Below are 112919 nucleotides of genomic sequence, written 5' to 3' on the forward strand. Positions count from 1 at the left end.
GGGTTGGTGAAAATCTGTTCCGTATCGCCATATTCCACCAGGTTGCCGAGGTGGAAAAATGCGGTTTTTTGGCTGACACGGGCGGCCTGTTGCATCGAGTGAGTCACAATGACGACGGAGAAATTCTCGCGCAGTTCGTCAATCAGTTCCTCGACCTGAAGCGTCGCAATCGGGTCGAGCGCAGAGCACGGCTCGTCCATCAACAGAACTTCCGGCTCGGTCGCCACGGCGCGGGCGATGCAGAGACGCTGTTGCTGACCGCCGGACAAACCGGTGCCCGGCGCGTCGAGACGGTCTTTGACCTCGTCCCAGATCGCACCACGGCGAAGCGCTTTTTCAACGATCTCGTCCAGATCGGCTTTGTTTTTCGCCAGACCGTGGATACGGGGTCCATAAGCGATGTTGTCGTAGATCGACTTCGGGAACGGGTTCGGACGCTGGAACACCATACCGACTTTGGCGCGCAGTTGCACCGGATCGACGCGTTTGTCGTAGATGTCTTCGCCATCCAGGAGGATGTTCCCCTCGACGCGGCAGATATCAATCGTGTCGTTCATGCGGTTCAGACAGCGCAGGAAAGTCGACTTGCCACAGCCCGACGGACCAATAAAGGCAGTGACGGTCTTGTCCTTGATCTCGACATCCACGTCCTTGATGGCATGGGTTTCGCCGTAGAAAACCTGCACTTTTTTGGCGGAGATTTTGGTGTCGTTCATGTCCACGTCTTTTCTCACAATTCGCATATCGTTCATAGGTCTAACCTCAGCTCTTACCAACGACGCTCAAAGCGGCGGCGCAGGAGGACGGCGATGATGTTCATCGTCATCAGGAAAACAAGAAGGATGATGATCCCGCCCCAAGCACGCTCATAATAGGCCGGATCGGCACGTTTTGCCCATTCGTAAATCTGAGCCGGCATGGCGGAGTTCGGGTCGATAAAGCCAGAGGCGATCCCGTCGGGCATGTTGGAGGCGATAAAGCCCACCATGCCGATCAAGAGAAGCGGCGCGGTCTCGCCCAGTGCCTGTGCCAGACCGATAATCGTGCCCGTCAGGATGCCCGGCATTGCCAGAGGCAACACATGGTGGAACACCGACTGCATCTTGGAGGCGCCCACACCCAAAGCCGCGTCGCGGATTGAGGGCGGCACCGCCTTGAGCGATGCGCGCGTCGAGATGATGATCGTCGGAAGGGTCATCAGTGTCAGCACCAGACCGCCGACGAGCGGCGCAGATTGTGGCAGGTGCGCGATTTGAATGAAGACCGCAAGGCCAAGGATACCAAAGACGATGGAGGGCACAGCCGCGAGGTTCGAGATGTTCACCTCGATCAGATCGGTCCATTTGTTCTGCGGCGCGAATTCTTCGAGATAGATCGAAGCGGCCACACCGATCGGCAGCGCCAGCGCCAGCACCACGATCATCATGAACAAAGAGCCCACCATCGAAACCCCGATCCCGGCTTGTTCCGGACGGCTCTCGGAGGCGTCCGCGCCAAAAATGAAATCAGCGTTAAAGGTGGTTTTCATCAGACCGGCGGCAACCATGGCGTCCGCGACATCGAGGTGTTCGGCGTCGAGGTTCTTGTCACGCGCCAGAGCGTCGCGGGTCACGCGACCTTTGAAATAACCATCCACACGCGACGAGGCCAGAAGGCGGAACTCGACCGTCTCACCGATCAGATCGGGGTTCGCCAGAACCGTGTCACGCACCTGAGCGGCGACAGAGGCCGACAGGATGTCCTCGACATCTTTCTCTTTCGCAAAGGGAATTTCGATGCCCTCGGCCTTGAGTGCGGCAATCAGCGCGTCGGTGACCACCGGCTTGTAGCCAAAGGTCGAGACCTTCGCGAGTTCTTCCGGGTTGCGATTGCCTGACTTGTCGAGCTTCGCCTCGGTCAATTCCACAGGAATGGTGACGAAGGTCTGTTTAAAGGCCGGCAAGCCGTTGCCCAGAATGGCCACCAAGAGAGCGACCAGAAAAAACAGGCCGGTGGCGATGGCAGCGATGCCATAGGCTTTGAACCGGGCCTCGGCGGCGTTGCGGCGTTTGGTGCGCGTGGTCTCGTGGAACAGAGACGACTTGGCGTCACCCTTTGCGGGGCCGTTATCAGCGGTAAAATCGGACATCAGTCATACTGCTCCCGGTATTTGCGCACGATCACGAGCGCGAAGATGTTGAGCACAAGGGTGATGACGAAGAGCGTCATGCCCAAGGCAAAGGCGACAAGCGCTTCGGCGGAGGCGAAATCGGCGTCACCCGTCAGCTGAGACACGATCCGTGTGGTCACGGTGGTCATGGCTTCGAAGGGGTTGAGGTTCAGCTTGGCCGCGGCCCCTGCCCCCAGCACCACGATCATGGTCTCGCCGATGGCACGCGACGCGGCCAAGAGGATGGCGCCCACGATGCCCGGCAAAGCAGCGGGGAGCACAACCTGACGCACGGTTTCGGATTTGGTAGCGCCGAGGCCCAGAGAGCCGTCCCGCATCGCCTGCGGCACTGCGTTGATGATGTCATCGGACAGCGAGGAGACGAAAGGAATGAGCATCACCCCCATCACCAGACCTGCGGTCATCACAGAGCGACCGCCCTGCATCCAGCCAAGGCCCCCGTCTGCACCGAAGACCGTCATCAGCATCGGGCCAACCGTCAACAGTGCGAAGAGACCGTAAACGATGGTCGGGATGCCAGCCAAGACTTCCAAGAGCGGTTTGGCAATCGCGCGCACTTTCGGGCCGGCATATTCCGACAGGTAGATCGCGGCGAAAAGCCCGATGGGCACGGCCACCAAAAGCGCAATGATAGAGACGTAGAAGGTGCCCCAGAACAGCGGCAGAATGCCAAGCTCCGAGCCCCCGCCAAAGGACGGCGACCAAGTGGTGCCGAAGAAGAAATCCAGCGCCGGATAGAGTTTGAAGAACTCGATGGTGTTGAAGATCAGCGACAAGACGATGCCCAGCGTCGTCAGGATCGCGATGGAGGCCGCACCGATCAACAGACCCTGAATGACACGTTCGACCGAGTTGCGCGCGCGCATGTCCTTGTTGGTGCGCAGCATGGAGACGGCAAAACCCGCCAGAGCCGCGCCCAGAACGGCGACGGTCATCATCCAGTTGCCCACCGCATTCATCGTGCGATATTTCTGCGCGGCCTTCAGGACATAGCTTTCCACATTCGACCCAAGAGCCACACCGACTGCGCCGAGACGGGCGCGAATGTCTGTGAGTTCCGTGCGGATGTCGCGGGCCTGTTCGCGGGTCAACGTGCCCTGCTCTACGGCAATATCCAGACCTTCGGCAACGCGGCGCACGTCGGACATTACGAGGTTCAGAGAGCCTTTGTCGGTGTAGGCCGTGTCGGGGATCATCGAGGACACTTGGCCCTGGATCACCATCGGTTGAAGGATCAACCAAAGCAGCATGGCCGCGAGGCCCGGGATCAGCACTGCCAGAAGCACGTTGGAGCCGTAATAATTCGGGAGTGAATGCAGCAGGCGAATGTCGCCATTTGCATCCTTGAGCGCGCGCGTGCGTCCCAGAATGAAACCAATGAGGCCAAGGGCCACAACAAGAATGAAAAGCCACAACAGAGGCATGGGCCGCTCCTTTGCGGGACACCTGTGATCAGATCAGGGTCCGGAGGCTGGAAATTTAAAGTCGCGGGAGGCTTTCCCGGCGAGAGAGGCGGCGCGAAAGACTCCGCGCCGCCCCGATTTGATGCAAGCCGTAAGGCTTATTGCATGGTGTCTTCAGCAGACACGGCAGCTTGCGTCGCAGCCAGTTCCGGGTCGGACACGAGGCCGTACTCGGAGAGCGGGCCGTCGGTGCCAGCCATGTCATCGGAGATGAAGAATTCAGCGTATTCTTTCAGACCCGGGATCACGCCGATGTGGGCTTTCTTCACGTAGAAGTAGAGCGGGCGAGAAACCGGGTAATCGCCGGAGGCGATGGTCTCGGTGGTGGCTTCAACGCCGGACATGGTCGCGGTTTTCAGCTTGTCGGTGTTGTTCTCGTAGAACGCGAGACCGAACACGCCGATGCCGTTCGGGTTGGCGTCGATGGAAGCGAGCGTTTCGGTGTAGTCGCCGTCGATGTCGACAGACTTACCGTCGGTGCGGACAGCCATACATGCGTCTTCTGCGTCGTCTTCGGACATGCCGGAAGCGATCATGGCTTCCATAGCGCCGGTGGCTTCACAACCTGCCATCAGAACTTTTTCTTCGAACACTTCACGGGTGCCGTGCTTGGTGCCCGGGATGAAGGCCATGATGTCAGCCGCCGGCAGATCGGCGTTGAATTCGGACCACTGAGCGTAGGTGTTGTCGACCAGTTCGCCGTCTTTCAGGACTTTGGCGCCCAGAGCGTTGAAGATGTCAGCCGGTTCGAACGCGGTGAAGGCCGGGCCTTCGAGTTGCGAGGCGAACACGATGCCATCGTAGCCGATGCGGACTTCGATGATGTCGGTCACGCCAGCGGCAGCACAGGCTTCGATCTCAGAGGATTTGATGGCGCGGGATGCGTTGGCCACGTCGATGGTGTTTTCGCCAACACCTTCGCAGAAGCGCTTGAGGCCAGCGGAGGAACCACCGGATTCCACGACCGGGGTCGGGAAGTCAAAGTTTTCACCGAAGGCTTCAGCGACGATGGAGGCGTAAGGCAGAACGGTCGAAGAACCGGCAACCTGCACTTGGTCACGGGCAGAGGCGGCAGTGGCCGAAACGGCAGCGATCGCGATCGCGGAAGCGGTCAGTTTCACAAAGGACATGAGTTGCTCCTGAATTTGCTTATGTCCGAGAGCGGTATTGCTCTCTCGACGGGCGGTTTAGGGGGCAGGTGCAATGCTTTTGTGAAAGTAATGTAACGGTTTCATGACAGATGAGGTTAAATTCCTAGACATCTTACGAATTTGACCATCTTTTCCCGTAAAAAAAGCCCGCAAAACGGGCTTTCATCGGATGAATTGTGACAAGATATTAAGGATTGTGACAGCGCGTTAACCTATACCGCGACCATCATGCAGGCGCTTCAGCACCCTCACGGGCCCTTATTCATAGGGCAATATGACAGAAAAACAGCTGCCCTGCCCGGTGTGACTTTCAACCCGCAACCGCCCGCGGTGACGGTTCAGAATGTGCTTCACAATCGCCAACCCAAGGCCGGTGCCGCCCATTTCACGCGAACGGTGCGAATCCACCCGGTAGAATCGCTCGGTCAGGCGCGGAATATGTTGGGTGGCGATTCCCTCGCCCTGATCCGAAACATCCACCCGGATCGCCGAACTGCGCATCGTCGGTTCGACCGTGTGCGAGGTCAGACAGATTCGCACCTCTTTCTCGCGCCCACCATATTTGATCGCGTTCTCGATCAGGTTGGTGAACACTTGGGTGAGTTGGTCATGATCGCCCGGCACCTCTTCGGTCCCCTCGGCGCCCTCCAGGATCAGCTTCACTTTCTGCGCTTCGGCCACAGGTTGCAGGCTGCTGACGACAGAGCGCAGGATTGCGGGGATATCCACACGGTCGGTCGGGCGCACCCGGCGCTCCGCCTCGACGCGGGACAAAGACAAAAGATCGCCCACGATGCGGTTCATCCGCTGCGCCTCGCGGTCCATGATCTCGAGAAACCGCTTTCGGGCGACAGCATCATCGGCGGCCGGTCCCAAAAGCGTTTCAATGAATCCCAGAACAGCGGTCAGAGGCGTGCGCAGCTCGTGGCTGACATTGGCGACGAAATCCCGGCGCATCTGACCTGCCTCGTGCAGCTCTGTCTTGTCTTCGAAGGCGACCGTGACACAGGCGAAATCCTCGACGATCACCGGACGCAGCACCACGTCATAGACGAGATCGCGCTGGCTTTCGGTGATGCGGTAGATCGCTTGCGCGGGCTCAGACAGGCGCAGCACGTTCTCGATGGCATCGAGGAGCATCGGTTGGCGCAGCACCGTGATGTAATGCCGCCCCTCCATGGTCTCGCTGAACAAATGCCGTGCAGGTGCATTCGCTGCCATGATCCTTTCGTCGCGCCCAATTACGACGACCGGCAAAGGCATGGCATCCGCCATCGCCTCCATCATATCTTCGCCGTATCTGACCTGTTTCGAATTGTATTGCATGGCAGTGTCCATTTTTCGGTGCTGGTTACCGCTACCGTGTAACCTTCTCATGACAAGGGGCGGGTCATATGACAAGGCTGTCGTATTTCGCGGTGAGAGATTTTCATTTTGCGAATATTTTTGATTTGGACAAAAATATTATTGCATTTTCGATACTTTACACGTTTCCTCTAAACCGGAATGAGAAAAAAGATCGGACCCCGTGCACAATGGGAACCATACGGCAGAACATATTCGGTGACCTGATTGCGCATCTCGACAGGGCGCAAAGCAAACCCCAAGGGATGATCCTGATGGTGGGTGAACCGCAGCGCATGCAAACGCTCAAGCGGCATTTTCCTCAGGACACGGGTCTCTTCTTTATAGAGTTCTGCGATCTGACACCTGAGATTTTGCACAGCATCAATCCGGGTAGCGTCGTGGCACCCGTGATATCGGCCCATTTCGACTGTCTCGATCTTGCGGCGCTTTTGCAAGACGCGGATTACAAAGGGGCGTTTCGAGCGATCACCAAAGGTCTGCCCCGTCCAGAGATCGTGCGGAACGAAGTGCGCAGCCAATTCCCGGACCTCGACTTCGATATGCTCAGCCCGGAACCTGTTCGTATCCAGACGGCGCTGCACTAAAGCGACGCCGCCGGATATGACGGATCAGGCACGTCAGTCGAGCGCTTTCAGCCCATCACGAAACCGTTGTGCGTTTTGCTGATAATGCAACGCAGAAGCCTTGAGCCCTTTGATCTGCGCCTCGGTCAGTTCGCGCACCACGCGTCCGGGGCTGCCCATGACGAGAGATCCGTCCGGGATTTCCTTGCCTTCCGTGATCAGCGCCCCTGCCCCGATCAGACAATTCTTGCCGATCTTGGCCCCGTTAAGGACCGTCGCATCCATGCCGATCAGCGAATTCTCCCCGATGGTGCAACCATGCAGCATCGCTTTATGCCCGATGGTGCAGCCGGCGCCAATGGTGAGCGGATAGCCCATATCGGTGTGCAGCACTGCGTTTTCCTGAATATTCGTGCCCTCACCCACGACAATCGCCTCATTGTCGCCGCGGAGAGTGGCACCAAACCAGATGTTGGCGCCCTCTTCCAGGATCACCTTGCCGATGACATGCGCCCCCGGTGCGACCCAATAGTCGCCATTCTCCGGCAACACCGGCGCGTGATCGTTCAAAGAATAAAGCGTCATCCTTCCACCTCCTCGAATTCCGATTGCAGCCCCCGCACAAAACCCATGAGGCCAGGTTGCTGCACCCGGCGCAGGCGTTCGGCGGCGATGATCGTTTTAAGGCGCTCGAAACTCACCTCCAGATCATCATTCACCAGCACGTAATCATAGCCATCCCAGTGGCTGATCTCGTCCCAGCTTTTCTCCATCCGCTTACCGATGGTCTCTGCACTGTCCTGACCGCGTGTCTCTAGACGACGGCGCAGCTCCTTGATCGACGGCGGCAGCACGAAGATTGACAGCACGTGATCGCGCAGCACAGAATTCGAAATCTGCTGTGCGCCTTGCCAGTCCACATCGAACAGCACATCACGCCCCTCTTCGATGGCCTTGCGCACGGGCGCGGCCGGCGAGCCGTAAAAGTTGCCGAACACATGGGCGTGCTCCAACATCTCGCCCTCTTCGACCATGTGTTTAAAGCCGGGAACATCGACGAAATGGTAGTGCACACCGTCCTCTTCGCCGTCGCGCGGTGCACGCGTCGTGGCGGACACCGAAAAGCTCAGCGTCTCGTCCCAAGCCATCAAACGGCGCGCCAGCGTCGATTTTCCGGCACCTGAGGGTGACGACAGGATGATGAGAAGACCGCGCCGCTCGGCCGACCTGTCTGAACTTCGCATATTGACCTCCGCGTGTCTCTTTGGCGCTCCGCATTATGACGGCGCTATGCTTGGTCTATAGCCGTCCGCCTCCGCGATGACCAGCATCGGTACATGCTGCATGTATGACAGCTCTGGCAATTGCGTTCTGCCTCAGAGACTCACTTCACATGTGTAGCGTCACAACTCCGCTGCGTTTACCCCGGTCTGTGGTCATTTGGTGCGAGTGTAGGGGTTCCATAAAATTTTAGAAAACTGCCGCCTGTTAAACTTTTGATAAGCACTAATTCCGAGCGTCTGAAATTTAATTATTTGATCTTTATTGCATTTTAAAAGCACCAGTCTCTACAGCCTTTCTATTTCCCTAAGATATTCCCACAGATTTTCGAAGTTTTTGCAGCGACACATTAACCATTCGTTAGGATTTTCCACCAATTTAGCCAATCTCGTGGCATATTCAGATCAAGCCAGCGATGTCAGATCGTTGCCAAGACAGGTCGGGCGGCAGAGAGGTCGAAAAGCCCTTTCGACAGCGGCAGAACGCACACCCGACAGTATTTAAAGACCCGCTTCAGGCCCCGTCACGGGCCGCGGATCGCTCAGTTGAATAGGTGTTGAGATGAAGATTGAATATATGAGTGGCTCCAATGTCGTTTCTCTGATGCCACGCCGTAATGACATCCACTTTCCCGCGTTGAAAACGGTCGAGGCCTATTGGGAAGGCCTGCGGAACGGCAGACCTGTTCCGGCCCGCGCCGAAGTGGACCCGCGGGGCATGCAATCGGCCCTCGAATTCGCCTTCATCCTCGAACGCATTGCTCCCGGTGTGGCGCGGTTTCGCCTTGCCGGCATGCATCTGACCGATCTCATGGGGATGGAAGTGCGCGGCATGCCGTTGACCGCGATGTTCGTGCCGGAAAGCCGCGCGAAACTCTCCGAGGCGCTCGAAGCTGTGTTCGAGACTCCGCAAATCACCGTCATCACGCTCAAGGCCGAACGCGGAATCGGGCGCGGCGCGATGGATGCGCAGCTTTTGCTCTGCCCGCTGAAATCCGATCTGGGCGATGTGAACCGCGTGTTGGGGTGCTTGCAGTCCAAAGGCGAGATCGGTCGTCAGCCGCGCCGCTTTGAAGTGGTGGACATCCGGTCCCGCCCGCTCTTGGGCAATCCGGCGGACCAGAGCTTTGACACCACGCCGAAAGGCACGCCGGTGCCTGCCGGTTTCGCCGAGGCCAAACAGGCCTATGAGGACAGCAAATCCACCGCCTCTGAGACGCAGGACAAGGTGGAAGAGACCCCGCGCCCCGCAAAGCCGGTGCTGCGTCTGGTCAAAACGGACGAGTAAGCTATCGGTTTTCATATGACCTTCCCCGTGAGGGGAACGGTCATCGGGTGCGGCACACTCCGACAATCGGGGGGCGGGGAGCCGCGCCTTTTTGCTTTTCAATTCGCCGGGCGCATGCTCCTCTCAGGGACATAAAGGAGCGCCCATGATCACCTATGCCATAGAGCCCGACCTCTCCGCCTCTGAATTTCTCTCGCTGTTGGCCGCCTCAACATTGGCCGAACGCCGTCCGGTCAATCAGCCGCAGCGGATCGCCAGAATGTTGGCGAATTCCGACCTGATCGTCACGGCCCGGGATGCGGTGGGGCATCTGGTGGGCGTGGCGCGCTCCGTCACCGATTTTGCCTATTGCCTCTATTGCTCCGATCTTGCGGTCGACGTGCGGTTTCAGGGGCGCGGAATTGGAAAGGCGCTTTTGCAGGAAACCGTCAGCGCGGCGCCTGAGGTCAAGACACATCTTCTGCTCTCCGCGCCCGGCGCGATGTCGTTCTATGAGGCGGCGGGATACGAGGCCGCCGGGAATTGCTTCATCTTTCACCGTGGAGACTGAAGACGCGGCGAATAAAAAAAGCCGGGCATGAAGCCCAGCTTTCAACATCTTGATTTTTCGAGACCTTAGGCGGTTGCCGCCACCGTCTCCGGGGTCTGACCTTTTTGCAACTCTTCGGCCACAAGGAAGGCAAGCTCCAGCGACTGAGATGCGTTCAAACGCGGATCGCAAGCGGTGTGGTAGCGGTCGGCGAGGTTCTCGTCGGTCACCGCGCGCAGGCCGCCGGTGCATTCGGTTACGTCCTTGCCGGTCATCTCGAAATGCACGCCGCCCGGGATGGTGCCCTGATCGCGGTGCACGGCGAAAAATTCCTGCACCTCGGAGAGCACCTGTTCGAACGGACGGGTTTTATAGCCGCTCTCGGATTTGATCGTGTTGCCATGCATCGGGTCACAGGACCAGACGACATTTGCGCCTTCCCCTTTCACGGTCTCAATGAGACGCGGCAGGTGATCGGCCACTTTGCCCGCGCCGAAACGCGCGATGAGCGTCAGACGCCCTGCCTCGTTTTCGGGGTTGAGTTTGCCCATCAGCACCTTGAGGTCTTCGGCACTGGTCGAGGGACCGCATTTCAGACCGATCGGGTTCTGAACGCCACGGCAGAATTCGACATGCGCGCCGTCCGGCTGACGCGTCCGGTCGCCGATCCAGATCATGTGACCGGAACCTGCAATCGTGGCGCCGGTGGTGCTATCGACACGGGTCAGCGCCTCTTCGTATTCCAGCAAAAGCGCCTCATGCGAGGTGTAGAAATCCACGGTTTGCAGATCGGGGTTATGTTCCGCCGTCATGCCCGCCGCTTTCATGAAGTCGAGCGCATCCTGAATGCGGTTAGCCATGTCGCGGTATTTCTCGGCCTCGTCGGATTCGGTAAAGCCCAGCGTCCAGGCGTGCACCCGGTGAATGTCAGCAAAACCACCTTTGGAGAAAGCGCGCAGCAGGTTTAGCGAGGCCGCCGCCTGTGTGTAGGCCTGCAGCATGCGGTTCGGATCGGGGATGCGCGAGGCCTCATCGAATTCGAACCCGTTGATGATGTCGCCACGGTAGGACGGCAGTTCCACGCCACCGACGGTCTCGGTCGGGGCAGAGCGCGGTTTCGCGAATTGGCCCGCCATCCGGCCGACTTTGATCACCGGCACTTTCGCACCAAAGGTGAGCACCATCGCCATTTGCAGCATGACTTTGAAGGTGTCGCGGATCTGATCGCCGCCGAATTCCGCAAAGCTTTCGGCGCAATCGCCACCTTGCAAAAGGAAGGCCTCGCCACGCGACGCTTTCGCCAGATCACGTTTGAGCTTGCGCGCCTCGCCCGCAAAGACGAGCGGCGGATATTTGGCAAGCTGCGCCTCAACAGCGTTCAGCGCGGCCTCGTCCGTATAGTCGGGCATTTGCACACGCGGTTTGTTGCGCCATGCGGTTTTCACCCAATCCGTCATCGTCTTTACTCCAAAACGGTTATCAATTCTCCTCCCTCACGCGGCAAACCTGTCCGTGTTAGCGGTAGCGCACGCGAAGTCTGATGACTTATAGAGGCGAGAACGTCCTGAGAAAACCCAAAACAATCAGGATTGGACGTAGAAATCCCGTGCAAACGCCTAATTCCTGCGCGCCCTCCCTGTCTTTCGGGCCTTAGTCCTATGGTGCAATCCGGTAAGCGGCGCCCTCCAGAACTGAGAGGAACCAGATCGATCCATCCGGCGCCTCGACAATGTCGCGCACACGACCAGTTTCGGGCCAGGACCATTGCTCCTCCTGCCAAGTGGCCGGATCCATCACGGAAATATAGTCAAATTTAAGCGACCCGATCAGGTGTTTTCCTCTCAGCCACGGGAACAAATCACCCTCATAGATCATGTAACCCGAAGGCGCGATGGAGGGCGTCCACTGATGCGCGGGCGGCGCGGTGCCGTCTAGTGTTTGAGGCGCGAAACGACCGCCGCCGTAATTCTCGCCGTAGCTGGTCAGAGGCCAGCCATAGTTGACGCCTTTGGAGACGAGGTTGATCTCGTCGCCGCCCTGCGGCCCATGTTCGTTGACCCAAAGTTGCCCCTCACCATCGAGAGCCGCGCCTTGGGGATTGCGGTGACCAAAGGACCACAGAGCCTGTAGAGTGTCGGCCTCGTTAACAAAAGGATTGTCCGCAGGAATGGTGCCATCACGATTGATCCGAAGCACCGAACCATTGGCGCGAGCCTTGTCTTGCGCGGCCTCCCGATCGCCGCGCTCTCCGACGGTGAGGAATAGTGTGCCATCCGTTGCTTCAACGATACGAGAGCCGAAATGCTGGCCCCTGCGGCTGCCCTCGGCCATCACAAAGAGATCGCGAAAGCCCACAAGCTGATCGCCCTCGAGCCGCCCGACGCCAAGTGCCGTGCCTGCGCCGCCACGCATCGGTTTGGAATAACTGAGAAACACTTCGCCGCTCTCGGCAAAATCGCGCGGGATCATAATGTCCAAAAGACCACCCTGCCCGCTTTCCCAGACCTCGGGCGTGCCGTCGATCACAGTCACCTTGCCGTCTTTTACCCGCAAAAGTCGTCCGTCAATCTCGCTGATTAACACGCCGCCCTCGGGCAGGAAGTCAATCGCCCACGGTTCATCCAATCCCGTGACTTCTTCCGTCACCTCAACGGCTGCGTCCCCGGCCATGCGGTCAGCGGCGGCCAAAGACGTGGAGAGCATCAATGCAGCAGACGCGAAAAGCGGTGCAAAAACGCGCGCGAAGATCAAAGACATATAAAGGCCTTTCTCAGGAATGGTGGAAGGTCTCGGAGTTGCAATTGAGTTAATGCGATCCACCGCTTTTTCAAATGGAAAGAGAGTTCACGCGCGCCCGTCCGAGTCGGTCGCTTTAGCTCACACAAGTGGTTCACCCGGCGAAAACCCGCGACATTGGGGCTGACGGTGCCCGCCACCCCGTCAGAATTTGAGCAAATGCCCCAAAACAGGCCGCGAAACGCTGCGGCATATCTTTCCATCCGGTCAAAGCCCGTCTAGGCTCCGCCCCAGGACAAGATCCAAAACAGGGAGTATTTCCATATGAAAAAGCTGCTTCTGGCTTCCACCGCTGCGACCCTTATGGCGGGCGCGGGCTACGCCGAAGACGTCAAGGTTGGTGTCATTCTCGGGTTCACCGGACCGATTGAATCGCTGACCCCCGACATGGCCGCCAGTGCGGAGCTGGCCATGAAAGAAGTGAGCGACAGCGGCGCGTTCCTGGGTGGCTCGACCATCACGCCCGTGCGTGCGGACAGCACCTGCGTCGATGCGGCGGCGGCCTCTGCTGCGGCTGAGCGTCTGATCACCTCCGACGGTGTCGTCGCCATCATGGGCGCGGACTGTTCCGGTGTGACCGGCGCAGTCCTTTCGAACGTGGCTGTGCCGAATGGCGTTGTGATGGTGTCTCCGTCCGCCACCTCGCCGGGTCTCACGACCGTCGAAGACAACGATCTTTTCTTCCGCACCTCGCCGTCCGACGCGCGTCAGGGCGAAGTTCTGGCCGATGTTCTGGAAGAAAAAGGCATCACATCCGTGGCCGTGACCTACACCAACTCCGACTACGGCAAAGGCCTGTCGGATGCGTTTGCTGCCGCTTACGACGGTGAGATCACCATCAACACCTCGCATGAAGACGGCAAAGCCGACTACTCCGCAGAGATCGGGGCCATGGCTGCAGCCGGTGGCGAAGCGCTCGTCGTGCTGGGCTATGTCGACCAAGGTGGTAAAGGCATTATCCAGGCCTCCGCTGACACCGGCGCTTTTGACATGTATCTCCTGGGCGATGGCATGTACGGCGACAGCCTCTTGTCCGATCTGGGCGATGTGGTCGAAGGCTCCCTTGGTATCGTGCCGTGGGCCGAAGGCGAAGGCACCGATGCGTTCAACGCACTTGGCGAAGCGGCTGGCATCAACGTGTCCTCCGCCTACACCCGCGAAAGCTATGACGCAGCGGCTCTGATCGCTCTGGCCATGGCCAAGGGCGGCGAAGCGACCAAAGAAGCCGTCGCAGCCAATGTTCTCGATGTTGCCAACGCGCCGGGTGAGCCGATCCTGCCGGGTGAGCTTGCGAAAGCGCTCGAAATTCTCGCGTCCGGTGGCGATATCGATTATGTCGGTGCCACCAATGTCGAGCTGATCGGACCGGGTGAAGCCGCTGGCTCCTATCGCTACTACACCATCACCGATGGCGCGTTTGAAACGGTTGATATCCGCTAAAACACGGTCGGTATTCTGATCAATGGCCCGGGGCGCAAGACGTCCCGGGCTCACGTTTTCGGTCCAAAGGCCGATCTATGGGGACACATAAAATGATCGAAGTGCGTGATTTGCACATGCATTTCGGCGGTTTTCGCGCGGTTGACGGCGCCTCGCTCACGTTGGAGCAAGGCTCGATCACGGGGCTCATCGGGCCCAATGGCGCGGGGAAAACGTCGCTTTTCAACTGTATCGCTGGGGTTCTGACGCCGACGTCGGGCCAAGTGCTGTTCGACGGTGAGGACATCACCGGGCTCAAACCGCACGAGTTGTTTCATAAGGGCATTCTGCGCACCTTCCAGATCGCGCATGAGTTCGGCTCAATGACCTGTCGCGAGAACCTGATGATGGTGCCCTCTGGCCAATCAGGCGAGACGCTTTGGAACACATGGTTCGGACGCAAACGCATCGCCGAGGAAGAGCGGGCCCTTCGGGCCAAAGCCGATGAAGTGCTTGAATTCCTGACGATCTCCCATATCGCGGATTTGAAAGCGGGCGAAATTTCCGGCGGCCAGAAAAAGCTTTTGGAACTTGGCCGTACGATGATGGTCGACGCCAAGATGGTGTTCCTCGACGAAGTCGGCGCGGGCGTGAACCGCACCCTGCTCTACACGATCGGCGATGCGATCAAACGCCTGAACGTCGAGCGCGGCTACACATTCTGCATGATCGAGCATGACATGGATTTCATCAAACAGCTTTGCGATCCGGTGATCGTCATGGCGCAGGGTCAGGTCATGGCGACCGGCACCGCCGACGAGATCATGCAAAACGAAGCGGTGATCGAGGCCTATCTCGGCACCGGTGTGAAGAACAAGAAAACTGAGGAGGAGGCGCAATGAACAAACTTGCATCCGTCCTTGCCGGGGCTGTTTTCACGTTTTCCACAGTCTCCGCTGCTGTGTCGCAATCTATCGTCGGCATCGCCATGGTTGAGGGCAAACGTGTCGAGCTTTACGACAACGGCACCTGGGAATTCAGCGACCTCGGCGAACAAAGCTGCTTCAAAATTGCGGCCAAGCTGTCCTTTTGCGGCAATCCATTGAAATGGAAGCCGACGAAAGTTCCGAACTCTGAGGTCAACGCAGCGTTCAATCTCGATGATCGCAATTACGGCATGGTCGTCTATGAAGGGGTCGGCACGAAAGATGGGATGTCTCTCCCCATGATGCAAAGCGTTGCGCTGGAATATGCCGCCGATGCGATGGGTTTGCCGCCGTCTCAGGTGCCGGTCTTTGGCCTGGACGCAGCGCAGGTAGAGGGCCACGCCACCGAAACCCTTTACTACAGCGCTTCGATTGAAGGCATGAGCATCATTTACGCCAACACGGCCATTGTCGGTGATCATGACACAGTTCAAATCATCACCTACACCCTTGCGGATGACATTGACGAAGCTTTCAAGGCGCGTCACGCCGATTTCCTTGCTGATTTCGACGTCAAGTTCTGGGAGGAGGTGCAATGAGTTTCCTCCATGCCAATGAAATGCGCGGCGGCTATGGCGCAGGCGCAGATATTCTGCACGGCTGTACGCTGACCGTACAAAAGGGCGAGATCGCCGTGATCGTCGGGCCAAATGGCGCGGGCAAATCGACCGCGATGAAGGCAGTCTTCGGCATGTTGAACCTGCGCGAGGGGCATGTGCATCTCGATGGTGAGGACATCACCGGCCTCAGCCCACAGGAACGTGTCTATAAGGGCATGGGATTTGTGCCGCAGACCCATAATATTTTCCCGACCATGACAGTGCGCGAGAACCTTGAGATGGGGGCGTTTATCCGCAAGGACGACATCGAACCCACCATCGAGCAGGTCTACGAGCTCTTCCCGGCGGTCTATGAAAAGCGCAACCAGAACGCGGGCGAGTTGTCCGGAGGTCAACGCCAACAGGTCGCCGTGGGCCGTGCGCTGATGACCCAGCCGAAGCTTTTGATGCTCGACGAGCCGACGGCGGGCGTCTCGCCCATCGTGATGGACGAGCTGTTCGACCGGATCATCGAGGTCGCCAAAACCGGGATTTCCATCCTCATGGTGGAACAAAATGCCCGACAAGCGCTTGAAATCGCAGACAAAGGTTATGTGCTCGTGCAAGGCGCCAACGCCTATACCGACACTGGCGCGAACCTTTTGGCGGACCCCGAAGTGCGCCGGACGTTCTTGGGCGGATAAGAGAGGCAGACAGATGGATATTCTCAATGCCCTCGTGGCGTTCACAAATTTCGTCGTGGTCCCAGCCACGGCTTACGGCGCCCAATTGGCGCTCGGCGCTTTGGGCGTCACGCTGATCTACGGTGTCTTACGGTTCTCGAACTTTGCCCATGGCGAAACGATGTCCTTCGGGGCGATGGTCGTGGTGCTGGTCACGGGACTGTTCCAAAGCTGGGGCATTTCGCTGGGCGTCCTGCCCACCGCACTTTTGGCCCTGCCCTTCGGCATCTTGGCGACAGCACTATTGGTGCTGGCGACCGACAAGGTGGTCTACAAGTTCTACCGCAAGGTCAAAGCCGCACCGGTGATGCTTGTCATCGTCTCGACCGGCGTCATGTTCGTGCTCAACGGCGTGGTGCGAATGATCGTCGGCACCGATGATCGCCGTTTTGCCGATGGCGCGCGTTTCGTCGTGAATGCCCGCGATTTCAAGGCCTGGTCGGGCCTGTCCGAAGGGCTCGCGATCCGCACGACGCAGGTCATCACCGTGGTCGTCGCGATGATCACCGTGGCCGCACTTTTCTGGTTCCTGAACAAGACCCGCACCGGCAAGTCAATGCGGGCCTATTCCGACAACGAAGACCTCGCACTACTCTCGGGCATCAACCCGGAGCGCGTGGTGACGATCACTTGGCTTTTGGTGGCGGCTTTGGCGACCATCGCGGGCGCTCTCTATGGCCTCGATAAGTCGTTCAAACCCTTCATCTTCCAACAGCTTCTTTTGCCAGTCTTTGCCGCCGCCATCGTTGGCGGTATCGGCAATCCGCTGGGCGCCATCGCGGGCGGGTTCGTCATTGCCTTCTCGGAAGTCACCCTGACCTACGCCTTCAAAAAGGTCGTGACCTATCTCGGCCCCGACAGTTGGGCGCCCGATGGATTGGTCCAGCTTTTGTCGACGGATTACAAATTCGCCGTCTCCTTCGCGATCCTGATCATCGTCCTGCTGTTCAAACCGACAGGTCTCTTCAAGGGGCAAAACATATGACACATGCTTCGACACATTCCGCCAAATCCCTGCCCCGCGCACCTCTGTATTTCGCGGCCATGGCGGCGCTCATCATTGCGGTCGGGGTTTTGCAATCGTGGAACACGGCGTTGGCCATTCTCAACATGGGGCTGATCTCGGCCATCATGGCCTTGGGGGTGAACCTTCAATGGGGCTATGCGGGTCTGTTTAACGTCGGCATCATGGGCTTTACTGCGCTTGGCGGCTTGGCCGTCGTCTTGACCTCCATGCCACCAGTGCCAGCCGCTTGGGCCGCCGGTGGGGGACGCATGATCGTCGCTCTGCTCGTTGGGCTTGGCACCATCGTCGGCGCCGTTCTGATCTATCCGCGTCTGCCGAAAACCCGTGTGCGTGGGCTATTTCTCACCGCGTTTCTTATCGTGGGCTTTGTCATCTACCGCACGCTCTTCGATCCGGCCGTCGCGGCGATCGAGGCGGTGGATGCCTCCACGGCAGGCTATCTTGGCGGGATGGGGCTTCCGGTATTGCTGGCCTGGCCTGTCGGCGCGCTTCTGGCCGCGGGTGCCGCGTGGATCGTGGCCAAAACCGCTCTGGGCCTGCGCTCCGACTATCTCGCCATCGCCACCTTGGGCATCGCGGAGATCATTCTCGCCGTGCTCAAGAATGAGGACTGGCTGTCGCGCGGCGTGAAAAACGTCAACGGCCTGCCGCGTCCGGTCCCCTATGAGATCGACCTTCAGCAAAGCGAGTGGTTCCTGTCTCTGATGGCCAAAATCGGCGCTGATCCGGTCATTGGCTCGTCGATTTTCGTCAAGCTGCTCTATGCCGGGTTCTTTTTGGCGGTCATCGGGATCATCGTTCTGGCGATGGAGCTGGCGCTCAAAAGCCCCTGGGGCCGCATGATGCGCGCGATCCGCGACAATGAAGTGGCCTCCGAGGCCATGGGCAAGGATGTGACCGGGCGGCACCTTCAGATTTTCGTTCTGGGGGCCGCGATCATCGGCTTTGCGGGCGCGATGATGACCACGCTCGACGGCCAGTTGACGCCGACCACCTACCAGCCGCTGCGCTACACCTTTCTGATCTGGGTGATGGTCATCGTCGGCGGCTCCGGCAACAACTGGGGCGCAGTTCTGGGCGGTATGCTGATCTGGTTCCTTTGGGTCGAGGTTGAACCCATCGGCGGCTGGATCGTGAGCGTGCTAACCTCTGGTCTGGCAGATGACTCCGCGCTCAAGGCCGGGTTGATGGAACGCGTGGCCTACATGCGCTACCTGACGATGGGTTTGATCCTCTTGGTGGTGCTGCGCTTCTCGCCTCGAGGACTCCTACCCGAAAAATAGAACTGTAGGCTCCTGCCCGATAAGTAATGGTGTGGGCGGTTGCCCGAACGCTGCGCACGCGCAGATATGAGACGGGGCTGTGCTGAAAAATTCTTCGGCACGCCCCGTGACATGACGTACTCTCAACAAGCGGCGCCCAAGCCGCACACCGTGAGGCAACCGACATGAAACTGCTCGCAGGCATTTGTGCCGCAGGAAATTCCGCGCGCATGGGGTTTGACAAACTCTCGACCGCCCCCTCTTTGCACTCCCCCGACACGCTGTTGAGCCGGGCTGTTTCTGCGGCGCGGGGACAGCCCTTCGTCGTTGCCCTGCCCGCTGCGACCCATCCCTATTTTCAAAACCGCCGCGATGTCTTGCGGCCGCATGATGACTTCATCACGGTGGAGGACAGCGATCAGGGCATTTCCGCTACACTTAAAAGCCTTGCGCGTGTCGCTATGGACCGCGACGCCGACGCACTCGCAGTGATCATGGCCGACATGCCGTTCATCACCGCCAGCCATCTGGAAACTCTGGTCATTCTTTTCGAAACCTTCAGCGGCACGCGGATCGTGCGCGCGCAATGTCAAAGCGGGCGCGAGGGCTATCCGGTGATTTTCCCGGCCTCGGCGCTGCCGGAGTTCGAAACGCTAACCGGCGACGAAGGTGTGCAGGTTCTGGTCGAACGCCATGGCGCGAAGCGAGTGGAGATGCCGTCCGAGGCGCCCTGTTGGCACGTGAACACACCGGAGGATTGGCGCCAGATGTAAACACGCCACTCATCACAGAAAAACACCGCCCAGAAAATCCGGGCGGTGTTTCTGTCTCTGAAAACAAGTCAACTCATCAAAAAAAATCAGTAAGCTGAACCGTCTCCCCCTAAGAGGGAGACGGTCAGGATCAACGCTCCCCCCCGAGCACGTCGATCAGAGCGAAAGTCGAGGATCAGGAGACCAAAAGCTCCGCCTCATGTTTGCGCAGAATGCGACGCGCAGCCGAAAACTTGCCACGGGTCGACGCATCAGCCAATTCCGGGAACAGCGCAAACAACTCTTCGCGCGCCGCATCAGCCAGAGCGGAAATTGTGTAGTCACCCGGCTGGAAGCTTTCAGACCACGTGCCATCCGACAACACCACCTCGTGTCGATCGAACATCAGGTGGATATAGGTCACCTCCGGCACATTCAAACGCTCCACGCCATCAATTCGTGTCAGGTGTTTGGCTGCCACAAGAACCTCATGCTCTTCGAACAAAAGCGCTGCTTTCTCGTTGGAAACCAGCATCCGGTGGTTGGGAGAGACGACCATGTCGCGTTCCGGCAAGCCGGCGCCAAGCGCCCCCTTGCGGATCATAACCGGGTTCAAATCGATACGACCGGACATCTCCTCCGCCGAAATCGTTCTCTTGCCGATCCAGCGAATGACCTGAAGGCCATTGTCGCGCGTGATCGCCTTGTCCCCAATTTGAAGATTTTCCACCAAGACCTCGCCGCGCGGTGTCGCGATATAGGTCCCCGGCGTAAAGCAGATTGGAGGCGGCGGCGGCGGATCAGACACGACATCTTCGATATTGGTGTAGTTGATGTTGGCCGTTTCGCCCGTGTAAAGATTGAAGAGCTGGATCTGGCCGTCATAGCCATTGCCGTCACTGTCAGGGTTCTGGACATGGTTGGTGATGATCCAGCCATTCTCCAAAAGCTCGGTCATGTCGAGCGTGTCCCAATCGACGCCGCCCGCCCCACCATGCACGGTGGTGTTGTAAACGCCAGAAGTGACATCGCTAAAGGTGATATAGAACGTATCCTGATCGTCACCGCCATCCAACACGTCGTTGTCGCCACCGCCGTAGATGATGTCGTCGTCTTCGCCGCCAAACACAGTATCGGTGCCCGCGCCTGCGTAGATCGTATCGTTGTCGACGCCACCGTCGATGTAGTCGTCGCCGTCACCGCCGTAGATGATATCATCATCGTCCTGGCCATAGATCGTATCGTTGCCAGCACCACCGTCGATCACGTCCTTGCCGTTTTCGACCTCAAGATCACCGGCGTCATCCGGGATGTTCAACTCATCGGGATAGGCCGGGTTGAGACCGCCATAGATGATGTCATCACCATCCCCCCCTTCGATGGTGTCGGAACCTTCACCGCCAATGATCGTATCATTGCCGGAGCCGCCGAGGAGGGTGTCGTCATCGAAACCGCCGTCGATATAATCATTGTCCGCGCCACCATCGATATAATCGGCATCGTCGCCACCGTATATGGTGTCGTTGCCTGCTCCGCCAAAGATCGTATCCTTGTCGTTCTCCGGATCGGAATCGTCGGGCACATAGGGGCCATAGCCGCGATCCGGGCTCCCGATCGCACCGCCGATGATGACATCGTTGCCGTCGCCGCCTTCGATATAGTCCTGACCATCACCGCCATCGAGGTAGTCATCACCACCGCCGCCGGAGATTGTGTCATCACCGCCCATGCCCCAGAATTCGTTGGTGTAGGTGTCATCCGGATGGGTCCCCTGATGGTCAAAACCGATCAGAGTGTCGTCATACTCGGAGCCGATGACCCCGTCGATGCCGCCCTCAATCGTGTCATTCTCGGCATAGCCGCCGGAGAGCGCCGAAGTGGACAGATCGACATAAACGGCTGAGCCGGAACCGGAATAGTCGAGGTTGTCCTGACCTGCGCCACCATTGAATGTGTCAGCGCCCGCGCCACCGATAAAGGTGTCATCGCCGGAACCGCCCGAAAGGTAGTTGGCGCCAGTGCCGCCGACCAGCGTGTCGTCGCCGCCCTCGCCGAAGATCGTATCATTGCCAGCGCCACCGTCGATGTAGTCATTGCCCTCGACAATCGGGGTCACCACGGCATCGTCGATCAGGTCACCGTTCATCGAATAGCCGGAATTCACATCCCGCGCGGTCAAGGTGAAGGTGATGGAGCTTTGCCCCTCGAACGAAGCGGAGAACCAAGCATCCTGATCGCTCGGATCATTGGGCTCGGTGCCGATAGCGGAGACCGTGCCGTCTTCATTAATTACGATCAGCGAGCTGTCGCCGCTGACGCCGAAATTCGTGAAAGACGCCCCGTCCACGGTCACGGCTTCGGGATCAAGACCATCGCTCCGGGTGCTGTCGATATCATTGAACGTCGCGGTGGAGTTGATCACCACCGGCTCACCGGTTTCGGCGTTATAGAACTCCAAGCGGAAGGTCGCGGTCATGCCGCCCTGACTGGAATAATTCTTACCGTTCAACAGGATCTCGGAGCCTTGGCCGCTGGCCAAATCGACGTCGAGAGAAGGATCGGAGGTTTCGACCAGAACCAGTCGCGCATTGACGACGGTGCCATCTTCAAGCGTGGTCACATTGGTATAAATGGCACTGTCGCCCGGCTGCGCATTGTTGCTGCCGTAGGCGGTTTCGCTGCCGTAGAGGTAATTGCTGTAGGACAACACAAGAGGATCGGCGTCTTGCGCCTCATAGGACGAGCCTGCACCTCCATCGCCGTAAACGATATCGTCACCATTGCCGGCCAGAACCGTATCGTCACCACCACCGGCCACCACGATGTCATCATCATTGCCGGCCGCATTGTCGCCGGCGTCGATCATGTCACCTTCCGGATCACCCGTGTAGCCGGTGTCGATCAGATCATTACCAGAGGTCCCCTGAACCACGCCATCCAAACTCGGATCGGTCGGATCGGACGGATCACAGCCGTCATGATCGTGGTCGTATGTGACTGTCATTCTGTCGCTCCTTAACACCCCAGTACCGCGGTCTCAATTCACCCTGTGCAACCGCAACCCAATGCTGAGGAGACAGACGGACGGCCTCTCGTAAGGCCAGCCAAACGTCGACGAAAACCAGTGATGAGGACAAGAAACGACCTAAGAGGCCCGTGAAAACACGAGCAGTCATTTCAATATGCAGCAGCAGACGGACCCGCAGCAGGTCAATCCATTTCCACAACGGGCGCGCAAGCCAAAATCCTTTCCCGGACAATGTTTTACGCGACCGCCCCAGTGGTCTCTCAATGCCCCCCAAATGGGCTCTTTCTGGATAAGTGAAATCTGGCATCGCGCAACAGGGAAAAAGGCGCAATTGTGTTCAAATATGGCAATTCAGTGGCATTGGCGGAGCAAATTTGGCGGAAAAATCAATGTGCAAAGAAGCTTACACCCCCGCCGAGGATTAAATATTAATATTTAAAATCAATATTATGCATAGATAAATTGCTAGAGTTCATTCGAGCATTAACCCTATGTTCACATTCATGTGCTGCGCGCCCGAAGAAATGGTTCAAAATGTGGCACAAAGGGGGCGGAATTTCAAAACTGGAACCAATCAGCATGCTTAGGTCAAATTTTGAAAGATACGTAAACAATCGAAATTGCTAAGTCGATTCGGGAGCTTAGCCCTCTCTCGCCACTGCATTCTGCCCGCCAAAGGGCCTCATTCGCCCCGATTTCGCAGCTCCGGCCCTTCGTTTCGAGCCAATCTATTCACGATCTCACGAAAATACGCGCGGATCGGTGCGAAAAACCGATGCCACGCCCCAATCGTCGTCACAACTAACCGTCTAAATGAAAGTAGTACCGCTAGAGACAGTGTGAGCAAACACTCACATATCCAGCATTTCAGAGGTCTGGTGGATAACCTCTCGTCCAAATTGGTACCCGTGGCCGGACTCGAACCGGCAAGCCTGTTACAGCGGGGGATTTTGAATCCCCTGTGTCTACCAATTCCACCACACGGGCAGAGCGCTACAAAAGCAGCGCAGTAAAAGGCGTTTACCCAAGCGCGCGGGCGGCGTCCAGAGGCTTCGTTGCGGTTTTTGAAAAAATCCGCATCGCGCCGCCCTCAACACTACAGAGCGCCGGCGGAAAACGTGTCACAGGCCTCCAGCGCACCGGACTTATATCCCGTCGCGAACCAACGCTGGCGCTGCTCGGAAGAGCCATGCGTAAAGGTGTGCGGCTGCGGCACACGTCCTGCATTGCGTTGCAACGTATCATCGCCAATCTGTTTCGCAGCATTCAAAGCCTCTCGAATGTCGCCATGCTCGATGGAGCCGAATTTCTCATCCGCCATGCGCGCCCAGATGCCGGAATAACAGTCGGCCTGAAGCTCGATCATCACGGATACCGCGTTGCTTTCCGTCTGAGACGCTTTCGCGCGATAGGCGTTTGCTTGTCCGAGAATGCCCAACTCGTTCTGCACATGGTGCGCGACCTCGTGAGCCACGACATAGGCCTGCGCAAAATCACCGCCCGCGCCCAACTGCCGCGACATGGTGGTGAAAAACGCAGTATCGAGATAGACCTTCTGATCGCCCGGACAGTAGAACGGCCCGGTAGCGCCGGAGGCGGAGCCACAAGGACTTTGCGTCACACCTTTGTAGAGAACGAGAATAGGCGGGATGTATTCGCCGCCGAGTTGCTCCGCGAAGACCTCTGTCCAGATCTCTTCGGTGTCCGCCAAGGTGACGGACACGAATTGTGCCGCCTGCTCATCAGCCTGTGTGATCTCGACCGTTTGCGATGAGCTGGAGATACTTCCCGTGCCTTCCAACAAAGGCGTCACATCGACGCCAAGGAAATAGCCGATCACAACAATCGCCAAAAGCCCGAGGCCGCCAACACCGCCCACGGCCTTGCCGCCCCTCACGCTTCCGCCAGAACGCCGCCGATCCTCGATATTGCGCGACCCGCGCCGTCCCTGCCATTTCATCGCAACCACCCTTTTCAATAAGAAACCTGTGCTCACAATATCGTCAGGTGACAGGTGGACAAGGTCAAAGCGCCGCTCTCGCCCCGAGGTGCGCTTGACCCCGAGGCAGGAATGAGGCCTAAAGAGGCAAATGCTGCGCATGCAAGACGATGCGAGACAGGGCAAGACGGGGACCCCCATGATCAGACGGCTTTACAACTGGACCATGTCCCTGGCCGAAAGCCCGCATGCGCTTTGGGCGCTGGCTCTTGTGGCCTTTGTTGAAAGTTCCGTCTTTCCGATCCCGCCCGACATCCTGATGATCCCGCTGATCGTCGCCCGCCCGCGCGAGGCCTTCAAGATCGCGGGCATCGCCACCGTCGCCTCCGTTTTGGGTGGTATGCTGGGCTATTGGATCGGCTCCAGCGCCTTTGAAACACTGGGCCGTCCGGTGCTGGAATTCTATGGCAAAGACGCGTATTTTGACGATTTCGCGGTCAAATATAACGAATATGGCGCCTGGGCCGTGTTGATCGCGGGCGTCACGCCCTTCCCCTATAAGGTGATCACCATCCTGTCGGGCACGACCGGGCTGTCTTTGCCGGTCTTCATCATCGCCTCGATCACAGCGCGGGCGCTTCGGTTCTTTGTCGTCGCGGCGCTCCTGTGGAAATTCGGCGATCCGATCCGCGACTTTATCGAGCGCCGTCTCGGCCTCGTCTTCACCCTCCTTATCGTCATCTTCCTGGGCGGCTTCTATGCCGTAAAATACCTATGACCAAAGCTTCCTCCGATTTTGCCGCCCTCCAACCTGCCCTCGCCGCCTCTGTCGGTTCTTTGGCGATCCTGTCGGGCGCTTTCGTATTTCAGGCTTTCGGCTTTGCGCCCTGCCCCATGTGCATCTGGCAGCGCTGGCCCCATGCCATCGCCATTGCGATCGGTGCTCTCTTCGCGGTGGTGCGTCTGCGCATTCTGACGCTCTTGGGGATGCTCACCATGCTGGTCTCCGCAGGGCTTGGCCTTTACCACGCGGGCGTCGAGCAAAAATGGTGGCCGGGCCCCACGTCTTGCACCGGCTCCGGCGACGCACTGTCCGGTTTGTCCGGCATGGACCTCCTGCCCGGCGGCGCGGGCGATCCGGGTCTTGTGCTCTGCGATGAGATCGTTTGGGACACTTGGGGGCTCGGCATCACCATGGCAGGCTGGAACTTCGTGTTTTCGCTGATTTTTGCAGCACTTTGGTTCATCGCTTGGCGGAAAGCCGCAAAACAGGCTTGAGATTGGGGAAAATACACCCCATCTTTTGCCTATGACCCAGAGAAAGAGCAAATCCGTCATCCCCTTTCCAACCGCCCGCCGGGCGCGCAAACGGGTTGGCGGAACATTGGCGGACGCCCGCGCCGAGGCACTCCGCCAACGGTTCAGAAAGGTGTCGCAAGAGAGCCAGACCGGCGACGCGACCACGCCGCTCAAAAAGCTGTTGAAGCGGTTCTGATCCCTCGGCTTTGATCCTTCTCAGTGCACCGTAAATTCGCCCACGCAATTGCGCCATTCGCCCGGTGCAATCAGTTTGCGGTGGGTAAAGCGGACATGGTGCAGCGGGCCATCGATGTTCTCTTGCCAGAACTCGATGAATTTGAAGAGTTTCGGGTAATCCGGGGCAAGGTCGAACAACTGCCATGAAAACGTGTTCAGCACGCTTTGATAATCAGGCATCCGGTAGGTGAATTCCGCGAGCGTCAGGCCGTAGCCTGAGAGCATCATCTCAGTCTCACTCATTCCTGCCTCGCCCATCTCACGAGTGCTCTTCTGTGTCATGTGCATATCTCCTGTTGGTGGGGCCGTTTTTCCGGCCTTTTTTGAGCCTCCCATAAAAATCCTGCCACATATTGGTTAACTGTCAATGAAAACAGTATGTTGGCACTCTTCTGCGCTGGCTGCCACCGCACGAGAGTATCCCCCATTGCACCCCATATCCGGTATAGGGTAGAGTGTGGCACAACGAGATACGGGGGGCTTCCCCGTCACACAAAGACAACAGGCGGACAACGTGAGCGATACACCCGAAACCCCTGAAAACGAACAAGAAAATCCGCGTCATCCGATGGCTTGGGATGGCCCCAAGATCTCCATCACGCAGGAGATGAAAACCTCCTACCTCGATTACGCCATGTCCGTGATCGTGTCCCGCGCGATCCCCGATCTGCGCGACGGGCTAAAGCCGGTGCACCGCCGCATTCTTTTTGCGATGCAAGAAGGCGGCTACACCCACGACAAACCCTACCGCAAATCCGCGAAATCCGTGGGCGACGTGATGGGCAGCTATCACCCGCATGGCGACTCTGCGATCTATGACGCGCTCGTTCGGATGGCGCAGCCATTTTCGATGTCTTTGATGTTGATCGACGGTCAGGGCAACTTTGGCTCGATGGATGGCGATCCGCCTGCGGCAATGCGCTATACGGAATCGCGTCTGGCCAAGGCGGCGCGCGCGCTCTTGGACGATCTCGACAAGGACACCGTCAATTTCCAAGACAACTACGACGGCAAGGAACGCGAACCCACCGTTTTGCCCGCCAAATTCCCGAACATGCTGGTCAACGGCGCGGGCGGGATCGCGGTCGGTATGGCGACGAACATTCCGCCGCACAACTTGGGCGAGGTCGTGGACGCGACGCTGGCGCTCATTGAGAACCCGGACGTATCGACCGAACGGTTGATGGAAATCATTCCGGGGCCGGACTTCCCCACAGGCGCGACCATTCTCGGGCGCTCTGGCATTCGCAAAGCCTATCTGGAAAGCCGCGGCTCCGTGGTGATGCGCGCCAAGACCAAGATCGAGGAAATCCGCAAAGACCGCTACGCCATCATCGTCGAGGAAATCCCCTATCAGGTGAACAAATCCACGATGATCGAGAAGATCGCGGAGCTGGTGCGCGAGAAACGCGTCGAGGGCATCGCGCATATCCAGGACGAATCCGACCGCAACGGTGTGCGTGTCGTGGTCGAGCTGAAACGTGACGCGACCGCCGAAGTCGTGTTGAACCAGCTCTTCCGCTTCACCCCGCTTCAGACCTCTTTCGGCTGCAACATGCTGGCTTTGAACGGTGGTCGACCGGAGCAGCTGACGCTGCGCGACTTCCTTGAGCATTTCATCACCTTCCGCGAGGAAGTGGTGGCGCGTCGCACGGCGTTTGAGCTGCGCAAGGCACGTGACCGGGCGCATATCCTCTGTGGTCTGGCCGTGGCTGTGTCCAACGTGGACGAAGTCGTTGCGACCATTCGCTCCTCTGCCGATGCCTCCGAGGCGCGGATCAAATTGATGGAGCGGCGCTGGCCGGCGCAGGAAATCTTGCCCTACATCCTGCTCATCGACGATCCGAACCACAAGGCGAACGAGGACGGCACTTATAACCTGTCCGAAGTTCAGGCCCGCGCGATCCTCGATCTGCGTCTGCAACGCCTCACGCAAATCGGTGTCAAAGAAGTCACCGACGAGCTGCAAGAGTTGGCCGCCAAGATTAAGGAATTCCTCGAAATTCTCGCCTCCCGCGAGCGGATCATGGAGATCATTTCTAACGAATTGATCGACGTGAAAGCGCAATTTGCCGTGCCGCGTCGCACCGAGATTGTCGACTGGTCCGGCGATATGGACGACGAGGATCTGATCGAGAAAGAGGACATGGTGGTGACCGTGACTCAGTCCGGTTGGGCCAAACGTACGCCTCTGGCCGACTACCGCGCGCAAAAACGCGGCGGCAAGGGCCTGTCGGGCATGTCGACCAAGGATGAGGATGTGATCACGACCTTGTTCGTGGCGAACACCCACACCCAGCTTTTGGTCTTCACCGACGACGGCATGGCCTACAAGATGAAGACTTGGCGCCTGCCCCAAGGTGGCCGGACAGCGAAGGGCAAACCGCTCTTGCAAATCCTGCCGATCCCGCAGGGTGTTTCCATCGCGGCGATCCTGCCGGTGGACCGTGACGAGAAGGATTGGGACGATCTCCAGATCGTTTTCGCCACCTCGAAAGGCTCGGTTCGCCGCAACCGCCTGTCGGATTTCACCAACGTGAAGTCGAACGGTAAAATTGCGATGAAATTCGAGGGCGAAGACGAAGGCACCCGCCTGATCAATGCCCGGATTTGCGATGAAAATGATGACGTTATGCTCGTCACTTCAAGTGGTCGCGCGATCCGTTTCCCCGTGCCTGACGTACGTGTGTTCAACTCGCGCTCGTCCACCGGTGTGCGTGGCATCAAGCTTGTGAATGAAGGCGACGAAGTCGTCTCCATGTCCGTGATCCGCCATTTCGAGGCGGAAAGCTTTGAGCGCCAAGCCTATCTCAAAATGCGCCGCCAACAGGTCGGCGCGGATGAGGCCGAGGCCACCGATGAGGACGAAGAAGTCGCAGAAGGCTCGATCTCGATGGAGCGCTTCGAGGAAATGAAAGCCGCCGAGGAGCTTTTGGTGACCATCACAAAGGGCGGCATCGGCAAGCTGTCCTCCTCGCATGATTACCCGGTCCGTGGCCGTGGCGGTCAGGGTGTGACCGCGATGGAAAAAACCATGCGCGGCGGTCCGATTGTGGCCTGCTTCCCGGTCGGACTTGAGGACCAGATCATGCTCGCCACCTCGAAAGGCCAGTCGATCCGCTGCCCTGTGGATGGCATCTCCTTCCGCTCGCGTGGCGCGGGTGGCGTGAAGGTGTTCAACACCGGCAAGGGTGAAGAGGTGGTCTCCGTCGCTTGGATCGCTGAAAGCGAAGACGAAGACACGGAAACGCCTGAGAATTGATCGAGAAAACTGATAGAGAAAGGCCCGCACCAAGCGGGCCTTTTTTTGTGAACCGGCGCGGCTAAAGACAACAGTTTCGAAACAATCATTTCGACTGAGAAATAAACGTGCCCCTCTAGCAGAAGATCGCAATCGGCCAAAAATTGCTCAAAATGCGCCACCATTGTCACATTTTCGTGCGTATTACCAAAAAGACACAAGCGGAATATCTTCTCGGCCGCCCCTCCCGAAAACCGTCATTTTCGTGTATTGTTTCCTCAGTGGAATAAAACGTACACAAGGAATTCGGTTATGATTAAGACTTCCCTTCTCGCGATCACCGGCGCCACCGTTGCGCTCGCCGGCGCGGCCCAAGCCCAAGAAATCACTTACGGCTCCGCCGACCTGTCTTACTACAGCGTCGAAGATGCCGACGTGCTGCGCCTGCAGGGCGACGTTGATTATATGATCAACAGGTTCTCCTTCACCGGCACGGCGAAGGCGGTCGATTACGACGGCATCGACCTCTACACGCTCAACGGCACCATTGGCTATGAAATCACCCCCGGCTTCACCGGCTATGTGAAACTCGGTGCGTTTGATTTCCCCTACGGTGACACCGAATACACCTACGGTCTGGGTGTGGATTACATCGGCAACGCATTCGGCGTGGCATTCGAATATACCACCGTCGATGATGCCGATTTTGAAACCTACAACCTGAACGGTTACTACGCCTTCGGTGCCTCCACGGTGTTCGGCTCCGCAAGCTCCCTCGACGGAGAGTTCAGCATCTATGGTCTCGGTTATGACTACGACGCCGGCATGTTCGGCGCGTCGGTCTCCACCTCCTTCACCGAAGATGGCTTCGACTACGGCTTCACCAGCATTGCCGGTCGCTATGACTTCGGCCAATTCGGTGTGAAAGCCAATGTGTTGACCGTCAATGACGACATGTTCGACGACGGCTTCTTCGGTATCGCAGGCACCTATGCCGTTAACGACGCCGTGTCGATCGAAATCGGCTACGACACTTCCTTTGGTGACGTCGTCGACATGGATATTTTCTCCCTCTCCGTGACGTACGAAATGGGTGGCGAGCGCGCGCGCGTGACCGACCGCGTCAGCGATCTCTTCGACAAATCCCGCAGCAACATCTTTAATATTGAAGCGTTCGACATCTACGAGCCGATCTACGGCCCGGGCGTGTTCGGACCGTTCTAACCCTGCAGGATTAAAAACGTAGGAAAGGTCCGCCCCTTGGGGCGGGCCTTTTTCGTTTCGAATTGCGAGAGTTTCGCTACGTCCACCTGAGGGGCGTGCGTGCAATTCTCAGCTCATTTCCGCGCGTATATCCCGCTTGAGCAGAAGACCACCTGAGAGAAGAAGCACATCGCGCGCTGGCGCACGCATAGCCACATAGTATCCCGAAACACACCTTTTCCCTGAGAATTCCCCTCGCTCGAGAGACAAAAAATCACCGCAAAGAGGCGTATGCCGGAGACCGCTTCGGCACAATCAAACGGATTTTTTCCAGCCCTCCATAAGATCAGATCGACCGCAACCAACTGTTTTACATAATTTTAAAGGAAAATCTGCGACTCACGTGAAGAAACCAGACTCGCCCGTCCCTCCTTCACCACCATGACTCCCCCTGCCAGATGCGGAGCCTCCGAACAGCCTCACATAATGTGTGCGCAAAAGCACGAAAATGTGATCATTTCGTTGCCAAAATATTACACCCGATTTTTTCCGCGCATCTTTTTTGAACTTCTGTGCGCATTTGGATCGCATCCGGCGCGCTGCCGCCCTATCTGACGGCTGCGGTTGGACGCAGGACTTTGGACTGCACATCCCACCACTCGCGCTTTTAGCGCCCACATAGTTGGAGCATGAGAGCGCGAACAGACGATTGCACGAGGTAAGCGCGTCGTCTGGTTGCATTACAACCGGGCGAAACGGCTTTGCTCGAGTAGACCCATTAGAAAATCTCGCCATCAAGGCGAGTGAAGGAAGACTTATGAAACACCTCATGATCACGACCGCTCTGGTCTGTGCAGCATCCGGCGCCGCTTTCGCAGACGGCCTGACCTACGGCTCCGTTGAAGGCACCTATTACGACATCGAAGACGTCGATTTCCAAACGCTCACCGGCAGCGCCGACTATGTGACCGGCAACCTGTCCTTCACCGGCAACGCTGGCTACCTCACCGTTGAAGACATCGACGTTTACGCCCTCGGCTTCACCGCTGGCTACGCAATCACGCCGGGCTTCACCGTTTACGCCGCCATCGACTATATTGATGTCGACAGCAATTTCCTCGATGGCGACGACACCGCCTACGGCCTCGGCGTTGAGTACCAAGCCGCCGACTTCGGCGTCGCCCTCGACTACCGTACCTGGGACGACGCAGGCAACGACGTACTGACCCTCGGTGGTTTCTACGAGTTCGGCGCCTCCACCGCCTATGCCGCCTACTCTGACGATGAAGTCTTCGAAACCTACATGCTCGGCTACACCTACGAAGCTGACACCTGGGACGTTGATGTTGCGACCACCTGGGCCGAAGATTTCGACGACGGCATGACCGCGATCGCAACCTCTTACGACCTGAACGACGCCTTCACGCTCGGCGTGTCCTTGGTGACCGACAACGAAGATTTCGGTGACTACGGCATCGCGACCTTCGGTGGCTCCTACAACTTCACCGACACTGTGTCGCTCGAAGCCAACTACGTGACCGGCTTCGGTTACGACGATGACGCAGACGGTTTCGGTCTCGCCCTGAAATGGGAAACCGGTGCTCGTCGCGTGCGCGTGCTGGATCAAATCGACCACCTGGCCGAAGATACCACCCCGCTCTACGATCTGCTGGATCTGCAATAATCCCGCATTTCCCTCAAGACTATCAGGCATGAAAAGAAAAGGTCCCGCATTTTGCGGGGCCTTTTTGCATGCGGGAGTGCTTGGATGCCCTTTCCACCACCACGAGCGCCAGTCAAAGATGCAGTCCTTTTACCAACCGCCTAAGTGAGCCCCACTGTTCTAAAGGATCTTACATTCTGCTGACACTAAAAGACCCGACGCGTCGGGCCCTTGAGTCTGCATGCCGGATCCAGTCCGGGTCTGGCTTTTCAAGCCAAGCTTGGTCGCCTGCTGCGCAGGATCGAGAGCTTACCGCCACCGAAAACAATGACAGGAATGGCAAAGAGCAGAATAATTAAAACATGCACAGCTTCATGGGTGATCATCGTCGGCTCGTGCGAGACCGCGAAATGAAAAACGCCGACAAGAGCCGCGGCGAACAGCGCGATGATCCGAGTGTGAATGCCCAAGATGAGCCATGCCCCGATCAGAACAAACAACATCGCCACAATAAGGTCGCGGATATCGCTCAGGTGCAAAAGAAAGACTGACGGGCGACTGTCAAAGGAGGTGGCATAGGCTTGCATTGGCTCAGACAGGCGCAGGGTGAGTGTCACTGGATGAAGGAGGAGCGTGTACGCAAGCGCCAGACGCAACCCTAAGCAGCAGACGTCCGTCAGGCGTTGGGTCAAAGTTTGGTATGAGCTCATGATCTGCCTCGAGTTTTTTATGGTCTTTCTACGACCATGAAACAATCATGCGATATTACCTATAGTTGTTTTGAAATTACGGATTTGCAAAAATACAGAAGGCCGCGCATCGCATTTCGCTATTGCCCTACGTGCCTTTCCTTTCCGGCATGAACACGGCAATTGACCACACAATCGCGGCGGGATCAGCCCGCCTCGCGTGGCTGTCCCCAGGGTGATTTGGCGAAACTCTCGATGATAAATTTTGTTACCGCAGTCAGCGCCGGATCACCCCGGCGACTTTCATGATAGCTCATGAAAATATCTACATTGCTATAGCTATCCTCAATCGCTTCAAACTCTTCCAAGTCCTGAGCCGCAACCACCGGAACAAAGCCTCCAATGCGCGCTGAGGCCATCACCTCATGCAATTGCCCCAATGTATCCACCTCAATCCTTGGTGGCCCGCCAAAATATTGCTCGCATTTTTGCATGATTGGAAAATCAGCATACTCAGACGGCAACCCCACCCAATCGCTGCTCTCTACAGACTCTTTAGGGGCATAAGCCTCTAGAGCGAAGACGCCAATTTTACGAGACACGACCCGACCGCTTTCGGGCGGAACTGCCGCAATGATAATGTCGTGTCCGGATAAGGTCGTGATCAGCGCACGATTGGAGAAGATAAGCCGAATGTTGGCAAGCTCAGTCGCATAATGCTTCATGTTCGGCGTCAGGATGTGACGCAACATCATTGGAGAACAGGCAATGCGAATCTCACTGCTTTTCATTCCAGCGCGCATACGCAAACGGTTCTTTTCTGCGCGAACACCCTCCCAGAAGGCATCGGAGACCTCGATCAGCGCGCGCATTTCGGGGTTTGGCCCCCAGCCCTTGGACGTCTTGATCACCGGGTTCATGCCCAGCTCATCCGACAAACGTTCCATCCGTCGCGAAACAGTCGCCGGGTTTGTGCCAAGCATGCGCGCCGCAGCTGCCATCGTCCCATACTTATCGATCGCCAACAGAATGTGCAGATCGTCCCAGCGCTCCATGTCGCCACCTTCCTCCCCAAGAGGGGGCCTGTTTGGTTAAGACCATGAAAACTTGTGACAAGACATTTGCCCCAAAACCTGAGTAACGCCTCAAGGAAGCCAGGTGTGGGTCCGGTAAACGCCAGCATTAACGAGTTCAAAGAGGCATGCTGCCCCCCAATGAGACAGCGACGCGAGCGAATCCGAAAAACTTTGCGCTGTGACACGTAATGGAGAAATGTGCATCAGCGCAACGGAGTCTCCACAAAAAACGCACCATCCCGTACCGCACGCGAGATCATCAGTCCTCTTGCACCAAAACGCGAGTTCCCCCTTTCCTCCTCGCCCGACAAAAGCTACATCCCGGCACATGACAGAGAAAACACTTCACATCGTCGGTGGCGGCATGGCAGGCTCCGAAGCCGCCTGGCAGGCCGCCAATCTGGGCCTCAACGTCGTGCTGCATGAGATGCGGCCCGAGGTCGAAACCTTTGCGCATCAAAGCGGAAAATTCGGCGAGATGGTGTGCTCCAACTCCTTCCGCTCGGATGATGACGAACAGAACGCCGTGGGTCTCCTGCATTGGGAAATGCGGGCCGCCAACGGTTTGATCATGGCGACGGCGGACAAGCATAAACTGCCTGCGGGCGGTGCTTTGGCGGTGGATCGCGAGGCCTTCGCCGATCACGTCACCGCCACGCTCGAGGCGCATCCGAACATCTCCGTCGACTATGGCGAAATCACCGAGCTGCCGTCCGAGGGCATGTGGATTTTCGCCACCGGCCCGCTGACCTCTCCGGCACTTGGCGAGGCCATCGCGAAGGAAACCGGCGCCGACCGGCTGGCGTTTTTCGACGCCATCGCGCCGATTGTCTATGCCGAGAGCGTCAATATGGACGTCGCCTGGCTGCAAAGCCGCTACGACAAGGGCGAGACCGAGGAAGAGCAGAAAGCCTACCTCAACTGCCCGATGACCAAGGACCAATACGAGGCCTTCATCGACGCGCTTTTGGCCGCCGACAAGACCGAGTTTCACGAGGGCGAAACCGCGAAATATTTCGACGGTTGCCTGCCGATTGAGGTCATGGCCGAACGCGGCCGCGAAACCCTGCGCCACGGGCCGATGAAACCCATCGGCCTGACCAATGCGCATAAGCCAGAGGACAAGGCTTATGCGGTAGTGCAACTGCGCCGCGACAATGTATTAGGAACGCTCTATAACATCGTCGGATTTCAGACAAAAATGAAATACGGAGCGCAGACTGAGGTGTTCAAAATGATCCCCGGTCTGGAGAACGCCTCCTTTGCCCGTCTGGGTGGCATTCACCGCAACACCTTCCTCAATTCGCCGACTCTTCTGGACGATCAGATGCGGTTGAAATCGCGGCCGAACATTCGCTTTGCCGGTCAGGTGACGGGCGTTGAGGGCTATGTCGAAAGCGCCGCGATGGGGTTGCTCGCCGGTCGCATGGCCGCTGCCGAACTGCTGGGGCGCGACCTGCCGCCGCCGCCCTTCACCACGGCGATGGGGGCTTTGATCAACCACATCACCGGCGGTGCGGAAGCCAAGACTTTTCAGCCGATGAATGTGAACTTCGGCCTCTTCCCGCCGCTGGACGGCTTGCGTGGCGGTCGCAAAGGTCGAAAAGAGCGCTACAAAGGCTATACAGATCGCGCCAAAGAAGATTTTAATCAATGGCTTGAGGGTCAATCCTAATGACCTACGTGACCCGGTTTGCGCCCAGCCCCACGGGGCCTCTGCATCTGGGTCACGCCTTTTCCGCGCTCACCGCATACGCCCGCGCTCAAGAGCATCACGGCCAGTTTCTGCTGCGTATCGAAGACGGTGACATAAGCCGCTGTCGACCGGAATGGGAGGCGCTGATCTATGCCGATCTGCGCTGGCTTGGGATCACTTGGCCCGACCCAGTTCTGCATGTCACCGTGCGTGAAGATATTTACGCAAGTGCTCTGGAATTGCTCGAAGAACTGGACCTCATCTACCCCTGTTCCTGCACCCGCCGCGATGTGATGAACGCGCTCTCCGCGCCGCAGGAAGGCGCACCACTCGGCCCCGATGGTGTGATCTACCCCGGCACCTGTCGTCACCGCGAGATGAACGGCTTTCAACCCGGCGAGGCCATCCGCCTCAATATGGAGAAAGCTGTGGAGTTTCTGGGCGATGTCAGCCGTTTCTCATGGCGTGAAACCGGCCCCTATGAGACCGGAACGCATCGCCTCGACGCCGGTCAACTGATCCATGGCGTCGGTGACATCGTGCTCGCTCGCAAGGACATCGGCACCGCCGCCTATCACCTCTCCGTCGTGATTGACGATGCGGCCCAAGGCGTCACCGAAGCCGTGCGCGGCGCCGATCTGATGGAAGCCACACAGATCCACAGGCTTCTGCAGGCACTTCTCGACCTGCCAGAGATCGCCTACCACCATCACAGGCTGATCCGCGACGACGACGGCAAGCGTCTTGCCAAACGCGCGGACGCCAAGGCAATTTCGAAATTCCGCGAAGAAGGCCTCAGCCCTGAAGGGGTCAAAGCCCTGATCGGACTCTGACCGCCCATAAGCCGCCATGCGTCTTCTTCTTGGCTAAAATACTCAAACCTGTCAGGCCAATGGCGTCATAAGTTCAACCGCCTCGCCATCCCGCACCGCACGGTAAAAGCAAGACCGGCGGTTGGTGTGACATGCGGGGCCGGTTTGATCGACCAGCACCAGGATGCAATCTCTGTCGCAATCAAAACGGAAATCGATCAGCTTTTGCACATGGCCAGAGGTCTCGCCTTTGACCCAAAACGCCTGCCGCGAGCGCGACCAATAGGTCACCTTGCCGCTCTCAAGCGTCTTTTTCACCGCTTCTTCGTTCATCCACGCCATCATGAGGACCTCGCGGCTTTCATGATCCTGCGCAATCACCGGGATCAGACCTTTGTCATCGAACTTCAATTGGGCGGCATCGAATGTGCCAAAACTCTCTTCGGAACACATGGTCCGTCCTTTCCAAGTGCAGATGTTTGCCCTATCTATGGGCTCCGATCTCGAAAGGCAAACCATGTCGGCACAGTCCTCCCAGTCCGCGACAGAACTCGCACAGCTCTATTCCGGCAAGCTTCTGGCGCTGGCAGCAGATATTCCACTGACGGGGCGGCTTGAGGCACCAATGGTGTCGATCAAGGAACGTGCGCCGCTTTGTGGCTCAACCGTGACCGTCGACATGGATGTCGAGGACGGACGCATCACGCGGTTTGCGCAGGATGTGAAGGCCTGCGCCTTGGGGCAAGCCGCGGCCTCGGTGCTCGGGCGCCAGGTCATCGGGCGGACAGAAGCCGAGATGGTGCGCGCGCGCGATGAAATGACCGCTTTTCTCAAGACCAACGGCCCGGTCCCTGCCGCGCCCTTCGAAGGTTTCGAAGCCCTCTTGCCCGCCCGCGACTTCAAGAACCGGCACGACTCCATTTTGCTCGCTCTGCGCGCCACCTGCCGCGGCTTTGAAGAGCTGAAAGCTCAGCGCGCGTAGACGATTTCTCCCTGCGCTTAACGCTCCCGTAAGACCCGCCGCGCAAAAATGGCGGCCAAATCGGAGGAGCGCATGATTCCAAATCCAGAGTTCAAAGAGACCCAGCACAGCCCGCTGGCCGCCGACCCGCGTATGACGCAGCTGGCCAAATTCGCCGGGCGGCTCGGGTTCGAAGTGGTCGACATCGCTGGGTTCCTCGAAGGCGTCGATCAACAATCCCAACATCAAATCTCCGTTCTGGACCGCGTCCAAACCTCTGCCTCCGACGTGATGGCGGCCAATGGCGCTGTGCGTGATGCACTGGGTCGGGTGACGGAGATCACGAACCGGACACTGGAGCGCGTCGAAGGCTCCGTCGCTTTCGTGCGTGAGACCGGACAAAAATCTCAAACAGTCGCAACCTGGGTCAAGGAATTGGCGGAACATATGGAGCGCGTTGCAACCTCTTTGGAGGCAGTGGAGGCCAACAACGCCAATATTGCCGACATTGCCCGTCAGGTGAACATCCTCGCGATAAACGCCAAGATTGAAGCCGCCCGCGCGGGCGACAGTGGCCGTGGTTTTGGCGTAGTGGCCGAGGCCATCAACGAGCTGTCGCAAAAGACCGCCCGCGCTGCGGAAGGCATTGAAGAGAATATCGAAACCCTCTCGTCATGGGTTGGGCGTCTTCGCACGGAGGCCACGGGCGTATCGAATGACGCAAACCATGTCATTAGCTCCTCCTCTGAGGCTGACCGCGCCCTCACCGAGATCGCACAGGGCGTTCAGGAGGCCCATGCCGCCACCCGCGTGATGGAAGAAGAGGTCGATAAGGTGCGACAGGCCGTTACGGCCTTTCAACCCGCCATCGACGAGATTGGTCGTTCGGCGCGCGGCACCGCAGATGGAATTCATCTCGCCAACACCCGCGTCGAAAAGCTCATTGATACCTCTGAGACAATCTTTCAGACCACGGTGGCGCTCGGCGGGGCAAGTGAAGATCAGGCCTTCATTTCTCGCATTCAGGACGCCGCGTCTCAGGAGTCCGAGCTCTTCACCGCGGGCATCGAAAGCGGGCGGATCAGCCGCGCTGATTTATTCGACCGCACCTATACTCCGCTGGCTGGCACCGACCCGGCCCAGCATATGGCGCGGTTTACTGGTTTCACCGATGAAGTCTTGCCCGGTGTTCAAGAGGCCATGCTCTCCTTCGATCCCAAGATCGTCTTCTGTGTGGCGATTGATCCGCATGGCTATCTTCCGACCCACAACAAAAAGTTCTCACAGCCGCAGGGAAAGAATCCTGTCTGGAACGCCGCGAACTCCCGAAACCGACGGATCTTCGATGACCGCGTGGGACTCAAAGCTGGCCGCAATACAGAGCCCTTCCTGTTGCAAGTCTATCGACGCGACATGGGCGCCGGAATGTTTGTCATGATGAAAGACCTCTCGGCGCCGATCTTCGTCGATGGCGAACATTGGGGCGGCTTGCGCCTTGGCTACACGTTTTAGACAAAAAAACCGCCGCACTTCGGGGAAAGGCGGCGGCAGGTATGATCTGATGTTACAAGCGGGGCATGGCGGTTGAGGCGCCATATCTGACAGGAACAGGTAAAGCGTCAGAAGAAAGCTTATGGAAAGCAAAGTGTGTCGGGATCAGATCGTAGGCAGAAAGAGAAAAGTCAGAAGCCGAAACGGCGCTTCACACCAGCGCGGGCAGCGATAGCCCGCCGACGAGGATGACCAAAAGAGCAACGGCACCCAACATATCTTCGAACAGCGTCGCTTGGGAGCGGGCAACAACAGATTTCAGGTCTTTGATCATAGCATCCTCACCAGTATGGTTAATGACTTGTTGCTAATTTGTTCTCATATAGCGCACGGCCTGTAAAGAACTTTTTGAGAACATTTGCGAACAAAAGTGAGAACATCGGCCAGATCGGCATTTAACCCACTGAAATCAAACGAATTGCCCCATCTTTACCCATGAGCCACAGAAGAACACGCACATGCGCGCCACGTTCCGTTTTCAATGTTGGGTCATCATGCAGCAGTTTGCGCGCATCCGATTGCGCCAGTGCCATAAGCGCGGATTGGCGCTCCAGATCGGCAACACGAAACCGCGGCAGGCCGGATTGCGCGGTGCCGAGCACATCTCCCGCCCCACGCATCGCCAAATCTTCCTCGGCAATGCGAAACCCGTCCTCGGTCTCGCGCAATATTTCCAACCGCCGTCGCCCAGTCTCGGTCAAAGGAGGCTTGTAGAGGAGCAAACAGGTCGAAGCGACATCACCGCGCCCGACCCGACCTCGAAGCTGATGCAACTGCGCGAGGCCAAAATGTTCCGCCCGTTCGATCACCATGATTGAGGCATTCGGCACATTGACCCCCACCTCGATCACCGTCGTGGCGACCAAAACCGACAGCCGCCCGGCGGCGAAATCCGCCATGGTCCTGTCCTTGTCCTCGGCGGCCATTTGACCATGCACGAGGCCGACCTTGTTTTCTCCAAAGGCGGCGCGCAGTGTCTTGAACCGCTCTTCAGCGGCCATCATGTCAACCACTTCGCTTTCTTCAACCAATGGACAGACCCAATAGGCCTGCCGCCCCTGCGCAATCGCGCCTTTGAGATGGGCAACGACCTCATCCATCCTCTCGATGGAGCTCAGCGCCGTCTTTACAGGTGTGCGCCCGGGCGGCTTTTCGTCCAGAATGGAGACATCCATATCGCCATAATGCGCCAGCGACAGCGACCGCGGGATTGGCGTCGCGGTCATCACCAAAACATCCACCGCCTCGCCCTTTTGCGCAAGCGCCAAGCGTTGCGTCACGCCGAAACGGTGCTGTTCATCAATGATCGACAGGCGCAGATCGTGAAATTCCACATCGTCCTGAAACACCGCATGGGTGCCGACAAGGATATGAATATCGCCGCGCTTCAGTGCCGCCAATTTCTCCGCCCGCGCACGGCCCTTGTCGCGCCCGGTCAAAAGCTCCAACACCACGCCGGCGGCCTCCGCCAGAGGTTTGAGCCCCTCAAGATGTTGACGCGCAAGGATTTCCGTAGGTGCCATCATGACACCCTGCCCGCCCGTTTCGACAGCCACCAAAAGCGCAAACAAAGCGACCAAGGTCTTGCCGGAGCCGACATCGCCCATCAAAAGCCGGTTCATCCGCTGCGGCGCTGCCATATCCGTGGCGATCTCATCCATCGCGCGCGCCTGCGCTCCCGTCGGACGATATGGCAGGTTTTGCAAGACTTTACGCCGCAGCGCACCGTCACCCTCATTTATACGCCCCTTACCCCGCCGCACCCGGGCGCGGGCCAGCGCAAGTGTCACCTGATGCGCGAACAATTCGTCATATGCCAACCGTTGCCGTGCCGCACTGGTCGGCGCAATCTCGTTTTGCGACAGCGGACGATGCGCCTGCTGCAGTGCCGCCGAAAAATCTGGCCAGCCCTCGCGCGCCTTCAGAGCCGGATCGATCCATTCCTCAAGATCAGGCACCAAGGCAAGCGCCGCCGCACTCGCCTTGGCCATGGTTTTCTGCGTCACCCCCGCCGTCAAGGGATAGACCGGCTCAAAGCCCGGCAGATCGTCAGCCTCTTCGAGAGTCAGAACATAATCCGGGTGCGGCATCTGGTATTGGCCATCATACATCTCGACCTTGCCGGACAGCAATCGCCGCTCGCCCACTGGCAATTGCCCCTCGATCCATTTCGGCGCACCGCGAAAGAACACGACCTGAAAGGCGATCTCGCGATCTTCGACAATCACACGATATGGCAGACCTTTGCGCGCGGGCGGTTGGTGGCGCAGTACGGTGACCTCGACCGTGGCGATCATGCCGAGTGAGACCTCGCGCAAGCTGTCGCGCCGCCGACGATCAACCACAGCATTGGGCAAGGTGAACAAGAGATCGCGCGGGCGCTCCACTGCGAGCGCAGGCAACAACTTCGCCGTCTTCGGGCCGATCCCTGCGAGAGTTTCAAGCCCAGCAAAGAGCGGAAAGAGGATATCCGGGCGTCCCGTGCTCATCGGATCATGCGTCTCCGATCAAGGCGAGCCAGCCGTCTTCGTCCAAAAGCGCGATGCCCAACTCGCGCGCTTTCTTCTCTTTTGATCCGGCGCCCGGGCCCGCCACAACGATATCGGTTTTGGCGGACACCGAGCCGGAAACCTTTGCGCCAAGCGCCTCGGCGCGGGCTTTGGCCTCAGATCGGGTCATTTTTTCCAGCGTGCCGGTGAAGACGACGGTTTTGCCGCTCACGGGGCTGTCGTTTTTGGGCTTTTCGGCCTCGATTGGACGCAGTCTCTCGACGAGTTTCGCGATGCTTTCGCGTTCGGCGTCCTGATGAAACGCAGTGACCAGGGAGGTCGCCATGACCTCGCCCACGCCGTCGATGGACAAAAGATCTTCCCACGCTTCACCTGCGCCGATGGTCATCGAGGTCATGGCGGCCTCGAACGCCGCCCATGTGCCGTAATGCGAGGCCAAAAGGTTCGCAGAGCTGTCGCCGACATGACGGATGCCGAGGCCAAAGATCAGCTTGGCGAGCGGTATGTCACGTCGCGCATCGATAGCGTCAAAAAGGTTGAGCGCAGATTTCTCGCCCCAGCCTTCGCGATTTTTGAGCTGCTGTAGTTTTCCGGGTCCGAAGTTTTCTTTGAGATCAAATATGTCGGCGGGCTCTTTAATCCATCCATCTTTGTAAAACTGCTCCACCTGTTTGGCACCCAGACCTTCAATATCGAAGGCACCGCGCGAGACGAGATGCTTGAGTTTTTCGACCGCCTGCGCCGGACAAATCAGACCGCCGGAACAGCGGCGGACCGCATCACCCTCTTCGCGGATCGCCTCGGAGCCGCATTCGGGACAGGTGGTTGGAAAGACATAGGGAGTGCTGTCAGCCGCACGCTTACTGAGGTCGACATCGGCCACTTTCGGGATCACATCGCCCGCGCGGTAGACCTGCACCCAGTCACCGACACGGATGTCTTTCCCGCCCCGGATTTCTTCGCCACGCGAGTCGAGGCCTTTGATGTAATCTTCATTGTGTAACGTGGCGTTGGAAACCACGACGCCACCAACGGTCACGGGCGTCAGCCGTGCAACCGGCGACAAGGCCCCGGTGCGACCGACCTGAATGTCGATGGCCTCCAAGCGGGTCCAAGCCAATTCGGCGGGGAATTTATGGGCGATGGCCCAACGCGGCGTGGTCGAGCGAAAGCCCAGTCGGCGTTGCAATTCAAGATTGTCGACCTTGTAGACCACGCCGTCAATGTCATAGCCGAGCGTGGCGCGTTGACTCTCGATCTTGCGATAATGCGCAAGGAGATCGTCGATTTCGCTGAAACGCTCGGCCAGCGGGTTGATTTGGAATCCAAGCGCTGCGAGACGCTGGATCGCGCCCATTTGTGTGTCCGACAACGGCTCGGAAATCTCACCCCAGGCATAGGCAAAGAATTTGAGCGGCCGCGCGCGGGTGATCTCAGAGTCGAGTTGTCGCAAAGACCCGGCGGCGGCGTTGCGCGGATTGGCAAAGGTCTTGCCTCCGCGCTCGGCATGGCGCGCATTCAAAGCCTCGAAATCGGCGTGGGACATATACACCTCGCCACGCACTTCGAGAATATCCGGTGCACCGATGATCTCTTGCGGAATGTCGTCTATGGTGCGGGCATTGGCGGTGACGTTTTCGCCGATCTGACCATCGCCCCGGGTGGCGGCGGAGACCAGTTTGCCCAGCTCATAGCGTAAAGACAGGGACAAACCGTCAATTTTCGGTTCGGCCGTATATGCGATCTCACCGGGCGCACCCAAATATTTGCGCACGGACCGGTCAAATTCGCGGACATCTTCATCATCGAAGGCGTTCGCAAGTGACATCATCCGCACGGCGTGCGTGATCTTGCCAAACCCCTCCGCGGGAGCGGCCCCCACCTGATCTGTCGGGCTGTCGCCGCGCTTCATCGCGGGAAAACGTTCTTCGATCGCCATGTTCCGGCGCTTGAGCGCGTCATATTCCGCATCCGACATCACCGGAGCGTCTTCGGTATGATAGGCGGTGTTGGCCCCGTCCAAAAGCTCCGCAAGCCGGGCAAGCTCCGCGCGCGCCTGATCTTCTGTCAGCGCGTCGACGTCAATCGCCTCGTATGTTGCGTTGTCCAGAGCGTCAGCCATAAAAATACCTCCCCGCGGATGCCTGTCCCAAGGTTTAGGAGAGGCGCACGGGGAGGTCCAGTTCAGATATCCACGGGTAGGAAAAGTGTGAGGAGAAAATTCCTCGACGGGTTAAAGACCGGCGGCGCAAAGGTCGCCAGGCACAGGGAATTCATTTGCCTTGGTCAGGCACCGATCGCCATCTGTTCGTCACCATGACCGTTGCCTGGCTCCGGGTCACGCAGCACATAGCCACGGCCCCAAACGGTTTCGATGTAATTCTCACCATCAGTCGCATTGGCGAGCTTCTTACGCAGCTTGCAGATGAATACATCGATGATCTTCAGTTCCGGCTCATCCATGCCGCCATAGAGGTGATTGAGGAACATTTCTTTGGTCAGGGTTGTCCCCTTGCGAAGTGACAGAAGCTCCAACATCTGGTATTCCTTACCGGTCAGATGCACGGGCTTGCCCCCAACGGAGACGGTTTTGGCATCGAGATTGACCTCGATCTTGCCGGTCCGGATGATGGATTGGGAGTGCCCTTTGGAGCGGCGAATGATGGCGTGGATGCGTGCCACAAGCTCTTCGCGGTGGAAGGGTTTCGTCAGATAGTCATCGGCGCCAAAGCCGAAGCCTTTGATCTTGTTTTCGGTGTCATCGGCGCCCGAAAGGATCAGGATCGGCGTGTCGACGCGGGCCAGTCGCAATTGGCGAAGCACATCATGGCCGTTCATATCCGGCAGACCGAGGTCCAAAAGGATCAAATCGTAATCATATAGTTTCGCGAGATCGATCCCCTCTTCGCCAAGGTCCGTCGTGTAGACGTTCAGGTTGGCGTGAGACAGCATCAACTCGATGCTTTTCGAGGTGGTGGGATCGTCTTCGACCAGCAAAATTCGCATTACCCTGGGTCTCCGTTGCTTCTTCCAAATGTGTTCTTGTTGCGTTCGCTCATTAGGAAGATGGTCAAAAATGGTTAACTACACGTTACCGGTTTTAACCTTTTTGAACTTTCAACTCAAGGTTGTCTATATTTCTGCACCGCAGTCGCTTTGAGCGCCGCTTCGCCATGCTCGGAGATGGCATTCTTCCAGGAATTGAACTCTTCCTCGGACAAACCGTACATTTTCAGAGCGTCCGTCAGGGGAATCAGTCCAAAGACCACCCCCTTGACCACCAACGCTTTGCGAGAGGCCACCCAGCGGCGGGTTTCCTTCGGCGGGAGGTCGGCGCGGGTCATCATCGATCCGTCCGGAAGCGTAACGGCACGCGGGCCATCGACTTTTTTGAGATACATAGGCTCACCCTCGTCTTGAAATGCACAGCCTTTGTGCCGCAATCCCCTTAATGGGGGGTGAAGCCAGCCCTTGAGAATAACTCGAATTTTCTTATATAGCGGGTCTGTTCCCGAAAGGATTTGTTCATGTTTGACGACGGCGCACACCCGCTGAACTCCCTGGGCTTTGCGAAAGCCCCGAAAGACACCCGCGTGGTCGTGGCCATGTCAGGCGGCGTCGACTCCTCCGTCGTCGCGGCCATGCTGGCCGAAGAAGGCTATGATGTGGTCGGGGTGACGCTTCAGCTTTACGACCACGGCGCGGCCTTGGCCAAAAAAGGCGCGTGTTGTGCCGGGCGTGACATCCACGACGCGCGGCGCGTGGCCGAGGAAATGGGCTTCCCGCATTATGTGCTCGACTATGAGAACATCTTTCAGGACGCCGTCATTGATGAATTCGCCGACAGCTATCTGGCAGGCGCCACACCTGTGCCCTGTATCCGCTGCAACGAACGGGTAAAGTTCAAGGACCTGCTCAACACCGCAAAAGATCTCGACGCCGATTGCATGGCGACCGGGCATTATATTCAGCGCGTGATGGGCGAAGACGGCCCCGAGCTGCATTCGGCCGCCGATGCGAACCGCGACCAGAGCTATTTCCTGTTCTCCACCACGCCGGAGCAGCTATCCTACCTGCGCTTCCCGCTGGGACACTTGCCGTCAAAAGACGCCACCCGCGCGCTGGCCGCCAAATACGGTCTCTCGGTGGCGGACAAGCCCGACAGCCAAGACATCTGTTTCGTGCCAAACGGCAATTACGCTCAGGTGATCGAGAAACTGCGCCCCGGCGCAGCAGAACCGGGCGAGATCGTCGATCACAATGGCAATGTTTTGGGGACCCACAAAGGCGTCATTCATTACACCATCGGCCAGCGGCGTGGGCTTGGCATCGGTGGCCTCGCCGATCCGCTCTATGTGGTCAAACTTGACGTCGACAACCGCCAAGTGGTCGTCGGCCCGAAAGACATGCTTGCGACCCGCAAAATCCCGGTGCGTGAAATCAATTGGCTGGGGGACGAACCCTTTACCTCCCGCGACGAATGGGTGCTGGACGTCAAAGTCCGCTCCACCCGCCCGCCGCGCGAAGCCATCATTCGCCCGATCTCTGAGACCGAAGCCGAGGTCGAATTGGTGGTCGCTGAAGAAGGGGTCTCGCCAGGACAGGCCTGTGTGTTCTACGATCCGGAGAGCCCGCGCATCTATGGCGGCGGGTGGATCTGGAGAGGACACTGACATGAAACGCCTTGCCCCGCTCGCGCTTTTGGCACTTTTTCCGGTGTCGGCTGTCGCCGATGCCTCCTCGGAATGTGCGATTGATCTCGGCTCGCAGGTCGAGATCGGGAATTGCGTTGCAGACACCGAAAAGAAGGCCCTGCAAGCGATGGACATCATACTGGGCTTTGCCCGCACATCAGCGCAGGAACTGGACGAGATCACAGGACGCGAGGTCGCCCTGCCCGCTTTGGAAGCCTCACAAGTGGCCTGGGAAGCCTACCGCGACGCACAATGCGATTATGTTGGCGCGGGCTTTGGCGGCGGCTCTGGCACCGGGATCGCGATCCTCTCCTGCAAGGTCGATTTAACCCGCGCCCGCACCAAGGAGCTCGAAGCTCAGTTGCGTTGAAGCGGTGACAAGCTGACGAGATAGGCCGCGAGATCGGCATTGTCCTGATCGCTTCTGTTTTGATCGAAGCGGGTTTTATGACTGCTCAGAAACGCAGCCAAACGCGGTGCGTCCTCTGGGGCGAGCACCATGTCGATCGAAACCCCATGACAGTGGGCGCAGCGCTTGGCGTAAATTTCGGATCCTTGCTCGGCATCGCCCGCAACATCTTCTGCAAAAAGGGGCATCCCCAACACAGCGCAGAGAACCGCTGTCTTCATCGCAGTGAAAATACTCACGCCTTCGCAATCCCATCCAAGACAGCCTTTGCGGCCCGCAGACCCGGCGGCTCCTCACCACGACCCAGACGCTCCATCGTCAGAGCAAGGGCTGCGTGTTGTTCGGCGCCGGTGTTCAAAACATGGGCCAGACTGGCCGCGATCTTCTGCGGGACACATTCGGCGGCCAGAAATTCCGGCACGACGCGGGTTTCTGACACAAGGTTCACCAAAGTCACCGTGTCGATCAACAGCTTGCGTTTGACGATCTGTTCAGTGAGCCAAGCCATCCGATACGCCACCACCATCGGCGTGTCGTTCGCCGCGAGTTCCAGAGAGACAGTTCCCGAAGCCGCCAGCGCCACATCGGCAGCGCGGAAGGCGGCGGCTTTGCCCGCTTTGTCAGTCGCTTCAATCAGGATCGGCGAGACCGGCCAATCGCGTGTCACCTCGCGCACCAGAGGCTCGACATTCTGCGCCATGGGCAAGACGTAACGCGCCTCCGGGTGATGCTCTGCGAAATGCCCAAGCGTCTCACCAAAGATCGGTGCCAGACGCGTCACCTCGCCCCGGCGCGAGCCCGGCAGGACCAGCATCAGGGGAGCATCGCCAATGTCATGCGCCGCGCGAAATGCTGCGACTTCTGCGTCGGAGGCAACATCTTCGGTCACCACCGGATGGCCGACGAAATCGCATCTGAGGCCCTCTTTTTCAAAGTAAGGCGGCTCAAACGGAAACAACGCCAGCACCTGATCCACCCGCTTTGCGAGCTTGGCCGCACGTTCGGGGCGCCAGGCCCAGACCGTCGGCGCGACATAGTGGCAAATACGGATGTCACTCTGCGCTTTGACAATATCCGCCACGCGCAGACAGAAATCCGGACTATCGATGGTCAAAACCACATCGGGCCGCCAGTCGAGAATGGCTTCCGCCACTTCGCGAATGCGGCGTTTGAGGTGGAAATATTTCGGCAGGATTTCCGCGATGCCCATGAGCGACAGTTCGGACATCGGGAATTGCGAGGTAAGCCCCTGCTCCGCCATGGCAGTGCCGCCGACGCCGCGAAACTCGACAGCCGTCAGGGCTTTGAGCCCAGCCATCGCCGCCCCGCCCAGACGGTCACCAGAAGGTTCGCCCGCGATAACAAAGACCTTGAGGCTCATTGCGCTTTCAGGAACAAACCTGCCTCCTTGATGCGCGCCTCGATGCTCTTGCGATCCAGCACGATCACCTCGCCGGCCGGGATCACCAGACCGCCAAGCCCCGCGGTGATCACCGCCTCTACAGTGGCCATGCCGATGGTCGGCACGTCGATGCGCATGTCTTGTCCGGGTTTAGGGGCTTTCACGAAGACACCCTTGGCACGGCGCAGACGTTCGGGTGTGTCCGCCACGAAGGACAGCATCGCATCCGTGCCCTGAAGTGTTTCAATGCCCAGAACCTGACCGCCCGCACAAACCGCGCCTTGGCCCACATCCAGCGGCCCCAAAGCATCCAGCACAGCTTGCGCACGCGCGGCATCGTCCAAATCTTCGCGCGTCGGCTTTCGGCCCCAAAGCGTGCCGGGCGCCAGCACCAGATCGGGGCGGATTTCGGTGGCCCCGCGAATGAGAAAGCCCTGATCCTCGAAGAGGGACAGGACCTCACGAAGCAACCCGTCATCCCCCTTTTTCAAGGCCATCGCGAGGCGCAGCGCATGGCGGTCCATCAGCACGGGGTTCACTTTCGGGCGGCTCATCGCGCCTGCAAAAGTGACCGCGCCCACGTCGTGGGATTTGAGTTCTTTGAACAGCCGCCCGAGCTTCTCAATCCGTGCGGAGATATGCTTTAGCCCCGAAGGCACCGGCGTGTCGTCAAAGGTGACATAGAAAGGATCAGGCAGCGCCTCCGCCAAAAGCCGGGGCAGCGCGCCCGATCCGGCGATGATCGCGGTCCGGGTCATGGCGCTATTTCGGCGTCAGGAAGCCGCGGTCGCTGTCGCCCATAACGAAATCGACCATGCGGGCGACATAATCGCTGTTGAAATCGTCTTTGAGGCGCTCGGCGCGATCTTTGAAGGCACCTTCACCCTGTTTCAGCATCTGGAAGGCAGCGCGCAGTTGGTTGATGTCGTCGCGCGCCACGCCCTTGCGTTTGAGACCCACAAGGTTGAGACCATCAAGCTCGGCGCGCGGTCCCTGCACCAGCGCATGCGGCAGCACATCATTCGTGACCATGGACAAAGCGCCCACGATAGCGCCCTGCCCGATCCGCACCCATTGGTGGATGCCCGACAGCCCGCCGATGATCACGTCGTCTTCGATGTGACAATGGCCCGCGACCGCCACGGAGTTAACCAAAATCACGCGGTCGCCGATCTGCGCATCATGCGCCACGTGGCAGGACGACATAAAGAGGCCGTCATCGCCCACGCGCGTCACCCCGCCGCCACCTTCGGTACCGGTGTTCATGGTAACGTACTCGCGAATGCGGTTGCGCTTGCCGATGATCAGCTTGGTCTCTTCGCCCTTGAACTTGAGATCCTGCGGAATCTCCCCGATGGAGGCGAATTGGAACACCATGGTGTCCTCTCCAATCTCCGTGTCGCCAGTGACGACGACATGCGATTTGAGCGTCACGCGATCGCGCAGCCGCACTTTCGGACCGACAAGGCAGAACGGACCGATCTCGCAGCCCGCGCCAATCACGGCGCCCTCTTCGATCACCGCAGAGGGGTGAATTTTAGCGCTCGGGTCGATCATGCTTGCGGGCGTGCTCATAGGGTGTTCCTCAGGAAACAAGTCTCAGGATTTCGGCGTCAAATCCATCATCGCGGTGAATTCGGCCTGACAGGCCAGTTCGCCATCAACCTCGGCACGGCCATCAAATTTCCAGACCTTGCCGCCGCCGCGCTTCACCGTGACATGCATTTTGAGCTGGTCGCCCGGCACCACTTTGCGGCGGAATTTCACACCGTCGATGTTCATGAAATAGACGTTGAATTCCTTGTCCGCCAAGTCCATGTGGACGCCGACCATCACAGCCGCCGTCTGCGCCATCGCTTCGACGATGGTCACGCCGGGCATCACCGGCTCCCCGGGGAAGTGACCCTGAAAATGCGGCTCATTGAAGGTCACATTCTTAATCCCGGTGCAGCTTTCGGGGCAGACGATGTCCACCACGCGGTCCACCAAGAGGAATGGATAGCGATGCGGCAGAATGCGCTGGATCAGATCGATGTCGGCGATGGTGGGTTTGGTGGTCTCGGTCATATCTTGTCCCTGGGCCTTTATGGTCTTCTTTGTTGTGGGCCGCTGGGGTGTATGACCCATGCGATCCAGTGCCCCCGCGTGACGATCGGGGCGCAAAATTTCTGGCCACCTTCCTATCAACCGCCGCCCGAGCTGACAAGCATCGCAATGGCTGCCACTCCCGTCACTCTTGCGCCGGAGGCACCGCTGTCGCGCCCTCTTCGGGTTCGCGCGTCTGGTCGGAGGCTGCGGCCTCTGACGACTGTTCATCTAGCTTTTCAATCGCAATCCGCGAGATGTCGATGGCACCATTCATCAGATAGACTTGGTTCCGCTCAAACACCACAACCGCGCCGAGATCGCGGGCGATCTCGGCCAGCACCGTGTTCATCTGCTGTTCGATCTCAGCCAGACCGTCATCGTATAGCTTCTGAATTTCGAGAGCTTTCTCATCCTGACTTTGCCGAACAGCCGTCACTTTTTCGTCAAAGGCCTGCGCGCGGGCCTGAAACGTAGCCGTATCCATCGTGGGTTTCGCGTCGGAAATCTCTTGCTCTTCGGTTTCTAGATCGGCGTAGATTTTTTCGTTCTCCGCCAAAAGCGCCGCGCGAGCGTCAGCGACCTGTGCCTCAAGCGCGGCACCGATCTCGCTCTGATCCAGAACACGGGCACGATCAAACACCAACACGGGAAACACCAGCCGTCCGCCCGCGCCGCGTTGTTCACTCTGCGCTGCGGTTACCGACCCGGCAGTTGGCGCAGTCCCTTCCTGAGCAAACAGGCCTGTCGCACAGAGTGAGAACAGGCCTGCCATACAAATTGGACGCAAAAGCGACATCTTAGAAGCTCGACGAAATGGTCAGATCGAAGCTCTGTTCCTTGTCGTAGTCTTCCTTGTCGAGCGCTTTGGTGAAGTTAAAACGCAGCGGTCCGAGTGGCGTCGTCCAGAAGAGGGAAGCCCCGATCACGGAGCGCCAGTTCGGATCGTCGGAACCTGCGATAATATCCGTCGCATCATCGAGCCCCCAAACCGAGCCATAGTCAAAGAAGACACCACCGGAGAGGCCGTATTCCTCGGGCAGACCCAGCGGGAAGTTCGCTTCGAGACGCGCGACAGCGTACATATTGCCGCCGAGCGCTACATCATTGTTGGTGGAACGCGGCCCGATCCCACCAGGCTCAAAGCCACGCATAATCGAGGTGGTGTTAAAGTAGCGGTCCGAGATGCGGCTGTCGCCATCGGCCTCAATCATCCCACCTTCGACGGTGGCACGCAGCGTGACCTCTTCGTTCCAGACTTTCATCTCACCGGTCACTTCGGCGGAGGTCTTGATATACTCGTTGTCCCCGCCAATCAGCCCGGCGAAATCTTGACCGAACTTGAACAGCATGCCCGCATTCGGGTTCAATCCACTGCGACGCGTGTCGTAGCTGTAGGAATAGCCCAGCGAGTGGGTCGCAAAGCGCCCGTCGTCGATGTCGTTCTGGACTTGCACCGGGTAGGTATAGCCCCCGTCGATATAATCGCTATCCTCGACGATTTCCGCAAGTTCGCCACGATAGTTGATCGTCAGCGCTCCGTTTTCGGACACGGGGAAAGTCAGGCGCGGCGAAATATAGGCGCGACGCAGCCCATGTTCCGCATAGGACGGTTGTGAGGCCCCAAGACCGGCGCTCAGGCCGAAGGCGACATCGCGGCCAAGGAAAGCCGGCTCTACGAAGTTGAAAGACAGGCTGCCGTCTTCAACGTCCGTCGTCAGGCTGAACGACAAACGCTGGCCACGGCCCAAGAAATTGGACTCGCTGAAGGAGGCAATCAGGTTGATGCCTTCCGAGACGGAATAGTTACCACCGAAAGAGAACGAGCCCGTCGGTTTCTCCGTGACGTTCACATCAACGATCATCTGGTCTTCTGCAGAGCCCTGACGCGTGTTCACATCAGCGTTCGAGAAGAAGCCGAGCGCGCGAATGCGGTCAGCCGCAGCGCGGATTTCGCGCGGGTTGAACGGGTCGCCCTCGACGGTTTTGAATTTCTGACGCACCACTCGGTCAAGCGTCGTGGCGTTGCCTTCGATGTCGATGCGCTCGACAAAGACCCGCGGCCCGCGCTCCAGCACAAATTCCACGTCAAGCGTCTGGGTGCGCTCGTTACGCGTCACGCGCGGCTCGGCCCGCAAAAAGTCGATGCCTTTTTTCAAAGCCAGTGTTTCAAGCCGGTCGATCATGTTGTCCACGGCCAGCGGCGAATAAGTCTGCCCCGCGCGGATTTTATTGACCTTCGCAAACTCTGCGGCGTCGACACCCGCCATCTCGGAGGAGACGGTGATGTTGCCGAATTCATATTTCTGGCCTTCACGCACGTTGAAGGTCAGGAAGTAAGCGTTGCGCTCGCGCGAAAACTCGGCAGCGACGTTCAGCACCTGAAAATCGATATAACCGCGAGACGTGTAGAAATCCGTCAGAACGCGTTTGTCGAATTGGATGCGATCCTCAGTGTAGGTGTCGCGCCCGATGATGAAACGCAACGCCCCCGCCTGTTTGGTCTCAAGCACCCGACGCAGACGCGAGTCGGAATATTGACGGTTGCCAACAAAGCTCAAACGCTCGATCTCGACGCCTTTGCCTTCGGTCACTTCAAACACGACATCCACACGGTTGTTGGATCGGCGAATGATTTTCGGCGTCACGGTCGCGACGAGCTGGCCTTTGCTCTCGTAAATCTCGGTCAGCGTGGCAGCGTCAGCCTCAGCATCAGAGGGCGAGTACACCTGACGCACCTTCGTCGTCAGCGCTGGCATCAGCGCGTCATCGCTGACCTTGCGGTTGCCTTCAATCGAAATGCGCGACACGACCGGGAATTCGGAAACCTTGATCACCAGCGTGTTGCCACGTGGAGTAAATTCGACCGTCTCAAACAACCCGGTGGCCAAGACCTTTTGATAAGCGTCGTTCAACTCACCGCCGGAGACAGTTTGACCACGGCTGATTCCCGCGTAGGACAGGATATTGCCCGCCGAGATCCGCTGAGCGCCCTCAACCACCACATTGCTGAAGGTGAAGGACTGTGCCTCGGCTGGCGTCGGAAACGCGGTGTAAGAGACGGATGTGACTGCGAAAGCCGCAAAAGACAGCGCAAAGGCACGTGCTACAAGACGTGATTTCACGCGGATCGAACGATGTTTCATTGGCAACATGACAGCTTTCTCGATATTCCCCACAACTTTTAAGCTGAGTAACGACAATACCGCCTCTTGTCAAAAGCGATCCGACATAAAAACAGCCTTTAGACACAGCATAAGGGCCTTCGCCGAAAGCGAAAGCCCTACTTGTAGCGTGTGAGACGATTTTAGCGGTTTTCCGCCCTCTGCGCTTTTTGGGGTCAAGTTCACCGGTCAAAAGGCGCGCGCGGCAGGAAAAGGTGACGACTGTCTCTTACAGGAAAAGCTGTCCGAAAAAGGATCCAGCCACCAGCGCGACAATGATGGTCGCCGCATAGAGCAGACGATCCCAGTTGAGATCAGCCAGTTGGGACAGGCTTTGGTATCCAGCACGGATTGCGGTCATCTCGAGGCTCTCCTCACATAGACATCTTCGAAAGGCCCCATCAGGACCTGTAATTCTGTGTCAGGAAATACCGAGAGATTGTGGCGAGATTTGGACAAAGGCACCAAACCCCTCGAAAAACTGCATCTTAGTGAGAAACAATCACCGCAAAATGCGATGGATTATTTACAGAACAGATCCGATCCCAGCCCCAGCACCATAAAGCCCAAGATTACCGCAAGACCGATGGTCATCATGACATTCACCGCCCGATCCGGCAGTGGTTTGCCGCGCACGGCTTCATAGGCGTAGAACACCAGATGTCCGCCATCCAGAACCGGAATCGGGAAAAGGTTCATAAGGCCAATCGCGGTGGACAGAAGCGCCACGGTGGACAGGAAACTCGACACCCCATCTGAGGCAGAGGTCGACACCACCTCCGCAATCCCAACGGGGCCAGAAAGGTTACAGGCCGAAATCGCGCCGGTGATCATATGCGCCATGCCGGACAGCGACATGGTGATGATCTGCCACACGCCCTGAATGCCAGCCAACAGCGCTTCGCCAAGCCCAACGGGTTCGGTCCCCACAGAGAACAACAACCCGCCGGTGATCCCGATCAACCAGCGCGTCTCAAAGCCGCCGCCCTCGGCTGGAAGGTCGCGGCGGCGCGGCTCAAGTGTGGTCTCAAAGGTCTCGCCACCCTCCGCGGAGGTGTCGCCGTTCGGGCGCCAGACGGTCAGCGTCATCGGCGCACCATCATGGCTGGTGACATACTCCTGCAGCCCCCAAAAGGTCTCAATCGGCGTGCCGTCGATCTGAGTGATCACGTCACCGGTTTTGATCCCTGCATCCCGCGCGGCCGATTTCGGGGACACGCCCGCGACGATCACCGGATAGGGATAGGGACCGGTGACGGTCAGGTTCTGCCCGTCGCGATCCACGGTGTAGGAGACGGCCCCTTCACGCGGCAGTTCTTGCAAAAAGCCCAAAAGTGCGCCTGGTTCCGGCACCTCTTGGCCCGCGATCGCTTTGATCTCGTCGCCAGGCATCAGGCCGATTTCATAAGGCACAGGCGCGATCTCATCGACCACCAAGGTTTCCGCAGCCTTGCCCGCGATCAAGACAAAGATGGTGAAAACGATGAAAGAAAACACGAAATTGAAGATCGGACCGGCGGCCACCGTCGCGGTCCGCGCCCACAAAGGCGCGCCCGGCATGGTGTGGCGGGCCTCTTCCGGGCTCATGCCCTCGACCGCATGGGCATCGGGCGCCGACGCCGCGTTGGCGTCACCTGCGAATTTCACGTAGCCCCCGAAAGGCAGCGCCGCAATCTGCCAGACCGTGCCTCGTTTGTCGGTCCGCTGCCACAGAGGTTTGCCGAAGCCCAAAGAGAAAACATCCGCCCGGATGCCCGACCAGCGCCCAACGATGTAATGGCCATATTCATGCACAGTGACGATGATCGACAGGGCGACAATGAAAAACACCAGCGTGAAAGCGGTGCCACCAAGACTGCTGAGAAGGCTGGTCACATCCATTCGGGGTCTTCCTTATTGATTTGAGCTCGGTTGCAACGCAAGAACACGCGCCCGCGCCTCTTTATCGGCTGCGAGCACCGTGTCCAAGCTCATGTTGGTCTTGGGCTGGCTCACATCCGCTGACATCTGGTTGAGCACCTCTTCGGTGAGGCGCGCCATGTCGAGAAATCCGATCTTTTGGGCGATGAAAAGGTCCAACGCGGCCTCTTTCGCGGCATTGAACACCGCTCCGGCCAGACCGCCCATCTCCATCACCTCGCGCGCAAGTCGCAAGGGCGGGAAACGGGTCTCGTCAGGGGCTTCAAAACAGAGCTGGCCGACTTTGGCCAAATCCAACCGTTCCACCGGCAAGTCTCGCCGCTCCGGCCAGTGCAGCGCATAGCCGATGGCGTGACGCATGTCGGGCGCACCGAGATGGGCCATTAAGGCCCCATCGCGAAAGCCCACGAGGGCGTGGACGAAGGAACCCGGGTGGACCAGCACCTCGATCTGATCGGGTGTGAACCCGAAATATTCCTTGGTCTCAATGATTTCCAACGCCTTGTTGAACATCGAGGCGCTGTCGATTGTGATCCGCTGGCCCATATCCCAAGACGGATGCTTGCAGGCCTGCGCCAGCGTCGCGCCTTCCAGTTGCTCCAGAGACCAGTCGCGGAACGGCCCGCCCGAAGCGGTGATGATGACACGCTCGACCTCTGATTGATCCTCGCCCACGAGGCCTTGGAAGACGGCGGAATGTTCGCTGTCGACGGGCAAAACCCGTGCGCCGTGGCTCTGAGCGGATCGCATCAAAAGCGGCCCGGCAGTGACGAGGCTTTCCTTGTTCGCCAGCGCCAGCGTGGTGCCGTGGCGCAGCGCATGAAGGCCCGGCGCAAGACCGGCCGAGCCAACGATGGCGGACATGATCCAATCCGCCTCGCGATCCGCCGCCTCGATCAGCGCATGTTCGCCCGCTGCCGCCTGAATGCCAGTGCCGGACAGCGCGGCCTTGAGGTCCGCCAGTCGGTTTTCATAGGCGGTAACCGCCACTTTCGCGCCGAGATCAATCGCGTCTTTCGCAAGCAGGTCGATATTGCCGCCGCCCGTCAGTGCGATCACGTCATAGGCCTCGCGGTCACGTCGGATCAGATCGATGGTCGATTGCCCGATGGAGCCCGTCGACCCGAAAATGGAAATGCGTCGCATACCTGCCTCAGCCGAAGATCAGATTAAGAACATAGGCCAGCGCGCCAAGCGCCAAAAGCGCGTCAAACCGATCGAGCACGCCACCGTGGCCGGGAATGATGCTGGAACTGTCCTTGACGCCCATCCGGCGTTTGAGCCCGCTTTCCGCCATATCGCCCAGTTGCGAGGCGAAAGACAGCACCATCGAAGAGGTCACGAAGAACCACAGGCGCACAAAGCCCTCAGGCATAAAGGGGTGACAGAAATAAGCCAAGACCCCTGCCCCGATCCAGCCGCCAAGCACGCCGGACCATGTCTTGTTCGGGCTGATCCGCGCCCAGAATTTCGGGCCACCCAAGGTTTTGCCGACGAGATAGCCCATCGTGTCCGTCACCACGACAAGGCCGATGATATAGAGCAAAAGCGCGCGCCCGCCTTCGGCAGACAACGTGATGAGACCAAGGCACCCCAGCACCAGAACCGCGAGATACCCCGCGAGGTTGAGGCTGTCGCCGGTGTTGAGACCGCTTGCCGCTTGCTTCACCTGACGCATCCGCCAGAGCTCCCACAGCCCTACACAGCCGACCACCACAACCAAAACCGTAAAGGCCAGATGCGACGACAACACAGCCCCCAACCCAACTGCCACCATGACAACCGCCGACAGAAGTCGCGGCATCAAATCGCGCCATTTGCCGTTTCTTGATGTCTGGGAAGTCACGTTTTCACCCCGCCGAACCGACGGTCACGCCCGGCGTAGCGGGAGACGCAGGCGGCAAAGACATCTGCGGTGAAATCCGGCCAGAGCGTGTCGATGAATTCATATTCGGCATAGGCCGATTGCCACAAAAGAAAGTTGGAAATCCGCGCCTCGCCCGACGTGCGGATCACCAGATCGGGATCCGGAAGCACCTTGGTGTCGAGGTAGCGCGTCAGTGTTGTCTCATCGACGGTCTCGGGGTCCAATTCACCGCGCGCCACATCGCATGCCAAATCTTTGACAGCGCGCGAGACCTCATCGCGCCCGCCGTAGTTGATCGCGATGGTGAGATGCACCTTTGTGTTCTCTTGTGTGACCTCTTCGAGATCATCCATCAAAGCGATCAGCTTTTTGTCGAGCCGCACCCGGTCTCCGATGAACCGCACCCGAACGCCTTCGGCCACGAGGTCGCGCATCTCATTCTGGATGTAGCGGCGAAACAGGCTCATGAGGCCGGAAACCTCGGTCTGGGTCCGTTTCCAATTCTCGGTCGAAAAAGCAAAGATCGTGAGGTATTTCACGCCCAGATCGGGACAGGCCCGGACAATCTCCTTGACCCTCTTAGCGCCCGCATGATGGCCGAACAGTCGCGGTTTGCCCCGCGACTGCGCCCAGCGACCGTTACCGTCCATGATCATCGCGACATGGGTCGGTCCGCCGGCAATGACCTCATCGGGTGTGGCTGGACTCATGTCGCTCATTGGGCCTCTCGTAACAGGTTGCACCATGAAACACGCTCTTGTTTCCGTCTGCAACCCTTTCAAATCACTCAAACAGGGTCGGTCACGCCAGACCGCTCAGAGGGCCGTAAGCCCCCCCGGGGGCCTTTGCTTAGACCTGCATGATCTCTTCTTGCTTATGCGCCAGAAGCTCGTCGATCATTTTGATGTGTTTGTCGGTCAGCTCCTGCACCTCGGATTCCCAGAATTTCTGGTCGTCGTCAGACATGCCGTCCTTGTTCTTCTTGATCTGCTGCATTCCGTCCTGACGCACGTTGCGCACGGCAACGCGGGCGTGTTCGGCATATTGGCCAGCCACTTTCGTCAGCTCGCGACGACGCTCTTCGTTCAGCTCCGGGATCGGCAACATGATGATCGTGCCGTTCAGCTGCGGGTTGATGCCAAGGCCGGACTCGCGGATCGCTTTTTCGACTTTGTTTACCAGTCCCTTATCCCAGACGTTGATCGTCACCATGCGCGGCTCCGGCACGTTGACGGTGCCAACCTGATTGATCGGTGTCATCGAGCCGTAAGCATCCACCATGATCGGCTCAAGCATGGAGCCCGAAGCGCGGCCAGTCCGCAGCGAAGCAAATTCCGTGCGCAGGTTGCTCAGCGAGCCGTCCATACGCTTGGACAGATCGGCGGTGTCGAGTTCGAATTCGTCGGACATGGGTCTTTCCCCTTCTTAGCTCTTAATGCCTCAATGGGCGCATTTCCGGCTGCTTATAGCCGGATCACTTCACCAATGTATAGGTGCCTTCGCCCGCAAGGATCGACTTGAAACCGCCCGGCGCATCGAGCGGGAAAACGATCAGCGGCAAGGCGTTGTCACGTGCCAGAGCGATCGCAGAGGCATCCATGACCTTAAGGTTCTTGCGCAGAACCTCGTCATAGCTGACCTCGTCGTAGCGCTTCGCATCCGGGTTGGTTTTCGGGTCTTTGTCGTAAACCCCGTCCACGCCGTTCTTGCCCATAAAGATCGCCTCACAGGCCATCTCATTGGCGCGCAACGTGGCCGCCGTGTCGGTGGTGAAATAGGGGTTACCGGTGCCCGCCGCAAAGATACAGATCCGGCCTTTTTCAAGGTGACGCACCGCCCGGCGGCGGATGTAAGGCTCGGCCACCTCATTCATGGTGATCGCGGAAATCACGCGCGTGTGGATGCCAAGTGCCTCCAAAGCGGCCTGCATGCCGAGCGCGTTCATCACGGTGGCGAGCATACCCATGTAGTCAGCCGTGGTCCGCTCCATCCCCTGCGCCGAGCCCTGAAGCCCGCGGAAGATGTTGCCGCCGCCGATCACCATGCAAATCTCGACACCAAGGTCGTGCACGGATTTCACCTCACGGGCGATCCGTTCCACCGTCGGCGGGTGCAGACCAAAGCCCTGATCGCCCATCAGCGCCTCGCCCGAGATTTTCAACAGCACACGTTTGTATTTCGTGGCAGGGTGCGCCCCGTGCTGCACCTGCCCCGTCTCACGCTCTGCGTCGCTCATCACATGTCCCCGAACTGAAATTTGATTGTCGGCAAAATGGTCCAAAACCGGGCCGGGATCAATGCACGCCGAGAGATATTTTTCCCCTTTGCCCTCTGGACAAATGCCACAGTCTTTGTCACCGCAGTTTCATGGCCTTGCCCTTTGACATAGCACCCGATGAGCCCGTGTTGATCGCGGGCCCCACCGCCTCCGGAAAATCCGCCCTCGCACTTGAGATTGCGGAACTTCAGGGCGGTGTGATCATCAATGCCGATGCGTTGCAAGTCTTTGACAATTGGCGGGTTTTGACGGCCCGCCCGTCCTGTGTGGATGAATCTCGGGCACTTCATGCGCTCTACGGCCACGTGCCGGGATCGGAGACCTACTCCGTCGGGCATTGGCTGCGCGATGTGACGCCCTATCTCACAGGGGCGGATCGACCAATCATTGTGGGTGGCACAGGACTTTATTTCACCGCGCTGACCGAAGGGCTGGTGGAAATCCCCGAAACGCCTGCAGAGCTGCGTGCAGAAGCCGACCAAAGGCGCGCGATTGAAGGTGGTCATGCCGGACTTTTGGCCGATCTCGATGCCGAGGATCCTGAAACAGCGCAAAAGATCGACCGGTTGAACCCGATGCGGGTGCAACGCGCTTGGGAAGTCATGCGCGCCACAGGTCGGGGTCTGGCCGCGTGGCAGGCCGACACACCGCCGCCGCTTTTGCCACTGTCGAAGACCTTTCCTGTGCTACTTGATGCCCACAAAGAGTGGCTCAACGACCGGATCGCGCGGCGATTCGAGATCATGATCGAAAAAGGTGCTCTAGAAGAAGCAGAGGCCAATTTGGCCAACTGGGACCCCGCCGCGCCCTCTTCCAAGGCCATCGGTGCGCCGGAATTGATCGCTCATTTAAAAGGCGAACTGTCGCTTGACGAGGCAAAAGAGGCCGCCACCATCGCGACACGGCAATATGCCAAGCGGCAACGCACTTGGTTTAGAGCGCGCATGAAAGCCTACCACAAGATATCGCTGCCCTGAGCATTCCTTGCGGAAGCGTGACAATATCCTCATATCCATTTGAAAATAAATGTTTTCTTTGACTCAATGCAATCCGTAGCTAGTCTCGGTTGGAATTGTACAAACCGAACAAGATATGTTGCTATGTCCGAGTCCAAACCCCTTAGAATTTTCCAAACCCTGCCATTGGGAGAAATGGGGAAACCCGCACAGAGCGCATCGGAGCCAGCCAAAGCCTCAAAGCAGGCCGCAAAACCGCGCCAGCGCCGTGTGGCCAGCATTCCAGACATCCCCGAACAAAGCGCCTATCGCGTAACCACTCTGGGGCGCGGCACTGGCACGCTGTCTGCAGAAAACAAATGGCGCACCGAGGCGATGCGCAGCCACCGCACTCCGACGCTTTTGTGGTTCACCCGTGGACAAGGCCGGATCACCGTCTCGGGCGTTACACGAGGTTTTGGGCCGCACAATCTAGTCTACCTGCCCACCCGCACCATGTATGGCTTTGAGCCCGTGGGCCAGGTCATGGGCTTTGCCGTTCACCTGCCGGACGATCCGACGCTGGCCCTGCCCGACGAGCCGCTGCACATGCGGTTTCGCGAGGTGATACAGCAGAACGAAATCACCGGTCTCATCGAGGGACTTCAGCGCGAAATCGACGGCGATCGCCCGGGGCGCGACCGCGCTATGGCGCTTCAGGCAGGGATGATTGCGGTCTGGTTGGAGCGGCAAATGTCGATCATGCCGGAATATGACCTGACGCCAGACGCATCGCGCCGACTGGCCGCCGCCTACACCGCGCTGGTCGAAAACGAACTGCGCGACGGACGCACGGTGGCGCATTTCGCCACTCAACTTGGTGTCAGCCCGACGCATTTGACGCGGGCCTGCAACATTGCCTGCGGGCGGTCCGCCTCGGCCATTCTGACCGACAGGGTGCATTACGAGGCACGGAGGATGCTCCGCGAGACCGACCTGCCGATCAAACAGATCGCCGAAAAACTGGGATTTCAGTCGGCGGCCTATTTCAGTCGGGCATTTCACAAACACACTGGCGTCTCACCCAGAGATTTCAGGCGCTCAGGATAAATCAGAGACAAGAAAAAGGCGGGGAAAGACCCCGCCTTCTGTCTCTTACGAATTGTCTTCGGCCTGATCCGGTTCAAGCCATTGGGGCTCAAGTTCCGAGACTTCGCTCACCACCTGCGTGGCAAAGCCCATAACGAGCGCGTCATAGAAAGCGGCACGATCCGGCGGGACCATCGTGGCGTTGATCGCCGTCACGCCATCCAGCTCTTCAGCCTTCAGCATCACGTGCATTTTCTTCAGCGCCTCATCCGAGTCCGGTCCGTCAATATAGACCCAGCCTTCGAGCGTATTGAACTCGCCCTCATCGCTGAGGAAGGTCGCGCCCATGTTGGAAATCTCTGTCACATCCACACGCACGTCATAGTCGCCATTCGCGTCCATCTGATCGTTCAGACCGGCGGAAATCATCAGCGTCAGGTCCTCGGCAATATCAGGCCAGCGATCAAGCGCATTGGCGTCGACGGCTTCGAGATTGGCTTCGACTTCCACGGAAGAGATGTCGAGCTGCTCGGCCATCAGCGGCGTGGCAGCCAAGGACGCGGAGGCCAGCAAGGAAAACAGAGCGGTACGTTTCGCAGAGTTAATCTTCGCAGAGTTAATCATGGTCTTATCCTTTCAAATCGGCGACGCGTTGTCAGCGTCGCGATGCATTGGAAGGACAACCATCAAGCCGCGAGAAAGTTCCGAAAAGACCCGTGAGGGTTTACGATCCGTAGATGATCCGGACGTAATTCATCGTCTCTTTGTAGGGCGGGATACCGTCGTATTTTTCCACCGCCAGAGGCCCCGCGTTATAGGCCGCAAGCGCCAGACGCCAGTTGCCGAAACGATTGTACATCATACGCAAATAGCGTGCGCCACCTTCGAGGTTCTGATGCGGATCGTTGATGTTCACGCCCAATAGCCGCGCGGTGTCGGGCATGAGTTGCGCCAGACCGGTGGCGCCTTTGGGGCTGCGCGCAGTCGGGTTCCAACCGCTTTCCTGCTGCACAAGACGCAAGAAGAGATCGGAGGGAATGCCATGCTTACTGGCCATTTTCTCGGCCACGGGCAGCCATTGCCCTTTATAGGCACCTGAGTAGCGCGCGGTGCCGGTATCGCCACCGAAACGTTCGGGTTGATAAGTCACGGAGTTGGAATATTGATCGGCAGCACGGCCATCGAGCACGGAAAGCTGCGAGTCAAAAATCGCCATGCGGTTGCGGGTCGAGAAAATATCCTCTGCCCCGGCCCCTGACGGGGTCAAAACCGCAGCGCTCAAAAGCCCCGCAATCACGCCCGATACCAAAAATCCGAAACGAACACCGCTCTCCCGACATTTCATCGCCGGAACCCCAAGCCTTGCACGCATATGCAAATCCAATCACCACTGTCCTACGCGCGCAACATACCGGCAAAATGCGAAGTTTCAAAGCCCATGCATGTCGCAGGCGGTTTTTGGCCTTTCCTCTCGCCCGATGGTTTGGTGTAAGGTGCGCTCAAGTTGAAGAATCTCAGGGAGTAAATCGCATGGCCGGGTCCGTGAACAAAGTCATCCTCGTGGGCAATCTGGGCGCCGACCCCGAAGTGCGCACGTTCCAGAACGGCGGCAAGGTCTGCAACCTGCGGATTGCCACCTCCGAGAGCTGGAAAGACCGCAACACCGGCGAGCGCCGCGACCGCACACAGTGGCATACGGTGGCGATCTTCTCCGAACCTCTCGCCCGTACCGCAGAGCAATATCTGCGCAAAGGGTCCAAGGTCTATCTCGAGGGCCAACTCGAAACCCGTAAATGGCAGGATCAGCAAGGCAATGATCGCTATTCGACCGAAGTCGTTCTGCGCCCCTACACTTCGACCATGGTGATGCTCGACGGTCGCTCCGGCGGTGGTGAAGGCGGCGGCTACGGCGGCGGCCAAGGCGGTGGCGGCGGCTACGGCGGTGGTTATGACCAAGGCCCGTCGGGCGGTTATGATGACGGCGGTTACGGTGGCGGTTCGCAAGGCGGCTCCGGCGGCGGTTCGCGCCCATCCTTGGACGATGACGAAATTCCGTTCTAATCCAAATGGATGCCAGGCAAAATTGATTTAAAAATGCCCTGCTTAGCGGGGCATTTTTCGTTTTGGACGAAGCGCAGCGCGCGATCTAGCGGCCCGCTGTCGCTGGAGGTTTTTCTACTTCGCGCAGCGCCCTGTGACACTCCGCCACACTTCTCTCGAAAATCTTCTTGAAATGCATATCTTAGACAGGTGAACCTGCAACAGTGCAGGAACATTCTTAATATCTTTGCGGAGGACCATCATGATCAAACGTATTCTCGTGACCAGCGACCTGTCATCGCGCTCGGACCGTGCCGTGGAGCGCGCCGTGCAACTGGCGGGCCAACATGGGGCGAAGATCGTTCTCATGCATGTGATCGACGATGATCTTCCGGCACCTGTCGTTGCTCAGATGAGGGAAACGGCGACAGAAACGATGCAGGCGGTGCTGAACTCTGCCAATGCCCCTGAAGAGACCGAAATTACGGTAGAAAGCGGCGAAGCCGTGCGCACCATCACAGAGATGGCGGAGACGATCGACGCCGATCTGGTGGTTCTGGGCGTGCATCGTCCGCGACCGTTCTGGGACATGTTCGCCGGCACCACGATGGAACGTCTGGTGCGGGCATTGAACAAACCTGTGCTTTTGGTCCGCGATCCGGTGACGGGGCCCTATCAATCCGTTCTTTGTGGCATTGATCTGTCGCCGTCCTGTCTCGCCGCTGGCCGCACGGCGATGGCGCTTGCACCCGAGGCCGCTGTGAACACCTTCCATGCGGTTCATGTGCCCTATCGCGGCATGATCGCGCGCGATGCGAGCGAAAAACATCTCGCGCCGTTTGTGAAAGAAGCCCAGATTCATCTCGACACCTGGTGGGCAGAAGCTGACATTCCCGAAGGCCTGCCGAAACCCGACATCTCCCCCGCCAGTGTCAATGATGTCTACACGGCGTCCCTGACCGAAAGCGATGCCGATCTCTTTGCGCTTGGCGCCCATGGGCGGATGCCTCTGTCGCCGAGCCTGCTGGGTGGATTTACCGAAGCGCAGATCCGTGATCCGCGCTGCGACCTTCTGGTCGTCCGCGGCTAAACCTCACCACATCCAGCCGTTTGAAAAGATCAGGCCCGAAAGATCATATAAGGGCGACATCGCGATCATCACGCGGTTTCGCCCGGCCTCTTTCAAGAGAGAAGGTCCTGCGGCGCCAGACGCAGGCGCTTAGAGCGCATCTTTCAGCAATTGCACCACAGCCTCGTGCGGCACATCTGCCGTGACGAATGCCGAACCGATGCCGCGGGCCAAGATGAACCGCAACTGCCCGTCGACGACTTTCTTGTCCTGCGCCATCAGATCGACCAGCGCCTCGGCGGAAGGCAAATCACCGTCGATATCAGAGAGATCGCATTTCATGCCCATGGCCTTGAGGTGTTCGCGTACCCGGCTCGGAGCCTCTTGCGAACAAAGCCCCAGACGCGCCGACAATTCAAACGCCAAAGCACAGCCAATGGCCACGCCCTCGCCATGCAAGAGGCGGTCGGAATAGCCGGTCGCAGATTCCAGCACATGACAGAACGTGTGGCCGAGATTCAGAAGCGCACGGTCGCCCTGCTCCGTCTCGTCGCGCTCTACGATATCGGCCTTCATCTGCACCGAGCGCCGCACGGCCTCGGCACGCAGCGCCATATCTCCAGCGGCCAGCGCGGGTCCATTGACTTCAAGCCATTCAAAGAATGCCTCGTCGCCCAAAAGCCCGTATTTCTGCACCTCGCCGTAACCGGCAAGGAAATCACGCGCCGTCAGCGTGCCGAGTATGGAAATATCGGCAAGCACCAGAGAAGGTTGATGAAAGGCGCCGATCAGGTTCTTGCCCTGCGGTGCGTTGATGCCGGTCTTGCCGCCGACCGAACTGTCGACCTGCGCCAAAAGCGTCGTCGGAATTTGCACAAACCGAACGCCGCGGCGCAGCACGGAGGCTGCAAAGCCCGCCAAATCGCCGATCACACCGCCACCGAACGCAACAACGATGTCGCGGCGCTCGCATTTCTCCTCCAAAAGCCATTCGACCGCGCGGGTGAATTGCGGCCAGGCTTTGGTGCTTTCGCCGGCGGGCAAGGCGAGTGCCACCATGTCGATGCCAGACGCCGAGAGACCAGCGCGCAAGGCGTCGAGATGCAGCCCGGCGACGGTTTCATCGGTCAGCACGAAGACCTTTTTCTTTTTGCCCAGAAGCGGCGCGATATGGGCACCTGCTTCGTCCACAAGCCCCTCACCAATCCGCACATCATAGGCGCGATCCCCCAAAGGCACGTGAACGGTTTGATAGCTCATTGGGTGTCCTCCAAAATGCCGCCGTGCGCCTTGAGCGCTTCGACAACCTTATCCGCCATGCCCTCGATCGAGAGCTTCGGCTCCGCCTCGACGACAATGCCCGCCTGCGCGTAGAACGGCTCGCGCGCCGCGACCAGCTCTTTCAGCGTCTCATAGGGGTTCTCGGTGCGCAAAAGCGGGCGGGTGCTTTTGTGTTTCACGCGGTTCCACAACAGGTCGAGATCGGCCTTGAGCCAAACCGCCACACCTTTCTCGGCGATCATGTCTCGGTTGACCTGAGAGAGAAACGCACCGCCGCCGGTCGACAGGATCGCGCGGTGGCTTTCCAGCAAACGCCCGATCACCTCGGTCTCACGGCTGCGGAAAAACGCTTCGCCATGCTCGGCAAAAATCTCCGCGATGGTGCGATCGGCGGCTTTCTCGATTTCTGCGTCCGAATCCAGAAATGGCACGCCAAGACGTGCGGCCAAAGCCTTGCCCACGGCGGTTTTCCCCGCGCCCATCATACCGACCAGTGCAACGGTTTTCTTCAATGCCCCGGCCCCTCCTGCCTCTTCTGCGATCCCGCGTCTGCCATGGCCTTCGCCTACCCTGCCTCGGCCCTCTGCGCAACAGCCTTTGCCTCTGGATCTGCTCAGGACTTCGACCAAAGGCACGGCAAAATCCCGCCTATCAAATTTTCGTTCTCTCAATGGCGTGATCTCGCGAAAAATGCCATATATAAAACCAAAGAAACCCGGGCCGGAGGAAAACTTCGGGGAAGATCGGGAATAAAACCGCCCATAATGGGCGCGATTGGAGGCAGTCGACCTTGCGTAAATTTCTCTTTCGCCTTTTGGCCATCCTTATTTTGCTGGGCCTCATTGGCTTTATCGGCTTCGCCTATGTCGGCGATTTGTCGCCCGAGCGCACCGAGCAGGTCGTGCCCACGGAGATCGAGCTGAAGTGAGCACACGCCAAAGTCTTTCCCGACTTTTCACCTGTTGTGCGCCGATGGCCTTGGCTGTGACCCTCGTTGGAACATCTGTTGCGGCACAAACAGGCGGAGAGGATCGGCCGCTTTCCGCGATCGATTGGCTTTCTGACACTTTGGACGCCCCCCGACCCGCAGCCCTGCCAGCACCAAGCGACATTGCCGAGAGCGCGCTGCCCGAAGATGTCAGCGTCCTGCCACTGGATGCGCCTGACCCGGATCAAGCCGGGCTGTTGCCCAGTTCAGTGACCGGCCTTCCGCGTGGACTTTGGGGCGCCTCGACCGCCACCGACATCGCGCGGCGGATCAGGACGATCTCGTCGCGGCCCGACCTTTTACCCGCCTCGCGGCGACTGTTGAACACACTCGTTCTGGCTGAACTGGACCCGCCGGTGCTTTCGGATCGGGACGGACGGCTGTTTCTCGCGCGGATCGACGCGCTTTTGTCGCAGGGCCTGCTAGATGAGGCGGATTCTTTGATGACGTTGGCCGGCCTCAACACGCCGGAAATTTTCCGCCGCTCTTTCGACACCAAACTCCTGCTCGGCACCGAGGACGAGGCCTGCGCGCGGTTGACCCACACGCCGGGACTGTCTCCGACGTTGCAAGCGCGGATTTTTTGCCTAGCGCGCAGTGGCGACTGGGACGCGGCCGCACTCACCTTGGAGACCGGCGAGGCGCTTGGCCTCATTCGCGAAAACCAGGGCGAATTGTTGGCGCGGTTTCTCGATCCCGAGATATTCGAGGGCGAGCCGCCTTTGCCCGCGCCGGATCACCCAACGCCTTTGACCTTTCGGCTGATGGAAGCCATCGGAGAACCCTTGCCGACGACCGCGCTGCCGCTGGCCTTTGCCCAAAGCGACCTGCGCGCCAGCTCCGGCTGGAAGGCGCGCACCACCGCCGCCGAACGTCTAGCCCGTGTTGGCGCGCTGTCGCCCAATCGCTGGTTGGGCATTTGGTCGGAACATCTTCCGGCGGCCTCAGGCGGCATCTGGGATCGGATCGACGCGCTGCAAGAGTTTGAGAAAACGCTGCTGGCAAAAGATCTCGACGGCGTCACCCGCACGCTTCCGACCGTGTGGGACGCGATGCGCGCCTCCGGGTTGCAAACGGTTTTCGCAGAACTGTTCGCGACGCCACTCTCGACCCTGTCCCTTACCGGCGAGGCCTCCGAGATCGCCTTTGAAGTGGCGCTTTTGTCGCCAGAATATGAGCGGATCGCTCTGAAATGGAGCCCGGCGCTTAGCAAGGATCAACTGCTGCTGCACGGGATTGCCGTGGGAGATTTGCCGACACAGCGCCAAAGCGAGGCGCAGGCCCGCGCGATCGCGCAAGGATTCCGGGCAACGGGCATTCCCGTGCGTCTGTCCTCTCTGGTGAGCGAAAAGCGCCTGGGCGAAGCGATCCTGCGCGCGATTGAGCTGCTCGAAGGCGGCGCGGCGGGCGATCTCGATGAGCTGTCGGATGCGATCCAATTCTTCCGCGCCATCGGGCTTGAAGCCACGGCGCGGCGCGCAGCCCTTGAGCTGTTGCTTTTGGAGCGGCGCGGATGAGTGATCACGGCTGGATTTCGCGTTTCGCGGAGGCGCAGCTGGCCGAATTGGGCGCGGCTGAGAACACGCGCGAGTCTTACGGGCGTGATCTCTTGGGGTTCTCCGAATGGCTGTCCCGACGCGGCAAAGAGTTTGCCACGGCGGAGCGCGCGAATATCGAGGCCTATCTGGTCGCCTGCGAGGCCGAGGGTCTGGCGCAATCCACCCGCGCGCGGCGGCTGTCGTCGATCAAACAACTCTACCGTTTCGCCTTTGAGGAAGGCTGGCGGGACGACAATCCGGCAATCCAGATCAAGGGACCCGGTCGCGCAAAACGTCTCCCCAAAACCCTCTCTGAAGAAGAAGTGTCCCGGCTTTTGGAGGCGGTGACGGAAGTGGGGCGCACCGAGGCCGACCGTCAGCGCAACATTTGCCTGATGGAGCTTTTATATGCCACCGGGATGCGGGTCTCCGAACTCGTGTCCCTGCCCGTCTCGGCCACGCGCGGCGACCCGCGGATGCTGTTGATCCTCGGCAAAGGCGGCAAGGAGCGCATGGTGCCGCTGTCGGATCCAGCGCGCGCTGCGCTCAAAACCTGGCTTGAGACCCGCGATGCGGCGGAGGATTTGGCCAAGCGTGAAAAGGGCGAAAAGCCGTCGACCTTTCTGTTCCCCTCGCGCGGCAAGACCGGACATTTCACCCGCATTCGGTTCTATCAGTTGATCAAGGACATCGCCGTGCGCGCGGGCGTCAGCCCCGCCAAGGTGACGCCCCACACGCTGCGCCATGCCTTTGCGACGCATCTTTTGGCGCATGGCGCAGATTTGCGAGCGATCCAGACGCTTTTGGGCCACGCTGACCTGTCGACCACTGAGATTTACACCCATGTTTTGGATGAGCGCCTGAAGGAACTGGTGCTGACGCATCACCCGCTGGCGGGCGATTAAAGCGTCATCCTCATGGATTTACGGCACTTGTTACGGCTGTCCCTCTTGCGCAGCCCCCTGCGCGTGCCCATAACCACGCTATGACAGAGACCATGACCGATCCCACACTCCTTGACGCAGCCTTTTGGTTCACCGCCGCCGCCATCGTGGCGCTTTTGGTGATGTCCGGCTTTTTCTCCGGCTCAGAGACCGCTTTGACCGCCGCCTCGCGCGGCAAACTGCGGGCGCAGGCCGATAAGGGCGAAAAAGGCGCCGAGCGCGCGTTGAGCGTCACCGAAGACAGTGAGCGGCTGATCGGCTCAGTGCTCTTGGGCAACAACCTTGTGAACATTCTGGCGACCTCTTTGGCGACCGCGATGTTCACCAAATTGTTCGGCCAGAACGGCGTGGCTTTGGCAACGCTGATTATGACCGTGCTGGTGCTGATCTTCGCCGAGGTGCTGCCCAAAACCTACGCGATCACCAACCCAGAATCTGCCGCCTCGCGTGTCGCCGGACCGATTTCCATCGTGGTGACGGTTTTTGCCCCGGTCGTGGGATTTGTGCGGCTTTTGGTTCGCGGGATTTTGCGGCTTTTCGGAGTGCAAACCGACCCCGAAGCAGATGTTTTGGCTGTTCGCGACGAGATCGCAGGCGCGATCGCTCTGGGCCATGTCGAAGGCGTCGTGGAAAAAGAAGACCGCGACCGCTTGTTGGGCGCGCTCGATCTGGGCGACCGCACGGTCGAGGAGATCATGTTGCACCGCTCGCAAATCGAGATGGTCGATGTTGACCTGCCCGCCTCTGAGATTCTCGAACGCTCGCTCAAGAGCCCCTATACCCGTCTGCCGCTCTACCGTGGCGATCAGGAGAATATCGTCGGCGTCTTGCACTCGAAGGACCTGCTGCGCGGCATGCATGCCGAACGGGTCGCGCATGAGAATGAGGCACCGCATATGATGGTGGATTTCCACGATTTCGACGTCATGGCCGTGGCGATGAAACCCTATTTCGTGCCCGAAACCACCACGCTCGACGACCAGATGCGGCAGTTTCTGAAACGCCACACGCATTTTGCGCTGGTGGTGGATGAATATGGCACCCTGCAAGGCCTGATCACGCTCGAAGACATTCTCGAAGAGATCGTGGGCGAGATCACCGACGAATTCGACCGCTCCGAAGCCGCGCCGAAACAATCCGGCGAAACCGGCGAGTGGGAGGTCGAGGGCGGCATGACGATCCGTGACTTCAACCGCTGGACCGATTGCAGCCTGTCGGATGAAGAAGCGAACACCATGGCCGGACTGGTCATCCACGAAGCGCAAACCATCCCCAATCCGGGTCAGGTGTTTTCCTTCCACGGCTATCGGTTCGAAGTCGTCGAGCGCAAAGACAACCGGATCACGAAACTCAAAATCCGCCCGCTGGGAGACCTCTGATGCTGTCCTACCAACACGGTTTCCACGCCGGAAACCTCGCCGATGTGCAAAAACATGCGCTTTTATCAGTCATGCTCGATTACATGACCCGCAAGGACAAGCCGATCTCTTATATCGAGACCCATGCGGGGCGCGCGCTTTACGATCTGGAAGGATCACAGGCGCAAAAGACCGGCGAGGCCACAAAGGGGATCAAAGCGGTCGATGGCTGGTTCAAGCCCTCGCACCCCTATGCCCGCGCGCTCAAAGCGATTGCCGAGGCCCATGGCAAAAACATCTACCCCGGCTCTCCGGCGATTGCGCAGGCGCTTTTGCGCGACACCGATCAGTTGCATCTGGCGGAATTGCACCCGACCGAATTCGAAGAGCTGACCGCGAACACCAAGGCCTCGTCCAGCTTTGCAGGGCTGCATCTCAAACAACAGGACGGCATCCAATTCGCCCAGTCGATCTGCCCGCCGGAGCCCAAACGCGGCCTGATGCTGATCGACCCCTCCTATGAGATCAAATCGGATTTCGAGACCCTGCCGAGCCAGATCTACAAGCTGCACCGCAAATGGAATGTCGGTATCATCGCGCTCTGGTATCCGATCCTGAAAAACGGCACACATCAGCCGCTGGTCGAAGGCATGCTCTACGCCAATTTCCCCGGCTGCCTGCATCACGAAGTCCGGTTCAAACCTGCGCAGAAAGGCCATGGGATGTTCGGCTCTGGCATGTTCGTGATCAACGCACCTTATGGGCTCTCCGATGAGACGGCGCGGCTGACCAGCTTGTTCAACCGCCTCTGACCGATCCTGAACAGAAGGCGCGAGCATCTGCCGCGCCTTCCAACACCGCCCCTCAGCGCGCTTTGAACAACCCGCCCAAGATGCCGCGCACGATGCGTTTGCCCGTGGTGCCAGTCAATTCCTTCATCACCATTTTGCCAAGCTGCTCTGTGATGGTTTTCTCTGAGCTTTTACGAGCGCGGGGTGTTGTTTTCGGCGCGCTGCTGCGGCTGTAATTCGTACCGTCATAGCGCCGCGCCTTGGAAAACTCGCGCTCGAGAGCCTCGCGTCCCGCTACCTCTTCCTCTTTCGCCTCAAGCTCCTCGGCTGCCTTGGCCGCGGCTTCGGCGCGGGCTTTCAGCATCTCAAAGGCGCTTTCGCGGTCCAGAACAGCCTCGTATTTCCCGGCAATCGGTGAGGCAGCGATGACCCCTGCCCGCTCCTCCGACGTGATCGGGCCAAGCTGAGAGGACGGCGGACGGATCAGCGTGCGTTGGGAGATACCGGGCACGCCTTTGTCCTCCAGAAACGAGGTCACCGCCTCGCCGGTGCCGACCTCTTTGATCGCGGTCTCCACCTCGAAGGCCGGGTTCGGGCGATAGGTCTCTGCGGCGCGAGACAGCGCCTTTTGATCCCGGGCGGTGAAGGCACGGAGCGCGTGCTGCACCCGGTTCCCAAGCTGGCCAAGGATGTCCTCGGGGATGTCGTCCGGGTTTTGCGTCACAAAATAAACGCCTACGCCTTTCGACCGAATGAGACGTGCAACCTGTTCGACCTTATCGACCAGCGCTTTCGGCGCGTCGTCGAACAAGAGGTGCGCCTCGTCAAAAAAGAACACCAGTTTCGGTTTGTCCGGATTTCCGATCTCCGGCAGTTCTTCGAACAATTCGGACAAGAGCCACAGAAGGAAGGTCGCATAGAGCCCCGGCGAGGACATCAACGTGTCAGCGGCAAGGATGTTCACCCGGCCGCGACCGTCAACGTCGGTGCGAATAATATCCGACAGCTCCAGCGCCGGTTCGCCGAACAGCTTGTCACCGCCCTGATTTTCCAGCACCAGAAGATCGCGCTGGATCGCGCCGATGGAGGATTTCGAGATATTGCCGTAGCGCAGGGTCAGATCATCGGCATTCTCACCGCACCAGACCAGAAGCGCCTGAAGGTCCTTGAGATCCAAGAGCGGCAGGCCTTGTTCGTCGGCCACGCGGAACGCGACATTGACTACCCCCTCTTGCGCCTCAGAGAGCCCCAGAAGCCGCGAGATCAGCAGAGGCCCCATCTCCGCCACCGTGGTGCGGATCGGATGTCCCTGTTCTCCGAAGAGATCCCAAAAGGTGACCGGAAAAGCCTCATAGGTGTAGCGATCCGCCAGGCCGATGGTTTCGGCCCGTGACGTGAAGGCCTCGTGCAGTTTAAACTCTGCGCTCCCGGATTTCGCCAATCCCGACAGGTCGCCTTTGACATCGGACAGGAATACCGGCACGCCTGCATTTGCGAAGCCTTCGGCGAGAATTTGCAGCGTGACCGTTTTGCCTGTGCCCGTCGCCCCCGCGATCAAACCGTGGCGGTTGCCGTATTTGAGCAAAAGCTCCTGCGCCTCGCCATAGGCCTCTCCGCCGCCGCCTACGAAAATCCGGTCCATCTTAGCCATCCCTCTCGCCACCTTCATACTTTCAGGACATGATTCCCGGCCAAAATGCTGAAAATTCAATCCCGTATGCGCCCACAATACTTAATTAACCACTTCGTGCCAGTCTAATGCTATCCGAACCCCCTCTTCGGTTCGGATTGACTTCCTCCCTGTCAGACTGGCCGCCCGGGATACTCCCGGCGCGGTCATTTTTTGACCCGACATTCAAAGAACGGTGCGCTTGTGCAGGACTGTCGCAACAAAGCCCATTTCCTGTTTTTTTCTGGCGTATATGTTGGATTTGGCGGTTAAAATACCCGTTGACGGTCCAAAAATCCTGTCATACCGTTGTCGCAATAAGTCGGCCAAGTCCGGCAGGGAGACAATTAGAGAAATCACAAGTTTTCGAGAGATCCAAGAGATCCACGAAGGCCTCGGTTCAGCCGGGGCTTTCGTTATTTTGGATTACCCTCCGACCTGCAAAAATCAGCGCCCCAAGACTTTCGGCCATCCTTTGCCAAGAGCGGTTTGGTCTCACAAAAATATTCCTGCATCCCCCCTGACAGAGCCGAAACCCCGTGATAGATCGGTTGGTGAATTGAGCACAGACACCAACAATATATGGACAGATGATGTTTTCCATCTCGCGTAAGATCACGACCCTCGCCTCTGCAACCGTTCTGGCCCTGAGCGCCGCCTTGCCGCTTGCCGCTCAGGACCCGGGGCTGTCCGCAGGCACCCCGATCGCGCCCACCAGTAACGTCGGTCGCGCCTATACGCTTGAGACCCATGGCGATTGGGAAGTGCGTTGCATCAACGCGCCTGAGGGTCAGATCGATCCCTGTAGCCTCTATCAGCTTCTGAAAGATCAAGACGGCACGGACGTCGCAGAAGTCGCCCTGTTCCATGTCGGCAACGACGAAGTCGAAGCTGCAGCCACCTTTACCACGCCGCTCGAAACTTTGCTGACTGCGCAGCTGGCGCTGTTTGTCGACGGTGAAAACGGTCGCCGCTACCCGTTCCAATTCTGCAACCGCGTCGGCTGTTTCGTCCGTGCTGGCCTGAACACCGCCGACATTGATCTTTTGAAAAAAGGCGCTGAAGGCATGGTCGGCATCGTGCCTCTTGGCCGCACCGATGACCCTGTCCGTCTGACGCTCTCGCTCAGCGGGTTCACTGCAGGTTACGACAAGGTTGTCGAACTGCACGAAGCCGCGCAAAACGGCGAAGGCCCCTCGGCTCCCGATGAAGGCGAAGAGGCTCCGGCAGAATAACTTCCGCCTCTCCTAAGATGACAAACGCCGCATCTCTCCGATGCGGCGTTTTTATTTGTAATTTATCGAAAGCAACTGCGCTTTGCCTTTACGGCGCTTTTCGTAGCGCCAGCACGGCGTTCAGCCCGCCAAAGGCGAACGCGTTGGACAGCACCACATCGACCGAAGCATCGCGCGCCTCGTTCGGCACGACATCGAGGGCGCATTCCGGGTCAGGCTCTTCGTAATTGATCGTCGGCGCGATAATGCCGTCTTTCAACGCCATGATACAGGCCAGCAATTCGACCGCCCCCGTGCCGCCAATCAGGTGGCCGTGCATGGATTTGGTGGACGAGATCATGATGTTGTCGGCATGCGATCCCAAAGCGTCCGCGACGGCGGCGCATTCGGTTTTGTCATTGGCCGCCGTGCCGGTGCCATGCGCGTTGATATAGCCGATCTCAGAGGCATTGACCCGAGCGTCATGAATTGCCCCGGAAATCGCCCGCGCTGCGCCCTGCTTCGAGGGCATCACAATGTCAGAGGCATCCGAGGTCATGGCAAAGCCGATAACTTCAGCCAGAATTTCGGCGCCTCGTGCCTTGGCGTGATCGTAGTCCTCGAAAACGAACACAGCCGCGCCCTCGCCCTGAACCATGCCATTGCGGTTCATCGAGAACGGGCGACAGGCGTCTTTCGACATGACGCGCAGGCCTTCCCAAGCTTTCACACCGCCAAAGCACAGCATCGATTCAGAACCGCCGGTGACCATCGCCGTCGCCATGCCCGAACGGATCATATTAAAGGCCTGCCCCATCGCGTGGTTCGAGGAGGCACAGGCAGTTGCCACGGTGAAACACGGACCTTTGAGGTTGTATTCCATCGACACATGGCTGGTCGCCGCGTTGTTCATCAGTTTCGGCACGACAAAGGGGTGAACGCGGTTCTTCCCCTCTTCGTAAACCATGCGGTAATTGTCGTCCTGTGTCGTCAGACCACCGCCGGAGGTGCCCAAGACCACACCGGAGCGCAGCGCCAAATCGCCGACGAACTCGAGGCCTGATTGCCCGATCGCTTGTTGCGCGGCCGCCAGAGTGAACTGGGTAAAGCGATCATAGAGCGCCATTTGCTGACGGTTGAACCGGCCTTCGGCGTTCCAGTCGTGGATCTGTCCCCCAATGGTGATCGCCAAGCGTTCAACGTCGCGGAATTCCAACTCGGAAATGCCGTTCTTGCCCTCGGCCATCGCGGCAAGCGTCGAAGGCACATCAAGGCCAAGCGCGTTGACCGTGCCCGCGCCGGTGATGACGACGCGCTTCATGATTTCTGGTCTGCGATCAGCGCTTCGACCGCTTTGACGATGGCGGACACGGAAGAGATGTCGAAATCCGACTGGTCCGGCTCATTGGCGTTGAAAGGCACGGAGATGTCGAAAGTTTCCTCGATGGCGAAAATGCTTTCCACGAGGCCGAGGCTATCGATGCCCAGCTCTTCGAGAGATTGATCCATCGCCACATCGCTTGGGTCCAGAACGGCCTGTTCCGCGATGATCTCGATGATTTTCTCTTTCACATCCGACATGTGATCCCCTCCGATACAGGTTTGTGGCCTGACTTAATCCGATTTTCCTGCCTAGGAAACAGGTTTTTGTGACAGTTTGGTATGATGTGACGCTGCGAAGGACGCCACTCACTCTTTGCCTTTGAGCTTGGACAGCATGCGCGGCAGGCGTCTCAGCGCCTTGTACATCTCGACATGGGTCTGCATCGCGACAGCCGGATAGCCCATCATCGCCTTGCCTTTCGGGACATTCGACAAGACGCCCGTGCCCGCACCGATGATCGCACCAGCGCCAATGGTCAGGTTGTCGGCAGCGCCCGCCTGCCCGCCCATGACGCAAAAATCGCCGATCACGGTCGAGCCTGCGACACCGACTTGGCCACACAAAAGACAGTGATTGCCGACTACAACGTTGTGGCCAATATGGACCTGATTGTCGAGTTTCGTGCCGTTGCCGATCCGTGTCGCGCGGATCGTCCCCTGATCAATCGTGACATTGGCACCGAGTTCCACGTCATCGCCGATCACCACGGAGCCGATGGAAGCGATGCGAAGCCATTCCTGCCCTGCCGCCTCGACCGTCTCGCCGAGACTTTCGCGGGCTTCCTCGACCGCCGATTTTTGCTGGGTCACAAAAGAGAATCCATCCGCGCCCACAACCCCGCCGGGTTGCGCGATCAGACGGTCCCCGATGGTAGCGCGCGCACCGATTTTGACACCAGGATGAATGAGGGCGTCGTCGCCGATGGTGACGCCAGCGCCAATCGACACATGCTGGGCGACTTTGGCGTTCTTGCCAATTTTGGCCCCTTTGCCGATCACCACCAAAGGACCGATGGCCGCTCCCTCGCCGATCTCGGCACTGTCATGGATCACGGCTGTCGGATGGATACCCGGTTCAATTCCGAGCCCCGCATCGAAACTCGCCGTGATCCCCGCCATGGCGAGACGAGCGCGTTTGACAAGAATGGCGGCCTTCAAACCCAAAGCCTGCCAATCGGCGCCCTCCCACAAAACCGCCGCCTGAGCCGCGCCTTTGGCGATATTGTCGGCAAAGCGCGGGTCCATCGCCAGCGCGAGATCATCTGAGCCTGCGTCCTGCGGCTCGCGCGCGGAGATAACCACAAGCTTCCCATCGCCCTCGAAAGGCGCGTTCAACGAGGCGGCAAGGTCAGCAATGGTGATGGGCATTAAGGTGTCTCCGTCAATCTTGCCAAAGACATAGGTGTTTTGAGCCGCTTTGAAAAGCAAAGGCGTCCGAAGTTGCCCTCCGAACGCCTCGATATTTCAGCTCTGTTTCAAACTCTTGATCAGAGCTTGCGATTACTCGCCGACAGTTACCCGCCAACAGCGCCGATCTGAACGCCTCTTTCTTGCAAAGCTGCCCAGATCTTCGCATCGCGGCCATAAATGTCACGGCGGTATTCCATGCCACCTTTCGGCTGCGTGACGGCCGTGCGGTAGATCAGGTGCACCGGCACATGTTGCTCAAGCGGCACAAGGGTCTCTACACCAGTACGCAGCTTGGCCTGGAAAAAGCCCTCGGGATCGGAGGTCTGTTTCGCGAGCAGCGCATAGGCGAAATCAAAGGGTTGTTGCAGGCGGATACAGCCATGCGAGAAGGCGCGCACCTCGCGGCCAAACAGGCTCTTCGACGGCGTGTCATGCAGGTAGATATTGTATTTGTTCGGGAACATGAACTTCACGAGACCCAAAGCGTTGCTGTTCGATGGCGGTTGCTTGAGGTTAAACGGGAAGCTGCGGGTATTGTATTGCGAGAAATCCACATTGGCGCGGTTCACCACGCGTCCGCGGCTGTCGACCAGACGCAGGTGACCGGCGGCGTTCGGGTTCTTCTGCATCATCGGCAGATATTCTTTGACGGCAATAGAGCGCGGCACGTTCCAGGTCGGATTGATGACCATATGCTCCATCTCGTCGGAGAATTCCGGGCTGCGGCGGTCGCTGCTATTTTGGCCGATCACCGAGCGGGTCTGGAAGGTCACGCGGCCATGATCGACGATCTTGGCGGAGAAATCCGTCAGGTTGACCCAGATGTGACGCTCGCCCAAAGGCATGTTGATCCAGCGCTCGCGCTCGAGCGCGACCAAAACCGACGCCATGCGCGTCTCGGGGCTGACGTTGATCTCATCAATCGTCGCCTGTCCCGCGACACCGTCCGTGGTCAAACCGTGGTCCATCTGGAACTGCTGCACGGCCTTTTGCATCTTGGCGTCATAGCCGGTCGCAGCAGAGCGCGGCAGGTAGCCCATCGCCATCAGACGGTTGCGCAAGATGATCACGCCATTCCCGGTCGCACCCGGCTCATATTTGCCGCCTGGAACCGTCTGGCCCCAGCCGCCCTGTGCGATCCGGTCTTCGAGCTTGGCTTTTTCTTTCAAAAGCCGCGCATATTCCGGCGAGCCCGGTTCCAACTTGCGCAGATAGGCTTGCGGATTGGATTTGGTGAAATTGGTGAGCACGTCGAGACCGTCACGATACGGCACCTGACGCACAAGGCCCGCGTCAATGCGGGACGGGATCAGCTGGCCAGTCTGAACGTCGCGGGCGTAGTCGAGGAACAGCTGCGCCAGAGCCACTTCGGCGCGGCCCAGATCGCGGTCGGATTTGATCGCGCGCAGGTTGGCTTCCAGCAGAGTCGTGTCATAGGGCGCGAGACCTTTCGCCGGAGCCGCCTGCACCGCACGGAGAAGCGCCTGGCGACGCGCTTTGGCGCTGGCGCTCTGATCGGCGAAGACCGGTTTATAGCCGTTGGCCCGGTAGAACTCCGACAGAACTTTGGACGAGGACGCCGCTTCGGCCACCGATTGCATAAAGGCGCTGACCTGCTGAGCCGCGACGGGAGCTGGCAGGAACGCGAGAGGGGCGCTTGTGAACGCGAGACTCAGGGCGACCAAACCGGCTTTCAACACAGGTGTTTTGCGTTGCGTGGCGGCAGAAGTCATTTTGTCGGCGCTTGATGCGGCAAGGGTGACCGGCGAAAAAAACATATCAGTCCTCGGGAAACTTAAGACGGAGATTTGGAAAGCAGTTTGAAAATCCTACAGGAGATCCAAACAGTTCGGCAGGGGGAAGAACACAGCGAGGCCGCCCTGTGCCAAAAGCACAACAGTTGCCGCAAAAGGGAGTAAATCGTGATTTTTCCCCTTAAAATCCACCCCTTCCGGCAACGCGCCACACAAACAATCCATCTAGGTCCGCGCAAACACACGCGGATGTGACCTTAGACAGCAGCTCCATTTCGGCGCTTGAACGCGCGAACTCCAAAGGATTGAATTCGTTCCCTTTGATCGCAACTGTTAGGGTATTTTGCGCAAAAACCCGCCGATTTTACCCTTTCTTAAGCTCTGCGACAAAACCGACGCTTGGCCGAAGAATCACAATATGCCATAACCTCCCCAGAGCGACAGGGATGTGGCTCACCCAAGAAATTTCGACGTCACACTGTGGTCGAAAACACGAAGAACGGCACAAACGAAGACGCTATCGTAAAGTTTGTGTTGGCCTGAGCGTTTCGGTCGCAATGATGAAAAAGAAAGCAAAAGACTTAAAAATGGCACATCGCCTGATCTAAGTCATTGTTCTGTTGAAAATCTTGGTTAAGAATGTCGGGACAAGCGGCACAAGCCGCGAATGGCGGCACATCCATGAAATGCCGCATGAGGCGGGAACAGGTAAGCGACGGGACGCTTTTAGAGAATGACGACGAAAGCAACGGGCGTGCTCACACGCCGTGGACTTCTTCGCGGTTTTGCAGCAACCGCAATAAGCGCAGCTCCAGTATATGCAAATGCAGCAGGTTTCCTGCGCGGTTCTGGTGATGTGCGACGGATCAACATGTATTCTGGCCGGACGGGTGAGAGCATCGACACCATCTACTGGGTCGAAGGCGAATATATCCCCGACGCGCTGAAAGAGATCAGCTACTTCTTCCGCGACTGGCGGAACTCTAAAATCAAGGCCGTGGATGCGCGCACCGTCGACATCATGACTGCTGCGCACCGCCTGATGGAAACCGACGAGCCTTATATGCTCCTGTCCGGTTACCGCTCCCCCGAAACCAATGCCATGCTGCGCGCCCGTTCTGGCGGTGTCGCCAAGAACTCGCTGCACATGAAAGCGCAAGCCGCAGACCTGCGCCTCAAGTCCCGCAGCATCAGCCAAATGGCGTCGGCTGCCAAAGCCTGTGCGGCTGGCGGTGTCGGCACCTACCGTGGCTCCAACTTTGTCCACATGGATTGCGGCGTGGTCCGCACCTGGAACGGATAATCGACAGGCTGATCCCGAGCAGCTTCGAGCATGTAAAGGCCGCCCCATTCGGGCGGCTTTTTTTTGTTGTGTTCTCAGGAGATCTTGCCTGCCGCACAAAATAAATGCCTCGGCTTAAATTTTTTTGAAACTTTCTCAGAACCCGAACGTGACTCTGTGCAAGAGCGGCTCAAGAGCCAGCTCGAAACGCAAAAGAAAACGCACTTTATACGGAGACGTCCTATGAAATTCCTGATGACCGCCGCCGCCATGACTATGAGCCTGACCGCCACCGCCGCTTTCGCCGACGATCACATGATGCAAAAGGTCGAGGCCGCCGATCAGTCCGTCGCCAACGGCATCGTCAGCGCCGAGAGCATCACCGCCGCGCAAAACGGCTGGCTCGTGGTGCACCGCACCGATGAGACCATGAAACCCGGCCCCGTCGTCGCCTACGCGCCGCTTCGCTCCGGCGAGACCAAAGATGTTGCCGCGATCCTGACCGAAGAGGTCATGCCGGGCGAGATGCTCATGCTGATGATCCACGCTGAAGACGGCGGCATGCAAACCGGCGTGTTCGAATACACGCTGGGCGCCAAGGAAGACGGCCCGATCCGCGTTGACGACAAGCTGGTGATGACCACCATCACCGCGATGTAAACCGCGCCCGATGAGACTCACACCCGGCGCGCGTTTCGTGCCGGGTGTTTTTCTTTGTCCATGCACTATATGGTTTCCCAAACAGGTGTTGGTACAGGGTTCTTACATGCGCACACGGGCAGAGATCGAAGAGATGATCGCACGGATTGCGCTAAAGGATCGTCACGCCTTTTCAGATCTTTATGACGCCACGAATGGCAAACTCTTCGGCGTCGTTTTGCGCGTCTTGAACAATCGCACCGATGCCGAGGATGTGTTGCAGGAGGTCTATCTGCGCATCTGGCACAAGGCCGACAGCTACGCCGTGACGGGCCACAGTCCGATCACATGGCTCGTCACCGTGGCGCGCAATCTGGCGATTGACCGGCTTCGCGCGAAACAGCGCCAAGGCAACCCGCGTGACATGACAGAGATGCCCGATCTGGCAGACCCCGGCCCCGGACCGGAGGCGCAAAGCATCGCGGCCTCTGAGAACGCGCGGCTGAATGACTGCCTTGATGCGCTTGAGCCAGACCGCAAAGACGCCGTGCGCGGTGCCTATCTTGAGGGCCATAGCTACGCCGATCTGGCCGAGAAGTTTCGCGTGCCCTTGAACACCATGCGCACCTGGCTGCGGCGCAGCCTGATCTCCTTGCGCGACTGCCTGAGCACCTAACCGGGAATGATCCTATGACCGATGAGAGCGATCACATGGAAAGCAACGATCCCGCCCTTGCCGGGGAATATGTGCTACGTCTGCTTGATGAGGTCGAGGAAGCCCGCTTCGAGGCGCGCCTGAAAGGCGAGCCCGCGCTCCGGCGCATGGTGCATGAGTGGGAGCGCGAGTTGGCAGTTTTCGCGGGCGATATCACAGAGGCGCAGCCATCCAAGGCGCTAAAATCGCGGATCATGTCCCAGATCGCACCCAAACCTTCCGGACCGAAACGCTCGATCTTTGGGCTTTGGGTGTCTGGCGCGGCCGCCGTCGCCATGGTCGGCTTTCTCGCCTTCGCGCCGGTTCTGAACGCCCCCGGCCCAAAATTCCACGTCGATCTGGTGAGCGGCGATCTGGTCGTGGCTGCGGGCTTTATCCCGGAGACCGATGTGATGATCGTACAATTGAACCAAGGCGCGCCGCGCCCCGGTCGAGTGCTCGAACTTTGGCTCATCGCAGATGGCTCTGAGACGCCCGTCTCCTTGGGTCTCGTGCCCTCAGAGATCGGCGAAATCCGTGTGACCATCCCGCCAGAACTTCTGGCACAGGTCGAAGGCGCCATCATGGCCGTCTCTGATGAACCTCCGGGCGGCTCGCCCACGGGCCAACCGACGGGTGATATTCTGGCCTCTGCGGCGGTGTTCGAAATCTGAGAGTCTGGAAGTTGGGTGGAAGTTTCGCTACCAAAACTTTGAAACCCCGACAGAAAGAGCGCCAGATGAACTCCCCCGTGATCGTCAACCAAATCGACGAAGACTTTGGCCGCAGTCTGGCCGCACACCCAAGCGCGCCGCACGTGATTGACCACTTCGACCGCGAGCGCCCTTGGGACTTTTCGCCGGAGGCAGAGGTCTTGGTGACGCGCGCGTTTCGGTCATGGGCCGAGGCACCGCAGATGGCGTATCCGCATCTCAAATGGGTTCAGACCTTCTCCGCCGGGATTGAGATTTACCCCGACTGGCTGATGCAGGACCGGATCGTGACCAACGGTCGCGGCCTGACCGCGCCGCAGATTGCCGAATATGTCATCGCGGCGATGTTGCTGGTGGAAAAGGATATTTTTGCCGCCCGCACCACCTCTCTCAACGATTGGGGCATTAGGGAGTTTGGCACCTTGGAGGGCAAGACGCTAGGCCTCATCGGCTATGGAGCCATCGGCGACACGGTGGCGAAACGCGCGCGGGCGTTTGACATGCGGGTGCTTGCCACGCGGCGTGGGGTTTGGGAGGCGGTGCCCGAGGGCGTCACCCCCTGCACCTCTGCCGAGGAGGTCATGGAAGGCTCTGATCATCTGGTTCTAGCGATGCCGCACACGCCGGAGACCGAGGCGATGGTGAATGACGCTCTGTTGTCCCACGCCAAGCCGGGGCTGCATCTGATCAATGTAGCGCGCGGGGCGTTGGTGGATCAGGCGGCGCTGTTGCGGGCTTTGGACGCGGGGCGACTGAGCAAGGCGACGCTCGACGTCACCCATCCCGAACCGCCCAAGGCCGATGATCCGATCTGGACCCATCCAAAGGTGCTTTTGACCCCGCATGAATCCTACAAAGGCGGCACGGCCGAACGCGCGCGCTTCGAACAAAAGACGCTCAACAATCTAAGCGCCCTGCTCGCCGACGCGCCGCTGTCCGATGTGGTCAATCTGGCGCGGGGCTACTGAGGCTTAGGCTCCAGTAAAGGCGGGCACTTGCACCGGTTCGAGATCGGCCGGGCTTTCACCCTCTTCGATATTTTGGCAGGCCACCGGATAGTGGTCGGCAGTGGTGCATTGCGACACCGGATATTTGCCGTCTGCACAACCGGAAAGGGCCAGCATCGCGACAACGGGAAGGAGGGCGGGCAAGATCAGCTTTTTCATGTATCTCTCCTTTTGAAAACGTCTGTCTTGTGCCTAATTTGGTCGTTTTGACGATTTCGTCAATATGGAGAGCGCCAAAAAATGAACTATATAGTTCACTTATTGTGACGCTCACTATGACATAGAAAAACCCGCCCTCTTTGCAAAGGGCGGGCTGTTTTTCAGACACCAAACAGTGTCAGGCTATAATCTCGAATTTCGTCACATCGACCATGCCCCGGTCGGTGATTTTGAGCGCCGGAATGACGGGCAGTGCAAGAAACGCCAGCTGCAAAAACGGCTCTTCGAGTGTCACGCCTAAGGAGGCCGCCGCCGCGCGCAGATCGACCAAATGGTCGCGCACCACCTCGAAAGGCTCAAGGCTCATGAGCCCCGCAACGGGCAACGCCAGCTCGGCCAAAACCTTGCCATCTCTCACGACGACAAAGCCGCCTTCTATCTCCGACAGACGGTTCGCGGCCAGCGCCATATCGGTGTAATCGACCCCAACACAGGCGATATTGTGGTGATCGTGACAAACGGTCGAGGCAATCGCCCCCGCTTTGAGGCCAAAGCCTTTGACAAACCCAGAGGCGATATTTCCGTTTTTGCCGTGGCGTTCGATGACGGTGATCCGAGACAGATCGCGCGCTGGGTCCGGCGCCTTGTCGCCAACGACGATGGGCACGGTCTCGCGCAGGTGTTCAGTGATGATCTTGCCCTCGAGGATGCCGATCACATCGACCTCCTCGCGGTTGCCACCGGCGCGGAATTGCTCCGGCGTGACCTTGGGCGCCTTGACCGAACCACGGCCTACGGGCGCGACATGACCGCGCGCGGCGAAGGCCGCGTCATTCACCTCAACTCCGCCCGCGAAGACCATCTGTGCATTGCATTTTTCCAGACTGTCCAGCACAACAATATCCGCGCGTTTGCCCGGCGCGATCATGCCACGATCTTTCAAGCCAAAGGCCTCTGCGGCGGACAAAGTGGCGGCGCGGTAAACCGCCAGAGCCGGGCTGCCGAGGGCAATCAAGGTGCGGATGACATAATCGAGATGGCCATACTCGCCAATGTCCAGCGGGTTGCGGTCGTCCGTGCAGAGGCACATGTAGGGCGCTGTCAGATGGGTCAAAAGCGGCTGCAACGCATGCATATCCTTGGACACAGACCCCTCACGGATCAGCACCCGCATGCCTTTGCGCAGCTTCTCGCGCGCCTCCTCGACGGTGGTCGCCTCGTGTTCGGTCCGAATGCCTGCGGCGACGTAGGCGTTGAGATCTGTCCCGGACAATTGTGGACAGTGGCCGTCGATATGGGCGTCCTCGAAAAGGCGAAGTTTCTTCATCGCTTCCGGATCGCGGTAAATCACGCCTGGATAATTCATAAACTCGGCCAGACCGATCCCCGACGGATGCCCCATGACCTCTTTCAGATCATCCGCCAAAAGCTCGGCTCCCGCCGTCTCCATATGGGTCGATGGCACGCAGGAGGACAACTGCACCCGGATCGACATCAACGTGTGCTCGGAGGCCGCTTGGAAATACCGAATGCCCGGCAGGCCGATCACATTGGCGATCTCATGCGGATCGCAAATCGCTGTCGTCACACCCCGCGGCAAGACGCAGCGGTCAAACTCAAAGGGCGTCACCAGAGAGCTTTCGATATGAAGATGCGTGTCGATGAAGCCGGGCACGATCACCTGCCCCGTGACGTCGATCTCGCGCTTGCCCACGTAGCGCTCGAAAACGCCCGCGATCCTGTCGCCGACAATGGCGACATCGCCGACGATCAATTCGCCGGTCATCAGGTCAAAGATTGAGCCATTCTTGAGCACGATGTCAGCCGGCGCTTCGCCGCGGGCCACCGCAATCCGATGTTCCAAATCGCTCATGATTGTCTCCTTTATACCCTCACTGCGGGAACTCGCTCGATGTCTTCCGGAAGACCCAAAGCCGCGCGTTCTGCGTCCCGGCGACTGACCAGCCAGACCACGCGTCCGCCCGCCTCGCATTTCGCGGTGATCACCTTTCGTTGGTCCGACAAAAGCCAATCTTCCGTGCCATAGCTATGGCCCACGATGACCCGTTCCGCATCGCGGCGGGCAAGCTCGAGCATCGGGGCAAACTCAGCCTCGGCACAGATCACCAGATCGGCCTCTTGCAACCGCTGCACCGCGCGCAGGGTCATCAGGTCCGGGTCCAGACTGCCGACCGGCAAAAGCGTGATGGCGCCCTGCCCGCCCTCTGAGCCGACCTCAGGCGCGCCGCCTGCGGCAATCGCCTCCTTGATCACCTTTGCGGCTTCGCGCTCGGCGCCTTTGGCAAAGAGGCGTCGCGGCGTTTCCGCGTAGACCCAGCGCCAGAACGCCCGACGTTTGGAACGCGGCACCTCTTCGGCCACATGGTCACGAAGCCGCCCGCCAAGGGCGACGAGATCGCCCAGACGCGGCTCAAGCATTTCCTCCAAACGTGTCTTGATCTGACGCGCCAGGACCGGTGCAGCCCCTTCGCTGCCGATGGCCACCACCAAAGGGTCGCGGTCCACCAGAGAGGGCGTGTTCGCCTCGCACAAATCCGGCCGATCGACGACATTGACCAAGGCGCCCGCCGCGCGCACCACATGATACAGTTCGGAATCTCGATCTTCGTCCTCTGTGCAAACGAACACCAGCGCGGCATTGGCGAAGAGATCGTCATTGATCTCGCCCACATGCTGCACCGCACGGCCCTCGGCCACCAAAGCAGCCAGTTCCGGCTCCAATTCAGGCGACGCCAAAACGATCCGCGCCTCGGTCTTGAGCATCAGGCGGGCTTTTTGCGCCGCCGTTTCTCCGCCCCCGATGATGACGACATCGCGCTCGACCATACGCAAGAACATGGGAAAGAATTTCATAGGGCGCGGCCTCTTTTTGGACTTTCTCGCAGAGTCTCCTATCGGCCCGGAAATGACAACCTGAAATGACAATGAACCTGCTCAGAGAGATTCCGACGCGGGCACTTCCTAAGTGGTCCAAAGATAAGAAAGGCGGGATTTCCCCCGCCTTCTTTCACACCAACCTTCACACGAAAGAACTGACCAGATTTTCCAACCGCTCCTGCCGCCCAGAGCGCGGCTCAGGGTTGATGTTGTGCGCGAGCACCCGCGCCTGAATGCTGTCCAGATCACCAGACTTCAGCATCTCTGCATTCTCCGGCGTATCCCAATCGGCATAGCGCCCCGTCCGCGCGTCTTCCAAACGCCCGTCTTCCAACATCGCGGCCGCCGCTTTCAGGCCCCGCGCGCACATGTCCATGCCGCCGACATGAGCCAAGATCAGATCTTCTGCGTCCAAAGACTGCCGCCGGATGCGCGCGTCGAAGTTTGTGCCGCCGGTGGTAAATCCACCCGCTTTGAGCACCTCGTAGTACGCAAGCGCCACCTCATGCGGGGCGTTCGGGAATTGATCGGTATCCCAGCCGGATTGGTAGTCGTTGCGGTTCATGTCGATGGACCCCAGAATGCCCAAAGAGCCCGCCAGCGCCAGCTCATGCTCGAACGAATGCCCGGCCAAAATGGCGTGGCCCTGTTCGATGTTCATTTTGACTTCGCTCTCAAGCCCATAGCGCTTGAGAAAACCGTAAACCGTCGCCACGTCGAAATCATATTGGTGCTTCGAGGGCTCTTGCGGCTTCGGCTCCACCAAAATAGCGCCGTCCCAGCCCATCTTGTGTTTATAGTCGACCACCATTTCGAGCATCTTCGCCGCCTGATCCGCCTCTTTGCCGAGATCGGTATTCAAGAGCGTCTCATACCCTTCGCGTCCACCCCAAAGCACATAGTTCTGACCGCCCAGTTTGATCGTCGCGTCCATGCAGGATTTGATCGTCGCGGCGCTATAGGCAAACACATCCGGGTCCGGATTGGTGGCCGAACCGGCCATGAACCGGCGATGGGTAAAGAGGTTCGCGGTGCCCCACAAGAGTTTGGTTTTCGACCCTTCCATCTTCTCGGCAAAATAATCGACGATCTCTTCGAGGTTGCGTTTGTTTTCGGCAAAACTCGCGCCTTCGGGCCGCACATCGAGATCGTGGAAACAGAAAAACGGCGCTTGCAGGATGTCGAACATCTCGAAGGCCACATCGGCCTTCAGCTTGGCCTTATCCATGCCCTCGCCGAACCACGGACGATCAAACGTCCGCCCGCCGAACGGATCGCCGCCCTCGTAAGCAAAACTGTGCCAATAGGCGACGGCAAAGCGCAGATGATCTTCCATGCGCTTGCCCATCACCACCTCATCGGGGTTGTAATGTTTGAAGGCAAACTCGTTGTCGCTCGTTGGGCCCTCATACTTGATCTGCGGAATATCTTTGAAAAACTCTGTCATGTCAGCCTCTTGAGTGCATGTTGCGCGGTCTTGAAGCGGGCAAACCCGTCCTCATATGCCGCCGTCAAATCGGAAACCGGGTCGATGGTCGCCTGGATATGCGGAGCCGTGGCGATCTCGGCGCCGCCGCCTGTGGCGGCCATCATGCCCAAACGCGCAGCGCCAAACGCGCCGCCAAAGTCCCCCGCCGCCGGCAGGTCCACGGGCACGCCCAAGGCGGTGGCGATGGCTTCGAGCCAGTAGTGCGATTTCGTGCCACCGCCGACGGCCAGAAGCCGGTCGATCTTGGTGCCAGTCGCAGCCAGGGCCTCGGCACAGTCCTTGATCGCGAAGGTCACGCCCTCGAGCACTGCGCGGGTGCCTGCCGCCGTGTCTGTGGCATGTTCGAGACCCGTGAAGGCGCCGCGAATGGCGGCATCGTTCAGAGGAGTGCGTTCGCCGCCGAGATAGGGCAAAAACTGCGTCTTGGTGGGCACTTTGAGAGACCCCAGATTGGCCGTCAATTCCGCCGCGGCCTTGCCGACAAATCGCCCATACCAGTTGAGCGCGTCGGTGGCGGCCAAAATCACGCCCATCTGGTGCCAGGTGTTCGGCAACGCATGGCAAAAGGTGTGGACGGCAGTTTCCGCATCCGGCTGATAGCCGTCATTGGCCGCGAACAGCACGCCCGAGGTGCCGAGCGACACGAAGGCCTGCCCGGCTTTCACAACGCCCACACCGATGGCCGAGGCGGCATTGTCACCGCCGCCGCCCGCGATCACACAAGACGGTGACACGCCCCATTGGGCGGCCAGTTCCGGACGCAACTGGCCGGAGATCTCGGAGCCCTCGACAAGACGTGGCATATAGCTTCGGTCCATGTCTGTGGCTGCCAAAAGCGCATCCGACCAGTCGCGCGCGGAGGTATCCAACCACGCCGTTCCTGCGCTGTCCGACATTTCGCCGACAAACTCTCCAGTCAGATAGAGGCGCAGATAATCCTTCGGCAGCAATACTTTGGCCGTCGCTTTGAATGTGTCCGGCTCATTCTGTTTCACCCAAGCGAGCTTTGGCGCCGTGAACCCCGGAAAGACAATGTTGCCAGTGATCGTGCGAAACTGCGGATCGGCGTCAAGCGCCGCCGCCTCACGGTGTGAGCGCGTGTCGTTCCACAAGATACAGGGGCGCAAGACCACATCGGAGGCGTCAAGTAGCGTTGCACCGTGCATCTGCCCCGAAAGACCGATGCCCTTCACACCTGAGAGATCCGCACGCTCTTTCAAAGCCGCCATCACCGCATCACAGGCGGCAAGCCAACTGGCTGGATCCTGTTCCGACCAACCATCCTGCGGACGTTCGTTGGTCAGGGGCGCATTTGCCTCCGCCACGACGTTCTGATCCGCATCGATCAAAAGGGCTTTGAGACCGGAGGTCCCGAGATCAAGTCCGATATACATGTGACTTCCGTTGGTTGAGGACGGGGCACCCGCGCCCCGTCTTTTCGCTAGGTCCGGCTCAATCGGCGCGGTTCAATAAGCCTGCGGCGGCTTTTTCCCCATGATGATCATGCCGAGAATATCCTCGTCCGTGACCTCATTCACATTGACCGTCCCGACCTTTTGGCCGTTCTTCATCACCATCGCCCGGTCGCAAAGCCGCATCACATTGTGGATGTCATGCTCGATCAGGAAGATGCCGAGGCCCTGTGCCTTCAATTCCTCGATCAGCTCCGCGACCATCTGGGTCTCATGCGGCCCCAAGGCGGCGGTCGGCTCATCCATGATCAGGATTTTGGCGTTGAAATAGACCGCGCGGGCAATGGCGACTGACTGACGCTGACCGCCCGACAACGCGGAGACCGGCACTTTGAACTTTTGGAAGTTCGGATTGAGCCGCCCCATGATCTTGCGTGTCTCGGCCTCCATCGCGGGTTCATCGACAAAGCCCAGAGGCGTCACCAATTCTCGGCCCAGAAACAGGTTCGAGGCCGCATCCAAATTGTCCGCCAGTGCAAGCGTCTGGTAGATCGTTTCGACATTGTAGCGGCGCGCATCGCGGGTGTTGCGGATTTCGGCATGTTCGCCATTGATCACGATCTCTCCCGCGTCCTTTTGATATGCGCCGGAGAGGCATTTGATCAGGGTCGATTTGCCCGCGCCATTGTGACCCAAGAGCCCCACCACCTCGCCGGGGTACAAGTCGATGGACACATGATCCACCGCCTTGACGCCGCCGAAGGCGATGGAAATGTCTTTCAACTCCACAAGAGGTGTGCCGGTGTTCGGATTGCTGCTCATGATCGTCTCTCCTTACACCTTGATGCCAAGTTTCTTGCGATACTGAATGTCGATCCAGACCGCAAAGACCAGAACCGAACCCACGACGATGTTCTGAAGCGGGGCATCCACACCCACCATCGCCATGCCCGATTGCAGCGATTGCATGATCAGCGCGCCAAGAATGGCGCCATGAATGGTGCCGATCCCGCCGGACAAAGCCGTGCCGCCGATCACCGCCGCGGCGATCACGCGCAACTCATCCAGAGTGCCGATGTCATTGGCATGCGACGCCAGACGTGCCGAGGCTATCACCGCAGAGAGGCCACAGAGAAAGCCCATCAGCGCGAAAATCTTGACCGTCAGAAGTTTGGTGTTGATGCCGGACAGCTCCGCCGCATCCGGGTTGCCGCCGGTGGCGAAGATATATTTGCCGAGACGGGTCTTCTTGGCGACCATGGTCATCGCAATCGCCACGACAATCAGAACGATAACCGAAATCGGCAGACCGTAAGCCTCGGTATAGCCATCTGGCAGAACCTCGCCACGGGCTTCGAACAAACGGCGCAATTTGCCGCGCGGGATGTCGTAGGCATTGAGGGTCGCAACATAGCCAAGGATCACCGCGACGATCGTGCCGCCAACGGCAAATTCGGCCCAGAGTGGCTTGGTTGGAAAGCCGTGGTTTTTCTTGGCCTTTCGCGCAACGTAGAGCGCATAGATCGCCCCAGCCGCAGCCAGTGCACCAACAGCCCAGGAAAGCCCTACCCCCAAAGTGCCTTCTGCACCGCCGAGCACAAGGAACTTACTGTCCAAAGGCGCAATGGTCTGGCCGTCGGTGACATACCACCCAACATAGCGCCAGATCAGCAAGCCACCCAAAGTGACGATGAAAGCCGGAATACCCTGATAGCCGATAAGCCAGCCATTAAAGGCCCCGATGGCCGTGCCGACGGCCAGACAGGTCACAATCGCCAGAGGCGCGATCATCGGGTTGCCATACTCAAGACCGATGGCCTGCGGCAGCCAACGCGCCTGCATCATCGCGCCCATGGCGGAGGCAATGGCCAGAACGGCGCCGACAGAAAGATCGATGTGACGCGTGACGATCACGAACACCATGCCTGTCGCCATGATCGCGACAGAGACCGTCTGGACCGTCAGATTGAAGGTGTTGCGCGGCGTGATGAACCGCCCGTCGGTGAAAAAATTGAACGCAAGCGCGATGGCGATGAAAGCCCCCACCATCCCCATGAGCCGCATATCCAGTTCGAGCTGGGCAAACAGGCTCTTGCCGCTTTGGCCCGTCTCAAGATGCGTGTTGTCTGCCTGATCCGACATAAGTTTGCCCCTTATTTCATGAGCACGACCCGACATATGGCGCGGGTCGTGCGAAAAATCCGATAAAGGATCAGATCAGTTGCACGGTGACGGACCGTCGGTGACACCCTGACACAGCGCGTCCTTGGTGATCCAACCGGCATCCACAACCACGTCGAGATTGTCGGCGGTGATTGGAATGGGACCGAGGAATTTCGCATCCATCTCCTGACCACCCGGCGTGGTGAATTTCACCGTGCCGTCCACGTCGGAGGCCATCCCACCGCCTGCGAGTTGCAGAGCGATTTCGGCGGCATTTTTGCCCAGTTCGCGGGAGTCTTTCCACACAGACACGGTTTGGGTGCCAAGCGCGATACGGTTCAGCGCGGCGTGGTCGCCATCCTGACCGGAGACCGGAATGCCCGCCATGCCTTGCGCCGCGAGAGCCGCGACAGCGCCACCGGCAGTGCCGTCGTTGGAGGCGACAACCGCGTCCACCTTGTTGTCATTGGCGGTCAGGATCGACTCCATGTTGCGCTGCGCATTGGCCGGAAGCCAGCCGTCGGTATAAGCCTCGCCCACGATGGTGATGTCGCCCGCGTCAATCGCAGCTTGCAGCACCTCTTGCTGACCACCGCGCAGGAAGTCGGCGTTCGGGTCGGTCGGCGAGCCCTTGATCATCACATAATTGCCGCTCGGCTGGGCCTCGAACACGGCTCTGGCCTGAAGGCGGCCGACCTCGACGTTGTCAAAAGTCAGATAGAAGGCGCGCGGGTCCTCGATCAAACGGTCGTAGGCGATCACCGGGATCTCTTCGTCCGCGGCCATTTGCACCGCCGGGATCACGGCCTGCGTGTCCTGCGCCAGAACGATGAGCGCATCGACACCCTGTGCGATCAGGCTTTCAATATCGGAAAGCTGTTTTGCTGAAGACGACTGCGCGTCCGCCGAGACATAGGTGGCGCCAGCCGCGTCGAGAGCGGCCTTGATCGCGCCCTCGTCCGTCTTCCAACGCTCTTCCTGAAAATTGGACCAGCTGACGCCGACCGTGAGACCTTCGGCCATGGCCGACGTCGTGAAACCGGCCGCCACGATTGTGGCCGCCATCAACATGGATTTACGCATGAATATCCTCCCAAATCTCCACGCCCGTGCCGCTTCTCCTCCTCAAGAGCTGCGCACGGCGGGGCCGACTCATCGTCGGCTGTCCAAATCATGCCATATTTATTTTGGCTGTCAAAAAAATAATCTCGCCTTTGCTCAAATATTGAGTGTAAATGAATCGTAAAACGACGTTAGCATACATCACAACCCGAATATCTTATGCTGCAGAGCGGCATTTAATTAGGCTGATGAACTATAAAGGCAGTCGCCATGCCAGACACGGAACTGACAGCAAAAGACTTGGATGGCTGCGGCCCGCTGCTGCCCGAACAGGACAGCCAGGCGAAATCCAACCGACGCCAAGTGTTCGAGGCGGTTCGCGCCAGCGGCACGATCGCGCGTGTCGAATTGGCCCGACAGCTCGCACTGTCCCCCGCCACCGTAACCCAGATCACCACGGAACTGATCGAGGCGGGACTGATACAGGAAAGCGAATTGCCCCGTGAGGGCGACAGTCAGCGCGGACGCCCGCCCGTTGGTTTGCGGGTGCAGGAGACAGCTGCGACAGTCGTCGGGATCAAAATCTCCGACCGCTCGAACTCCGCTGTGGTGCTCGACATGGCGGGCAACCTTTTGGGGTCAGCCACCCTTCCCGCGCCCCCCACCGCGCGCAGCACCGAAGAGGTGCTGAAGGAGGCCGAAGCCATCATTGCCGCAGCGCTCAAGGATGCAGGACCAGAGGTAAAACCGGTCGCCATCGCGCTGGGCCTGCCGGGGATGGTCGACTTCATCACGGGCCGCGTGCTTTGGTGTCCGTTCATGGAAGCGGCGGATGTGCCGCTGCGCGATCTGTTACAGAACAGGCTTCACCTGCCGGTTCGGATCGACAATGACGCCAACCTTCTGGCGCTGGCCGAACTGTGGTTCGGTGAGGGGCGCGCGCTGGACAACTTTGCCGTGGTATCCATCGAACACGGGTTGGGCATGGGGCTGGTGATCCGAAACCAACTGCACCGCGGCGGCATGGGGCACGGGATGGAGCTGGGCCACACCAAAGTGCAACTCGACGGCGCACTCTGTCGCTGTGGCCAGCGCGGCTGTCTTGAAGCCTATGTGGCCGACTATGCTTTGGTGCGCGAAGCCCACACCGCACTGAATCTCGGGCATCAAAGCACCAGCGCCGATGTGATGTTGGAAACGCTTTACGCACAGGCCAAAGAGGGCAATGCGCTTGCCCGGACCATATTTGCCCGCGCCGGGCGCTATTTGGCCGTGGGGCTCGCCAATGTGGTGACGCTCTATGATCCCGCCCTGATCCTTTTGTCCGGCGACCGCTTGCGCTACGATTATCTCTATGCCGAGGATGTGTTGAGCGAGACCCGCGCCCTGACACATCGCCCCGGACGCCCGCCCACGCCGGTGGAAATCCATGCTTGGGGCGATCTCGTCTGGGCGCGCGGCGCGGGGGCCTTGGCGCTTGATTTTGCAACGGAGATGCGTGTGGGATGAGCTGGCCGATTGCCATATCTGTTTTAATAACCTTCGCGCCCGCGCCGCTTTTGGCGCAATCCATGCCGCAATTCCAAAACCGTTCCGATGCCCTGCCCGCGCATGTCTATGGCGGAGGCTGGGAACATTTTGTCGGCGGCGGGTTGGCGGTTTTTGACTGCAACGGCGATGGGATGCCGGAGATTTTCGCCGCGGGTGGCGAGGCCCCCGCGAGCCTCATGCTGAACCGATCTTTACTCGGTGGCGATCTGAGCTTTGCCCCCGGAGAGATCATGGAGATCACCGGGGTCACCGGCGCCTATCCTTTGGACATCGACAGCAATGGCGTGACCGATCTGGCGGTGCTGCGCGTGGGCGAAAACCTCTTGCTGCGGGGCGTGGGCGATTGCGCCTTTGAACGCGCGAACGAGGACTGGCGGTTTGATGGCGGCGACCGCTGGACCACGGCGTTTGCAGCCGGATGGGAAGGACGAGCACCTCGCCCGACACTCTTTTTCGGAAACTACGTCGACCGCGACAATCCGGACGGGCCGTTTGAGGCCTGTGACGTCAATGAATTGCATCGACCCGTTGCAGGCGGCTACGAGAAAAACGTGCTGTCGCCGGGGTTCTGCACGCTCTCCGCGCTGATCTCGAAAGGCGCGCGTGGGACACAGAGCCTGCGGCTGTCGAACGACAGGCATTACTATGTCAAAGGCGGCTACGAGCAGCTCTACGACCTGCAAAAGAACCGGTTTCTGGATGATCAGGACGGCTGGGACAGGGTATCCCTCTGGGGCATGGGGATCGCCGAGCGCGACATTGACGGCGACCGGGTTCCAGATGTGATGTTGACCTCCATGGGCGATCAGCTTTTGCAGCTTGGCCAAGATGATGGCCGCTACAAACCCGCACCTTATGAGATCGGCACATATGCGCATCGGCCGCATCTGGGTGGCGATGGGCGGCCTTCGACAGGCTGGTCTGCGGATTGGGGAGATGTCGACAATGACGCCCGCGCCGATCTGTTCATCGCCAAGGGCAATGTCGAACAAATGCCCAACAACGCCGCCCATGACCCGAACAACCTGCTACAGCAAAAACCTGACGGCACATTTCGGGAGGTCTCGATTGCGGCGGGTGTCGCCTCTATGGAGAAATCACGCGGGGGCCATCTGGTCGATCTGAACGGCGATGGGCGGCTCGATCTTGTGGTTGTGAACCGGCAAAGCGCGATGGAGCTTTATCAGAATGTCACGCCCAATGTGGGCCAATATCTGGCCGTCAGCCTGCGCCAGCCGGGGCTGAATCCACAGGCCGTGGGCGCCACGGTCGAGATTCTGACCAATCGCGGCTTGCAGCGTCAGGACGTGACAATCGGCGGCAGCCATGCCTCAGGCAAGTCGGTGCCTTTGCATTTCGGACTGGCGGATGCGGAGGTGGCGAAGGTCAAGGTGACTTGGCCCGATGGCGAAGAGACCGACTGGGTCGAGATCACGCAGTTTGACCGATGGGTCGAACTGGTGCGCTAAACTTACTTTTCATGAGCCTATTTTTCAAATGCCAGACCTGAGGGCACGGCCTCGGGGATGCCCAAACGGTGCGGATCATCTTCGAGGGCCGTCAAAAACGCCATGAGCGCGTCGATGTCTTCGCTCGGAAGGATTTGATCCTCGACTTCAATGGCCGCCGAAATCGCTGCGCGGTCTTCGGCAGTGTTCATCACGATCCAGTCGTCCTCCAACCCCGGCACCTCCGGCAGCGTCGCATGGAAGGCCTCGTAATGGGTGAGACTGTCGGCGGGCGCGAGATGGGCCACGACAAAAGAGCGCAGATCACTATAAGCCCCGGCGTGACCATAGGGTGCGCTCAGGGTGACATTGCGCAGGCTCGGCGTGCGGAAGGCGTAAAGATCCTCGACCCGTCCGGTCACCCGGTAGCGGCCTTCGTCGCGATTTCCGCGCTCGAAATCGAGCGTCTTACCAGGGCCGAACTGCGGCTGTCCCATGGCGTGAAAATCGTGATCGGTCTGAAACTTACCACTGTGGCACGTTGCACATCCGGCCTCGCCGTAAAACAGAGCCATGCCCTTTTGTGCAGCCTCATTCAGCGCCGCTTCATCACCGCGCAGATACTGGTCGAACGCGCTGTCGTCAGACCGGAATTCAAAAGCCATGAAAGCCGCGATGGCGTTGGAAATATCTGCAAAATGGACCGAGCGACCAAAGGCAATCTCTGGATAGACCTGTTCGAACCGGGACTGATACTCAGGGATGGCGGCGACCTTGGCCGCGATCATGTCCCAAGCGCCGCCTTCGCCCGAAAACCGGCCTTGGCGAATGGCTTTGGATAGAGGGTTCTCACTCACCTGCCCGCCCATTTCATCGGGTGAGAGCACAGGAAAAGCGGCTTGGGTTGCCAAGACACCGGACACACGGGCAAAGAACGCGTCCTCGATCGGGACACGAAGCTGACCATCGGCCATCTCAACCCGACCGTCATGAAACATCACCGTATATTCACGCGCACCGAGGTTGTAGAGCACCGGCGCATTTCGGGGGATGCGATCCTCTGGCATGTTGTTTGGGTCGGACACGCGCTTATCCCCCAAGCCTACGCCACCTTCGCCCATCCCCAAAGACAAAGCATCAGAGGTGCCGAGACGCGGATGATGACAGGTCGAACAGGAAATATTGTCATTGCCAGACAGGATCGGATCGAAAAACAAAAGCTGACCGAGTTCCGCCTCTGCCGGTTTCACCGGCCCGTAATCCGCCTCCGTAATCGGATCGGGCAGCTTCGCGCGATCAAACCCCGCCGCCTCCGCCATCGCGGGACTGGCGAAACAGAGGCTCAAGAGGATCAGATTACGGCGCATATTCGACATAGGCGAAGGCCTGACCATCCGGCGACCATGAGGGCGAATTGATCGTGCCCTGCCCACCTTTGAATTGCGCCAAGGTCCGCGTCGGACGCCCCTCGCCCTGCCAAAGCCGCAGCGCCACATGCATCCCCGCCGGATGCCCCACCGTACCCTCGGGATAGGCAAGATAAACCACCTTTTCGCCGTCCGGAGAGGGATGCGGGAACCAGTTGACCAAAGCGTCCTCGGTCATGCGCTCCAAACCGGAGCCATCCGGGCGCACGCGCCACAGTTCAGATGCACCCGTCCGGTCGGAGTTGAACCAAATCCATTTGCCGTCTGCGGAGAAATCCGGCCCATCGTAATGATGCGCCCCCGCGATCACGCAGGTCTCATGCCCGCCGTCCGCATGCGCCGTGTAGATGCCGAACAGCCCCTCACGCACCGCCGTGTAACAAATCGTGCCACCATCAGGCGAAATGCCATGAAACCACGACGGCTCTTTGCGACTGACCTCGACCGGATCGTCATCGGAACCGAGGTCTTGCCGCCAAATCCGCGCCGCCCCGCCATAGGAATGGTCGGTAAAATAGAGCGTTTCGCCATCGGGCGACAGGCCGTGATCGTTGTTCAGGTTGATGCACAACCCGGTGTCGATCTCCAGCAATTCCGGCTGATCGAGATCGACCCAAAACAGGCTTCCATCGCCGTTCACAACCATGGCCGAGCCATCCGGCACCCAATTGGGCGCGGCGATTTCCATGCTGGTTTCAAGGACCGGGAACGCCGCATCTTCCTCGAAATCGTAAATCATCAAACGCGAGACCCAGCCCGACATTTCACCCCTCCCGGCACATGTTTCTCCAAGGCTACACCTTGGCATGCGCCCCGACAATGACTTGTATCACAGATGCTTAGGCCTTCTCGCCCCGCCCCTCCGACGAGAGCGCCCAAAGATTGATCCGCTCCTCATCGGCGTGGGCGTCGATGGCCGCCAGTTCCTCCGCCGAAAAGCTCAGATTGTCGAGGGCGCCCACGCAATCCACGACTTGCGACGGCTTCGACGCCCCAATCAGCGCGGAGGTAATCCCCCCCTCGCGCAACACCCAAGCAATTGCCATCTGAGCCAAGGTCTGGCCCCGCGCTTGGGCCATCTCGTTGAGCGCATTGAGACTTTGGATCGCATGCTCCGACAGCAGCGTCGGATCGAGCGATTTGTGCTGCGTGGCGCGCGAGCCTTCGGGAATACCTTTGAGATACTTGTTCGTCAGCATCCCCTGCGCCAGCGGCGTAAAGGCGATAGAGCCTACGCCCAATTCTTTGAGCGTATCTTTCAACCCGTCGCGCTCCACCCAGCGGTTCAACATATTGTAAGAAGGCTGATGGATCAGACAGGGGGTTCCGAGCTCTTTCAGGATCGCCACTGCCTGGCGCGTGCGCTCGGCGTTATAGGACGAAATGCCGACGTAGAGCGCCTTGCCCTGACGCACGATCGCGTCGAGCGCGCCCATCGTTTCCTCCAATGGCGTGTCGGGGTCGAAGCGGTGGGAATAGAAGATGTCGACATAATCGACGCCCATACGTTTCAGAGACTGATCGCAGGAGGCCATAAGATATTTGCGCGATCCCCATTCGCCATAGGGCCCCGGCCACATGTCATAGCCCGCCTTGCTCGAGATGATCATCTCATCCCGATAGCCTTTGAAATCGCTCTTTAAAATCTCGCCGAAGGCTTCTTCGGCGCTGCCCGGAGGCGGGCCGTAATTGTTCGCAAGATCGAAATGCGTGATGCCCAGATCGAAGGCCGTATGCAGGATATCGCGCTTCACCTGATGCGGCGTGTCATGACCGAAATTGTGCCACAGGCCCAGTGAAATCGCCGGGAGTTTCAACCCCGACCGTCCGCAGCGAGTGTAGATCATCTTCTCATAGCGCGTCTCCGCGGGCACATAGGTCATGTCATCCTCCCTCACACAGCCCAGATCTTCAAAGCCAGTCGTCGTAATCGCTCACCAAAAGGTGCAGCGGGGCCTCATCCTCTTCGATCTTCGAGAACCGCCCAATGGGCTCGCGAAAGATATTGTCGGTGCGGTCGTCGTTCACATTCGACACCTCACCGATCAGCACCTTGCCGCTCTCGCCCCAAAACGCATGCCAATGCCAAGGCTCCAGAGTGACGCTTTCGCCGGGCGCCAGCGCCAGATGTTCACCGGGCTTCAAAACCCGCAATTGACCATCCGTCACCACCTCGACCGGCGCAACGTCGTCAAGCCCGCCATCTTCGGCCCGTGTCCAAAGTTCCAACACCAAAGTCCCGCCACCGCGATTGATAATGTCCTCGGTCTTTTTAAGGTGATGATGCATCGGACTGATCTGATTTTCCTCTGAAATCAGAAGCTTTTCGGCATAGAGCGGCCCCATACCGCGTGCGACATTGGCGGCATTGCCGTTGCGAAGCGTAAAGAGAAACAGCCCGAGGTTGTCATAATCCCCCTGCCCGTAATCGGTGATATCCCAACCCATCATATGGTCCCGGATCATCGCACCGCCGCCCACGACATGGGCCTTCAGCGTCTCGGGCGCAAGATAGGCAAAGGGCGGCATGACGAAGCCGAAAGACCGCATGAACGCGTCGGACTCGCGGATGATCTCATTGACGGTGGAGCGTTTCATTTAGGGGCCTCCGTAGCAGGGCGAACAGTAGCGTCGCGGTGTCAGGATCTTCTCTGCAGTTGTAGAACGCAGGGTTCAGAATGATATTTCCATCTTGCCCGAAAAAGCCCCGGACCGCAGCACCTGATCTCGACAGAAACAAATTTTAACCAGCCAGTCAAACCTCTTTCAAAGCGTTTTGAGAGGCATGCCGAAAGGTGTTTTGAGGTTGACCGACAGGGCGCAGCCGCTAAACCCGACACAGGTTTTGAGGGCAGGTCATATGTATTACAGCGTGTCGAAGCGGATCGGCCAGTTGGCTGAGGTCACAGCGCTTCTGGGCGGCATCGGATTGTTCGCGGTGATCGCAATCACCTGCGTCTCTGTCGCGGGTCGGGCGCTGGATGGTTTGGGCTTGGGCCCCGTGCCGGGCGACATCGAACTTGTGGAGCTGGGCATCGGGTTTGCCGTCTTCTCCACGCTGCCCTACGCGCAGTTTTTCCGCGCGCACGCCCGTGTTGATCTGTTCAAACCGGCCTTTGGAGCGCGACCAAACCGCGTGCTTGATCTGATCGGGGAACTGTTGATGTGTGCGCTCACGCTGGGGCTGAGTTGGCGGCTCTGGCTTGGCATGCTTGACAAGGCCGCCTATCACGAGACCACCTTTATCCTGCAAATTCCGCTGGTCTGGGGCTACCGCGCCGCCATGGCGGTGATGATCGTTGCCTGCATTGTCGCCCTGTTTTGCGTCTTGCGTGCGGCCCGTGAACTCATGGTGCCGGACACATCTGCAGAGGCCCAATCATGAGCCGTATCGAAATCGGCCTCTGGTCCTTCCCCGTCCTTCTGCTGCTGCTGTTTCTGCGCATTCCGATCGGGGTCTCCATGGCCGTGGTCGGCTTTGGCGGCGCGTATCTCTTGAACGGCAACTCGATCATGATGCTGAGCCAGCTCAAGCATCTGACCTATGGCGAGTTCTCCTCCTATTCCTTTTCGATCATCCCGCTGTTTCTCCTGATGGGCCATTTCGCCACGCTGGGCGGCATGTCGACGGGACTGTTCAAAGCCGCCGAGACCTGGCTTGGCCACCGTAAGGGCGGCGTGGCCATGGCAGCCGTGGGGGCCTGCGCTGGGTTTGGCGCGATTTGCGGATCGTCGCTGGCGACGGCTGCGACCATGGGCAAAACCGCGCTCCCTGAGTTGAAGCGCTACGGTTACTCGGGCCGCCTCGCCACCGCCTCCCTCGCGGCGGGCGGCACGTTGGGCATCCTGATCCCGCCCTCGCTGATCCTCGTGGTCTATGCCATGCTGGCCGAAGAAAACATCGCCAAGCTTTTCCTCGCCGCCTTCGTTCCCGGTATCTTGGCCGCTATAGGCTATATGATCTGTATTTCGATCTATGTCCGCCTGCGCCCCGATTGTTGTAGCTCCCGCGCGCCAGCAAGCTGGGCGGAGCGGTTCACGGCGCTCTTCAACGTCTGGCCAGTGATCGCGATTTTCGGCTCTGTCGTGGGCGGGATTTACCTCGGCATTTTCACCCCGACCGAAGGCGCCGCCGTGGGCGCGGCGGGCACCGGCCTCGTGGCGCTTTTGTCCGGCAGCCTCACCTGGCGTGGCGTGGCAGAAGCGATTTTCGAGACTGCCGCCTCGACCGGCATGATCTACCTGATCCTTTTGGGCGCCAAGATGTTCAACAATTTTCTGGCGCTCTCCGGCCTGCCCATGGCCGCCGCCGGTTGGGCCGAGGGGCTGACGCTCTCGCCCTGGCTGATCCTCATCGCGGTACTGTTGATGTATCTCGCTTTCGGTTGCGTGATGGACAGCCTCTCGATGATTTTCCTCACCATCCCGATCCTCTATCCGATCATGGCGGGGCTGGATTTCGGCCTCACAGCCGGCGAGTTCGGCCTCTGGTTCGGGGTCATTGTTTTGATCGTCGTCGAGGTCGGGTTGATCACGCCCCCCGTCGGAATGAATCTTTTCATCATCAATGCTTTGGACCCCGACGTTCCGATCTCGGAAACCTTCAAAGGCACGCTGCCATTCGTCCTCACCGATCTGATCCGCGTGGCGATCCTTGTGGCCTTCCCGGTGCTCACCCTCGGTCTCGTGCGGCTGGTCTACTGATGCTGCCGCCCATTCATCTTTGGGGTATTTCCGCCCCTCTCGAACCGCTTGGCGACGGCCATCGCAATACGGTCTTTCGCACCTCCGAACTGGCGCAGGATCTGGTGTTCAAATCCACCCGCCGTTCAGAGGCGCAGCTTAAGTGGCTGGCTCCTGTCCATGATGCCGCCGAAGCGGCCGGCTTTACTGTGACCCGTCTGATCGCAGCAAAGAACGGGCGAATGGCAGCGCAGGGCTGGACCTGCGAACCTTTTATCGAAGGTCGCCCATTTCAGCCCGAGGACCTGCCGCAGATCGCCGACCAGATCGATGCCTTTCATCGCCATGCCGCTGGCATAGCACAAAGACCCGACTTTTGCTCATCCTCCGATCTTCTTACGGAAACCTCTGGCGGCGATGTCGATCTTTGCGCCCTGCCCGCCGACCTGATCGCGCTGTGCCGCAAAGCTTGGGGTGCCCTCAAGGGTGAGATCGACGTCATTCATGGCGACCTAACCGCAGGCAATCTGATCCATACGGAGGCCGGTCCGGCGTTGATCGATTGGGACGAAGCGCGGGTGGATTATCTGTCTTTTGACACCCTGCGCACTCGGCCTGCCTCAGCATCAGCCTCCGAGAAATCCGCAGCATTGGCGTGGGAAGTGGCTAGCAGTTGGACGCTTGAACCAGAGCACGCCGCCCTCGTCGAACGCGTGTTGAGAACCCGCATTTAAAGCCGATCGAGCCAGTTGGCGAGCAGGCCATCAATCTGCGCGAACTCCTCGGGGCTCAGCATCTCCGTCAGGCGCTTCTGTGTCGCGACGTGATCCTCAACCGCTCGTTCGATTACCTCGAACCCGGCATCGGTCAGCGCCACAATCGCGCGGCGGGCGTCGTCTTTGTCGCTGCGCCGGACCACCAGCCCTTGTGCTTCAAGCCGGTTGATCCGGTTGGTTACCGTGCCCGAGGTGATCATCATTTGCGCCATCAAATCGCCCGCAGTCAGCGCATAGGGATCGCCCGACCGGCGCAGCGTTGCCAAGAGATCGAAACTCGCCGTATTGAGGCCGTGGCGGGCAAAGGTCGCCTCCATCTCTGCGGTGAGCGCCCGGACGAGACGGCCCATACGCCCGATCAGCGCCATGGGCTCTGTGTCGAGGTCCGGTCGTTCGCGGACCCATTGCGCACGAATTTCGTCGGGAGTGAGCTTTCGGTTTTCCATCTTCTAGATGTCTCAAAAATTTATCTTGACGTCAAGACATCTCACAATATCTTGACGTCAAGATAAATGGAGAAACCAACTATGCCCCGAACGACATCCCGCACAACGGACCTCATCCTGACGGCTCTCGCCCCTGCCATATGGGGCTCGAGCTACCTCGTCACCACGCGTTTTCTGCCCGAAGGCATCCCCGTCACCATCGCGCTGTTGCGCGCGCTACCCGCCGGAATTTTGCTTTTGGTGATCCTGCGACAACTGCCGCCTCTCACTTGGGTGCCGAAACTTCTGCTGCTCGGCGCACTGAATTTCACCCTGTTCTGGATCTGCCTCTTCGTCGCCGCCTATCGCCTGCCCGGCGGGGTCGCAGCGACCTTAGGCGCGACACAGATGCTGATCATTCTGGGGCTTTCCAGAGTGCTCCTTCGCACTCCGATACGCCCACTTGCGGTGCTCGCCGGACTGATCGGCGTTGCGGGCGTGGGCGCGCTGGTGCTCTCCCCCACGGCGCAGCTTGATGGCTTTGGCCTTCTGGCCGCCTTCGGAGGCGCGGTCTCCATGGCGCTTGGCACCGTCTTGAGCCGCAAATGGACGCCCCCCGTGCCGCCCCTGACCTTCACGGCGTGGCAGTTGGTGGCGGGCGGGCTGTTGCTTGTACCGCTGGCGATCTGGCTTGACCCGCCGACGCCTACTTTCACCGCGACGAACATGGCGGGCATCGCCTATCTCGGGCTGATCGGCGGGGCTTTGACCTATTATTTCTTCTTCCGTGGCATTACGCGCCTCGGTCCAGCGACAGTCGCGCCTCTGGGCTTTCTGAGCCCGGTGACGGCGGTGGCTTTGGGGCTCATCTTTGCCGGCGAAAGCCTGTCGCTTCTGCAAAGCCTCGGCATGGCGCTGGTATTCTTCGCGGTTTGGCTGGGTCAATATGCGCAATCGCGCCCTGTGATCGTGGCCAAGGTGCAGCCTGCCGAATGAAAAATCGCCCTCCCGATTTGGGAGGGCGTTCTCTCTTTAGGCCGCGTCGCTAGCAGGCGTCGGAGACGTCACATCACCTAAAGCCTTCATCGCCGCGAATTGGCTCAGGAAAACCTGCCCCGTCAGATCATGCAGGAAATGCGATTTCTGCAAACGATCCATCACCGGGCCTTTGACCTCCGAGAGATGCAGCTGAATGCCGCCGTCCGCCAGACGCTGGTTAATCTCTTCGAGCGCCTCCAAGGCCGAGGTGTCGATCTCGTTGACCGCAGGACACATCAGCACGATATGTTTGAGCGCTTCATCGCCAGCAACCCGGTCGAGGATATAGTCCTCAAGGAACCGCGCATTGGCAAAGTACAGGCTCTCATCGACCCGGATCGTCACCACCTCAGGGGTCGTCAACACGTCATGCCGGTTGATGTTGCGGAAATGCTCGGTGCCCGGAACAAGGCCGACTTCTGCAATATGCGGTTTCGAGGTCTTATAGAGATGCAGCGCGATCGACAGGATCACCCCCGCAGACACACCCACCTCTACACCTGAGACCAGTGTCAGAACGATGGTTGCCATCACGGCGGTGAAATCGGCTTTCGAGTAGTCCCAAGTGGTCTTTAGGATTTTGAAATCCACCAGCGAGAGCACGGCGACAATGATGGTCGCGGCCAATGTGGCCTGCGGCAAGAAGTAAATCAGCGGGGTCAAAAACAGCGCAGCGATGGCGAGGCCGACGGCGGTGAAGGCGCCAGCGGCAGGCGTCTCGGCGCCCGCATCAAAGTTCACGACAGAGCGCGAGAACCCGCCCGTGACCGGAAAACCACCGGTGAACGCCGCGCCGAGGTTGGCGGCACCCAGACCGATCAATTCCTGATCCGGGTCGACGCGCTGACGTTTCTTGGCGGCCAAGGTTTGGGCGACCGAGATGGATTCCACGAAACCGATGATCGAAATCAAAAGCGCGGGGACGAAAAGTTGTTTAAGCAGCGCTAGAGAGCTGATCGGCCAAGTGAATGGCGGCAGGCTTTGCGGCACTTGGCCAACGATGCGCACGCCATGTTCATCGAGGCGGAAGACGCCGACCACAAGCGTGGTGACGAAGACCGCTGCGACAGGACCCGCTTTGGTCGCCACGTCTGCGAGGCGCGGACCGAGGCCGAGTTTCTTCAACAGAGGCTTCAAGCCCTTGCGCACCCAGAAGAGAAAGGCGGTGGCCAGCACCCCAATCACCAAGGTGATGAAGTTCATCTCGGACAGATGGGTCCAGAGGCTCTCCAGAAGATGCAAGAGCGTATGCCCGCCCGCGCTGACGCCCAATATGTGTTTGAGTTGCGAGGCGGCGATCAGGATGCCCGAGGCAGTGATGAAGCCAGCGATGACCGGGTGGGACAGGAAATTCGCCAGAAAGCCCAGTCGGAACACCCCCAACGTCACCAACATCGCCCCCGACATAAAGGCCAGCGTTATGGCGGCGGTGGCATAGCCCGCCGTGCCTTGGTCGGCCACCTGCCCAACAGCGGCGGCGGTCATCAGAGAGACCACGGCGACCGGACCGACGGCCAAAGCGCGTGAGGTGCCGAACACCGTGTAGAGCATGATCGGCACGATGGAGGCATAAAGCCCCGCCTCGGGCGGCAAGCCCGCCAAGAGCGCATAGGCCAAGGATTGCGGGATCAGCATGATGGTCACGATGATCGCCGCGACGCCGTCATTGGCGAAGGCGTTGGCGTTGTATTTCGAACCCCAGTCGAGGATGGGGAGGTAGCGCTTTAAGAGGCGCGGATCGAACGACAGTTTTGACGACACGGGCGAGTGTCCTTTCTGGTCTTGCGGGAAAAGAGGGACGGATCAAAAAGCCGCCCCAACTCTTTATTTTGCCGAGACTTTCTCGGGTTTGATCATCCATTCCTTGCCGCGCAGCATGGCCTTCCAATAGATAGGCGGCAGGATCTGCTCCTTAAGCCACCAGGCCTTGCGGGTCGGTTTCGTGCCGTCGAGCACCCATTTCGGGAAGGACGGCAAAAGCACACCGCCATAGCCAAATTCCGCGAGAACGATCTTGCCTTTCTCGACCGTCAGCGGACAGGAGCCGTAGCCATTATACCCCGCCTGCGGCCCTTTGCCGTCGATGTCGGCAGCGACGTTTTCGGCCACAATCGGCGCCTGCATCCGGGCGGCGGCGGCAGTTTTGGCGTTGGGCGCGTTCATCACGTCGCCCAGTGACCAGATGTTGTCGAACTCCTTGTGGCGGAGTGTCACCTGATCCACATCGACCCACCCGGCGGCATCGGAGAGCGGCGAGACCTTGATGAAATCCGGCGCGCTTTGCGGCGGGCAAACATGGATCATGTCGAAATCGATGGTCACCTCGGAAGGCTCGCTGTCGGGTTTCGCGACCGTGAAGGTGGCTTTCTTGGCCGGCCCGTCGATGGATTTCAGGTTATGGAAGAAGTTCAGATTGGCGCCGTAGCGTTCAACATAGGTCTCGAGCGCCGGGACGTAATCCTTGACGCCAAAGAGCACGCCGCCCGCATTCATGAACTGGATGTCGATGTTGCCGAGAACTCCGGCCTCTTCCCAAGTATTCGCAGAAAGATACATCGCCTTTTGCGGCGCTCCAGCGCATTTGATCGGCATCGGCGGCTGGGTAAAAACGGCCTTGCCGCCTTTCAACCCCTTGACCAACTCCCAAGTGTAAGGTGCCAGATCGTAGCGATAATTCGACGTAACGCCGTTCTTGCCGAGCGTTTCCACGAGGCCTTCGACCTTGTCCCAATCAAGTTTTAGCCCCGGACAGACGATCAGCCGATCGTATTTCACCACCCGGCAACCGTCGAGGATCACCGCGTTGTTCTTGGGTTCAAAAGCCGCGACTGCGGATTTGAGCCAATGCACCCCGCGCGGAATGAGCGACCCCATGGTTTTCGCCGTGGTGGAGGGCTCGAACACGCCCGCGCCGACCATGGTCCAGCCGGGTTGGTAATAGTGGATGTCCGCCGGATCGATGATAGCGATATCGAGATCGGGTTTGCGCGCCTTAAGAGACGCCGCGACGGCCACACCGGCAGCACCCGCTCCGACGATCACCACGTCATGTTTGGCATCTTCGACAGAGTCCGTGGGCGTCACGCCGCCATTGGCGATGCGGCGCGCCACGCCGGTCATGTCATAGCCTGCGGCCTTGGTGGCTGCCAAAATATCGACCACGGATTTCTCCTTGGCCATCGCCAGCGACCAGAGCGTCGTGGTGCGCGTGCCGGTGCGGCAATAGCCGAAGACCGGCCCCGGCAGTTCCGTCAGAGCCTGGCGAAATGCGGTGGCGGTTTCTTCGGTCACCATACCCGGCGTCACCGGCAGGTAGAGAAACTCAAGGCCCTCGGCCTCAGCGGCGCGCGCCATTTCCTCGTGTGTCGGCTGGTCGGCGGCCTCGCCGTCGGGGCGGTTGCAAACCACCGCGCGAAAGCCGCGGCGTTTGAGTTTGGCCATGTCTTCGGGCTGCACCTGCCCTGAAACGGAAAGGCCATCCGTGATCCGTTTGATCTCCATTCGTGCGTCTCCTCGCAATGTTAGGGACGCTACCGCCCCCACAGGCGAGATGTCCCGAAAACCGTTTTGGTTGACGGGACAGGCACGAAAATGGCTTGTTATCCCGCCAGATAGGGTCTCAGACCCGTCATGTCATAGCCCGCGTCCGCGGCCTGACTGATGATCGTCTCCGGCTCCATCTGACCGGATTGAGCCAGGGCCCAAGCGGTGGTCGAGCGGGTGCCGGAGCGGCAATAGGCATAGACCGGAGCGGGCAGCTCAGACAGCGCCCGGGCAGTCTCAGAAATCAGCTCCTCGGTGAACTGGCCGGGGAAAATCGGCAGATAGGCAAAGCTCAGCCCCGCCTCTTTCGCCGCCTGTTCCAGAACGTCTGACGCCAGCCCCGGCTCCACCTCCACGTCCGGGCGATTGCAGATCAGCGTCTTGAAGCCCTTTTCCTTGAGGATACTCACCTCATCGGGGGTGATCTGGCCGCTGACCGTGATCTGATCGTTGATCTTGTTGAATTCCATTGTCGCGTCTCCTGTGCGTGGAACCGGTCTGGCCCCACGCATTGAGAGATGCGATCAGAGGCCGTTCACCGGAACTTTGAGGAATGTCTTGCCATCTTGATCAGCCGGGGGCAACTCGCCTGCGCGCATATTCACCTGCAAAGAGGGAATAATCAGACGCGGCATGGCCAGTTGGGCGTCACGCTCCTCGCGGAATTTGACGAATTCCTCTTTGGATTTGCCGCCGCCGACGTGGATGTTGTGTTCCTTCTCGGCACCCACGGTGGTTTCCCACGCGATGTCGCGCCCGTTCGGACCGTAGTCGTGACACATAAAGAGACGCATGTCGTCCGGCAGAGCCAGCACCTTCTGGATCGAGTCGTAGAGCACGCCTGCGTCACCGCCCGGGAAATCGGCCCGCGCCGAGCCGCCATCAGGCATAAACAGCGTGTCGCCGGTGAAAGTCGCGTCGCCCATTACATGCACCATGCAAGCGGGCGTGTGGCCCGGCGTGTGCATTGCAAAGCACTGCATCGAGCCAACGCTGTAGGTGTCGCCATCTTTGAACAGACGGTCGAATTGCGAGCCGTCACGCTGGAACTCGGTGCCTTCGTTAAAGACCTTGCCAAAGGTTTCCTGCACCGTGACGATATGCTCGCCGATACCGATTTTGCCGCCAAGTTTGTCTTGGATATAGGGCGCGGCAGAGAGGTGGTCGGCGTGGACATGGGTCTCGATCAGCCATTCGACTTTGAGCCCCTGCTCTTTGACATAGGCGATGATCTCGTCGGCGGACTCGTAGGTAATGCGACCGGCGGCGTAGTCGATGTCCATGACACTGTCCACAATGGCGCAGGCGTCAGAGGCCGGATCTTTCACCACATAGGAAATGGTCCAGGTGGCCGGATCGAAAAACGCTTTGACGTCGGGTTTGACCGACAGATCGACGGGATAGTTAGAAGCCATTTTGATTTCTCCTCTCAAGTCTGACGCGCGCCCGGATCAGGCAGCGCGCCGAGCAGCGCGTGCTGCGGTTTGTTTCATCATAAATTTGGCCACGAAGATGCCCGCCACAAGTGCGACAAAGAATACCCAGACCTGCGGGTTGAACGTGCCCAAGGCCGGCAAAGCGCCGCCCGGACAAAAGCCCGCGATGCCCCAGCCAACGCCGAAAACCAAAGAGCCGCCCACCAGTTTCGCGTCGATGACGCGCGAGGTCGGCACGATGAATTTCGGTTCAAAGGCCGGTGTCTCGTAGCGTTTAAAGACGAAGCGGTAGCCGAAGAAAGACACCACCACGGCACCGCCCATGACGAACATCAGGGACGGGTCCCAAACCCCGAAAAAGTCAAAGAAATTGAAGACTTTTGCCGGGTTGGCCATGCCGGACATGGAGATGCCGAGACCGAAAATCAGGCCGATCACATAGGTCAGGATCAGTTTCATATCATGCGCCTCCCAGAACGTGACGGATGACATAGACGGTCACCGCGGTTGAGAACATGAAGGCCAGCGTTGCCACGATCGAGCGCGGCGAGAGGCGCGACATGCCGCAAACCCCGTGACCGGAGGTGCAGCCCGAACCGTAGCTCACACCAATGCCGACGATGAACCCGCCAAGGATCAGGGCACCCGTGGTGACAGGCACTTCGACCGCCGGGAAATGGCCGGTGAAAAGCGCGAAGACCAGCGGCCCCGTGGCCATGCCTGCCAAAAGCACCGCGCGCCACGCCCAATCGGACGAGTTCGCCGGGCTCAGAAAACCAGCAAGGATGCCAGTTGCGCCGAAAATGCGACCTTGGAACGCCATCAAAAGCACAGCGGCGGCCCCGATCAGGAACCCGCCGATGAGCGAGGCGAAGGGGGTAAATTCCGTGGGCGTTATCTCCGTAATCATGTCCATTGCCCTCCAAGAAGGGTCCGGATCAGGGTCCGATCAATCATGTGCGTATCCTTCGTATTTCATGCAGGCTTTATGATGTAGGTCTGCCTGCTTTAAAAACACCCTATCCGAACCCGCACGGCTCTGTCGGTGAGTTTGTCACATAGGCCCCGAGATATTGGGCGCACGACCTTTTCACCCGAGTGACTGGACGCATGTCCCTTTGCGACCAGCCGCTTGAACAGGTTTAAAAAGAAGCGGATAGTTCCCCTATGTTTGCAGATATCGTAAACGCATTGGGCGGGGTCGGATTGTTCCTCTTCGGGATGATCTGGCTCACCGAAGGTCTCAGGGAGCTTGCCGGGCAAGCCCTCAGGCGCGCTTTGGCCCGATTTACCCGCACGCCTTTGAGCGGGGCCGTGACCGGTGCGGCGACCACGGCATTGATCCAATCCTCAAGTGCGACAACCGTCACCGCCGTAGGCTTTGTCAGCGCCGGCCTCCTGACCTTTCCCCAAGCGCTCGGCATCATCTTCGGCGCCAACATCGGCACCACCGCCACCGGCTGGATCACCGCGATCCTCGGCTTCAAACTCGATCTTGGTCAAATCACTCTGCCGCTCGTCTTTTTGGGCGCGCTGGCGCGTCTGTTCGGGGGGCCAAAACTGAAATCCGCAGGGATCGCCGTAGCAGGCTTCGCACTTTTGTTCCTTGGCATCGAGGTCATGAAAACAAGCCTCGACAGCTTTGAGGGGCTGGTGACACCCGCCGATTTCCCGCAGGACAGCATCCTCGGGCGGCTCGCCCTCATCGGGATCGGGATGGCGATCACCATTGTCACTCAGTCATCAAGTGCGGGCGTGGCCACGGCTCTGGCCGTGCTTGGCGCGGGCGCGATCAACCTGCCGCAAGCCATGGCCATGGTCATCGGCATGGATGTCGGCACCACGGTAACCGCCGTTCTCGCCACTTTGGGTGGCTCGACCGCCGCGCGGCGCACCGGCCTGTCGCATGTGATCTACAACATCCTGACCGCGATTATGGCGTTTTTCCTTTTGAGCCCTTACAGCGCGCTGATCGCCCTGCCCTCAGTCTCCGTCGATCCGCAGATTGCTCTGGTGGCCTTTCACACCGGGTTCAACATCATCGGCGTGATCTTGATCCTGCCCTTCGCAACACCCTTCGCGCGCTTCGTCACCTGGATTGTGCGAGACAAAGGCTCGGCTCTCACGATGGCCTTGGGCAAGGAACTTTTGCGAGATCCGAAACTCGCTTTCGACGCGGTGACCTCCGCGCTCGGCACAGTGGTGCGCGCCCATTTCAACTTTCTCGCTCATCGCTCTCTCAATTCAAAAGTAACACGCGAGGACACCGCTGAATTGCACCATTTGCGAGAGGCGATCACAGAGCTGCGCAGCTATGTCGAGGCGATTGCGCCAACCGAAGACCCCGGTTGTGCCGCACAGCGCGCTACGGCGCTGCACATCCTCGACCATCTCAGCCGATTGCAATTCCGATGCACCCAAGATGCCCGCATCGCGGCTCTGTCCCGGGATCGCCGCCTGACCCGCCTCGTCCGCGTGCTCTCAAACTGTGTGGCAAAAAGTGATCTGGACCAAGACCTCAGCGCGTCGGAGAGCCGTTTCAAACGGTTGCGGCGCCTCATGCGAGATCAACGTGAAAGTTTCCGCCTGCACACTATGGAACGCACGCCAATGCACGGTTTGACTGCCGAGGAGATGGGACTGCGGCTCGATGCCATGCGCTGGCTCCACCGGGTGAGTTATCACCTCTGGCGGATCAGCTTTCACATGCTCAAACTTCAAGAGGGACGCTCTCCCGCTTCCCCAAATCGGGAAGCGGCAGTGGATGTGCTGACAGACTGAGATGATAGCTCACCCAGTCTAGTCCCCCACTTTATTCTCCTTGGGCATCGGCGCGCGATTTGCCCGCCACATTCATCGCCAGCGTCGCAGCCATGAATTTGTCGAGATCCCCGTCGAGCACACCTTGGGTGTCCGAGGTCTCGTAATTGGTGCGCAGGTCTTTGACCATCTGATAGGGCTGCATCACGTAAGACCGGATCTGGTTGCCCCAGCCTGCCGAGCCCTTGCTTTCATGCGCCTCGTTGATCGCCGCGTTGCGACGGTCCAACTCAAGCTGATAGAGCCGCGATTTCAGCGCTTTCATGGCGATGTCGCGGTTCTGGTGCTGCGACTTCTCAGACGAGGTCACCACGATGCCGGTCGGCGCGTGGGTGATCCGCACGGCGGAGTCGGTGGTGTTCACGTGCTGACCGCCCGCGCCCGAGGAACGATAGGTGTCGATGCGGATGTCGGCGGGGTTCACTTCGATCTCGATGTTGTCATCGACCACCGGATAGACCCAGACCGAGGCGAAAGACGTCTCGCGCGTGCCCTTGCCGAAAGGCGAAATGCGCACAAGGCGGTGCACACCGCTCTCGGATTTCAGCCAGCCGTAGGCATTGTGGCCAGAGATTTTATAGGAGACGGATTTGATACCAGCCTCGGAGCCCGCTTCTTCGGATTGAAGCTCGACCGTGTAACCTTTCTTCTCCGCCCAACGCACATACATACGCTGCAACATCGAGGCCCAGTCACAGGCCTCCGTGCCGCCCGCGCCCGCGTTGATTTCGAGGAAGGTGTCATTGGAGTCTGCCTCGCCGTCCAAAAGCGCCTCAAGCTCTTTCGCAGCAGCGGTTTCGGCCAACGACTTGAGCGTTTCTTCGGCGTCGGTGACGACCTCTTCGTCCTCTTCCATCTCACCCAATTCGATGAGTTCGATGTTGTCTTTCATGTCCTGCTCGATGGAAGTCGCAGTTTTCACCGCATCCATCAACATCTGGCGATCGCGCATGAGTTTCTGGGCGCGTTCGGGATCATCCCAAAGCGTCGGATCCTCGATCATCGCGTTGAATTCTTCGAGACGATGCGGCGCGGTTTCCCAATCCATGCGCTGTTTGAGCAGGGCCACGGATTTCTCGATTTTCGCAACGGTATTCTGGATTTCAGCGCGCACGGCAGGTCACCTTGTCGGTCTTTTAAACGTTTGCAGAGAGATACGCGTCTCACCCCTAAGACACAAGGGGCAAGACGGCGGAGCATGTCTTGGAAAACTTCTGACGTAGAGGCCTAGTACAAGCCGCCCGACGAGAGCGAGTTGATCGTCGCCTTCTCCGGCACCCTGATCGTGCGGCCCGTCGAGGTTTGCACCTCGCGCTCGCCCGACGAACTGGTTTGACCTTCGAACAGCGGCAAGTCCGCGCCCATGGCAAAACCACCGTCATACATCAGACCAAAGATCGGCTCTTCGCCATCGCGGAAATATTCGGCCACCACGTTGGGGCCCGAGGCGCTGTCGTTCAGGCGCGCACCAGTGTAGCGGTCGATCTTGATGAAATGTCCACCCGGGGGCACTTTGAACTTGCCGCCGCCGTATTTCTTCACGGCATCCTGCATGAAATCGTTGAACACCGGCCCACAGAAGCCACCGCCCGAGGCGCCACGCATCGCCCGCGGCGTGTCGTAACCGATGTAACAGCCCGCAACGATGTTCGAGGTAAAGCCCATGAACCATGCGTCCTTGCCGTCATTGGTGGTCCCCGTCTTGCCCGCCACCGGCACAGGAAGGTTGAT

Annotated in this window: 107 protein-coding genes, 1 tRNA gene and 1 pseudogene (2 of these 109 running past the window's edge); 44 read left to right on the forward strand and 65 right to left on the reverse strand. The window is 59.0% G+C overall.

The features are described from left to right. The 5 genes from pstB to J5Y17_RS05690 form a co-directional block, all read right to left on the reverse strand. On the reverse strand, positions 1–752 hold the 5' portion of the coding sequence (pstB, locus tag J5Y17_RS05670) for a phosphate ABC transporter ATP-binding protein PstB (protein WP_219784265.1). The gene continues 46 nt to the left of window position 1, outside the view; 752 of the gene's 798 nt are visible here — the first part of the coding sequence; it begins with the start codon at positions 750–752; its stop codon lies beyond the left edge, outside the window. 17 nt (positions 753–769) lie between these two features. After that, positions 770–2128 (reverse strand): phosphate ABC transporter permease PstA, encoded by a 1359-nt coding sequence (pstA, locus tag J5Y17_RS05675; RefSeq protein WP_219784266.1) that lies wholly within the window; start codon positions 2126–2128, stop codon positions 770–772. Next, on the reverse strand, positions 2128–3594 hold the full coding sequence (gene pstC, locus J5Y17_RS05680) for a phosphate ABC transporter permease subunit PstC (protein WP_219784267.1): 1467 nt from the start codon (positions 3592–3594) through the stop codon (positions 2128–2130). The genes pstA and pstC overlap by 1 nt, the downstream gene beginning before the upstream one ends. A 137-nt stretch (positions 3595–3731) precedes the next feature. Next, positions 3732–4763, reverse strand: a complete 1032-nt coding sequence (locus J5Y17_RS05685; RefSeq protein ID WP_219784268.1) for a substrate-binding domain-containing protein — start codon at positions 4761–4763, stop codon at positions 3732–3734. A gap of 279 nt (positions 4764–5042) precedes the next feature. After that, the gene (locus J5Y17_RS05690) at positions 5043–6110 is read right to left on the reverse strand and encodes a cell wall metabolism sensor histidine kinase WalK (RefSeq protein WP_255571896.1); all 1068 of its coding nucleotides are present in this window, start codon (positions 6108–6110) and stop codon (positions 5043–5045) included. Between the two features lie 68 nt (positions 6111–6178). On the opposite strand from J5Y17_RS05690, the gene J5Y17_RS05695 reads away from it, so the two are divergent. Then, on the forward strand, positions 6179–6736 hold the full coding sequence (locus J5Y17_RS05695) for a hypothetical protein (protein ID WP_219784269.1): 558 nt from the start codon (positions 6179–6181) through the stop codon (positions 6734–6736). Between the two features lie 33 nt (positions 6737–6769). Here the strand turns inward: J5Y17_RS05695 and J5Y17_RS05700 are convergent, their stop codons facing one another. Continuing rightward, entirely contained in the window at positions 6770–7300 is a 531-nt protein-coding gene (locus J5Y17_RS05700) for a gamma carbonic anhydrase family protein (protein ID WP_219784270.1), read from the reverse strand. Beyond that, positions 7297–7959, reverse strand: a complete 663-nt coding sequence (gene gmk / locus J5Y17_RS05705) for a guanylate kinase (protein WP_219784271.1) — start codon at positions 7957–7959, stop codon at positions 7297–7299. Before gmk ends, J5Y17_RS05700 begins: the two co-directional genes overlap by 4 nt. 598 nt (positions 7960–8557) lie before the next feature. On the opposite strand from gmk, the gene J5Y17_RS05710 reads away from it, so the two are divergent. Together J5Y17_RS05710 and J5Y17_RS05715 are read left to right on the forward strand one after the other, a co-directional pair. Beyond that, positions 8558–9283 carry a PAS domain-containing protein gene (locus tag J5Y17_RS05710; protein ID WP_219784272.1) on the forward strand — a complete coding sequence of 242 codons (726 nt, stop codon included), beginning with the start codon at positions 8558–8560 and terminating at the stop codon, positions 9281–9283. Between the two features lie 145 nt (positions 9284–9428). Beyond that, positions 9429–9833: a GNAT family N-acetyltransferase gene (locus tag J5Y17_RS05715; RefSeq protein ID WP_219784273.1), complete on the forward strand. Its 405-nt coding sequence runs from the start codon at positions 9429–9431 to the stop codon at positions 9831–9833. 65 nt (positions 9834–9898) lie between these two features. Here the strand turns inward: J5Y17_RS05715 and J5Y17_RS05720 are convergent, their stop codons facing one another. After that, positions 9899–11269 (reverse strand): class II 3-deoxy-7-phosphoheptulonate synthase, encoded by a 1371-nt coding sequence (locus J5Y17_RS05720; protein ID WP_219784274.1) that lies wholly within the window; start codon positions 11267–11269, stop codon positions 9899–9901. A gap of 199 nt (positions 11270–11468) precedes the next feature. Continuing rightward, complete coding sequence (locus J5Y17_RS05725) at positions 11469–12569, reverse strand: PQQ-dependent sugar dehydrogenase (RefSeq protein ID WP_219784275.1); 1101 nt, start codon at positions 12567–12569, stop codon at positions 11469–11471. A gap of 303 nt (positions 12570–12872) precedes the next feature. Between J5Y17_RS05725 and J5Y17_RS05730 the strand changes: the two genes are divergently transcribed. The 7 genes from J5Y17_RS05730 (at position 12873) to J5Y17_RS05760 (ending at position 19357) form a co-directional block, all read left to right on the forward strand. Further along, a complete protein-coding gene (locus J5Y17_RS05730; RefSeq protein WP_219784276.1) occupies positions 12873–14048 on the forward strand; it encodes an ABC transporter substrate-binding protein in 1176 nt (391 codons plus the stop codon). A 92-nt stretch (positions 14049–14140) separates the two neighbouring features. Beyond that, positions 14141–14929: an ABC transporter ATP-binding protein gene (locus tag J5Y17_RS05735; RefSeq protein ID WP_219784477.1), complete on the forward strand. Its 789-nt coding sequence runs from the start codon at positions 14141–14143 to the stop codon at positions 14927–14929. Continuing rightward, the gene (locus J5Y17_RS05740) at positions 14926–15552 is read left to right on the forward strand and encodes a hypothetical protein (protein ID WP_219784277.1); all 627 of its coding nucleotides are present in this window, start codon (positions 14926–14928) and stop codon (positions 15550–15552) included. The genes J5Y17_RS05735 and J5Y17_RS05740 overlap by 4 nt, the downstream gene beginning before the upstream one ends. Continuing rightward, entirely contained in the window at positions 15549–16256 is a 708-nt protein-coding gene (locus J5Y17_RS05745) for an ABC transporter ATP-binding protein (RefSeq protein ID WP_219784278.1), read from the forward strand. Before J5Y17_RS05740 ends, J5Y17_RS05745 begins: the two co-directional genes overlap by 4 nt. A gap of 13 nt (positions 16257–16269) precedes the next feature. Then, complete coding sequence (locus tag J5Y17_RS05750) at positions 16270–17280, forward strand: branched-chain amino acid ABC transporter permease (protein WP_219784279.1); 1011 nt, start codon at positions 16270–16272, stop codon at positions 17278–17280. After that, positions 17277–18605 (forward strand): branched-chain amino acid ABC transporter permease, encoded by a 1329-nt coding sequence (locus tag J5Y17_RS05755; RefSeq protein ID WP_219784280.1) that lies wholly within the window; start codon positions 17277–17279, stop codon positions 18603–18605. Before J5Y17_RS05750 ends, J5Y17_RS05755 begins: the two co-directional genes overlap by 4 nt. A gap of 164 nt (positions 18606–18769) precedes the next feature. Next, entirely contained in the window at positions 18770–19357 is a 588-nt protein-coding gene (locus tag J5Y17_RS05760; RefSeq protein ID WP_219784281.1) for an NTP transferase domain-containing protein, read from the forward strand. A gap of 175 nt (positions 19358–19532) precedes the next feature. Here J5Y17_RS05760 and J5Y17_RS05765 read toward each other — a convergent pair whose 3' ends face one another. The 3 genes from J5Y17_RS05765 to J5Y17_RS05775 all read right to left on the reverse strand — a co-directional run bounded on the left by J5Y17_RS05765 (position 19533) and on the right by J5Y17_RS05775 (position 24324). Further along, positions 19533–22340 carry a Hint domain-containing protein gene (locus J5Y17_RS05765; RefSeq protein WP_219784282.1) on the reverse strand — a complete coding sequence of 936 codons (2808 nt, stop codon included), beginning with the start codon at positions 22338–22340 and terminating at the stop codon, positions 19533–19535. Positions 22341–23264: 924 nt separating this feature from the next. Then, positions 23265–23351, reverse strand: a tRNA-Leu gene (locus J5Y17_RS05770). Between the two features lie 109 nt (positions 23352–23460). Further along, positions 23461–24324, reverse strand: a complete 864-nt coding sequence (locus J5Y17_RS05775; RefSeq protein WP_219784283.1) for a neutral zinc metallopeptidase — start codon at positions 24322–24324, stop codon at positions 23461–23463. Positions 24325–24502: 178 nt separating this feature from the next. On the opposite strand from J5Y17_RS05775, the gene J5Y17_RS05780 reads away from it, so the two are divergent. The 3 genes from J5Y17_RS05780 to J5Y17_RS05790 are packed head-to-tail and all read left to right on the forward strand — an operon-like array spanning position 24503 to position 25798. Continuing rightward, positions 24503–25081, forward strand: coding sequence for a YqaA family protein (locus J5Y17_RS05780; protein WP_219784284.1), 579 nt, complete (start codon positions 24503–24505; stop codon positions 25079–25081). After that, positions 25078–25581, forward strand: coding sequence for a disulfide bond formation protein B (locus J5Y17_RS05785; protein ID WP_219784285.1), 504 nt, complete (start codon positions 25078–25080; stop codon positions 25579–25581). Before J5Y17_RS05780 ends, J5Y17_RS05785 begins: the two co-directional genes overlap by 4 nt. A 31-nt stretch (positions 25582–25612) precedes the next feature. Next, positions 25613–25798 (forward strand): hypothetical protein, encoded by a 186-nt coding sequence (locus J5Y17_RS05790; protein WP_219784286.1) that lies wholly within the window; start codon positions 25613–25615, stop codon positions 25796–25798. Between the two features lie 20 nt (positions 25799–25818). On the opposite strand, the gene J5Y17_RS05795 is transcribed toward J5Y17_RS05790, so the two are convergent. Next, positions 25819–26121 carry an usg protein gene (locus J5Y17_RS05795; RefSeq protein WP_255571897.1) on the reverse strand — a complete coding sequence of 101 codons (303 nt, stop codon included), beginning with the start codon at positions 26119–26121 and terminating at the stop codon, positions 25819–25821. 232 nt (positions 26122–26353) lie between these two features. Between J5Y17_RS05795 and gyrA the strand changes: the two genes are divergently transcribed. The 3 genes from gyrA (at position 26354) to J5Y17_RS05810 (ending at position 31967) form a co-directional block, all read left to right on the forward strand. Further along, on the forward strand, positions 26354–29101 hold the full coding sequence (gyrA, locus tag J5Y17_RS05800) for a DNA gyrase subunit A (protein ID WP_219784287.1): 2748 nt from the start codon (positions 26354–26356) through the stop codon (positions 29099–29101). Between the two features lie 291 nt (positions 29102–29392). Then, positions 29393–30304 (forward strand): hypothetical protein, encoded by a 912-nt coding sequence (locus J5Y17_RS05805; protein WP_219784288.1) that lies wholly within the window; start codon positions 29393–29395, stop codon positions 30302–30304. 796 nt (positions 30305–31100) lie between these two features. After that, positions 31101–31967 carry a hypothetical protein gene (locus J5Y17_RS05810; RefSeq protein WP_219784289.1) on the forward strand — a complete coding sequence of 289 codons (867 nt, stop codon included), beginning with the start codon at positions 31101–31103 and terminating at the stop codon, positions 31965–31967. A 248-nt stretch (positions 31968–32215) separates the two neighbouring features. Here J5Y17_RS05810 and J5Y17_RS05815 read toward each other — a convergent pair whose 3' ends face one another. Further along, the gene (locus J5Y17_RS05815) at positions 32216–32656 is read right to left on the reverse strand and encodes a DoxX family protein (RefSeq protein WP_219784290.1); all 441 of its coding nucleotides are present in this window, start codon (positions 32654–32656) and stop codon (positions 32216–32218) included. Positions 32657–33531: 875 nt separating this feature from the next. Beyond that, a pseudogene (locus J5Y17_RS19300) lies at positions 33532–33690 on the reverse strand (LysR family transcriptional regulator); the annotation flags it as partial. A gap of 349 nt (positions 33691–34039) precedes the next feature. Between J5Y17_RS19300 and trmFO the strand changes: the two are divergent. Together trmFO and gluQRS are read left to right on the forward strand one after the other, a co-directional pair. Further along, positions 34040–35386 (forward strand): methylenetetrahydrofolate--tRNA-(uracil(54)-C(5))-methyltransferase (FADH(2)-oxidizing) TrmFO, encoded by a 1347-nt coding sequence (gene trmFO, locus J5Y17_RS05825; protein WP_219784292.1) that lies wholly within the window; start codon positions 34040–34042, stop codon positions 35384–35386. Then, positions 35386–36240, forward strand: coding sequence for a tRNA glutamyl-Q(34) synthetase GluQRS (gene gluQRS / locus J5Y17_RS05830; RefSeq protein ID WP_219784293.1), 855 nt, complete (start codon positions 35386–35388; stop codon positions 36238–36240). The genes trmFO and gluQRS overlap by 1 nt, the downstream gene beginning before the upstream one ends. A gap of 51 nt (positions 36241–36291) precedes the next feature. Here the strand turns inward: gluQRS and hisI are convergent, their stop codons facing one another. Continuing rightward, entirely contained in the window at positions 36292–36672 is a 381-nt protein-coding gene (hisI, locus tag J5Y17_RS05835; RefSeq protein WP_219784294.1) for a phosphoribosyl-AMP cyclohydrolase, read from the reverse strand. A 64-nt stretch (positions 36673–36736) separates the two neighbouring features. Here hisI and J5Y17_RS05840 point away from each other — a divergent pair, with 64 nt between their 5' ends. Both J5Y17_RS05840 and J5Y17_RS05845 read left to right on the forward strand, forming a co-directional pair. Then, positions 36737–37201 (forward strand): iron-sulfur cluster assembly scaffold protein, encoded by a 465-nt coding sequence (locus tag J5Y17_RS05840; protein WP_219784295.1) that lies wholly within the window; start codon positions 36737–36739, stop codon positions 37199–37201. A 72-nt stretch (positions 37202–37273) separates the two neighbouring features. Continuing rightward, complete coding sequence (locus J5Y17_RS05845) at positions 37274–38692, forward strand: methyl-accepting chemotaxis protein (protein WP_219784296.1); 1419 nt, start codon at positions 37274–37276, stop codon at positions 38690–38692. A gap of 190 nt (positions 38693–38882) precedes the next feature. Here J5Y17_RS05845 and J5Y17_RS19170 read toward each other — a convergent pair whose 3' ends face one another. The 5 genes from J5Y17_RS19170 to J5Y17_RS05865 form a co-directional block, all read right to left on the reverse strand. Further along, positions 38883–39005: a hypothetical protein gene (locus J5Y17_RS19170; RefSeq protein ID WP_255571898.1), complete on the reverse strand. Its 123-nt coding sequence runs from the start codon at positions 39003–39005 to the stop codon at positions 38883–38885. A 121-nt stretch (positions 39006–39126) separates the two neighbouring features. Continuing rightward, positions 39127–41220: an ATP-dependent DNA helicase RecG gene (gene recG, locus J5Y17_RS05850; protein ID WP_219784297.1), complete on the reverse strand. Its 2094-nt coding sequence runs from the start codon at positions 41218–41220 to the stop codon at positions 39127–39129. Positions 41221–41224: 4 nt separating this feature from the next. Beyond that, complete coding sequence (gene ligA, locus J5Y17_RS05855; protein ID WP_219784298.1) at positions 41225–43363, reverse strand: NAD-dependent DNA ligase LigA; 2139 nt, start codon at positions 43361–43363, stop codon at positions 41225–41227. Positions 43364–43527: 164 nt separating this feature from the next. Then, a complete protein-coding gene (gene ctrA, locus J5Y17_RS05860) occupies positions 43528–44247 on the reverse strand; it encodes a response regulator transcription factor CtrA (RefSeq protein ID WP_219784299.1) in 720 nt (239 codons plus the stop codon). 116 nt (positions 44248–44363) lie between these two features. Further along, entirely contained in the window at positions 44364–44642 is a 279-nt protein-coding gene (locus J5Y17_RS05865; protein WP_219784300.1) for a DUF1153 domain-containing protein, read from the reverse strand. 126 nt (positions 44643–44768) lie between these two features. Here J5Y17_RS05865 and mnmA point away from each other — a divergent pair, with 126 nt between their 5' ends. After that, a complete protein-coding gene (gene mnmA, locus J5Y17_RS05870; protein WP_219784301.1) occupies positions 44769–45914 on the forward strand; it encodes a tRNA 2-thiouridine(34) synthase MnmA in 1146 nt (381 codons plus the stop codon). 1 nt (position 45915) lies between these two features. Then, complete coding sequence (locus J5Y17_RS05875) at positions 45916–46305, forward strand: lysozyme inhibitor LprI family protein (protein ID WP_219784302.1); 390 nt, start codon at positions 45916–45918, stop codon at positions 46303–46305. Here J5Y17_RS05875 and J5Y17_RS05880 read toward each other — a convergent pair. From J5Y17_RS05880 to pyrH, 14 genes are all read right to left on the reverse strand, one after another. After that, positions 46293–46583, reverse strand: coding sequence for a c-type cytochrome (locus tag J5Y17_RS05880; RefSeq protein WP_219784303.1), 291 nt, complete (start codon positions 46581–46583; stop codon positions 46293–46295). The two genes, J5Y17_RS05875 and J5Y17_RS05880, sit on opposite strands and share 13 nt — an antisense overlap. Next, on the reverse strand, positions 46580–47725 hold the full coding sequence (gene lpxB / locus J5Y17_RS05885) for a lipid-A-disaccharide synthase (RefSeq protein ID WP_219784304.1): 1146 nt from the start codon (positions 47723–47725) through the stop codon (positions 46580–46582). Before lpxB ends, J5Y17_RS05880 begins: the two co-directional genes overlap by 4 nt. Beyond that, positions 47722–48504, reverse strand: coding sequence for an LpxI family protein (locus J5Y17_RS05890; protein ID WP_219784305.1), 783 nt, complete (start codon positions 48502–48504; stop codon positions 47722–47724). Before J5Y17_RS05890 ends, lpxB begins: the two co-directional genes overlap by 4 nt. Positions 48505–48508: 4 nt before the next feature. Beyond that, entirely contained in the window at positions 48509–49321 is an 813-nt protein-coding gene (gene lpxA, locus J5Y17_RS05895; RefSeq protein ID WP_255571899.1) for an acyl-ACP--UDP-N-acetylglucosamine O-acyltransferase, read from the reverse strand. Positions 49322–49345: 24 nt separating this feature from the next. Next, positions 49346–49813 carry a 3-hydroxyacyl-ACP dehydratase FabZ gene (gene fabZ / locus J5Y17_RS05900; protein WP_219784306.1) on the reverse strand — a complete coding sequence of 156 codons (468 nt, stop codon included), beginning with the start codon at positions 49811–49813 and terminating at the stop codon, positions 49346–49348. A 163-nt stretch (positions 49814–49976) separates the two neighbouring features. After that, entirely contained in the window at positions 49977–50630 is a 654-nt protein-coding gene (locus J5Y17_RS05905) for an OmpH family outer membrane protein (protein WP_219784307.1), read from the reverse strand. A gap of 1 nt (position 50631) precedes the next feature. Continuing rightward, a complete protein-coding gene (gene bamA / locus J5Y17_RS05910) occupies positions 50632–52986 on the reverse strand; it encodes an outer membrane protein assembly factor BamA (RefSeq protein ID WP_219784308.1) in 2355 nt (784 codons plus the stop codon). 238 nt (positions 52987–53224) lie between these two features. Continuing rightward, positions 53225–53356 (reverse strand): hypothetical protein, encoded by a 132-nt coding sequence (locus J5Y17_RS19175; RefSeq protein WP_255571900.1) that lies wholly within the window; start codon positions 53354–53356, stop codon positions 53225–53227. 161 nt (positions 53357–53517) lie between these two features. Then, on the reverse strand, positions 53518–54876 hold the full coding sequence (gene rseP / locus J5Y17_RS05915) for an RIP metalloprotease RseP (RefSeq protein WP_219784309.1): 1359 nt from the start codon (positions 54874–54876) through the stop codon (positions 53518–53520). A 12-nt stretch (positions 54877–54888) separates the two neighbouring features. Then, positions 54889–56061 carry a 1-deoxy-D-xylulose-5-phosphate reductoisomerase gene (gene dxr / locus J5Y17_RS05920; protein ID WP_219784310.1) on the reverse strand — a complete coding sequence of 391 codons (1173 nt, stop codon included), beginning with the start codon at positions 56059–56061 and terminating at the stop codon, positions 54889–54891. 7 nt (positions 56062–56068) lie between these two features. Then, positions 56069–56719, reverse strand: a complete 651-nt coding sequence (locus J5Y17_RS05925; protein WP_219784311.1) for a phosphatidate cytidylyltransferase — start codon at positions 56717–56719, stop codon at positions 56069–56071. Positions 56720–56757: 38 nt separating this feature from the next. Continuing rightward, the gene (locus J5Y17_RS05930; protein WP_219784312.1) at positions 56758–57501 is read right to left on the reverse strand and encodes an isoprenyl transferase; all 744 of its coding nucleotides are present in this window, start codon (positions 57499–57501) and stop codon (positions 56758–56760) included. A gap of 130 nt (positions 57502–57631) precedes the next feature. Next, positions 57632–58192, reverse strand: a complete 561-nt coding sequence (gene frr / locus J5Y17_RS05935; protein ID WP_219784313.1) for a ribosome recycling factor — start codon at positions 58190–58192, stop codon at positions 57632–57634. Positions 58193–58256: 64 nt separating this feature from the next. After that, positions 58257–59018: a UMP kinase gene (gene pyrH, locus J5Y17_RS05940; protein ID WP_255571901.1), complete on the reverse strand. Its 762-nt coding sequence runs from the start codon at positions 59016–59018 to the stop codon at positions 58257–58259. 131 nt (positions 59019–59149) lie between these two features. On the opposite strand from pyrH, the gene miaA reads away from it, so the two are divergent. Both miaA and J5Y17_RS05950 read left to right on the forward strand, forming a co-directional pair. Further along, a complete protein-coding gene (gene miaA, locus J5Y17_RS05945; RefSeq protein WP_219784314.1) occupies positions 59150–60037 on the forward strand; it encodes a tRNA (adenosine(37)-N6)-dimethylallyltransferase MiaA in 888 nt (295 codons plus the stop codon). 123 nt (positions 60038–60160) lie between these two features. Then, positions 60161–61105, forward strand: a complete 945-nt coding sequence (locus J5Y17_RS05950) for an AraC family transcriptional regulator (protein WP_219784315.1) — start codon at positions 60161–60163, stop codon at positions 61103–61105. Between the two features lie 45 nt (positions 61106–61150). Here the strand turns inward: J5Y17_RS05950 and J5Y17_RS05955 are convergent, their stop codons facing one another. Together J5Y17_RS05955 and J5Y17_RS05960 are read right to left on the reverse strand one after the other, a co-directional pair. After that, positions 61151–61708, reverse strand: a complete 558-nt coding sequence (locus J5Y17_RS05955) for a hypothetical protein (protein ID WP_219784316.1) — start codon at positions 61706–61708, stop codon at positions 61151–61153. A 100-nt stretch (positions 61709–61808) separates the two neighbouring features. Further along, positions 61809–62429, reverse strand: a complete 621-nt coding sequence (locus J5Y17_RS05960; protein ID WP_219784481.1) for a lytic transglycosylase domain-containing protein — start codon at positions 62427–62429, stop codon at positions 61809–61811. 185 nt (positions 62430–62614) lie between these two features. On the opposite strand from J5Y17_RS05960, the gene ssb reads away from it, so the two are divergent. After that, positions 62615–63145, forward strand: coding sequence for a single-stranded DNA-binding protein (gene ssb / locus J5Y17_RS05965; protein ID WP_219784317.1), 531 nt, complete (start codon positions 62615–62617; stop codon positions 63143–63145). A gap of 241 nt (positions 63146–63386) precedes the next feature. Further along, the gene (locus J5Y17_RS05970; RefSeq protein ID WP_219784318.1) at positions 63387–64214 is read left to right on the forward strand and encodes a universal stress protein; all 828 of its coding nucleotides are present in this window, start codon (positions 63387–63389) and stop codon (positions 64212–64214) included. A 129-nt stretch (positions 64215–64343) separates the two neighbouring features. On the opposite strand, the gene aroB is transcribed toward J5Y17_RS05970, so the two are convergent. Beyond that, positions 64344–65453, reverse strand: coding sequence for a 3-dehydroquinate synthase (gene aroB, locus J5Y17_RS05975; RefSeq protein WP_219784319.1), 1110 nt, complete (start codon positions 65451–65453; stop codon positions 64344–64346). Next, complete coding sequence (locus J5Y17_RS05980; RefSeq protein ID WP_255571903.1) at positions 65450–65986, reverse strand: shikimate kinase; 537 nt, start codon at positions 65984–65986, stop codon at positions 65450–65452. Before J5Y17_RS05980 ends, aroB begins: the two co-directional genes overlap by 4 nt. Positions 65987–66264: 278 nt before the next feature. Here J5Y17_RS05980 and J5Y17_RS05985 point away from each other — a divergent pair, with 278 nt between their 5' ends. From J5Y17_RS05985 to rlmJ, 5 genes are all read left to right on the forward strand, one after another. Then, the gene (locus J5Y17_RS05985) at positions 66265–66402 is read left to right on the forward strand and encodes a hypothetical protein (RefSeq protein ID WP_219784320.1); all 138 of its coding nucleotides are present in this window, start codon (positions 66265–66267) and stop codon (positions 66400–66402) included. Positions 66403–66458: 56 nt separating this feature from the next. After that, positions 66459–67979, forward strand: a complete 1521-nt coding sequence (locus tag J5Y17_RS05990) for a hypothetical protein (RefSeq protein ID WP_219784321.1) — start codon at positions 66459–66461, stop codon at positions 67977–67979. Next, a complete protein-coding gene (locus tag J5Y17_RS05995) occupies positions 67976–68905 on the forward strand; it encodes a site-specific tyrosine recombinase XerD (RefSeq protein ID WP_219784322.1) in 930 nt (309 codons plus the stop codon). Before J5Y17_RS05990 ends, J5Y17_RS05995 begins: the two co-directional genes overlap by 4 nt. Before the next feature lie 92 nt (positions 68906–68997). Continuing rightward, entirely contained in the window at positions 68998–70323 is a 1326-nt protein-coding gene (locus J5Y17_RS06000) for an HlyC/CorC family transporter (protein ID WP_255571904.1), read from the forward strand. Then, positions 70323–71114 (forward strand): 23S rRNA (adenine(2030)-N(6))-methyltransferase RlmJ, encoded by a 792-nt coding sequence (rlmJ, locus tag J5Y17_RS06005; protein ID WP_219784324.1) that lies wholly within the window; start codon positions 70323–70325, stop codon positions 71112–71114. The genes J5Y17_RS06000 and rlmJ overlap by 1 nt, the downstream gene beginning before the upstream one ends. Positions 71115–71166: 52 nt before the next feature. Here rlmJ and J5Y17_RS06010 read toward each other — a convergent pair whose 3' ends face one another. Next, a complete protein-coding gene (locus tag J5Y17_RS06010) occupies positions 71167–72735 on the reverse strand; it encodes a helicase HerA-like domain-containing protein (RefSeq protein ID WP_219784483.1) in 1569 nt (522 codons plus the stop codon). Between the two features lie 620 nt (positions 72736–73355). On the opposite strand from J5Y17_RS06010, the gene J5Y17_RS06015 reads away from it, so the two are divergent. Next, positions 73356–73997: an invasion associated locus B family protein gene (locus J5Y17_RS06015; RefSeq protein ID WP_255571905.1), complete on the forward strand. Its 642-nt coding sequence runs from the start codon at positions 73356–73358 to the stop codon at positions 73995–73997. A gap of 88 nt (positions 73998–74085) precedes the next feature. Here the strand turns inward: J5Y17_RS06015 and J5Y17_RS06020 are convergent, their stop codons facing one another. The 4 genes from J5Y17_RS06020 to J5Y17_RS06035 all read right to left on the reverse strand — a co-directional run bounded on the left by J5Y17_RS06020 (position 74086) and on the right by J5Y17_RS06035 (position 78502). After that, positions 74086–75297, reverse strand: a complete 1212-nt coding sequence (locus tag J5Y17_RS06020) for a beta-ketoacyl synthase (RefSeq protein ID WP_219784325.1) — start codon at positions 75295–75297, stop codon at positions 74086–74088. After that, positions 75294–75557: an acyl carrier protein gene (locus tag J5Y17_RS06025; protein WP_167602966.1), complete on the reverse strand. Its 264-nt coding sequence runs from the start codon at positions 75555–75557 to the stop codon at positions 75294–75296. Before J5Y17_RS06025 ends, J5Y17_RS06020 begins: the two co-directional genes overlap by 4 nt. 108 nt (positions 75558–75665) lie before the next feature. Beyond that, positions 75666–76727: a UDP-3-O-(3-hydroxymyristoyl)glucosamine N-acyltransferase gene (lpxD, locus tag J5Y17_RS06030; protein WP_219784326.1), complete on the reverse strand. Its 1062-nt coding sequence runs from the start codon at positions 76725–76727 to the stop codon at positions 75666–75668. A gap of 146 nt (positions 76728–76873) precedes the next feature. Then, complete coding sequence (locus J5Y17_RS06035) at positions 76874–78502, reverse strand: murein L,D-transpeptidase (RefSeq protein WP_219784485.1); 1629 nt, start codon at positions 78500–78502, stop codon at positions 76874–76876. Between the two features lie 754 nt (positions 78503–79256). On the opposite strand from J5Y17_RS06035, the gene J5Y17_RS06040 reads away from it, so the two are divergent. The 5 genes from J5Y17_RS06040 to J5Y17_RS06060 all read left to right on the forward strand — a co-directional run bounded on the left by J5Y17_RS06040 (position 79257) and on the right by J5Y17_RS06060 (position 82819). Beyond that, positions 79257–79826 carry a DUF882 domain-containing protein gene (locus tag J5Y17_RS06040; protein WP_219784327.1) on the forward strand — a complete coding sequence of 190 codons (570 nt, stop codon included), beginning with the start codon at positions 79257–79259 and terminating at the stop codon, positions 79824–79826. 222 nt (positions 79827–80048) lie between these two features. Then, on the forward strand, positions 80049–80465 hold the full coding sequence (locus J5Y17_RS06045; RefSeq protein WP_219784328.1) for a hypothetical protein: 417 nt from the start codon (positions 80049–80051) through the stop codon (positions 80463–80465). A gap of 106 nt (positions 80466–80571) precedes the next feature. After that, on the forward strand, positions 80572–81120 hold the full coding sequence (locus J5Y17_RS06050) for a sigma-70 family RNA polymerase sigma factor (protein WP_219784329.1): 549 nt from the start codon (positions 80572–80574) through the stop codon (positions 81118–81120). 14 nt (positions 81121–81134) lie between these two features. Further along, on the forward strand, positions 81135–81812 hold the full coding sequence (locus J5Y17_RS06055) for an anti-sigma factor domain-containing protein (RefSeq protein ID WP_219784330.1): 678 nt from the start codon (positions 81135–81137) through the stop codon (positions 81810–81812). Positions 81813–81877: 65 nt separating this feature from the next. Continuing rightward, positions 81878–82819 (forward strand): NAD(P)-dependent oxidoreductase, encoded by a 942-nt coding sequence (locus J5Y17_RS06060; RefSeq protein WP_219784331.1) that lies wholly within the window; start codon positions 81878–81880, stop codon positions 82817–82819. A 3-nt stretch (positions 82820–82822) separates the two neighbouring features. Here the strand turns inward: J5Y17_RS06060 and J5Y17_RS06065 are convergent, their stop codons facing one another. From J5Y17_RS06065 to xylF, 8 genes are all read right to left on the reverse strand, one after another. Continuing rightward, positions 82823–83017 carry a hypothetical protein gene (locus tag J5Y17_RS06065; RefSeq protein WP_219784332.1) on the reverse strand — a complete coding sequence of 65 codons (195 nt, stop codon included), beginning with the start codon at positions 83015–83017 and terminating at the stop codon, positions 82823–82825. A gap of 178 nt (positions 83018–83195) precedes the next feature. Further along, entirely contained in the window at positions 83196–84890 is a 1695-nt protein-coding gene (gene ade, locus J5Y17_RS06070; protein WP_219784333.1) for an adenine deaminase, read from the reverse strand. 11 nt (positions 84891–84901) lie between these two features. Next, on the reverse strand, positions 84902–85891 hold the full coding sequence (locus tag J5Y17_RS06075; protein WP_219784334.1) for an NAD(P)-dependent oxidoreductase: 990 nt from the start codon (positions 85889–85891) through the stop codon (positions 84902–84904). A 166-nt stretch (positions 85892–86057) separates the two neighbouring features. Beyond that, positions 86058–87362 carry a xylose isomerase gene (gene xylA / locus J5Y17_RS06080; protein WP_219784335.1) on the reverse strand — a complete coding sequence of 435 codons (1305 nt, stop codon included), beginning with the start codon at positions 87360–87362 and terminating at the stop codon, positions 86058–86060. Then, positions 87359–88798 carry a xylulokinase gene (gene xylB, locus J5Y17_RS06085; protein WP_219784336.1) on the reverse strand — a complete coding sequence of 480 codons (1440 nt, stop codon included), beginning with the start codon at positions 88796–88798 and terminating at the stop codon, positions 87359–87361. Before xylB ends, xylA begins: the two co-directional genes overlap by 4 nt. Before the next feature lie 72 nt (positions 88799–88870). Next, positions 88871–89638, reverse strand: coding sequence for an ATP-binding cassette domain-containing protein (locus J5Y17_RS06090; protein WP_219784337.1), 768 nt, complete (start codon positions 89636–89638; stop codon positions 88871–88873). A gap of 12 nt (positions 89639–89650) precedes the next feature. Then, complete coding sequence (locus J5Y17_RS06095; RefSeq protein ID WP_219784338.1) at positions 89651–90958, reverse strand: sugar ABC transporter permease; 1308 nt, start codon at positions 90956–90958, stop codon at positions 89651–89653. 75 nt (positions 90959–91033) lie between these two features. Then, positions 91034–92062 carry a D-xylose ABC transporter substrate-binding protein gene (gene xylF / locus J5Y17_RS06100; RefSeq protein ID WP_219784339.1) on the reverse strand — a complete coding sequence of 343 codons (1029 nt, stop codon included), beginning with the start codon at positions 92060–92062 and terminating at the stop codon, positions 91034–91036. A gap of 249 nt (positions 92063–92311) precedes the next feature. On the opposite strand from xylF, the gene J5Y17_RS06105 reads away from it, so the two are divergent. After that, on the forward strand, positions 92312–93550 hold the full coding sequence (locus J5Y17_RS06105) for an ROK family transcriptional regulator (protein WP_219784340.1): 1239 nt from the start codon (positions 92312–92314) through the stop codon (positions 93548–93550). Next, positions 93547–95061: a CRTAC1 family protein gene (locus tag J5Y17_RS06110; RefSeq protein WP_219784341.1), complete on the forward strand. Its 1515-nt coding sequence runs from the start codon at positions 93547–93549 to the stop codon at positions 95059–95061. The genes J5Y17_RS06105 and J5Y17_RS06110 overlap by 4 nt, the downstream gene beginning before the upstream one ends. 17 nt (positions 95062–95078) lie before the next feature. Here J5Y17_RS06110 and J5Y17_RS06115 read toward each other — a convergent pair whose 3' ends face one another. The 4 genes from J5Y17_RS06115 to J5Y17_RS06130 all read right to left on the reverse strand — a co-directional run bounded on the left by J5Y17_RS06115 (position 95079) and on the right by J5Y17_RS06130 (position 99065). Continuing rightward, positions 95079–96416 carry a cytochrome-c peroxidase gene (locus J5Y17_RS06115; RefSeq protein WP_255571906.1) on the reverse strand — a complete coding sequence of 446 codons (1338 nt, stop codon included), beginning with the start codon at positions 96414–96416 and terminating at the stop codon, positions 95079–95081. After that, positions 96397–97230, reverse strand: a complete 834-nt coding sequence (locus J5Y17_RS06120) for a hypothetical protein (RefSeq protein WP_219784342.1) — start codon at positions 97228–97230, stop codon at positions 96397–96399. Before J5Y17_RS06120 ends, J5Y17_RS06115 begins: the two co-directional genes overlap by 20 nt. 76 nt (positions 97231–97306) lie before the next feature. Next, positions 97307–98350: an L-glyceraldehyde 3-phosphate reductase gene (mgrA, locus tag J5Y17_RS06125; RefSeq protein WP_219784343.1), complete on the reverse strand. Its 1044-nt coding sequence runs from the start codon at positions 98348–98350 to the stop codon at positions 97307–97309. Between the two features lie 28 nt (positions 98351–98378). After that, positions 98379–99065, reverse strand: coding sequence for a D-lyxose/D-mannose family sugar isomerase (locus tag J5Y17_RS06130; RefSeq protein ID WP_219784344.1), 687 nt, complete (start codon positions 99063–99065; stop codon positions 98379–98381). Positions 99066–99327: 262 nt separating this feature from the next. On the opposite strand from J5Y17_RS06130, the gene J5Y17_RS06135 reads away from it, so the two are divergent. From J5Y17_RS06135 to J5Y17_RS06145, 3 genes are read left to right on the forward strand one after another with little or no spacing between them, the layout of a single operon-like run. Continuing rightward, positions 99328–99852, forward strand: coding sequence for a TRAP transporter small permease (locus J5Y17_RS06135; RefSeq protein WP_219784345.1), 525 nt, complete (start codon positions 99328–99330; stop codon positions 99850–99852). Continuing rightward, positions 99849–101171, forward strand: coding sequence for a TRAP transporter large permease (locus J5Y17_RS06140; RefSeq protein WP_219784346.1), 1323 nt, complete (start codon positions 99849–99851; stop codon positions 101169–101171). The genes J5Y17_RS06135 and J5Y17_RS06140 overlap by 4 nt, the downstream gene beginning before the upstream one ends. Next, positions 101171–101884 carry a phosphotransferase gene (locus tag J5Y17_RS06145; RefSeq protein WP_219784347.1) on the forward strand — a complete coding sequence of 238 codons (714 nt, stop codon included), beginning with the start codon at positions 101171–101173 and terminating at the stop codon, positions 101882–101884. Before J5Y17_RS06140 ends, J5Y17_RS06145 begins: the two co-directional genes overlap by 1 nt. On the opposite strand, the gene J5Y17_RS06150 is transcribed toward J5Y17_RS06145, so the two are convergent. Beyond that, the gene (locus J5Y17_RS06150; protein ID WP_219784348.1) at positions 101881–102372 is read right to left on the reverse strand and encodes a MarR family winged helix-turn-helix transcriptional regulator; all 492 of its coding nucleotides are present in this window, start codon (positions 102370–102372) and stop codon (positions 101881–101883) included. The genes J5Y17_RS06145 and J5Y17_RS06150 overlap by 4 nt on opposite strands. Before the next feature lie 81 nt (positions 102373–102453). On the opposite strand from J5Y17_RS06150, the gene J5Y17_RS06155 reads away from it, so the two are divergent. Further along, positions 102454–103347 carry a DMT family transporter gene (locus J5Y17_RS06155; RefSeq protein ID WP_219784349.1) on the forward strand — a complete coding sequence of 298 codons (894 nt, stop codon included), beginning with the start codon at positions 102454–102456 and terminating at the stop codon, positions 103345–103347. A 36-nt stretch (positions 103348–103383) separates the two neighbouring features. On the opposite strand, the gene J5Y17_RS06160 is transcribed toward J5Y17_RS06155, so the two are convergent. The 6 genes from J5Y17_RS06160 to J5Y17_RS06185 form a co-directional block, all read right to left on the reverse strand. Continuing rightward, positions 103384–105150, reverse strand: coding sequence for a sulfate permease (locus tag J5Y17_RS06160; protein ID WP_219784350.1), 1767 nt, complete (start codon positions 105148–105150; stop codon positions 103384–103386). A 63-nt stretch (positions 105151–105213) separates the two neighbouring features. Then, complete coding sequence (locus J5Y17_RS06165) at positions 105214–106890, reverse strand: bifunctional protein tyrosine phosphatase family protein/NAD(P)/FAD-dependent oxidoreductase (protein ID WP_219784351.1); 1677 nt, start codon at positions 106888–106890, stop codon at positions 105214–105216. A gap of 98 nt (positions 106891–106988) precedes the next feature. Continuing rightward, positions 106989–107402 carry a TIGR01244 family sulfur transferase gene (locus J5Y17_RS06170; protein ID WP_219784352.1) on the reverse strand — a complete coding sequence of 138 codons (414 nt, stop codon included), beginning with the start codon at positions 107400–107402 and terminating at the stop codon, positions 106989–106991. A 54-nt stretch (positions 107403–107456) separates the two neighbouring features. After that, positions 107457–108347 carry an MBL fold metallo-hydrolase gene (locus J5Y17_RS06175; protein ID WP_219784353.1) on the reverse strand — a complete coding sequence of 297 codons (891 nt, stop codon included), beginning with the start codon at positions 108345–108347 and terminating at the stop codon, positions 107457–107459. A 36-nt stretch (positions 108348–108383) separates the two neighbouring features. Then, positions 108384–108827, reverse strand: coding sequence for a DUF6691 family protein (locus J5Y17_RS06180; RefSeq protein WP_219784354.1), 444 nt, complete (start codon positions 108825–108827; stop codon positions 108384–108386). Between the two features lies 1 nt (position 108828). Then, entirely contained in the window at positions 108829–109278 is a 450-nt protein-coding gene (locus J5Y17_RS06185; RefSeq protein ID WP_219784355.1) for a YeeE/YedE family protein, read from the reverse strand. A gap of 257 nt (positions 109279–109535) precedes the next feature. Between J5Y17_RS06185 and J5Y17_RS06190 the strand changes: the two genes are divergently transcribed. Further along, the gene (locus J5Y17_RS06190) at positions 109536–111149 is read left to right on the forward strand and encodes a Na/Pi cotransporter family protein (RefSeq protein ID WP_219784356.1); all 1614 of its coding nucleotides are present in this window, start codon (positions 109536–109538) and stop codon (positions 111147–111149) included. 31 nt (positions 111150–111180) lie between these two features. On the opposite strand, the gene prfB is transcribed toward J5Y17_RS06190, so the two are convergent. Further along, entirely contained in the window at positions 111181–112302 is a 1122-nt protein-coding gene (gene prfB / locus J5Y17_RS06195) for a peptide chain release factor 2 (RefSeq protein WP_219784357.1), read from the reverse strand. 113 nt (positions 112303–112415) lie between these two features. Continuing rightward, positions 112416–112919 carry the 3' portion of a PBP1A family penicillin-binding protein gene (locus J5Y17_RS06200; RefSeq protein WP_219784358.1) on the reverse strand. It continues 2004 nt past the right edge of the window, so 504 of the gene's 2508 nt are visible here — the last part of the coding sequence; its start codon lies beyond the right edge, outside the window; its stop codon occupies positions 112416–112418.

Origin of the sequence: Celeribacter sp. PS-C1 (assembly GCF_019429625.1) — a bacterium.
Classification (GTDB): Bacteria; Pseudomonadota; Alphaproteobacteria; order Rhodobacterales; family Rhodobacteraceae; genus Celeribacter.

What these genes read in the sequence shown, in the direction of transcription:
- pstA (WP_219784266.1), bottom strand. Translation starts at nt 2,128, where the DNA reads ATGTCCGATTTTACCGCTGATAACGGCCCCGCAAAGGGTGACGCCAAG.
- pstC (WP_219784267.1), bottom strand. Translation starts at nt 3,594, where the DNA reads ATGCCTCTGTTGTGGCTTTTCATTCTTGTTGTGGCCCTTGGCCTCATT.
- J5Y17_RS05685 (WP_219784268.1), bottom strand. Translation starts at nt 4,763, where the DNA reads ATGTCCTTTGTGAAACTGACCGCTTCCGCGATCGCGATCGCTGCCGTT.
- J5Y17_RS05690 (WP_255571896.1), bottom strand. Translation starts at nt 6,110, where the DNA reads ATGCAATACAATTCGAAACAGGTCAGATACGGCGAAGATATGATGGAG.
- J5Y17_RS05695 (WP_219784269.1), top strand. Translation starts at nt 6,179, where the DNA reads ATGACAAGGCTGTCGTATTTCGCGGTGAGAGATTTTCATTTTGCGAAT.
- J5Y17_RS05700 (WP_219784270.1), bottom strand. Translation starts at nt 7,300, where the DNA reads ATGACGCTTTATTCTTTGAACGATCACGCGCCGGTGTTGCCGGAGAAT.
- gmk (WP_219784271.1), bottom strand. Translation starts at nt 7,959, where the DNA reads ATGCGAAGTTCAGACAGGTCGGCCGAGCGGCGCGGTCTTCTCATCATC.
- J5Y17_RS05710 (WP_219784272.1), top strand. Translation starts at nt 8,558, where the DNA reads ATGAAGATTGAATATATGAGTGGCTCCAATGTCGTTTCTCTGATGCCA.
- J5Y17_RS05715 (WP_219784273.1), top strand. Translation starts at nt 9,429, where the DNA reads ATGATCACCTATGCCATAGAGCCCGACCTCTCCGCCTCTGAATTTCTC.
- J5Y17_RS05720 (WP_219784274.1), bottom strand. Translation starts at nt 11,269, where the DNA reads ATGACGGATTGGGTGAAAACCGCATGGCGCAACAAACCGCGTGTGCAA.
- J5Y17_RS05725 (WP_219784275.1), bottom strand. Translation starts at nt 12,569, where the DNA reads ATGTCTTTGATCTTCGCGCGCGTTTTTGCACCGCTTTTCGCGTCTGCT.
- J5Y17_RS05730 (WP_219784276.1), top strand. Translation starts at nt 12,873, where the DNA reads ATGAAAAAGCTGCTTCTGGCTTCCACCGCTGCGACCCTTATGGCGGGC.
- J5Y17_RS05735 (WP_219784477.1), top strand. Translation starts at nt 14,141, where the DNA reads ATGATCGAAGTGCGTGATTTGCACATGCATTTCGGCGGTTTTCGCGCG.
- J5Y17_RS05740 (WP_219784277.1), top strand. Translation starts at nt 14,926, where the DNA reads ATGAACAAACTTGCATCCGTCCTTGCCGGGGCTGTTTTCACGTTTTCC.
- J5Y17_RS05745 (WP_219784278.1), top strand. Translation starts at nt 15,549, where the DNA reads ATGAGTTTCCTCCATGCCAATGAAATGCGCGGCGGCTATGGCGCAGGC.
- J5Y17_RS05750 (WP_219784279.1), top strand. Translation starts at nt 16,270, where the DNA reads ATGGATATTCTCAATGCCCTCGTGGCGTTCACAAATTTCGTCGTGGTC.
- J5Y17_RS05755 (WP_219784280.1), top strand. Translation starts at nt 17,277, where the DNA reads ATGACACATGCTTCGACACATTCCGCCAAATCCCTGCCCCGCGCACCT.
- J5Y17_RS05760 (WP_219784281.1), top strand. Translation starts at nt 18,770, where the DNA reads ATGAAACTGCTCGCAGGCATTTGTGCCGCAGGAAATTCCGCGCGCATG.
- J5Y17_RS05765 (WP_219784282.1), bottom strand. Translation starts at nt 22,340, where the DNA reads ATGACAGTCACATACGACCACGATCATGACGGCTGTGATCCGTCCGAT.
- J5Y17_RS05775 (WP_219784283.1), bottom strand. Translation starts at nt 24,324, where the DNA reads ATGAAATGGCAGGGACGGCGCGGGTCGCGCAATATCGAGGATCGGCGG.
- J5Y17_RS05780 (WP_219784284.1), top strand. Translation starts at nt 24,503, where the DNA reads ATGATCAGACGGCTTTACAACTGGACCATGTCCCTGGCCGAAAGCCCG.
- J5Y17_RS05785 (WP_219784285.1), top strand. Translation starts at nt 25,078, where the DNA reads ATGACCAAAGCTTCCTCCGATTTTGCCGCCCTCCAACCTGCCCTCGCC.
- J5Y17_RS05790 (WP_219784286.1), top strand. Translation starts at nt 25,613, where the DNA reads ATGACCCAGAGAAAGAGCAAATCCGTCATCCCCTTTCCAACCGCCCGC.
- J5Y17_RS05795 (WP_255571897.1), bottom strand. Translation starts at nt 26,121, where the DNA reads ATGACACAGAAGAGCACTCGTGAGATGGGCGAGGCAGGAATGAGTGAG.
- J5Y17_RS05805 (WP_219784288.1), top strand. Translation starts at nt 29,393, where the DNA reads ATGATTAAGACTTCCCTTCTCGCGATCACCGGCGCCACCGTTGCGCTC.
- J5Y17_RS05810 (WP_219784289.1), top strand. Translation starts at nt 31,101, where the DNA reads ATGAAACACCTCATGATCACGACCGCTCTGGTCTGTGCAGCATCCGGC.
- J5Y17_RS05815 (WP_219784290.1), bottom strand. Translation starts at nt 32,656, where the DNA reads ATGAGCTCATACCAAACTTTGACCCAACGCCTGACGGACGTCTGCTGC.
- trmFO (WP_219784292.1), top strand. Translation starts at nt 34,040, where the DNA reads ATGACAGAGAAAACACTTCACATCGTCGGTGGCGGCATGGCAGGCTCC.
- gluQRS (WP_219784293.1), top strand. Translation starts at nt 35,386, where the DNA reads ATGACCTACGTGACCCGGTTTGCGCCCAGCCCCACGGGGCCTCTGCAT.
- hisI (WP_219784294.1), bottom strand. Translation starts at nt 36,672, where the DNA reads ATGTGTTCCGAAGAGAGTTTTGGCACATTCGATGCCGCCCAATTGAAG.
- J5Y17_RS05840 (WP_219784295.1), top strand. Translation starts at nt 36,737, where the DNA reads ATGTCGGCACAGTCCTCCCAGTCCGCGACAGAACTCGCACAGCTCTAT.
- J5Y17_RS05845 (WP_219784296.1), top strand. Translation starts at nt 37,274, where the DNA reads ATGATTCCAAATCCAGAGTTCAAAGAGACCCAGCACAGCCCGCTGGCC.
- J5Y17_RS19170 (WP_255571898.1), bottom strand. Translation starts at nt 39,005, where the DNA reads ATGATCAAAGACCTGAAATCTGTTGTTGCCCGCTCCCAAGCGACGCTG.
- recG (WP_219784297.1), bottom strand. Translation starts at nt 41,220, where the DNA reads ATGAGCACGGGACGCCCGGATATCCTCTTTCCGCTCTTTGCTGGGCTT.
- ligA (WP_219784298.1), bottom strand. Translation starts at nt 43,363, where the DNA reads ATGGCTGACGCTCTGGACAACGCAACATACGAGGCGATTGACGTCGAC.
- ctrA (WP_219784299.1), bottom strand. Translation starts at nt 44,247, where the DNA reads ATGCGAATTTTGCTGGTCGAAGACGATCCCACCACCTCGAAAAGCATC.
- J5Y17_RS05865 (WP_219784300.1), bottom strand. Translation starts at nt 44,642, where the DNA reads ATGTATCTCAAAAAAGTCGATGGCCCGCGTGCCGTTACGCTTCCGGAC.
- mnmA (WP_219784301.1), top strand. Translation starts at nt 44,769, where the DNA reads ATGTTTGACGACGGCGCACACCCGCTGAACTCCCTGGGCTTTGCGAAA.
- J5Y17_RS05875 (WP_219784302.1), top strand. Translation starts at nt 45,916, where the DNA reads ATGAAACGCCTTGCCCCGCTCGCGCTTTTGGCACTTTTTCCGGTGTCG.
- lpxB (WP_219784304.1), bottom strand. Translation starts at nt 47,725, where the DNA reads ATGAGCCTCAAGGTCTTTGTTATCGCGGGCGAACCTTCTGGTGACCGT.
- J5Y17_RS05890 (WP_219784305.1), bottom strand. Translation starts at nt 48,504, where the DNA reads ATGACCCGGACCGCGATCATCGCCGGATCGGGCGCGCTGCCCCGGCTT.
- lpxA (WP_255571899.1), bottom strand. Translation starts at nt 49,321, where the DNA reads ATGAGCACGCCCGCAAGCATGATCGACCCGAGCGCTAAAATTCACCCC.
- fabZ (WP_219784306.1), bottom strand. Translation starts at nt 49,813, where the DNA reads ATGACCGAGACCACCAAACCCACCATCGCCGACATCGATCTGATCCAG.
- J5Y17_RS05905 (WP_219784307.1), bottom strand. Translation starts at nt 50,630, where the DNA reads ATGTCGCTTTTGCGTCCAATTTGTATGGCAGGCCTGTTCTCACTCTGT.
- bamA (WP_219784308.1), bottom strand. Translation starts at nt 52,986, where the DNA reads ATGTTGCCAATGAAACATCGTTCGATCCGCGTGAAATCACGTCTTGTA.
- J5Y17_RS19175 (WP_255571900.1), bottom strand. Translation starts at nt 53,356, where the DNA reads ATGACCGCAATCCGTGCTGGATACCAAAGCCTGTCCCAACTGGCTGAT.
- rseP (WP_219784309.1), bottom strand. Translation starts at nt 54,876, where the DNA reads ATGGATGTGACCAGCCTTCTCAGCAGTCTTGGTGGCACCGCTTTCACG.
- dxr (WP_219784310.1), bottom strand. Translation starts at nt 56,061, where the DNA reads ATGCGACGCATTTCCATTTTCGGGTCGACGGGCTCCATCGGGCAATCG.
- J5Y17_RS05925 (WP_219784311.1), bottom strand. Translation starts at nt 56,719, where the DNA reads ATGCCGCGACTTCTGTCGGCGGTTGTCATGGTGGCAGTTGGGTTGGGG.
- J5Y17_RS05930 (WP_219784312.1), bottom strand. Translation starts at nt 57,501, where the DNA reads ATGAGCGACATGAGTCCAGCCACACCCGATGAGGTCATTGCCGGCGGA.
- frr (WP_219784313.1), bottom strand. Translation starts at nt 58,192, where the DNA reads ATGTCCGACGAATTCGAACTCGACACCGCCGATCTGTCCAAGCGTATG.
- pyrH (WP_255571901.1), bottom strand. Translation starts at nt 59,018, where the DNA reads ATGAGCGACGCAGAGCGTGAGACGGGGCAGGTGCAGCACGGGGCGCAC.
- miaA (WP_219784314.1), top strand. Translation starts at nt 59,150, where the DNA reads ATGGCCTTGCCCTTTGACATAGCACCCGATGAGCCCGTGTTGATCGCG.
- J5Y17_RS05950 (WP_219784315.1), top strand. Translation starts at nt 60,161, where the DNA reads ATGTCCGAGTCCAAACCCCTTAGAATTTTCCAAACCCTGCCATTGGGA.
- J5Y17_RS05955 (WP_219784316.1), bottom strand. Translation starts at nt 61,708, where the DNA reads ATGATTAACTCTGCGAAGATTAACTCTGCGAAACGTACCGCTCTGTTT.
- J5Y17_RS05960 (WP_219784481.1), bottom strand. Translation starts at nt 62,429, where the DNA reads ATGAAATGTCGGGAGAGCGGTGTTCGTTTCGGATTTTTGGTATCGGGC.
- ssb (WP_219784317.1), top strand. Translation starts at nt 62,615, where the DNA reads ATGGCCGGGTCCGTGAACAAAGTCATCCTCGTGGGCAATCTGGGCGCC.
- J5Y17_RS05970 (WP_219784318.1), top strand. Translation starts at nt 63,387, where the DNA reads ATGATCAAACGTATTCTCGTGACCAGCGACCTGTCATCGCGCTCGGAC.
- aroB (WP_219784319.1), bottom strand. Translation starts at nt 65,453, where the DNA reads ATGAGCTATCAAACCGTTCACGTGCCTTTGGGGGATCGCGCCTATGAT.
- J5Y17_RS05995 (WP_219784322.1), top strand. Translation starts at nt 67,976, where the DNA reads ATGAGTGATCACGGCTGGATTTCGCGTTTCGCGGAGGCGCAGCTGGCC.
- J5Y17_RS06000 (WP_255571904.1), top strand. Translation starts at nt 68,998, where the DNA reads ATGACCGATCCCACACTCCTTGACGCAGCCTTTTGGTTCACCGCCGCC.
- rlmJ (WP_219784324.1), top strand. Translation starts at nt 70,323, where the DNA reads ATGCTGTCCTACCAACACGGTTTCCACGCCGGAAACCTCGCCGATGTG.
- J5Y17_RS06010 (WP_219784483.1), bottom strand. Translation starts at nt 72,735, where the DNA reads ATGGACCGGATTTTCGTAGGCGGCGGCGGAGAGGCCTATGGCGAGGCG.
- J5Y17_RS06015 (WP_255571905.1), top strand. Translation starts at nt 73,356, where the DNA reads ATGTTTTCCATCTCGCGTAAGATCACGACCCTCGCCTCTGCAACCGTT.
- J5Y17_RS06020 (WP_219784325.1), bottom strand. Translation starts at nt 75,297, where the DNA reads ATGAAGCGCGTCGTCATCACCGGCGCGGGCACGGTCAACGCGCTTGGC.
- J5Y17_RS06025 (WP_167602966.1), bottom strand. Translation starts at nt 75,557, where the DNA reads ATGTCGGATGTGAAAGAGAAAATCATCGAGATCATCGCGGAACAGGCC.
- lpxD (WP_219784326.1), bottom strand. Translation starts at nt 76,727, where the DNA reads ATGCCCATCACCATTGCTGACCTTGCCGCCTCGTTGAACGCGCCTTTC.
- J5Y17_RS06035 (WP_219784485.1), bottom strand. Translation starts at nt 78,502, where the DNA reads ATGACTTCTGCCGCCACGCAACGCAAAACACCTGTGTTGAAAGCCGGT.
- J5Y17_RS06040 (WP_219784327.1), top strand. Translation starts at nt 79,257, where the DNA reads ATGACGACGAAAGCAACGGGCGTGCTCACACGCCGTGGACTTCTTCGC.
- J5Y17_RS06045 (WP_219784328.1), top strand. Translation starts at nt 80,049, where the DNA reads ATGAAATTCCTGATGACCGCCGCCGCCATGACTATGAGCCTGACCGCC.
- J5Y17_RS06050 (WP_219784329.1), top strand. Translation starts at nt 80,572, where the DNA reads ATGCGCACACGGGCAGAGATCGAAGAGATGATCGCACGGATTGCGCTA.
- J5Y17_RS06055 (WP_219784330.1), top strand. Translation starts at nt 81,135, where the DNA reads ATGACCGATGAGAGCGATCACATGGAAAGCAACGATCCCGCCCTTGCC.
- J5Y17_RS06060 (WP_219784331.1), top strand. Translation starts at nt 81,878, where the DNA reads ATGAACTCCCCCGTGATCGTCAACCAAATCGACGAAGACTTTGGCCGC.
- J5Y17_RS06065 (WP_219784332.1), bottom strand. Translation starts at nt 83,017, where the DNA reads ATGAAAAAGCTGATCTTGCCCGCCCTCCTTCCCGTTGTCGCGATGCTG.
- ade (WP_219784333.1), bottom strand. Translation starts at nt 84,890, where the DNA reads ATGAGCGATTTGGAACATCGGATTGCGGTGGCCCGCGGCGAAGCGCCG.
- J5Y17_RS06075 (WP_219784334.1), bottom strand. Translation starts at nt 85,891, where the DNA reads ATGAAATTCTTTCCCATGTTCTTGCGTATGGTCGAGCGCGATGTCGTC.
- xylA (WP_219784335.1), bottom strand. Translation starts at nt 87,362, where the DNA reads ATGACAGAGTTTTTCAAAGATATTCCGCAGATCAAGTATGAGGGCCCA.
- xylB (WP_219784336.1), bottom strand. Translation starts at nt 88,798, where the DNA reads ATGTATATCGGACTTGATCTCGGGACCTCCGGTCTCAAAGCCCTTTTG.
- J5Y17_RS06090 (WP_219784337.1), bottom strand. Translation starts at nt 89,638, where the DNA reads ATGAGCAGCAATCCGAACACCGGCACACCTCTTGTGGAGTTGAAAGAC.
- J5Y17_RS06095 (WP_219784338.1), bottom strand. Translation starts at nt 90,958, where the DNA reads ATGTCGGATCAGGCAGACAACACGCATCTTGAGACGGGCCAAAGCGGC.
- xylF (WP_219784339.1), bottom strand. Translation starts at nt 92,062, where the DNA reads ATGCGTAAATCCATGTTGATGGCGGCCACAATCGTGGCGGCCGGTTTC.
- J5Y17_RS06105 (WP_219784340.1), top strand. Translation starts at nt 92,312, where the DNA reads ATGCCAGACACGGAACTGACAGCAAAAGACTTGGATGGCTGCGGCCCG.
- J5Y17_RS06110 (WP_219784341.1), top strand. Translation starts at nt 93,547, where the DNA reads ATGAGCTGGCCGATTGCCATATCTGTTTTAATAACCTTCGCGCCCGCG.
- J5Y17_RS06115 (WP_255571906.1), bottom strand. Translation starts at nt 96,416, where the DNA reads ATGTCGAATATGCGCCGTAATCTGATCCTCTTGAGCCTCTGTTTCGCC.
- J5Y17_RS06120 (WP_219784342.1), bottom strand. Translation starts at nt 97,230, where the DNA reads ATGTCGGGCTGGGTCTCGCGTTTGATGATTTACGATTTCGAGGAAGAT.
- mgrA (WP_219784343.1), bottom strand. Translation starts at nt 98,350, where the DNA reads ATGACCTATGTGCCCGCGGAGACGCGCTATGAGAAGATGATCTACACT.
- J5Y17_RS06130 (WP_219784344.1), bottom strand. Translation starts at nt 99,065, where the DNA reads ATGAAACGCTCCACCGTCAATGAGATCATCCGCGAGTCCGACGCGTTC.
- J5Y17_RS06135 (WP_219784345.1), top strand. Translation starts at nt 99,328, where the DNA reads ATGTATTACAGCGTGTCGAAGCGGATCGGCCAGTTGGCTGAGGTCACA.
- J5Y17_RS06140 (WP_219784346.1), top strand. Translation starts at nt 99,849, where the DNA reads ATGAGCCGTATCGAAATCGGCCTCTGGTCCTTCCCCGTCCTTCTGCTG.
- J5Y17_RS06145 (WP_219784347.1), top strand. Translation starts at nt 101,171, where the DNA reads ATGCTGCCGCCCATTCATCTTTGGGGTATTTCCGCCCCTCTCGAACCG.
- J5Y17_RS06150 (WP_219784348.1), bottom strand. Translation starts at nt 102,372, where the DNA reads ATGGAAAACCGAAAGCTCACTCCCGACGAAATTCGTGCGCAATGGGTC.
- J5Y17_RS06155 (WP_219784349.1), top strand. Translation starts at nt 102,454, where the DNA reads ATGCCCCGAACGACATCCCGCACAACGGACCTCATCCTGACGGCTCTC.
- J5Y17_RS06165 (WP_219784351.1), bottom strand. Translation starts at nt 106,890, where the DNA reads ATGGAGATCAAACGGATCACGGATGGCCTTTCCGTTTCAGGGCAGGTG.
- J5Y17_RS06170 (WP_219784352.1), bottom strand. Translation starts at nt 107,402, where the DNA reads ATGGAATTCAACAAGATCAACGATCAGATCACGGTCAGCGGCCAGATC.
- J5Y17_RS06175 (WP_219784353.1), bottom strand. Translation starts at nt 108,347, where the DNA reads ATGGCTTCTAACTATCCCGTCGATCTGTCGGTCAAACCCGACGTCAAA.
- J5Y17_RS06180 (WP_219784354.1), bottom strand. Translation starts at nt 108,827, where the DNA reads ATGAAACTGATCCTGACCTATGTGATCGGCCTGATTTTCGGTCTCGGC.
- J5Y17_RS06185 (WP_219784355.1), bottom strand. Translation starts at nt 109,278, where the DNA reads ATGATTACGGAGATAACGCCCACGGAATTTACCCCCTTCGCCTCGCTC.
- J5Y17_RS06190 (WP_219784356.1), top strand. Translation starts at nt 109,536, where the DNA reads ATGTTTGCAGATATCGTAAACGCATTGGGCGGGGTCGGATTGTTCCTC.